Raw genomic sequence first — 115,343 nt, 5'->3', positions numbered from 1 at the left:
AATCAAACTCATGTTTTAGGTGAAATTAAACCGTTTTTATTCAAGTTATAGAATCCGTATAACTAATAGTGCTCCGAACGCAAGACCAAACGAATTTAAGTATTCCTTAGTAAGTCTGTACAAGATAAACATGATTTACTTAGATATTCAGTAAAGGCTAGGTAAGTGAAGGGAGCAGCAATTTACTATTTATCTCATTAAAAAGGGTACAAAGCACATGAGTCACGATTTTAACTTCAGCATTAAAACGCAGCGCCTTGACGAACATTACGAGCCATCAACCAGCACACGTATCACCACTAACTTTGCAAATTTAGCCCGTGGCGAAAGTCGTCAGGCAAACTTACGTAATGCCCTAACCATGATCGACAGCCGCTTTAATGCACTTGCCCATTGGGATAACCCAAATGCCGACCGTTATGCTGTTGAGTTAGAAATTGTGTCAGTAGATATGGATATTACGGGGAGTGATGAGGCATTCCCGTCGATTGAGGTGCTTAAAACTTACATTTTAGATAAGCAAACGAATGAGCGCATTGAAGGCATAGTGGGCAATAATTTTTCGTCTTATGTACGTGATTACGACTTTAGCGTGTTACTTCTAAATCATAATAAAGATAAGCCGCAGTTTAGTATTCCTGAAGACTTTGGCGATCTGCACGGTAAGTTATTCCAGTATTTTGTAAACTCAGAGACTTATAGAAATAATTTTAAAAAACCACCTGTGATCTGTTTATCAGTCTCAGATAACAAGACCTATCGCCGTACAGAAAATCAGCATCCAGTGCTAGGTTTTGAATATTTACCGAATGAATCGTCACTGACTGAGCAATATTTCCAAAAGATGGGCCTACAAGTGCGCTATTTTATGCCGCCAAACAGCGTTGCGCCTTTTGCATTTTATTTCTTTGGTGATTTATTGAACGACTACAGCAACTTAGAGCTTATAAGCACCATTAGCACCATGGAAACGTTTCAGAAGATCTACCGCCCAGAGATTTATAACGCCAACGCGGTTGCAGGCAAGATTTATAAACCGAATCTAAAAAACCTTGATCATTCGCTTACACAAATCATCTATGACCGTGAAGAGCGCAGTCGTTTAGCCAAAGAGCAAGGTAAGTTTGCTGAAGAGTGTTTTATAAAGCCTTACCAAAATATTTTGGCTCAGTGGTCGGCAAACTTCGCTTAATCAACTTTTGCCTACAAAACGGCCTTACATTTACGTAAGGTCGAGTGCTTAATTACCCTAGAAAAGAATTAGTAAAATGAAAACATTATTACCAACATCAACAGCAGGCAGTTTGCCAAAACCATCTTGGTTGGCGCAACCAGAAGTACTTTGGTCACCATGGAAATTGGAAGGACAACAATTAATTGATGGTAAACACGACGCATTACGTGTGTCATTACAAGAGCAGTATCAAACTGGCTTAGACATTGTCAGCGATGGTGAGCAAACCAGACAACACTTTGTCACGACCTTTATTGAGCATCTTGATGGCGTTGATTTCGAAAATCGCCGTACAGTTAAAATACGCGATCGTTATGATGCCAGTGTACCCACTGTTTATGGACCTGTTTCACGTCAAAAACCTGTATTTGTTGAAGACGCAAAGTTCTTACGTGCGCAAACAAATAAGCCAATTAAATGGGCTTTACCGGGTCCTATGACTATGGTTGATACTTTATTTGATGACCATTACAAAAGTCGAGAAAAGTTGGCTTGGGAATTTGCTGTGATCCTTAACCAAGAGGCCAAAGAACTGAAAGCGGTTGGTGTCGATATTATCCAGTTTGATGAGCCTGCGTTTAATGTTTTCTTTGAAGAAGTAAATGAATGGGGCATTAAATGCCTTGAACGTGCCATTGAAGGCTTAAACTGTGAAACGGCAGTACATATTTGTTATGGCTATGGCATTAAAGCCAACACTGATTGGAAGAAAACTCTGGGTTCAGAGTGGCGTCAATATGAAGAGGTTTTTCCTAAGCTTCAGCAATCAAACATAGATATTATCTCTCTTGAATGTCATAACTCTCGTGTACCAATAGAACTGCTTTCTTTGATCCGTGGTAAAAAAGTCATGGTTGGCGCTATTGATGTGGCAACCAATACCATTGAGACACCAGAAGAAGTGGCCAACACATTACGTGAAGCGTTGCGTTATGTAGATGCCGACAAACTTTACCCCAGTACAAACTGTGGTTTAGCGCCTCTTGCTAGAGAAGTAGCACGAGGTAAGCTAACAGCGCTAGCGAAAGGTGCTGAAATTGTTCGCAAAGAACTAGAAGCTTAACTGAGTATCAATATAAAAAACCTTTCTCATTTATTGAGAAAGGTTTTGCCTTTTTGTTGCTCTGTGGCGGTTGGTTTAATAATTTCTAAGATGCTTTAATAAAATTTAATATTTTTAGTCTATTAAACTCATGGTGTTGTATGTGACATTTGGTTTGTAAAAAATAAACAAGGAAAACAACATGACATTACGACTCATCTCAATTCTTATTATTGCACTCATGTCTACTAATTTATCTGCTCACCAGTTCGAAGGTGATTGGCAATTTATAAAAGGTGAATATAAAACAGCGAGTGGTGAGGTACTTTATGCTGATAACTCAACGCTGGTGGCGATCAAAACAATAAAAGGCAGTAAATTTGCTTTCAACAATATGCAGCAAGGAGAATTTCTAGGCTATTTATCGGGTACGTTCACAGTTGAAGGTGATAGCTATAAAGAGCATATAAAAAAGCATGTAAAGCAAAGCGGACTGGGTGAGCACGCTGGTAAAGTGTTTACTTTTAAAGGTTGGCTTGAGGAAAAGCAAGAGCATGGACAAAAAGTGATTTATTGGCATCACAAAGGAATGGTAGCTGGTACTGAAGAGACTGAAGTTTGGAGAAAGCTAAATAAATAGCAATACTGAGAGAATTTAATCGATTCTTTAGTATCCCAGATTTGTTGACTACTCAATAAGCCTGTTTGGTAAAAGCAGGCTTTTATTTTGGCTCATTGCTTTAATTACGCTTCCAGCCTCCTAATTCAATAAAGTCCATGCATCGAAAGCAAACGTTTAAATAAAGAGCGTACTTTTCACGTTTATTATGGCTACCAAGCGACCACAACTGACTGAAAGCCTTAATTTTTATGTCTATTATATTTTTGTTTAAAAAGCGAGCAGGATTTTAAAAGCATTATTTTTTTGATTTTTGCTCAATAAAAACCCGCTTATTTATACAGTGGTTTATTCTACTCATATGAAATATAACACTTTTTTTTAAGTTGTGTTTTCCTTACTGAGTTGTTTTAGCCCGTACCTTTGGATAAATACAGTAATATAAACACAGTTATCCACAGAATCTGTGGAGAAAGTGAGTTTTATACAGTATTTTTGTGGATTTAATTTATTAAAACTAAAAGTTGTTCAATTTTAAGGTTAACCTGTGGATAAGGTGGTAGAAAGCTGGAATTATATTTGCTGTAGGCATTAAGTTATGGAACAATCAAAAAATATCGACTTAAGAAATGAGGCACTAAGGTGATTGATGCCGAAGGATTTCGTGCCAATGTCGGAATTGTGATCTGTAATAATCAAGGTCAGGTTTTTTGGGCACGACGCTATGGACAACATTCATGGCAGTTTCCACAGGGTGGAGTAGACGATGGTGAAACCCCAGAGCAAACCATGTACCGAGAGTTACATGAAGAAGTTGGGTTAAAGCCAGAAGATGTTGAGATTGTTGCAAGCTCTAAACATTGGTTAAGATACAAACTGCCTAAGCGCTTGATCCGTAAAGATTCAAGCCCAGTGTGTATTGGTCAAAAACAAAAATGGTTTTTATTGAAACTCCGTTGTAAAGATGAAGATGTAGACTTATTACATACGCATCACCCCGAGTTTGATGATTGGCGGTGGGTGAGTTATTGGTATCCTGTTCGTCAAGTGGTGTCTTTTAAGCGTGATGTATATCGCCGTGTGATGAAAGAGTTCGCACCATTTGCAATGCCTTTTAATAGAAAAGAGCATTCATCTAAAGAGCAACATCATTGGCGACATCGCCGTTAGATTAAGGAGAAGATTGTGCTAGCGACATTACGAACCATTGTTGAAGCAGTGGCGCAACAGCCCACATTAACTGATGCACTTAATCGTTTTGTCGCCATGGTAAAAGAAGCACTCGCCACAGAGTGCTGCTCTATCTACTTCGCTGATTACAGCCAAGATAATTTCATCTTGATGGCCAGTGATGGGCTGAATCCAGAGGCAATCGGTAATTTTAGAATTGGCTTTACAGAGGGCTTGGTTGGTTTAGTTGCGCAACGTGAAGAGCCTATCAATATCGCCCATGCTCAGTCTCACCCAAGATTTAAGCTTTCTCCCGAGGTACACGAAGAAGGTTATAATGCTTTTTTATCGGTGCCACTTGTTCATCAGAGAAAAGTCATTGGCGTTATTGTTGTACAGCAAAAGCAAGCGCGCTCATTTAGCAATGACGAAGAATCTTTCCTAATTACTTTATCAGCTCAGTTAGCATCTCAACTAGCTAACACCGAAGCAAAATCAATTTTATCTGTAGAAACAACAGCTAAAAAAACCTCTGTGCTAAAAGGGGTGTCGGGTTCTCCGGGCATTGCTTTAGGACACGGTTTTGTTGTGATCCCAAAACTTGATTTTGAAAGCATAGATATGCAAAGAAGCGATAATGTGGAACAACAGAAAAAGCTTTTTGCACAAGCTGTATCTGCAACACGACAAGACTTTCATATTATGGCTTCAACATTCAGTGACTCTATGCCAAAAGAAGCAGTCGCGATTTTTGAAGTGTATCAGCAATTATTAGATGCCCGCAGTTTAGGCCGACAGGTTGAAGCGCAGCTAGAGCAAGGGTGGAGTGCAAAAAGCGCACTAAAATATGTCATTGAAAGCTTGGTTAGCCAATTTAATGCTATGTCTGACCCTTATATAAAAGAGCGAGCAATAGACGTAAAAGAAATAGGGTTACGTGTTTTACATCATCTTATGAGTACAGAACAAGCCGTTAAATCCTATCCAAAAGATACTATTTTAATTACGCACACATTAACTCCGACCATGTTGGCTGAAGTACCAAAAGAGCGCTTAAAAGGGGTGATCAGTGTGAATGGCTCTGCAAACTCACACGCTTCTATACTTACCAGAGCAATGGGCATTCCAGCTGTTTGGGGTATTGAAGACATTCCGTTATTACAGTTTGAAAACAAAGATATCATTCTAGATGCTTATGCAGGGCGAGTTTATATTTCGCCCACGCCTGCGCTTAAAAAAGAATATAAACAGCTACATCTTCAAGAAAGTAAATTACATGATAAATTTGAAGCAGAGCATCATTTAGAAGCTGTAACGCTTGATGGCGAGCATATAAGCTTGTTAGTAAATGCAGGTTTGGATTTGTCGACAGAGCAAGAAATTGCCAAATACTGTGATGGGGTTGGTCTATACCGGACAGAAGCTTGGTTTATGCAAAAAGGCCAATTTCCGACACAAGCTGAACAAGAGCAATGGTATAGAGCAGTATTGACCCGTTATCACCCAGAAAATGTGGTAATGAGAACGCTCGACATTGGTGGCGATAAAGTACTCGACTATTTTAACTTTACTGAAGAAAATCCGTTTCTGGGTTGGCGCGGGATCAGGATTTCTCTAGATCATCCTGAGCTGTTGTTAGATCAGCTTAAAGCTATGTTAAAGGCCAATACGGGATTAGGTAATCTAAAGATTATGTTACCTATGGTGAGTCATACCGAAGAAGTAGATGAAGCGCTTAAGTTACTCGAGCAAGCTTACTTTGAATTGCAAGAAGAGTGGGCTGATCAATTTATTCAAATCGAGAAACCAGAAATCGGCGTCATGCTTGAAGTGCCTTCTAGCATTTATTTACTGCCTGAGTGGGCTGACAAAGTCGACTTTTGTTCGGTCGGTAGTAATGATTTAACCCAATATCTACTTGCGGTTGATAGAAATAACGCGCAAGTAGCCGATCTTTTTGACCCATTCCATCCGAGTGTATTACGTGTGCTCAACCAGGTTGCCTCACAATGTCAAAATTTAGAACTGCCCTTTAGCTTGTGTGGTGAGTTAGGCGGTGAACCTGAAGGCGCTATTTTATTGATAGCAATGGGTTATCGACGTTTAAGTATGAATATTTCGACAATGAGTAAGGTGAAGTGGGTACTCAGGCGTTTAAAAGTCGCTGATATGGAAGCGCTTTTAAGTGAGTGTCTAAAGCAATCGACGACGAAACAAGTTCACCGTTTACTTAAGAGCTTTATGATAGAGAATGAGTTTAGTGAATTACTCTACCAATCTAAACACTAACTGTTTGTTAAGGTTTATTTCAGGTGTTTAATCAATTTCAAATCGGGTAAAATGACGCGCAAATTATAAGAAGAGAATGCGTTCATGAATGACTTGTTACTGCTTGTCCTCTACTGTGCCATTTTGGGCAGTGGTGTAGGCTTTTTAGCCGGGTTATTAGGGATAGGTGGTGGCCTTATCATAGTACCTGTATTAAGCGCTATTTTGTTGCATTTTGATGTTCTTCCAGCAGAACAGGTAGTGATTGCAGCGATCGCAACCTCTTTGGCTTCTATTCTATTTACTTCGACGTCTTCGGCTTTAGCTCATCATAAAAATGGTAATGTACCGTGGCAAGTCGCACCTTGGATCATGTCAGGTGTGGCTTTAGGGGCTTTAGTGAGTGGCTTTATGGCCTCTCTTCTACCTGAAGCGGTAGTTAGGATTATTTTCTCTGTTTGTGTGGTTCTAATTGCTTTAAAAATGCTCTACAGCAGCAGGAAAGCAGCGACACCGCCTTCGAGAGCCTTACCAAATGGCCCTATTTTAACTTTTTTTACCAGTATTACAGGTGGCCTTTCTGCGATGATTGGTATCGGAGGGGGGGCGTTACTTGTACCTTTGTTGACGTTTTTCTCAATGGATATGAAAAAAGCCATCGGCTGTGCATCCGCTTGTGGTATTGTAATCGCCTTATTTGGGTCGCTGGGTTATATCAGTGCAGGTAGTAAGCATTTTGAGTTGGCTCAAGGCTTTGCTGGGTTTGTTTATTTACCGGCTCTACTAGGCATTGTTTCAACCTCCTGGTTTATGGCGCCAATAGGCGCAAAATCGACGCAATATTTACCTGTTTCAACAATAAAAAAAATCTTTGCAGCGCTACTCATGGTTATCGCTGCCAACATGATTGTTAATTAAGGAAAGGCTATGGAGTTTCCACAAATTGATCCCATCATTTTTTCGATTGGGCCTTTAAGTGTCCGTTGGTACGGACTCATGTATTTAATCGGCTTTGCGTTTGCAATGTGGTTTGGTAAGCGTCAAGCAGCAAAACCAAACTCAGGTTGGAAAACAGAAGAAGTTGATGACTTATTATTTTACGGCATGATAGGTGTGATTTTAGGTGGTCGAGTTGGTTATGTGCTGTTCTATCAATTCTCCTATTTATTAGAAAACCCACTTTACCTTTTCAAAATCTGGGAAGGGGGCATGTCATTCCATGGTGGCGCATTAGGTGTGATAACTGCCATTTTTATTTTCGCTTGGCGTACTAAACGTTCACCTTTTGCGGTTGGCGACTTTGTCGTACCATTGGTTCCTGTTGGTCTATTGGCTGGCCGTATTGGTAACTTTATCAATGGTGAATTATGGGGCCGTACGTCAGACGTGCCTTGGGCGATGGTATTCCCAACTGGTGGGCCATTACCGCGTCATCCATCGCAATTATACGAAGCTTTTTTCGAAGGCCTAGTGTTATTTATTATGCTCATTTGGTTTGCTAAAAAGCCACGCCCTACGGGCAGTGTCGCTGGCCTATTCTTATTCGGTTACGGTTTCTTTAGATTCTGTATCGAATATTTCCGCGAACCTGACGCCCATATTGGTTTATATGGCGGCCTGATTTCACAAGGCCAAATTCTATCAATGCCAATGATCATTGCTGGCCTTGGTATTATGATTTGGGCATATAAAACAAAACCAGCCGCACAAAAATAATTACTCTTAAATATGAAGGGTAGAGTTCAGAATTAAGGTATTTTTATGGACCAGTATTTAAATTTATGCCGTCGCATCGTTGATGAAGGTGTGTGGGTTGAAAACGAAAGAACCGGTAAACGTTGCTTATCAGTTATTAACGCTGATTTAGAATACAATGTAGCTGCGAATGAATTTCCTCTAGTAACAACTAGAAAAAGCTATTGGAAAGCAGCCATTGCTGAGTTGCTTGGTTATCTTCGTGGTTATAATAACGCTGCGCAATTTCGCGCTATTGGTTGCAATACTTGGAACGCCAATGCGAATGATAACGAAGCCTGGTTGCAAAACCCTTATCGTAAAGGTGAAGACGATATGGGTCGTGTTTACGGTGTACAAGGTCGTAACTGGCGTAACTCAGAAGGTAAAGAATTTGATCAGTTACGAAAAATCTATAACGATTTACGTAATGGTGTTGATGACCGTGGTGAGATTCTGACATTTTATAATCCAGGTGAATTTGAAATGGGGTGTTTACGCCCATGTATGCACACACATACTTTTTCTCTATTGGGTGATACGCTATATTTAACATCATCACAACGTTCATGTGACGTGCCGTTAGGTCAAAACTTCAACCAAATACAAGTGTTTACTTTATTGGCATTAATGGCGCAAATTACGGGTCACAAACCCGGTAAGGCATACCACAAAATAGTCAATGCGCATATTTATGAAGATCAATTAGAGCTTATGCGCGATGTTCAACTTAAAAGAGAGCCTTTCCCATCTCCTAAGCTACATATTAATCCAGAGATCAAAACCTTAGAAGATATTGAAACATGGGTAACACTCGACGATTTTGACGTTGAGGGTTATCAATACCATGAGCCAATTGCTTATCCTTTCTCTGTGTAATTAATACCTATTAGCCCCTATTTTTAATTTTTGTTTGAATAGGGGCAATAGTACTTTGATGCTTGTTACATACATTTAAATTATTCCCTTCCTTTAATGTTACTTCTACCTTAAGTTATCTAGAAACTGGTCGATAAGTTTACTAATGAGTTTGAACGCGGAATTTGCTTGGCGTGATTCTTGCTTTTTTTAAGAAAAGATTTATGCGGAGTTGTCATGCGCCTGTGTATATTAGCCCTTTTCACGTTATTAAGTGGCTGCCAGTTATTAAATGAGATTAAACGAGAAGAAGAACTAGCTAACCCCAAGGGGGTAGAGGGGTCGTTACCTATGGAGGTAAAGGGCATGTCTAGTTTCTCACTTCACCAATACACTAGTAATTTAGCTTCGCAGTTATATCGAGGTGAAGCGGGCAGGCTTAGAAATGCTAGTATTGCCGTTATGAGCTTCACTATGGCAACTGAGTTGGGGCAAAAAACTGCCGTTCAGCAAAGCAGTGGTCTTAGCCAGCAAATTCAAGAAAGTTTGATAACCCAAATGACCCAACTAGGTTATAGCATGGTTGAACATAGACTTAGCAATTCAATCACAGTCAGTGAACATCATGAGGATATGTTGACACGTGACCTTAACAACCTTAGAGCTCGTCAAAACATTGACTACGTTATTCTTGGCACTATCACACGACAAGAGCATGCAAACATGATTAATGCGCGTTTGGTTAATGTCCTCAATGGGCAAGTGATTTCAGCAGGTTTTGCAGAAGTACCGATTAACGTCATGTGGACAGACGAAAAAGTACAAATGCGCAACGACAAACTATACCGAGCAGAGTATTAATTAGGAGCAGAACATGAAAGCACTGTTAACATCATTATTAGCATTATCAGTTATGGGCTGCGCTACAATGCAAGAGAATTACGAGAGTAATGCGCAAACTATTCATTCGACTAAAATAACACGCAGTATACAGTCACCTATGAATACCAATCAGTTCTTTCAAGCTGAAACGCCTGAGCAAAAGCAAATGTTTGGTACACATAATGGCCCTAAAAAAAACATCAACCATTATGTCCGCGGTATGATGCAAGACTTGGCGTCAAACCTAAAATATGTAAATCAAAATACGCCATTGGCTGTTGCCAGCTTTGTATTTTTAGACGACAAGTATGACGAGGGGACGCTACTAGGCAACCAGATCTCAGAAAGCTTTATGCATGAGCTATATCAATACGGTATCCCTGTTATCGACTTCAAAACAACAGGCTATATGCGTGTAACACCAAAAGGTGATTTCGTATTCAGTCGTGATTATCTAGAGCTTGATGAAGAGCAAAACTTTCAATATGTGATGGCAGGTACTCTAGTCAATCATAAAGGCGGTGTATTAGTTAACGTCCGTGTTGTTGGCTTGCAAAGTAAAGCGGTTGTCGGCTCTGCTCAAGGCTTAATCCCGCAATCTGTATTAGATGCACTTGGCAGCAGTGAGCGCACTGACGGGATCATGTTGAAATCAAATGCAAGATAGGAGGACTAGATGAAAACTCTCTCTTTGCTCTCAATTTTAACGTCAGCTGTTACTCTTTCTGGCTGCAGTTTATTAATGGGACAGCCAGCTATGAGTCAATCCGTGGTTGTGATGAATGAGCAGCCAATGGAGACAGACGCAGTCTCTACTAAAATGCAGTCTGAGATTGAACATGAAGAAATTCAGCCAACTAAGCCTGACTATGTACCAATGAATCATTTTGTAAAACTCGACAATTATGTGGAGCAGATGGCCATTGAGTTGTCTGATTTGTTAAATGAGGCACAAAAGATGTCGACAGAGCTCGCTGTTGCTTCATTTGTTCGTTTAGATGGCACGTTGCAGACCAGTGATCAGTTAGGGAATCAATTGGCTGAAACATTTATGCATCAATTACATCGATTTGGCTATCAAGTTGTTGATACTAAACTGATGGATAATGTGTATATTTCTCGAAAGGGAGATTATGTTTTTAGCCGAAAGTCTGAATCAAAATTTAACTCTGATGCAGCTGAATATGTGTTATCTGGCACCATGCTTTATCGCGATAAAGGTGTGCTCGTGAATGCCCGTGTTATGTCGCTTGAAAGCAAAAAGGTCATAGCAACATCGAGCAAAATGATCCCTTGGTATGTATTGAGAACAGAAAACATTTTAGTGTCTTCGAGATAACTTAATTTGCATCGCTTAAATTTTTAGCTTAACAAGCTCTGTAGACTTGAATCTGAACGATTAGCTATATATTATAAATATCAATGGCTTGGCCTCTTAGTTAAATGGATATAACGACCCCCTCCTAAGGGGTAGTTACAGGTTCGATTCCTGTAGAGGCTGCCAGTAAACTTCTCTTATTCTTCCCGTATCTTTATCCCTAAATATGCTACAGTCATGCTCTTCAAAAAGGAGTATCGTGTGATTGAAGTAAAAAATCTTACCAAGAGCTTTGCAAATAAAATCGTTTTTCAAAATTACTCAAGCGTTTTTAATGCAAATAAGCTGTGTATTGAAGCCGAAAATGGCTTGGGGAAAACAACGTTATTTACCATTATTGCTGGCCTCGACCCTCATTACAGTGGGGAAATTTTATTAGGTGGAAATAAGGTTGCGAAATTACAAAATAAAGTTGCTATTGCCTCAGACAAAATTCCTTTTCCTACTTTTTTAACTGCGAAACAAATATTGACGCTCACGCAGTCTAGTTGGCAATGTAAATGGCCAGATGCATTTTGTGAGATGTTACATTTCAATCAGTTTCTCGATACTAAAGTAGGTGAGTTGTCTTCGGGTAACCAAAAGAAACTGCAATTAATTAATGCCATGATGCGTCACTGTGATTATTTAATTCTAGATGAGCCGAGTGCAGCGCTTGATACAGAGAGTGTAAAAGCGCTACTAGCTTGGATTGAGCAGTATAAAGGGCAATTAATAATTAGTTGTCATGAGCCAGAGCCTTTCGTTGAAATTGGCTTTGAACAGCAGCCCTTGTTCGGAGAGTAAGCGCTATGAAGCATTACTTTTCATACCGTCATCAGGCATTTAGTCTCGCCATAAATGAGCTATTTAAACAGCTTCAACAGTTTGTACTTATGCTCATGACGATGTTTTATATTTTCTTACCAGGACTTATTGCGGGCTTATTTTTTGGCTTAGGTAAAATTGTACAAAGCAGCAGTGAAGTGGTCAGTATGCAAGTCGGTTTGGCATATTTAATTTTTCAATCTTTGTTAATGACTGTGCTAAAACCTGCGATTTTAGACCTAAAACATCGTACTTTTCATACCACATTACTCAAAAATAAGTTTCCGCAAATACTGAGTGATATTACAGCTCTAATGATGTGCCATCTTTTGTTTGGCTTGAGTGTATTCTTGATGATAGCAATGGGGGCTGACAAACTGAGCCGTGCGCCGCACTATCTTGTGTTTGCCTTTACACAACTTAGTTTTGCTCTTGTATTAATGTATCGACCTGCGGCAGTTATTTGGGCAAGTGTTCTTGCATTTATAGGCCTATTATTTTTTGAATCAGTCTTGATGTTTTTTTTAGCGCTAAACTTATTGCTACTAATATCGTTATATTTACCAAAACGGCTCAATTGTTCTTATCAGATAACTATCACACCTTGGACATTTTGGTTGAGTTATTTTAAAGACAACATTTGGTCTCTGACTTGGCGCTTTACCATGAGTGGGTTAGTGTTTTGGGCGGTTTTTATCATAGTGACTGAGCGTTCTGATCTTGTGCATTGGTATGCTCTTGGAGGTGCGCTAATAAACCAGTTATGGTGGTCAAGTCTATTTATAGAAACGAACAAGTATGTTAAAGAACATCGGCTATTTTGGAGAAGTTTAAATCAGTTACCGCAAATAAAGCGATCTCAGCACGCGTATTTGATTGCGCTATCAAGCATGTTTACTTTGCCAATGCTTTGCCTTTTCTCATCGCATTTGAGTATGTGGGTTAGTTTATTGATCACGCCGCTTGTACTGATTCTTTGCAAGAATAGGCCGCAATTTATGGCTGTGGTCTGGGCTTCATTGGCAATAAGCTTCATTATGCTAATGGTCATTTTTTAGTATGAGTATTCACAGTTAAACAGAAGGCCCGAAAGGGCCTTTTTTGTTTTTAAATAATAATAATTCTTAAAACGGGTTTTAGCAGCTTCAGAAATAGTGTATTTTAGATATGTTATATTGTATCAATTTAAATTCAATTCTTCTTGAGGCACTGATGTTTAAGTTATCTCCCGTAATGTTGCTACTGTCAGCAGCACTTCCTTTTTCTGCAATTGCAAACCAAGTTTCAGGCACTGTTTTAGATAAAAATAATCAACCAGTCGCTAATGCTAAAGTTTCTATTATGGGCAGCCTGAAAGCTGTTGAAACCAATTCAAAAGGTCAATTTGTTTTATCTGGCATTAAGCCTGGAAAAGTAGAGTTACATGCAGCAGCTTCAGGTTTTGCACACTTTAACTCGATCTATGATTTAACTGAGTCAGGGTTAAAGGATATAAAAGTATCTTTAACGCCTTCAGCCATTGAAGTTATTGATGTGGTTGCAAGCCCATTTCATGCGTCAAATATGGAATCAGCGACACCTGTGAGTGTTTTATCAGGCGATGCGCTGCGCAATCAACAGTCAGCAACCTTGGGTGACAGTTTAGCCAAAGAGGTGGGCGTACATACTAACTTCCATGCAGGCGTTGCGAGTACACCAATTATTCGCGGCTTGAGTGGTCCTCGCGTTTTGATTACCCAAAATGGCTTAGATGTAAGTGATGCATCTCGTGTTGGCCCTGATCATTCAGTTTCTTCAGAAGCATCAACGGCTGAGCAAATTGAAGTACTTCGAGGTCCTGCAACCTTGTTTTACGGTAGTGGCGCAATTGGTGGTGTTGTTAATGTTGTTGATAAACGCGTCCCAAGAGAGGTAGAGCAATCTGGAGAGTGGCTAATAGAGCATGATTCAGTAGATAACCAGAAATTAGCATCAGTAAATATTAATACTGGCAGCGATAATATCGCAGTGCATTTTGATGGTTTTTATAGAGAGTCTGATGACTACAAAGTACCAGTAAAAGATGAGCATGGTAGTAATAAAATTGCCAATAGTGGCGAAGAATCAAAGGGTGCTACAGCAGGTGCAAGCTATATATTAGATAATGGGTATGTGGGCGTATCTGTCGGTAAATTAGAACGTGAATATGGCATTCCAGGTCATAGCCATGGTGATGAAGAGGTGCCTGTTTTTGCTGAACTTGAGCAAGACCGTATTCAGTTGTTAAGTGAGCTGCGATTCACAGATAGCCTAATTGATAGCTTACACACACGTGTTGCCTACACTGATTATGAACACGCTGAAATAGAGCATGGAGTAGTGGGGACTATTTTCGCAAACGAAACAGTTGAAGCAAAGTTTGATGCACTACATCGTGACATGAATGGCTGGCGAGGTGGTTTTAGTCTTCATTATAAACGCAGTGATTTCTCAGCACAGGGTGCTGAAGCATTTACACCGCCATCAGAAACTGAAACCTTGGCATTTGCTTGGATGGAAGAGCGACACTTTGACGATGTTTTATTACAGTTAGGTGCACGAGTTGAACGTGTCACTATCGATGCACCAAAAGTAGTGTTGCCTGAAGTCGAGCTTCATGTGCATGATGACCACGACCACGACCACGACCACGACCACGACCACGACCACGACCACGACCACGACCACGACCACGACCACGGCGCGGAAGGTCGCGTATTCGCAGTCGACCAAGAGTTCAACCCTGTTAGTCTTTCTGCTGGCTTAGTGTGGGACTTTACACCGGGCTATAACTTAGGCGTGTCTATTTCTCGTTCTCAACGAGCCCCTTCAGCTGCTGAGCTGTTCTCATTTGGGCCTCACATTGGCACACGCACCTTTGAAGTGGGTGCAATGTTTGATTTGCACGAAACAGACAATGTGCACTTTGATTTTGATACTAAGCAGGATGTGGAACTAGAAACGGCGAACAACATTGATCTGACTTTTAGAAAGCTTGAAGGAGACTTTGGTGTTGTAGTCAATGTGTTCTATAACCAAGTTGATAACTATTATTACCAGACACCGACAGAAGTGTTCGCGCCAAGTGGTCATGAGCATCATGATCATGGTGAGCACGACCATGATAGCCACGACCACGGCGATCATGAAGGTCATGATGAGCATTCTGATGAATTACCTGTGTATGTGTTTAAAACAGATGATGTCACCCTGTATGGCTTCGAAGCACAATTTGCTTGGCAAGTAACGAGTGAACTAAAGACTGAGTTCTTTACAGACTATGTGAATGCGAGTTTAGACAAAGGCGGTGATTTACCTATGATCCCGCCACTGCGTTTTGGTACCAAATTTAATTATCAGACAGGCCAATTCAGTGCAAACCTAGACGTTATTCGTTATCAAAAGCAAGACAAGATTGCATACCTTGAAACAGCGACAGATGGATACACTATGGTTGATGCGTCTATTGCCTACCATTTACCTGTTGGCGAGCATGAAGTTACTTTCTATGCAAAAGGTCACAACCTGACAGACACAGAAGCGAGAGTACATAGCTCATTCTTGAAAGAGTTAGCCCCACGACCAGGCAGAAGTATTGCGCTTGGTATCAGAGGCGTTTTCTAAGCAAACTATCGACAGCGGTACCCAGTGCAAACTCAGTCGCTAGGTATCGCTTTAAGAAAATAGAATAAGGCAATATAAAAATGAGAGACTTAACCAGTAAGTTAGACAAGTTTGCAATCAGCTTTTCAGCTTTGTGTGTGCTGCATTGCTTACTATTACCCCTAATTACGGCACTTTTACCTGCTGTGGGCGCAATGTTTTTCAGTGATGAGTCGTTTCATCGATGGTTACTTGTGGGGGTTTTACTGACTAGCTTAGGCGGACTGACTTTAGGGTGTAAAAAGCATAAGCAGTGGCAGCTTTTTGGTTACGGCTCTTTCGGTATTGTGGTTCTTCTATTTGCTGCATTTTTTGCACACGATTTAATGCCTGCAGAAGGCGAGAAGTTGTTGACTATTTTTGGCAGCTTAATAGTTGCTTTTAGTCATTATAAAAACTTTAATGCGTGCCAAACTGGTAAATGTCATTAATCTGAAACCAGACCAAACGAAGGATTAAAAAAACGCCAGCATTTGCTGGCGTTTTCATTTGAGTAGTAAACTTATGCTGCGCTTGAACTTGTTTCAGTCACGCGAGCTTTGCCTGCAAGTAAATCAGCAGGGTCAAAGTCATCAACGTTAATAACGTCAAGACGTTTCGCTTCAACAGCAGCAAGCTTGTCAGCTTCATCTTTAGAGATTATGCCGGCTTCAAGTGCATCTGCAGCCACTTTATCTAACTGCATGAATGGGATTTTCTGACCTTTTGCACGGCAAATCTTATCGAACAACGGCTCAATATCTAAGATATCCTTAAGCGTTTGCTCTTGTTTACCAAGTAGATTGAGCGGCTCATCAGTTGTGTAGATGTGAGCAGCTAAACGGCTACGTGCGTTATTCGGCGTTTGCAGTAAAAGCGCTACTTTTTGCTCTAGCTTATCGGTAGGCTTGCGAACAGGACGACCGAATGGGAATAGCATTAGTTTAAGCGCAAAACGCAGTGGTGCAAATGGCATATTGTTGATCAGATCTGCTAATGCACGTTGACATAGATATAGGTGTTCTTGACAACTCCACTGTACAAACGGAAGATCTTCAATTTGACGACCTTCATCGTTGTAGCGTTTTAGTGTTGCAGATACTAGGTATAAATAACTTAGTAAGTCACCTAAACGTGCAGAAATACGTTCTTTGCGTTTTAGTGAGCCACCAAATACTGCCATACAGATATCAGACATAAAGGCTAAAGCTGCACTGAAGCGTGCTGCGTTACGGTAGTAATCAGCTGTTTCGTCATTGAAAGGTACTTTCGTAAAACGAGCGCCCGTTAACGCTAGCCACTTAGTACGTACAAGGTTCGAAATAGTGAAACCAATATGGCCCATTAGAGACTTATCAAAACTGTTAAGCGCTTCGCGTTTGTCTTCCATTGATACCGCATTTAGCTCAGCAAGTACAAATGGGTGACAGCGAATAGCACCTTGACCATAAATGATCATATTACGAGTAAGAATATTTGCACCTTCAACGGTAATCGCAATTGGAGCGCCTTGGTAGCCACGGCCTAAATAGTTGTTAGGGCCTAAACAGATACCTTTACCACCATGTATATCCATAGCATGCTTGGTAGAGTCGCGCATCTGCTCAGTTAAATGGTATTTAAGAATAGCTGAAACAACAGATGGCTTTTCACCTAAGTCGACAGCACCTGTCGACATTGTAACTGCAGCGTCAGTGCTGTAGGCATAACCACCTAATTTAGCCAATGCTTCTTCGATACCTTCCATCTTACCGATTGGTAATTTGAACTGGCGACGAATACGGCTGTATGCACCACTTGCAAGTGCCAACGACTTGATACCACCTGTAGAGTTTGAAGGCAGTGTGATAACACGTCCCACAGATAAACATTCAACCAGCATGCGCCAGCCCTGACCAGCCATTTTTGCGCCACCAATGATGTAGTCGATAGGCACGAAAATATCTTCACCTTGCGTTGGACCATTTTGGAATGGCACGTTTAGTGGGAAGTGGCGTCGACCAATTTTAACACCTGGTGTGTTAGTTGGGATCAGCGCGCACGTAATACCAGGTTCTTTGTCATCACCCAGTAAACCATCAGGGTCACGTAGTTTAAATGCTAAACCTAATACAGTTGCAACAGGGGCAAGCGTGATGTAACGCTTATTCCAAGTTAAACGAATACCCAAAGTTTCTTCGCCGTTCCATTCGCCTTTACAAACCACACCGAAATCAGGAATTGAAGAGGCATCAGAACCCGCTTCAGGAGACGTTAATGCGAAGCATGGAATTTCATCACCTTTGGCAAGGCGAGGAAGGTAATGGTCTTTTTGCTCTTGCGTACCATAGTGCTGTAGTAGCTCACCCGGACCTAACGAGTTTGGTACACCCACAATCGAAGATAGAAGAGTCGATTTACTGGTTAGCTTTTGTAGCACACAAGATTGTGCATAAGCTGAAAATTCAAGACCGCCATATTGCTTCTTGATGATCATCGCGAAGAATTTGTTGTCTTTTAAATATTGCCAAACGTCTTCTGGTAGATCTGTTAATTCGTGCGTCGCTTTCCAATCGTCAAGCATGGCACATACTTCTTCTACCGGACCATCTAAGAAAGCTTGTTCTTCAGGCGTTAAACGAGGTTTAGGGTATTGGTGAAGCTTACGCCAGTCTGGGTTGCCGCAGAATAAATCAGCTTCCCACCAAGTAGTACCCGCATCGATTGCAGACTTCTCGGTTTCTGACATAGTTGGCGTGACCTTTTTAAATGCTTTAAAAAGCGGGCCACTGATATACTGTTGACGAATATTACTTAGTGATAAAGGCAATACGATAGCTAAGAAAATTAGCCAAGATAAAGCACCAAATGCACCAGCAATAGTACCGACTAGCAAGGTTGCCCCAGCTACCGCTACGCAGCTATGCCAACTAGCTCTGTGATAGCTAGCGACACTGAGTAGCGCGATTAAGATTAATACAAAAATCAGAGTCATATTATTTTCCTTGTTATGGTGGTCTGACCACTAGGCTTTAGACTAGCTCTAACTGCTAATGATTGCAAGTCATCTGATGAGTTTGAAATTTGCACGATTTAATGATTTTGTCCAGTTATCTGGTCAATAAAGCTGCTGAATCAAAGTCACTGAGTCGCAATTTATTGATACCGCGGTTACAATGCGCTTTTGCAGTTACCACGGAAAAAATAGATGAAAATTTTGGCAGATCAAAATATGCCCTTAGTTGAGGAGTATTTTGCTGATTTAGGCAGTGTAACGCGATTCGATGGGCGTAACGCCAAGCCTGAACAAATCGAAGACGTTGATATTTTGCTGACCCGCTCAGTAACAAAAGTAAACGCTGAGCTATTACGGTATGCTAAAAAGCTAAAATTTGTGGGTACTGCAACCATAGGTATTGATCATATTGATACTGAATTACTTGACGACAAAGAAATAGCATTCAGCAGCGCACCGGGCTGTAATGCCGTTGCTGTTGCAGAGTATGTGATCAGTGCGATTTATGCCTATGCGCAAGAAACATCAACAAGCTTGCAAGGTAAAACGTTAGGTATTGTTGGGGTAGGCAACATTGGTCAGTGTTTACGTGAAAAACTGCAAGGCAGTGGTATCAACTTATTGTTGTGTGACCCGATTAAATTTGAAAATGGTGAACTGCAAGAACATATAGAGTTAGACAACCTATTAGCGCAATCTGACATAGTGTCATTTCACGTGCCATTAGTCAAAACAGGTAAGCATAAAACCCTGCATTTAATTGATTCAGCGCGTATTGCAAAATTAAAAGATAATATGCTAGTGATTAATGCGTGTCGTGGCGAAGTCATCGACAACCAAGCACTGCTTGAAAGCATGCAAACAGGTAAGCAGTTAGAGCTTGTGTTAGATGTATGGGAAAACGAACCAAACATCTTAACTGAGTTATTGCCTTTTGTACGTTACAGCAGTGTGCATATTGCAGGGCACACTCTTGAAGGTAAGGCTCGTGGTACGCAAATGCTTTATCAAAAAGTGTGTGAGCTTTTAAATTTTCCAGCAGAGAAACAATTGAGTGACTTTTTACCAAACCCTGTGATCACAGAAGTCACATTACAAGACAATTTTAGCCAAGACGACTTAGGTCGACTTGCTCATCTGGTTTACGATCTTAGACGAGATGATGGCATTTTAAGAAAATCACTGTCAGAGAAGGGCTTTGATCACCTTCGAAAATCTTATCCAGTAAGACGAGAATTCAGTACAGTGACAGTAAAAAATAATGGTAGTCAATTTGCGGAACAACTCGCAACACTTGGCTTTACAGTTTCAGAATAGGATGAGGTCAAATGTCTCAGAAATTTAATGTCGCCGTGCTTGGCGCAACAGGCCTTGTTGGTCGTCAAATCATCGAAACATTGGCAGAACGTAAGTTTCCAGTTGATCAGCTTTTCCCGCTTGCAAGCAGCAGAAGTGCGGGTGAAGAAATTGACTTTAATGGCGAAAAAGTAACAGTCTTGGATGTCGAAGAGTTTGACTTTTCGAACGCACACATTGGTTTATTCTCAGCAGGTGGCAGCGTATCAGAAAAATATGCACCCATCGCCGCAGAAGCGGGCTGTGTTGTAATCGACAATACCTCGCATTTCAGATATGACTATGATGTTCCTCTGATTGTGCCTGAAGTAAACGCACATAACTTGGCAGACTTTAGAAATCGCAACATTATTGCTAATCCAAATTGCTCGACAATTCAAATGCTGGTTGCACTTAAGCCTATTTACGATGCTTATGGGATTGACCGAATTAACGTATCGACATACCAAGCGGTTTCTGGTGCTGGCAAAGAAGCGGTTGATGAGCTGGCAAAGCAAACAGCTAACTTAATGAATGCGCGCCCGATGGAAAACGATGTTTTCCCTAAGCAAATCGCGTTTAATGTGATCCCACAAATTGATGCTTTCCAAGAGAATGGCTATACCAAAGAAGAAATGAAAATGGTGTGGGAGACGCAAAAGATCTTAGGTGACAGCTCGGTAATGGTGAATCCAACAGCAGTGCGTGTGCCTGTGTTCTTTGGTCATGCTGAAGCCATACATTTAGAAACACGTATGCCATATGACCTAGAGCAGGTTAAGCAATTACTGAATGATGCGCCTGGTGTTGAACTTATCGAAGACGAAAATGATTACCCAACACCTGTATCTGATGCTAGCGGCAATGACACTGTGTATGTTGGTCGTTTACGCGCTGACATATCACACCCTCATGGTTTAAACCTATGGGTAGTTTCAGACAACACTCGCAAGGGTGCAGCAACTAACAGCGTGCAAATAGCTGAAGAGTTAGTAAATAACTATTTATAATTCGCAATGATAAAACCCTGTCTCGGCAGGGTTTTGCCGCTTTTTTATTACCTCACTTTTAAAAACTAGCCAATATATTGACTATAAACAATATTCTTTGTTCACATCTTCTCATGCTTTAGTACGGTATAGGCATTATTTATCAAAGCTTTGCCATAGATATTCCAATGTAAGTGGTTTATAGTTTGCAGTTGGAATAGAGCTTGCAAAAGCCACCATTAGCAATATTTTAATGTTTAGCACGATGTTGGACATGATATCTAAAGGATCAACATGCGCGGTTTAGTGTTTATTTGTTTCTTTGCATTTGCATTGATAACCATACCAGCCTATACACAAGAAGGTACTATTTTAAAGGGCCCCAAAAATGCCGATTATGGTCAAATGGGTCGCTCTATCGGCCCGATAAAACCTTCGGATACTTTGTGGCGAATCGCGCAAAAAGTTAGGCCTGATGACGGTTCTGTTACTGTGTACCAAGTAATGAGTGCCCTTTATCGCAAAAACCCCAATGCTTTTTTAGATAAAAACCTCAATCACATGCGCGATGGCGCATACCTTAAAATACCGACCATTGCTGAAATGCGTCGTGAAAACCCTGCCATAGCAAAGCAGCGTTCTGATCAAGACGATGACTTGTGGGAGCTAAAAAAGAGCGGCATGCTCGACAACCAAACCATCGAAGAAGCGCAAAAGAAAGTTACGCAAGCACGAAAAATCGATGTTGATAATGCACAACAGCAACTTACTTCGCAACTTAAGTCATTGCAAATGGAGCAAGATGCTAAGCTACAGGAGCTACAATCACAATTTAAGAACTCTGTTCGCAGTGTTGAAGAAATACTAGAAGAAAACAACAAGCTAAAAGGTCAGCTTACGAACATTTCTGAAGAGCTACAAAACGTTCGTAACCAGCTTGGGCAAGATTCTGAAATTCAGCAACAGCTGCAGTCGGTCATCGAACTTCAAAATGCTTTGATTGAACGTCAAAGAGCACAGCAACAAGAAGAACAAAGCGCTGATTTACTCTCAAACCCAGTGATGATTGGGTTGTTGGCAACTTTACCAGCTTTATTAGTGATTGGTGGTTTAGTCATGTTCTTACGTAAACGAAAGAATGCCAATGACGCTGATGACGAAGATGATTTTCTACCCCAAGCGCCAGCTGCAGCAGGAGCCGCAGGAGTCGCAGGTGCAGCAGCGGCTGATCCATTGGACTTAGATGTACCGCCGTTAGATAGCAGCGTACCAGTTGAAGATAGCGTGCAGCTAGACGATGACATTTTGCCTGAAGATGACGACATGATGTTTGATTCTTTAGAAGATGATAGCTTCGAGTCAGGCAACGATACTTTAGATCAAGATGAACTAGATAGCCTTTTAAGTGATGATGTCGCGTTTGATGATGGTTCAGATAGTGATGATCTAGATGATTTTTTACAGCAAAACTTTGATGCTGACGACTCTCTAGATGACATGGTCGATTTAGATGGCGATGGCAGTGCTAGCGGTGATGATATCTTGAGCTCTGATGACCTTGATGATTTATTTAATGAGTCTGACGACTCTTCTGATGATGAGTTAGATGTCAGTGATGATGCCTTAGCAGCACTAAGTGAAGAATTAGCAACCGAACAACAAGAAGATGTTGATATTGATTCAATTCTAGATGAAGCGTCTACAGATGACTCAGGAAATGATAATGATGATTTCGATCTAGATGATATTGACAGTTTGATCGATGAGGCTGGCGACCAGCCCCCAAAGGATGAAAACTCTGAAGGAACAGATGAAGACTTCGATTTAGATGACATAGATAATCTTCTTGACGAGGTTGCGCAAACCGATGAGCCAGCGGTAGAAATTGCCGAAGATGATTTCGATGTTGACGATATAGATGACCTGCTTGATGAAGTAGGAGACTCTGCAGAAGATATTTCTACTCCATCTGATGAACAACTCGTTGATGCTGACGACATTGATAGTCTGCTAGAAAGCGCCGAAGAGGAAGGCCTCGATACTGATGATATAGACGGTCTTCTAGATAAAGTTCAAGACCAAGATAGTTCAGAAGTCGAAAATACAGCAGAAGATAATTTTGACATAGACGATTTAATAGCAGAGTCAAATCAAGATGGCCTTCTTGTTGAAGCTGAACCAAATGAACAAGATGAAGTAAAAGAAGACGACATTGCACTTGATGATTTAGACGAGCTGCTTGAAGAAGACGTAGTAAACGACACACCGTCGGATGAAGAAAGTGACTTAGATTTAGATCTCGACGACTTAATGGACGAGCCAGACGAAAACCTCATCGATGAAGAGCAAGATGATAATCCTGTTGAAGCTGAACCAAATGAACAAAATGAAGTAAAAGAAGACGACATTGCACTTGATGATTTAGACGAGCTGCTTGAAGAAGACATAGTAAACGATACACCGTCGGATGAAGAAGGTGACTTAGATTTAGATCTTGACGACTTAATGGACGAGTCAGAGTCAGACGAAAATCTGAACGATGAAATTCAAGATGATAATTCTGGTGAAGCTGAACCAATTGAACAGGATGAAGTAGAAGAAGATGACATTGCACTTGATGATTTAGACGAGCTGCTTGAAGAAGACATAGTAAACGACACTCCGTCGGATGAAGAAGGTGACTTAGATTTAGATCTTGACGACTTAATGGACGAGTCAGAGTCAGACGAAAATCTGAACGATGAAATTCAAGATGATAATTCTGGTGAAGCTGAACCAAGTGAACTGGATGAAGTAGAAGAAGATGACATTGCACTTGATGATTTAGACGAGCAGCTTGAAGAAGACATAGCAAACGACACACCGTCTGATGAAGAAAGTGACTTAGATTTAGATCTTGACGACTTAATGGATGAGCCAGAGTCAGACGAAAACCTAATTGATGAAATTCAAGATGATATTCCTGTTGAAGCTGAACCAAGTGAACTGGATGAAGTAGAAGAAGACAATATTGCACTTGATGATTTAGACGAGCAGCTTGAAGAAGACATAGCAAACGACACACCGTCTGATGAAGAAAGTGACTTAGATTTAGATCTAGACGACTTAATGGACGAGTCAGACGAAAACCTAATCGATGAAGTTCAAGATGATATTCCTGTTGAAGCTGAACCAAGTGAACAGGGTAAAGTACAAGAAGGCGTAGTAAACGACACACCGTCGGATGAAGGAAGTGACTTAGATTTAGACCTTGATGACTTAATGGACGAGTCAGAGTCAGACGAAAATCTGAACGATGAGATTCAAGATGATATTCCTGTTGAAGCTGAACTAAATGAACAGGATGAAGTAGAAGAAGATGACATTGCACTTGATGATTTAGACGAGCTGCTTGAAGAAGACATAGCAAACGACACACCGTCGGATGAAGAAAGTGACTTAGATTTAGATCTCGACGACTTAATAGACGAGCCAGACGAAAACCTCATCGATAAAGAGCAAGATGATAATCCTGTTGAAGCTGAACTAAATGAACAGGATGAAGTAGAAGAAAATGACATTGCACTTGATGATTTAGACGAGTTGCTTGAAGAAGACGAAGCAAACGAAGAGTTGAGATCGGAGCTTGAAAATCTAGCTGATGAGAATGAGGTCGAAGAACCCAAGTCAATTGAGCAAAGCATTGTTGATGAACTCAACGCGATGAATCAGCATTTTTCAGATGACATCGAAGATGAAATTCCCGTTGAGCCAGAAATTCGAACACCACAAGAGCCATTGAAGAGTGTTGATGAAATGCTCGAAGAGCTTGAATCAGAGGAAGAATGGCACAGTGGTGAGAGTTATGACGGAGAACTTGATCTTGGTGATGATCCACTTTCAGATGATATTGATTTAGCTTCTGAGGAAGAGTTACCCGAAATAGATACGGTGACGCCAAGCGCTGAGTTAGACAGTTATCCTGAATTAGATCTAGATGAAGAACTGGATGAAGATGTCCTCAATATCAGTGAAACTGAACAAGCGCTCTCTCAAGCTTTAGAAGCTGGTAACACTGCGAGCAATGATCTTGATGATGACTTGCTTACTGACGATGAGCTTTCTTTTGAAGATGTTTTAGGTACAAACTTAGAGTCTAAAAATGATCCTTTTGAAGCTGATATAGAGTCATCTGAACAAATAACACAAGAGCAACCAAACGTAGCAATTGAAGAAGAAATAGCTGACTCTGAAGATGGTTTTGACAAAGACGCTGTATTAGATTCTGTTACAGAAGATCAAGTTCTAGAAATTCAAGATTCACCAGCTAAAGAAGAAGCACTTCAGGAAGAAGTTGAGTCGGCTTTTGAAGATGAGTTACCAGCTGATACCATCGAAGATGAGTTAGAAATCGAAGACTTCCCTGAGTTTGACGAAGAGGCTGCACTAGAAGCTGCAACAGAAGAACAAGCATTAGAAGTTCAAGATTCACCAGCTCCAGAAGAAGCACTTCAGGAAGAAGTTGAGTCGGCTTTTGAAGATGAGTTACCAGCTGATACCATCGAAGATGAATTGGAAATCGAAGACTTTCCTGAGTTTGACGAAGAGGCTGCACTAGAAGCTGCAACAGAAGAACAAGCATTAGAAGTTCAAGATACACCAGCTCCAGAAGAAGCACTTCAGGAAGAAGTTGAGTCGGCTTTTGAAGATGAGTTACCAGCTGATACCATCGAAGATGAATTGGAAATCGAAGACTTTCCTGAGTTTGACGAAGAGGCTGCACTAGAAGCTGCAACAGAAGAACAAGCGCTAGAAATTCAAGATTCACCAGCTCCAGAAGAAGCACTTCAGGAAGGAGTTGAGTCGCCTTTTGAAGATGAGTTACCAACTGACACCATCGAAGATGAATTGGAAATCGAAGACTTTCCTGAGTTTGACGAAGAGGCTGCACTAGAAGCTGCAACAGAAGAACAAGCGCTAGAAGTTCAAGATGCACCAGCTCCAGAAGAAGCACTTCAGGAAGAAGTTGAGTCGCCTTTTGAAGATGAGTTACCAACTGACACCATCGAAGATGAATTGGAAATCGAAGACTTTCCTGACTTTGACGAAGAGGCTGCACTAGAAGCTGCAACAGAAGAACAAGCGCTAGAAGTTCAAGATGCACCAGCTCAAGAAGAAACAGTTCAGGAAGAAACTGCACCATCTATTGAAGAGGACTTACTAGCTGAGAGCATTGAGAATGAGCTTGAAATCGAAGAATTTCCTGAGTTTGATGAAGGTGACGCACTAGAGGCAGTTACTGAAGAGCAAGCGTTAGAAATTCAAGATACACCGGTTCAACAGGAAGCCGTTCTAAGGGAAGATTCTGAGCTACCAAGTGACCAAACGTCAATTGATGACCGTATCGAGGATGAGTTTGAGGGCGATATTTTAACAGATATTGAAGAAATATCTCCAGATGCGTTTTTAAATGAACTCGATGATCTTGCTAGCAACGAAGAAGCGGAATCGCATGTTGAGCAAAATATTGACGAAACGGCGATAGAAGATCAGTTTATGTCAGAGATATCTGATACTGACTTCGACGCGTTGTTGAATGACTTAGCTGAACCAGAGCCAATCGATACAGAGTCTTTAGACGAGGTAGAACTTAATTTCGATACCTTGCTAAACGAAGAGTTAAATAAAGATCTTGGAACTTTAGATGTTGCGATTGAAAGCGATGATGAGGTTTCTCAGCCAGACGTTGAAGAATATTTAGAAATTGACGACTTACTTGCAGAAAGTGATGACTTTGAAGCAGAAGAAGAGCCTTATCAAGAAGCGAATATGGATGTTGGTTTAGGTGATTTTGATGACTTGCTTGCAGGCGAAAATGCCCCTGATGTTGATTTAGAAGCCGACGGTTTTTCTGCAAAACTAGATTTAGCCAGAGCATATATTGAAATTGATGACAGTGAGAGTGCACTCGCCATTATCGAAGAAGTGATCAATGCAGGGCCTGAATCAGTCCAAGCTGAAGCGAGCTCACTAAGAGACAAAATACAGTCCTAATGTATAAGCTGAGTTTTGGTCATTTAAACAATCAGTAATAAAGGAGGCGTTAGCCTCCTTTATTTTTTCTAGCGTTCAGTTCTCTCTTTAATTCAAAGTCACGATGGCTTAGAATGCTGCGCTAGTCTAGACAGAGGTAATAAATTCATGCGTGTAGCACTTGGTATCGAATATAACGGCGCTCAATACAGTGGTTGGCAAAGACAGTCTCATGTAAACAGTATTCAACAAGAGTTGGAAACTGTTCTGTCTCGCATTTGTAACCATGAAGTCGAAGTGGTGTGTGCAGGTCGAACAGATGCTGGTGTTCATGCTACTGGTCAGGTAGTGCATTTTGATACTCACTCAGAGCGAGATATGAGCGCATTTACCTTAGGTGCTAACTCGCAACTGCCTGACGATATTGCGATCCAGTTTGCGCAAGTGGTCGATGATGAATTTCATGCTCGTTTTAGTGCGACAGCACGACGCTATCGCTATGTGATTTACAATAACCCATATCGCCCTGGCATTTTAAGAAGCGGAGTGACGCATTACCATCATCCCCTTGACGAAAAATTGATGCAAGCAGCTTGTCCTGTTATGTTAGGTGAGCAAGACTTTACTTCATTTCGTGCTGTGCATTGCCAATCAAACACACCATTTCGAAAAATGCTGCACTTAAGTGTCGAGCGTGTAGGTAACTTTGTCATCATTGACGTGAAAGCCAATGCCTTTTTACACCATATGGTGAGAAACATAACAGGCACTCTGCTTGATATTGGCACGGGTAAGTATCCAACTGAATGGATGGCAGAATTACTGGCACTCAAAGATAGAACTCAAGCAAGCGCCACAGCAAAGCCAAATGGATTGTATTTAGTCGATGTTGATTACCCAGAGCAATGGAAAATACCGTCGACACCACTTGGTCCTTTATTCTTACCAGATACTGAGATTGAGTAATTTTATAGCGAAAGCTTGGGTTAGTTAATGAATTATGGCGGCTTATTTAAGACTTATACGACCAGTTTTTTATACCTTTGTCTAATAAATCATGGTTTAATGAGCTCAGTTTGTCTGAATGAATACAGACGCCACAACACAGAATTAGCATAAGAGAATTGCAAATGAGTTGGTTAGAAAAAATCTTACCTAGAACCACCAAATCATCAGGTAATAACAAAAAAGAAGTCCCAGAAGGTGTTTGGGCAAAATGTTCAGCATGTGATGCTATTTTGTATAAAGCAGAATTAGAAAAATCACACAATGTATGCCCTAAGTGTGATCACCACATGCGTATCAGTGCTCGTCAGCGCCTTGAAATGTTTTTAGACGATGCTGATCGTAAAGAAATCGGTATTGAGCACGAGCCAAAAGATGTCCTTAAATTTAAAGATTCTAAAAAGTATTCAGACAGAATCACTGCTGCACAAAAAGTAAGTGGTGAAAAAGATGCACTAGTTGCTATGACTGGTCGTCTTAAAGGTATGCCGGTTGCTGCAGTTGCTTTTGAATTCTCTTTCATGGGGGGGTCAATGGCTTCAGTTGTGGGTGCGCGTTTTGTTGATGCGGTAAACGAATGTTTAGAGCATAATATGCCATTAGTATGTTTCTCTGCATCAGGCGGTGCGCGTATGCAAGAAGCACTTATGTCATTGATGCAAATGGCAAAAACAAGTGCTGCACTGGCTAAAATGAGCGAAAAAGGCTTACCATTTATCTCAGTTATGACCGACCCTACAATGGGTGGTGTATCTGCTTCACTTGCAATGCTAGGTGATATCAATGTTGCAGAGCCAAAAGCACTTATTGGTTTCGCAGGTCCGCGTGTTATCGAACAAACAGTTCGTGAAACATTACCTGAAGGTTTCCAACGTTCAGAGTTCCTACTTGAGCATGGTGCAATCGACATGATTGTTGACCGTCGTGAAATGCGTGACACACTAGCACGTAATTTAGCGAAGTTTATGGACTTGCCATCTACTGAACAAGAGCATAGAGTAGCGTAAATTTTTTAATTTAAGCTGTTTTTATGTCACAAGATATACCTTGCCAATCATCAAGCCTTGATGATTGGCTTTGTTATTTAGAGCGTGTTCATCCTGCCAATATCGAAATGGGTTTGGAGCGCATTAAACAAGTTGCCGATTCAGTTCATCTTCTCAATTCTTCTTCAAAAATCATCATGATTGCTGGTACAAACGGTAAAGGTACCACAGCACGTTGCTTAGAAAGTCTGCTACTCGCTCAGGGTTACTCAGTGGGCACGTATGCTTCACCACATTTAATTCGTTATAACGAACGTGTTCGTGTGAATGGTACAGAGTTAGACGATCAGTATCATGTCGATGCTTTTGACTTGTTAGAAAAGGGCAGGGGCGAAACACCACTGACTTATTTTGAATTTGGTACGTTAGGCGCTTTGGCGATTTTTAAACGCTGTGAAGTCGATTATGTCTTACTTGAAGTGGGTTTGGGTGGTCGCTTTGATGCTACCAATATCGTTGAGCCCATTGCGAGTGTTATAACAACGATTGATCTTGACCATAAAGAGTATTTAGGCGATACCCGTGAATTAGTTGGTTATGACAAAGCAGGTATTTTCCGCGCGGATAAACCAGCGATAGTGGGAGATTTAAATATTCCCCATACAGTCACTGAGTATGGTGATGAAATATCAGCTGAGTTAATTCTGTCTAAGCGAGACTTTTTCTTCGAACCAAAACAATCCTCTTTTGTTTGGCGTTATAAGTCGTATGAGTGTGAGTTTGAAAAGCCAAGTATTCCGGCACAAAATGTCGCCACAGCTTTGACATTACTGGCACGTTTAGAGTTGCTTCCTGAGTTATCAGTCATTGAAAGATGTTTAGGCGATTTAAAAGTCGAAGGCCGCTTTCAAAAACTAAGTGACTCACCAAAAGTTTTCACCGATGTTGCACATAACCCTGAATCAGCACGCTACCTAAAGCAAAAATTAGTAGAGTTAAAGCAGCAAGGGTTTAAAATCCATGCATTAATCGCTATGCTTGCTGATAAAGATAAAGCCAGTGTAATCAATGAAGTGTCTGAACTAATTGATTTTTGGTCATTAGCGTCTTTAGATGGCCCACGTGCAGAGCAAGCGTCGAACTTGTTACCTTTGCTATCGCAAGAACAACAGCAAAGCGCAAACATGTTCGATTCGGTCCATATGGCACTCGATAGTCAGTTATCGCAACTTGATGGCCAGACGGTAATGATTGTATTTGGCTCCTTCTTTACTGTTGCAGAAGCAATTCAGTATTGGCAAAAATAGAGAGATAAGCTGTGAACTCAGGATTTTTAAACCGTTTAGTGGGTACAAGTATTGTGGTGGTCGCTGCCATCATTTTTATACCGAATATTCTTGATGGTGAAAAGGTTCACTTCAAAGATGGCTTTAAAGCCATTCCTGAACGCCCTGAGTTCACTACAATTGAAATTCAGCAAGAGATTGATGCAAAAGCTGAGCTCGCCCCAGAGATTAAACCTGAAGCTTTGCATGAAGAAATTGCACTTGACGCTGAGCCTGCTTCTACAGAAAAAGTTGATGCCTCAGAAATTAAAGAAGTTGTGAACACAGCGGCAAATGATTCTAGCTCAAAACCAATACAAGTTGTTGAAGAGGCAAAACCAGAGGTTGAGGTAATAAAACCCCAACAACAAGTTGTAGAAGCTAAAGTAGATCCTTTAAAGCGTTCAGAAACGTCTAATTTAACCAGCATGGCATACGTCATACAGTTAGGTAGTTTTTCTCATAAAGCCAATGTTCAGGCATTAATGAAAAAACTAAAAAATGCAGGTTTTACCGCATTTACCCGGCCTATTAAAACGCGAAACGGTGAGTTAACAAAAGTATTCGTAGGCCCTCAATTGGATAAAGCCGATTTAGAACAAAAATTGCCTGAGTTAGAAAGGCTTACAAAGCTAAAAGGCCGACTAACTCAATTCGATATAACAAAATGATCTGGTAATTGACTCTTGGCTCTTATAGAATGCGCCCCAAATTAACGACTTGTTGGTTATTATGAACTGGGTTGATTACGCGATTCTCGGTATAGTTGGTCTTTCCACCTTATTCGGATTAATGCGAGGCTTTGTAAAAGAAGCAATGTCATTGGTTGTCTGGATCAGCGCATTCTTCATTTCTAGTTTATTCTATCAATATCTAGCAACCTTCCTTACATCCATTTCAGAACCCCTTTTAAGAAATGCGGCCGCAATTGCCATATTATTTTTTGCGACCATACTGTTGGGTGGGCTTGTTAATTATATTCTGTCAGAACTTGTACAGCGTACAGGCCTGTCAGGCACCGACCGTATCATAGGTATTGTGTTTGGTGCACTTCGAGGTGTATTAGTCGTGAGCGCCTTACTGTTTTTTCTGGATGCGTTTACCGGTGCACCAGATGCACCTTGGTGGACAGCATCAACTTTGATCCCTGAATTTAGTTTTGTTATTGAGTGGTTTTTCTCTTACTTAGAAGACAACTCCAGCTTTTTAAATTCAGTGAACCGTTAATCGGAAACCGTTAATCGGCGAGGAAAAATTTAATGTGTGGTATCGTTGGTATAGTCGCAACATCTCCTGTTAATCAGGCTTTGTATGACGGCTTAACTGTTTTGCAACATCGTGGGCAAGATGCAGCAGGCATCATCACAATCGATAACAATACGTTTAGCTTAAGAAAAGCAAACGGCCTTGTTAAAGATGTGTTTCATACCCGCCATATGAAGCGGCTTCAAGGCAATATTGGTATCGGCCATGTGCGTTACCCAACTGCAGGCTCTTCAAGTTCTGCAGAGGCACAGCCATTTTATGTAAACTCTCCATTTGGTATTGCCTTAGCGCACAATGGTAACCTAACAAACGCAGAAGCGCTTAAAGAGTTATTATTCAGCCAAGCTCGCCGTCATGTAAACACCACTTCAGATTCTGAAATTCTTTTAAACATCTTAGCGCATCAACTTTGCAAATCAGGTAAGTTGAAGCTTGAAGCTGAAGATATGTTCAGTGCAATTTCAAATGTGAATGAGCTAGTTGTTGGTGGTTACGCAAGTATTGCGATGATCATTGGTCACGGTATCGTGGCTTTCCGTGATCCGAAAGGTATTCGTCCACTTGTATATGGTAAGCGTGAAACTGAAAGCGGCACTGAGTATATGTTTGCTTCTGAAAGCGTAGCACTTAAAGCGGACGGCTTTGAATTTGTTCGTGACGTAGCACCAGGTGAAGCAATTTACGTAACTGAAGATGGTCAACTATTCTCGCAAATGTGTGCTGTTAATACACAACACGCACCGTGTATTTTTGAGTTTGTATACTTCGCACGTCCTGACTCTGTAATTGATAACATGTCAGTTTACGCGACACGTGTAAATATGGGTACAAAGCTAGGTGAGAAGATCGCTCGCGAATGGGCTGATAAAGACATCGATGTGGTTATTCCAATCCCTGAAACGTCATGTGATGTTGCGCTAGAAATTGCTACGGTTTTAGACAAGCCTTACCGTCAAGGTTTTGTGAAGAACCGTTATATAGGCCGTACATTTATTATGCCAGGTCAAGAAATGCGTAAGAAATCTGTACGTCGTAAACTAAATGCGATCGACAGAGAATTTGAAGGTAAAAACGTATTACTTGTAGATGACTCAATTGTACGTGGTACAACTTCAGCTCAGATCGTTGAGATGGCTCGTGAAGCAGGCGCGAAAAACGTATACTTTGCTTCAGCTGCCCCAGAAGTTCGCTTCCCGAACGTATATGGTATCGACATGCCATCAGCTGCAGAGCTAATTGCACACGGTCGTGAAGTAGATGATATCAACCAGAGTATTGGTTCAGACGGCTTAATCTATCAATCTATTGAAGATCTAATCGCTGCAGTTCGTCAAGAAAACCCTGAAGTAACAGAGTTCGAAACATCAGTATTTGATGGTCAGTACATCACAGGTGATATCGATCAAGAATACCTAAATCGTATTGATGCGTTACGTAATGACTCTGCAAAATCAACACGTGAACAAGCAATGTCTGCTTCACTTGAGTTACATAACCAAGAAGAGTCAGAGGGCGAATAAATTAGTTAGTAATAACTAATAAATACACCGTAAATAAAAAGGAGCGATTATTCGCTCCTTTTAACTTTTGGATAAAAGCAAAAATTTAGGGACTCAACAGAGCACCCTAACTAAAGGTAGGGCTAATTATGCCATTAGTCCATAAAATAGCCGTTCCAGCCATAATAATTACAATTAAGACCAATCCACAAGTCACTACAGAGCTGGCATAGATAAAGCCTCGTTCCTCAGGGATGTGCATTAAAATAGGCACACCAGTATAAAGTAAGTAAACAGAGTAAGCCAGTGCGGCCATACCGACAGTCACTACAAACCACAACTCAGGAAAAACAGCAGAAATAGCTGACATAAATAATGGTGTTGCTGTATAAGCTGCAAGTTCTAAAGTTTGTGTATACGTTGGCTTAGCTCCGAATGTAACCGCCATCCAATGTGCTAAATAGGCTAGAGCAAATACCCCCATAATCAGTGCAAAATACATAGCGACACCGATCAATAGGGCACTTTCATGTGTTAGAAATGCGACGTCAGATGTGCCGATGCGCCAACCAATGTGTACAGAAGAAATGTATCCCATAATACTTGGGATTAATGCGATAAGTGCGATATGAGATAAACTATACTTCATGCTCTCATGACGATTATCTATGGTTTGCCACTCTTCGAGTGGATGAGCGTACAAGCCCCATAAATGATTTAAAATCATAAGGCCTCCTTATCAGAATTTGGCAAAGGGTGTGTGTTTTTTATACATCTTTCATAGTTATTTATGCGTAAGAAGCATTTCTTTGTCAAGAAATGGTTAAACTTTCGTCTAATTGAAAAGTTTTGAATTCTTTGAACGCAATAATCTTCCTTTGATCCAATGCATTAGCCTGAGCCAGTTTTATGATACAATTCGCGCTAATTTTTATTAGATTCACTTTGAGAGTCAGCCTTGGATAAGCTTTTAGAGCCAATAAATCAATTCTTGCAATGCGAAACCCCAACTAGTTGGATTGAAGCAGCAAAAGACCCTAAAAACCTACCAGTCATTTTAATTGACCATATGGTCTGCGAGCTAAAAGCAGCGCAATCTGCCATGTATTTAATTCGTAAATACGCAGTAGATAAAGACAGTGGCACGGCGCTCTTAGAGTGGCTTAAGCCTTATGAAGATTTTACTTATCGCAAGATTGGTAGCTGGGAAGAGCTAGCAGATTGCAATAAGTTGAATAAATCAATGGTGCCTAAAGCACAGACCGCTTATGGCCAAGATTTGATTGATAAAATGGTCTTGCTTATTAAAGAAGAGTTACATCACTTTTATCAAGTATTAGAGATCATGCATGACTGTGGTGTTGAATACGAATATTGTGCATCAAGTCGTTACGCAAGTGGACTGCTTAAACATGTTCGCACGTATGAGCCAGAAAAACTCATCGATAAGTTGATTTGTGGCGCTTATATCGAAGCCCGCTCTTGTGAACGATTTGCAAAACTAGCCCCACATGTAGACAAGAAACTAGGTGATTTTTACGTGTCGTTACTGCGCTCTGAAGCGCGTCATTATCAGGACTACCTGACACTGGCAGAAGAAATTGCAGGTAAAGACATCTCTGAGCGAGTCGCATTTTTTGGTGAAGTAGAAGCTGAATTAATAGCCTCTCCAGATGAAGACTTTAAGTTCCATTCAGGTGCGCCGACGCTAGCTTAGAAAATTTAAAAGACAGATTAAAGGGATTAAATGTCAAAAGCGATTGTTTTACTGGGCGGACCAAATAATGCCCAAGGGGAGTTGTCTGAAATTGTTAAATCACGATGTCAGACAACTTTCGAATACCATCTAAACTATCCAGAGTTAAAGATCCTTTGTACCGGTGGGTTTGGTGCGCATTTCAATGTGACTGAACATGCTCATGCAGATTACGTAAAAGCTTATTTAAAAGTGTTGGGTGTTCCCCATACTCAATTTTTGCCCATCGCCGAAAGCCGTTTTACGCTAGAAGATGCTTTACTGACACAGCCAACCTTAAAACAGGCTGCTATTTCTGAAATTGTACTGATCACTTCGAGTTTTCATATGAAAAGAGCAAAGTACATCTTTAATCGCCTTTGTCCTGAACTTTTACTTAAATGTGTCGAAGCGCCAACGCCTGTTTGTGAGCATGAACTAGAAAAGTTATTAGCACATGAAATAAGGGCGTTACAAAGAGAAGCTGAAAATATAGATATGCTGTTGGCCGATATTGGAACAAAAGCTCAATAAATTAGGGCATTTAGAGGAAACCAAGCTCGGTTGCTATATTCAATCTTTTACTAGTAAATTATCCGGTAAATGGTTTTCCTTGGTGTAACGTTTGGTCATTTTCAGTGACCACTAAATAAGAGCTTTGCGAATACCAATCACCGAGTACCGTTCTGGTTAAAGTGTCTCCGTCTTTTTCAATTGTGTGTACATTTGGTCTGTGTGTATGACCATGGATCATGTGTTTTACATTGTGCTTTGCAAACATATCTAATACTGCGTCAGCGGTGACATCTAGAATATCTAATGGCTTGCCTTTTTGGCTTTCAATACTTTTTTGGCGCGCTTGTTTAGCGACTTTTCTTCTATAACTGAGTGGCATGGCGAGCATCAGTTTTGGCCACCACCAGCCGCGACTCTTCTTACGGAACTTTTGATAGGCAACATCTTGGGTGCACATTTCGTCGCCGTGCAGAATGACTGTGGGTGTACCGTATAAATCAATGACTTTTTGTTCAGGTAGTAACGTCATGCCTGCTTGATTAGCATATTTATCCCCAAGTAAAAAATCTCGATTTCCATGGATAAAAAAGACCGAAATGCCTTTATCTGATACAGATTTCAACAGCGAGGCAACTTCGTCGGTCAGTGTTGTATGACCATCATCGCCGATCCATACTTCAAAAAAATCTCCAAGAATATACAAGGCGTCGACGTCATTAGTCATATGTGTTTCAAGAAATAGCTTGAATGCATTGGTGATGTCAGGACGGTCTTCGGTTAAATGTAAGTCAGAGATAAAGTAGGTTTTGCGAGATGCCATTCAAAAAGCCTAGAAAGAAAATGAATAGAGAGTAATGAAAAAGGCAAGGCTAGGTGCGCACCTAGCCTTAGTCGCTTAACATTAAGATTTAAGCAACAGTCACTTTCTCGATGATCACATCTTCAAGTGGAACGTCTTGGTGGAAGCCAGCAGAACCTGTAGCAACAGATTTGATCTTGTTTACGATGTCCATGCCTTCTACGACTTCACCGAATACACAGTAACCCCAACCCTGCGATGTTTCGCTAGAGAAGTTTAAGAAGTCATTATCGTTTACGTTGATGAAGAACTGAGCTGTCGCAGAGTGAGGATCGGGTGTACGTGCCATAGCAAGTGTACCCGTTTTGTTGCTCAGGCCATTGTTTGCTTCATTTTGAATTGGTGCTTGAACAGATTTTTGTTCCATACCTTGAGCGAAACCACCACCTTGAACCATGAAACCGTCGATTACACGGTGGAAGATAGTGCCGTCATAAAAGCCTGACTTTGCGTAGTTTAAAAAGTTTTCAACTGTTGCAGGCGCTTCTTCTGCAAAAAGGTTTACTTTGATTTCACCAAAGTTTGTTTGAAGTACAACCATTGTGGTTACCTATTCGATATGTGTTTATTAAAGGAATGTATTTTATAGCAGAATATAAATCGGTTAAAGCTTTGTGTTAATGGTGTATTTATCGGGAAATAGCTGCAATCGGGTATAGAGCAGGGCGAATTCAAGTGTTATGATTGCGGCTTATGTCTATTATTGGATTAGGAAACAGACTCAATGTTGCAGATATACAACACACTTACTCGTGAAAAAGCGCCGTTTAAACCTCTCGTCGAAGGCAAAGTCGACATGTATGTGTGTGGTATCACCATTTATGATTTCTGCCACGTTGGTCACGCGCGTACTTATGTTTCGTTTGATGTGATGAATCGCTATCTTCGCTATTTAGGCTTTGATGTTACATATGTACGTAATATCACCGATGTAGACGACAAGATTATTAAACGTGCAGCTGAAAACAATGAAGAGATTAACGACCTAACGGTTCGTATGACTAAAGCAATGCACGAAGACTTCGAAGCATTGAACATGCTACCAGCTGATATTGAGCCGACGGTAACGGGTCATATGAATGAAATCATCGACATGATCGAACGCCTTGTTGAGAAGAAACACGCCTACGTTGCACAAAACGGCGACGTATTATTTGATGTATCAACATTTAAACAATACGGTCAATTGTCTCAGCAAGATTTAGATATGCTACAAGCGGGAGCAAGAGTTGAAGTCGCTGAAGGCAAAGATGATCCACTAGATTTTGTACTTTGGAAGAAAGCCAAAGCAGGTGAGCCTTCTTGGTCATCACCTTGGGGCGAAGGTCGTCCTGGTTGGCACATCGAATGTAGTGCAATGAGCCAAAAACATTTAGGTGAGCACTTCGATATTCATGGTGGTGGTTCAGACTTACAGTTTCCGCACCATGAGAATGAAATTGCCCAGTCATGCTGCGCGAATAACGGTAACTACGTGAATACTTGGATCCATACAGGTATGGTGCAAGTAAATAAAGAGAAGATGTCTAAATCGTTGGGTAACTTCTTTACTGTTCGTGAAGTTTTAAAGCAATACGACCGCGAAACTGTACGTTACTTTTTAATTAACGGTCACTATCGTAGCCAGCTTAACTACTCACAAGAAAACCTAGATCAAGCACGTTCTTCTCTTGAGCGTATTTATACAGCGTTACGTGGTGTAGAGCTCGTTGAAGTTGATTATAAGCAAACAGAGTTTGCCAAGCGTTTTGAAACAGCGATGAACGATGACTTCAATACACCAGAAGCGCTGCCAGTTATCTTTGAGTTAGCAAAAGAAGTGAACTTGCTAAAAGAAAAGGATGCAAAAGCGGCGGGCGAGCACGCGTTTATTCTTGTGAAGTTAGCTGAAGTATTAGGTATTGCGCAGCAACAGCCAGAGCAATTCTTACAAGGCGACCAAGACGACGACGAAGTTGCTAAGATTGAAGCGTTAATTGAGCAGCGTTTAACAGCGCGTGCGAATAAAGATTGGGCCGCTGCGGATGCAGCGCGTGATGCGTTAACGGCGATGGGTGTGGTACTTGAAGACAGTGCTGGAAAAACGACTTGGCGCAAAGCATAAATAAGCTTTAAGTTAAAAATTAATACAGAGGCCCGATATTATACAATCGGGCCTTTTTTATGTTTATCTCTGAGTTAAGTCGAACGGGCTTTTTGCTTAACATCACAAATCTTGCTTACTATGCCTAATGAAGAACCAAAAAGAGTGTTTCACTTATGAAACGGCTCTGTTATTATGCTGTTAATTTTTAGTCATGTATGACTCAACTTAGTAAAACTGTTTTATTAAAAAAGCTAAGGATATAGCTTTTCTTGGAAAGGAAATAATGAAAGCAACCGAGCGCAAAAGGAAGACTTTTAGCTTCAAGGTTGAAGCACAGCGATTTATTCGCCAAATCAGGCAAGAACTAGGCTTAAGTCAAGCTGAGCTTGCTAAGCGTATGATATCTGAGTGCGACCAATCAACCATTTCAAATTGGGAAAGCGGCAAAAACGAAATCCCTCTCAGCAAATTTATAGACATACTGTTGATCAGCGGTCGCGATCCTGTCTCATACTTTGATGTTTTCGGTAAGAGAAATGTCAAAGAAAATAAGAATAGTGAAGATGTTGAAGAGGTGAAAGAATGAGTTTTCATTTTTTAGATTTATTAATACCAATATCATGTGCAATTACATTATGTCTTGCTTGGAAAGACATAAACGCAAGGTATATGGTTGTTTGTTGTTTATTGTCTTCAATTGTTTGCTTACTTTCTTTAAATTGGGCAATGACTAAACCGATAGGGTTTTATGCATGGTCAATGGCAATGTCAGGATTATTTTTAGTTTTCGTATTTGGAAGAAGATACTGGGCTTTAAAATTTGGATATATTAAATTTTTCTCTGAGGCTTATGATCAACACCGTTATACGCCTCAGGAAGCTATTTTGGTTGCTGTAAGTGTTATTTGTATCGTTAGTAATTTCATTACTTTAGTAGAAGTTTACATGTACTGGAAATATTGGTTTGATAATGCATATTATAAGCTTTATGTAAGAGATAATTTGCAAAAATTTATGATTATCTTGTCTTCACTTATTTACCTGTCGTATGGCTTTAAAGTATCTAAGAAGAAAGAATTAAATCAAGAAAGTGTTTAGTTAATGATTTGGAGAATACAAAATGGAATTGCAAAAGCAAAACCTTAAGTTTGTAAGAGGTGGTGGTTCAACAGGTGGTGGGGCAAATGGTCCTAAGCTTCCAACTAGGGAACAAAAAGCAGAACAAGAAAAAGTTGAACTCCCTTCAACTGATCCAATTGCACCTGTAACCTATTAAGCCTTAACTTAAGTGTTTCTTAAAGAAAATATAAAAAAGCCGTTCAATTCGAACGGCTTTTTTATGTCTTTCTATTAAATATCAAAAAGATGATTAATCTAATCTTCATTCTTTAAGGTCACCACACGTTGCGGGAACGGAATTTCAACATCAGCAGCTTTAATTTGGGCATAGATTTGTTGGTTAATATCGAGTTTAGTATCGATTAGTTCGGTTGTAGGTGCCCAATACCGATAACTAATAATCACCGCGCTATCATCGAAGCGCTCTATGCCAATTTTAGCGTGCGGCTCGCTCGCCACTTTGTCATGAGATGCGAGAATGTTTTTGATGACGTTAATGGCTCTATCGCTGTCAGCGCTATAAGCAATACCTATTTCGCCCTTTACCAATGAATTATTAAATGAGTTATGCAGCACTTCGCCAACGATGTGCTTGTTTGGGATGGTGATCTCGACGTTTTCTTCATTGATTAAAATGGTATGACCCAGTTCTATCATTTTAACCTGACCAGATTCACCTTTTACAGAAATCGTATCACCGACAACAAATGGGCGAGTAGCAATAATCGCAAGGCCCGACCCATAGTTTGAAAGCATACCCTGCAAAGCCAAGCCCGCACCGAGTGAGGCTGCACCTATCGCAGCAACAAACGGGGTAATGCTAATACCTAATTTTCCAAGGGCAATGACCACAAACATCACAATCAGTAAAACTTTCACGACATTGGCTATAAAGTTGGTCAAAGCAATATCAATATTATGTTTAAGTAATAAACGCTCGACTGTTTTAGAGATTTTTTTAGATACCCACAATCCAATGATGAGTATTAAGATAGCAGCAGCGACTTGCATACTATAATTGACTAAATAGTCTTTAATAACTGTGTAATAACGTTCAACTTGTGCTATTTCTTGCTGGATCACGGAAAATACCTAATTGTTTCAAAATAAATAATTGAGTTACTCAGAGGGTAGCATAAGAAATACATTAACCCATTGTTTTATAATACTCTTGCTTGTTTCCTTGCCTAAAGCACGCTTTCAGAATCACCCAACACTCAACTGAATCAATATTGTGTATAGTATAGGTACCCAAATAGCGGTAATAAACGCACTTACAATCATAGAAGCAGATGCAAAAGCGCCAGCTTGAGTATTGTGTTCAATAGCAGCGGCAGTGCCAATACCGTGGCAGACAACACCCAAGGCTAGACCTTTTGCTTTTTGATCTTTTATGTTCAATAAGTCAAATAATGACAAACCAAATACTGCACCAAACATGCCTATGAGTATTACCATGAAGGCGGCGATAGCCGGGATCCCGTTTAATCCATCTGTGATAATGAGCGTGATCGGAGTTGTAACAGAGAGAGCAAGTAAAGAATTTAATAATTCATCAGGCGCAGAAAAGATTTTGCATAGTACAAAAGCAACCAATGTGGCACTGGTTACGCCTATAAAGCCACTCAATAGTAGCAAGCCCAAACTGCGCTTAATTTCATGGATTTGCTGATAGAGCGGGTAGGCGAGTGCGACAACAGCAACTTCCAAGAAGAAATGGATGGGGTAACTGTTTTTTGAAAAGTCTTTATAATTAATATCGGCAAAAATCAGTATTGCACTCAGCATCACAATACAAAGCAATAGCGGATTTAGTAGAGGAGAATGAAATTTACTATTCAGCTTTCTTGCAATTAAAAATAGCCCTGTAATGAGTGCACAGACATAAATAGTTATAAACAAGTCACTTAGCATTGCTTGCCTCTTGGGCTAGCAATGAATGAAATCAAGATAAGCCCTATTAACGGCAGCAGTAGTAGTATCAGTAACAATAATGACCAATGAGTAGCAAAGATACTTAGATGTTCAACTAACCCAACACCAGCAGGTATAAAAAATAGTGCCATATATTTCAAGATAGGTTGGCAAGCTGGTGCTAGCCATGACTCTTTAACTATACCAGTAATTAATAAGATAAACATAACCAGCATCGCAAGAAGTGCACTAGGAAAAGTAATTTGAAAGTAAGTTGTTATAAACTTGGTGAGATATAAACAACCAATAAGCAGCATTAAACTGGCGTTGAATTTTAACCAAGCTAAAAGATGTATTTTTATATTATTCATTGTTCAAGTATAAAAAAGTGTGCAAGTATGTCGATGCGACCTTCTTACCATTTTCTTCTTATTTTAAATGGTTTTGGTACTTCCTTAGTTGCATTATGCATAGAAATCCGAGTATTTTTACTCAATAATAATTTTATCTGAGACCAAGTTTCTTTAGCTAGAATACTTCTGCGATTGAAATGAAAGCTAGCTTGATTCAGTCGTTTAATAGCAGCAAGCGCATCTGGAGAGCGAGTTTTGAGTTGCTTAATGATCTCATTACAACGCTTTTCAGGGTTTTCAGAGACTTCAGTGATCAATCCAAGTTCACAAGCTTGCTCAGCATTAATCGGATCTCCTTGGCTACTCAGTAGTAAGGCTTTATCGTATTGTGTTAAGCCAAGTAGCAAAGGTGCGCTGCCCATATCTGGACAAAGTCCCCATCGTGATTCCATAATGGCTAATTTTGTATTGTCTTTGGCTATGCGTATGTCTGCACCTAGCGCAATATGAAGACCCCCGCCGAAGCTATTGCCCTGCATAAGTGAGATAACAGGTACTGGAATAGTGTGCCAGCCAAGTACGACTCTTTGCACAAGGTTAGCGTTTCCAGGCAACCATTTAAAAAGTAACTTAATGATATTCAGCGGTTTAGCCATAACAGATTTCACATCTAGCCCAGAACAAAAATGCTCCCCATCTCCACGAATTACAACAGCTCGAACTTCACGACGTTTTTTTATTTTTTTTATGCACTGATCAAGTTGGATAAACATTTCAACACTTAATGCGTTTTGTTTATCAGGACGGTTCAGGGTGACGTAAGCAATATCATTTAGTATTTCAAGAGAAACCATAGTAAGCCTGTTTTTATTATAGGTTTAGGGTTAACACTCTATATGGCTTTGTTTGCCATGTAAATTCATCAATTCGACTCAAGACCATAGCCAAGTAATTGACGGTTTTGTATGATAGCAACAATATTTTTTAGTGAGACTTTCTATGCCTGCACGTCTTTGTAGTATTGAAGAAGCAACCCATCAAGCTTATGCAATTTTTCAAGAGTTAGCACCACAAAATTTATCTGAGTTAGATATAGCTGAATTTAACCAGCACCATGAAGAGTTTGGCTTTATCGAAGACAGTGAACCTGACAACAGCTGGCAAGAATTTGTATCGCTTGAAAGTGATCTTGAAGATTTTGTACAAGTTTTAGTGGGTATTGAGTACGAAGATGATGATGAAGTGCTAGCTAAAATTCTTATCAGTCGCGACTTGGATGCGCCGTTCTGTCATGTGTTATGGAAGCAAGAAGCCGAAGAAAACATTTAATAGATAAGCATGTTAATAAAAAAAATAAAAATACCGGCACTCATAGCTGGTTTCTGCTTTACTACTTTCAGCAACCCTACTTATGCAGTAGACCCATTTGAAGATTTTCATGAATACGGAGAGCTATCAGATGAAGAAATACACGAACTACATAAGGGAGAGTTTTTATATGGCGATACGGAATTTGGTTTAATCATAAATAAAGGCAATGCTGAAAATACTGCGTTTAAGTTAAAGGGCAATTTATATCAGGATTTCACACATTGGCGAAACCACTTTAAATTCGATGGTCTATACCGTGAAGATACGGATGCTGAAAGTGGAGCTGAAACTGTTTCAGCTGAGCGCTACTTTGTGTCTATGCAAGGCAACTATAAAATTGGTCAAGATAATCAGTCACTATTCTTATACGGTGATTATGAAGATGATGAATTTAATGGTAAGGAATATACTGCGACTTTTGCTTTGGGATATGGCACGCGACTATTTGAAGGAAGAAAAAATACTGTCGATTTTGATATTGGTCCAGGTTTCTCGATTAGCAAAACTGATGACGAAATTGAAATCTTAGAAAATGAAGAGCGCGTTCAACAAGGTCAATTACTTCGATTAGCATTACAATGGGAAAGGAAAGTTTCACCTCGTACGCGTTTTAATCAAGATGTGAGTATCGAGCGCTCATTATCAGGCTTAAATACCCGAGTTTTGAGCGAAACAGCATTGGTGACACAGGTACTTGGTGGCATTGGTTTTAAAGTAGCATATACCTATCGATATAACTCTATGCCAGAAGAAGATAAATTAAAAAAAGACAGCGAAGTCAGTGCTACATTGATTTACAGCTTTAGTGGTGGACTGCAAGATTTTTCGAGTCCAACGCCAGTAACGATTAAAGATTAATAAAGAGAGTTTATGTATAAAAATACGCAATTTGCTTGGGTGATTTGGGCAATCTTATTGTGGATCAGTAGTTTTTTAGCCGTTGCAGCTCAATTAATAGGGTTTAATGCAGGTATTATTGGATTTGCTGTATTACTCGCTTTGGTTGCCATTGCTTTTTACGGTCTGACTGTAGAAGTGAACTCAACCAGGCATTCAGTTAGTTTTTGGTTTGGGCCTGGTGTTGGCAAGAAAACACTAAGTTTTAATGATATAGAGTCTGTGAGAGCGGTTCGTAATTCTTTACGGCATGGTGTCGGAATGCGCATTAGCCATGATGGTTGGGTTTATGCCGCTGCTGGTTTCTCTGCGATCGAAATTCAACTAAAGGATGGCACTAAATATCGAATTGGTACAAATGACCAAGAAACCTTGCTTGCAAGTTTTCCTGAAGCACTCAAGCATGTTCCTGAGGTAATTAATACCCCTGAACAAGCTGACATTGATGAAGACGACGAGGAACATGAGCCAATTAAAAAGCGCAAAGACCCATTTGATTTTAGTTAGACATAGTTAGCTCATTTAGTCTAAATAAAAAAATAGCGCCGAACATAACATTGGCGCTATTTTTTGCTTATAGCTTACAGTTGCATTAGTGGTCGTGACCACAGCCGCCTTCTGCATGAACATGACCATGCTCAAGTTCTTCTGCCGTTGCTTCACGCACATCAACAATTTCAACGTCAAAAGTCAGCGTTAAACCAGATAGCGGGTGATTGCCATCGATCACCACTTCATCACCTTCAATGCCAATGATGATCACAGTGTGCTCACCTTCGTCTGTGGTTGCTCTGAACTGCATGCCAACATCAATATCCATACCTTCAAACATTGATTTCTCAACGACCTGCGTTAAGTTATCGTGACGCTCACCATAGCCTTGCTCTGGCTCAATTGTTACAGAGAAAGTATCACCCGCTTTTTTGTCTGCAATAGCTGCTTCTAGGCCAGGTACTAAGTAACCATGGCCTGAGATAATCTCAAGTGGCTCACCGTCATAAGTGTTATCTATGGTATTTTGCTCATCATCCATAACAGAGAAGTGCATTTTTACAACGGCGTCTTTAGTGATTTTCATAATAGGATCCAATTATTGATCTTCAAGAGAATAAGGGAGAGGTTGGATTGAAACCAACTGCTCTGGAGATAGTTTTAACCTAAGTGTAGCATCTGATTGTGTATCATTTGGTAATACAGCCAACGCTGAGTAGGTGTTTGCGTTGGCATTGAACACTTGGCAAATGATTTTGCCAGCGCGACGCCAGTTGTCTTCAAGCTGAATTTCTAAATCAGTGTCTTCAACAGGTTGCGATGCATCGCCTTGTACTATATACATAGCGCGTTTGTTTTTACCTAAATAGCGCATACGTGCAACGGTTTCTTGACCCGTATAACAGCCTTTTTTAAAGCTAATTCCACCGATTGCTTGAAGATTGATCATTTGTGGCACAAATTCTTCGATGTAGTCACTGTTTAGTGCAGGCTCACCGGCCAAAATGGCTGCTTCTTCAAACTCGGTAGCATCATTTTCATAGATAATATTGTTTGGTAATTCTGCATCATCATTTAGTAAAACGACCAAACGAGATTCATCGAGTTTCAGAGCTACGCCGCCAGCAAACGCACAACTATTTTGTTCTTCCGAGAATGAGATCTCAAACTGTGCACAGGTTGCAGAAAAGTCGCTAGTTAAAAGACCGAAAAGTTTTGGACTTTGGTGAAGTTCGATTTCTACTTTTGCGAAAACACCATATTTTTTTAATTCTCTCGCTGAAGCTTCACATTCAGCAGGGCTGCCTAATAAATAAAACTTTGATTGATGCTTAAATAGCTTAAATGCCCCCCAAAGCTTGCCCTTAGGTGAGCAATGGCCAGCCCATAAAAATTGCTGTTCGTTAATTAAGTTCAAATCTTGTGTCAGTTGGCCATGCAAATAGTTAAGTTGGTCTTGGCCTGAAACTGAAATGAGATGTTGGTTCAAAGGAAAAGCACGTGTGTGCGACATAGTATTTATCCCTATGAAATGATTTATGTTAATGGTAGCGCATTTGAGAATACGCTTAAATGACTTTAACTTAAAAGCTGCAAATTAGCCCAAGATTATATGCGGTACAAAGCGACTCAGATCTTGTGTGATTAAAGAGCTATCCTCTCGAATACTCATAGCCACAGCTTCATCTTTTATCATCCAACTGCCAACTAAAGGGTAGTTGCCATCAAAGTTTGGTAAAGCATGAAAGGCTTGATAAATAAAACCTTCATCACCATAGTCGCCCCCAGAGCTCGCAAGTGTTTTACCTGCTTTGGTGATTTCTATATTTGCCCCTTCACGAGAAAACAGTGGCTTCTTCACGATACCAGCGGCCGTATCGAGTTTGTGTCTATCTTTCGAAAAATAAGCAGGTAACAGGTTTGGGTGGCCTTCGAACATTTGCCAAAGTAAAGGTAAAATCGCCTTATTTGAAATGATTGCTTTCCAAGCTGGCTCTAACCATTGCATCTTTAAATTCGACAAAGCAGGTGCAAACTCATCGGTAAACATAAACTCCCAAGGGTAAAGTTTAAACATCCAACTTATGGGGTTATTGTTCAAGTCGGTTAGTTGATTGGCGACATTGAGGCCAATATCCTCGACAAAACAAAAGCCTGTTTTTAAACCTGCTTCCATTGCACAGCTGCGCATGTATTCGACTGTACCTAAGTCTTCTTCGGTGTCTTTACAGCAAGAGAAATATAAACGTTGAGCACGATGAAATCGATGTAGTTGTCGAAAATGTTTTATCAATGCTTCTTGTAAGGCATTAAACTGGTCGCTTTGCCTTGGCAGTTGCCCAGCATCGACCATATCTTCAAGCCAACGCCATTGAAAATAGCCAGCTTCAAATAATGATGTAGGTGTATCAAAATTTGCCTCGAGTAATTTGGCAGGTCCATTGCCGTTGTAACTAAAATCAAAGCGGCCGTATAAATGCGGATCCCGTCTAAACCAAGAACGACGAATTAAATCCCACTGCTGTTCGGGGATGGCAAATAACTGCATGAGCTCATCATCGTCACAGACTTTAGAAACCAACTCTAAGAGCATTTGATTGAGTTCGACACTCGGGTCTTCTATGTCTTGCTCTATTTGTTTTAGAGTAAATTGGTAATAAACACTTTCATCCCAATAAGTTTCACCATGCATGGTATGAAAGTTAAAGCCGGTTTCTTTGGCGAGCTGCTGCCAATGTGGGCGAGGCGGGGATGATCTTCTGAACATAGTGAGACTAGAGGTTAAGCTTTCGCTTAACCTCCCCAGCTACTTCTTGAAGCACTACGGCCAAAGCCACCACGTTTACGGGTAACTGGCTTTCGTTTTGCCTTGTAGTTCACTTTACTTGATTTGACGAGTGTAGAGCCACTGCTGCTCGCACTTGCCACATAGTCATTGTTAGAATTACGATAGCTGAAGAAATCGTCACGGCTACGGTATAAAGGTTTGGCACCTGAATAGTATTTGCCGCCTAACATGGCACGCTTATGTTTGCGTTTTTTCTTTAGTGCATCGAGTCCTTCATCAACGGCTTCAGCGACTAAGCCAATCATGAAGCCTGCCATTAAAGGCTGCCAAATACCGCCATTTGACTCGCATCTATCGAAACCAAAATCACCTTCACACAATTGCTCGGTGGCGTAACGCGGTGCTTCATTTAAATGTTGTTCAAGTGCTTGTTGATACTCAGCTTGGCATGTTTCTAATTCAATACCAAAAGAGTTACATTCCATCGTATCTTGGAATAATAAAGCAGACTCTTCACTATCACCACAGCCGGCTAATGAGCCTGTGGCGCCCATGAGTAAAGTCAGTTTAATGTGTTTGCTACGTTTCATCAGGCCTCCTAGTAAGTCATACAGGCGGCGTTTAAAACTCCCGTAGCCAATGAGGCTGCACCCAAAAATAAACCAGCACTCAAATGTTGTGCTTCAATTTTTTCAGACAGCTTTGGCATGTATAAGCGAACAGTAAAGAATGTAATTAGCTGCATAACGCCCGCAATCACACCCCAAACAGCAAAATCAACAAGTGACACCGCATTCACCGCTGCACTGGCGATAGGTAAAATAAAACCAATTAATGTACCGCAAAAAGCGACAGCTGCAGCAGGGTTGTTTTCTTTCATTAAACGCCATTCACAGTGCGGCGTTATGTAGGTGTATACAAACAAAAAGCACAAAGTAATTGCATAACCAATTACGAAATAACTAATAAAAGGCAAAAATCCTTGTAAAGATTCCAAAATCATTTTTTATCTCTTCTTATATCTGATAGTTAGTTTTTAATTTGTTTAAGTGTTTTTAAAGGCAAGTTGTTCGATTTCTCGATGCAGTACAGCATCGTCACCCACATTGAGTTCAATCAAGCGTTTCAGGTGCGTCACACTCTCAAGGTCGATTTGATTACAATGAAGCCCCAAATACTCACTTTCGACATGTCTTACTTCAACTTCCATTGATATCAGCACTTCACTGTCTGGTAAATGAAACTTTAGGTTGGCAGCTTCACCTTGAAGGGGGACATAACCTACAGGCAAGGTGATCAATGCGCCTTTTAATGAAAGGTCGAGTACTTGGCAATTGTAATCACCACTGGCAGTCATTAAGGTCGCCGGGTTTGAAAACAAAATACGCGTAAAACGTCTGCGTTCTTCCATCATCATTCTCTCAATATTCTAGATTATCTAAGCATAGATAGTAATACACTTAGGCTCCAGTGTAAAAAAGCCTTGCATAAGCAAGGCTTTTAATTTCATAGATTTGCAAATATTAGCTAATGCGTGGGTTATTTAGCCAATTTTCTTATACTTGATACGCTTAGGTTCAGCAGCTTGTGCACCGTAAGTCTTTTTCAACCAAGCTTCATATTCTGTATAGTTACCGTCAAAGAAGTTCACTTGGCCTTCGTCACGATAATCAAGAATATGAGTAGCAATACGGTCTAAGAACCAACGGTCGTGCGAGATACACATTACACAACCTGGGAATTCTAAAATCGCATTCTCAAGGGCACGAAGCGTTTCAACGTCTAGGTCGTTGGTTGGCTCATCCAGAAGTAAAACGTTACCGCCAGCTTTTAACAGCTTAGCTAGGTGAAGACGGTTGCGCTCACCACCTGATAGCTCTTTTACAAACTTTTGCTGGTCGTTACCTTTGAAGTTAAAGCGGCCAACATAGGCGCGGCTTGGGATTTCAAAGTTGCCAATTTTAAGTACGTCTTGACCGTTAGAGATCTCTTGGAAAACAGTGTTGCTGTCGTCCATGTTGTCACGGAACTGATCAACTGCAGCGAGTTCTACAGTTTCACCAACATCAACAGTACCAGCATCTGCTTGTTCTTGACCTGAGATCATTTTGAATAACGTTGATTTACCTGCACCGTTAGCACCGATAATACCGACGATTGCACCTTTAGGTACACTGAAGCTTAGGTTATCGATAAGTACACGATCGCCATAGCCTTTAGTTAGGCCATTAACTTCAATTACTTTATCACCTAGGCGAGGACCAGGTGGAATGAATAGCTCATTTGTTTCGTTACGTTTTTGGTAATCACTTTGCTGTAGTTCAGAGAACTGCGCCATACGCGCTTTAGATTTAGCTTGGCGACCTTTCGGGTTTGAACGTACCCATTCAAGTTCTTGAGCAATCGACTTTTGACGTGCTTTTTCAGCTTTTTCTTCTTGTTTAAGACGTGCATCTTTTTGTTCAAGCCAAGAAGAGTAGTTACCTTCCCAAGGAATACCATGGCCACGGTCAAGTTCTAAGATCCAACCAGCAACGTTATCTAAGAAGTAACGGTCGTGGGTAATTGCCACAACAGTGCCTTCATAGTCGTGTAAGAAACGCTCTAACCAAGCAACAGACTCTGCATCTAAGTGGTTGGTTGGTTCGTCTAGTAAAAGCATATCTGGCTTTTCTAGAAGTAAACGGCAGATAGCAACACGGCGACGCTCACCACCCGATAAGTGCTCAATTTTTGCATCCCACTCAGGAAGACGAAGTGCATCAGCAGCACGCTCTAGTGCGTTATCTAGGTTGTGACCATCGTGCGCTTGAATAATTGCTTCTAATTGACCTTGCTCTTTTGCAAGTGCGTCAAAATCAGCGCCATCCATTGCATATTCAGCATAAACTTCATCAAGACGCGCAAGGGCGTTTTTAACTTCGCTTACAGCTTCTTCAACAGTTTCACGAACTGTTTTGTTTTCGTCTAATTGAGGTTCCTGAGGAAGATAGCCGATTTTAGTACCAGCAAGTGCATTCGCCTCACCTTCAAACTCTTTATCAACACCCGCCATGATACGTAAAAGAGTCGATTTACCTGCGCCGTTTAGACCAAGTACACCAATTTTCGCACCTGGGAAGAAAGATAATGAAATATCTTTTAAAATCGTACGTTTAGGTGGCACCACTTTGCTAACGCGGTGCATTGAATAAATAAACTTATCTGGCAATGCCATAGATGAAACCTTTCATGTTCAAAATTAACTTGCATATTGTAGAGTTTACCTAGCGATTTCGTCAATCAAACAGCAGGTTATCTCTTTTTTAAACTCATGAAATTAACTCAAAACCAACAATGCCACACCAGAAAAAGCAATTATCCCACCCAGTATCATATTTCTTGTCATGGGTTCTTTGCGCAGGGCGCCAATGGTCATCACCATCAGTGGGGCGGTTGCGAAGATAGTTTGTGCAATAGCCGGATCGGTATGTTTGACTGAAATAAGTTGCAACCAAAGGCCAATAAAGGTGCCAAAAAACACCGCGACAAAAAGCCATTGCTTTTGACTTATGCCATTCAAGGTAATGGCTTGTTTGAGATTTTGTTCTTTTAGACATGCGAAAACGCAAGCGACAGCCAGTGTGCCTGAAAATAAACGAATAAAGGCGGCCCACAAACTGCCGATTTGTTCAGCATTCATCGCGCCCTTTGACATCACCATACCTGCCGCTTGGCAAGTGGCTGCAAGCAACGCAAAACCAACGCCTTTGATGTAAATGCTGTGCTCAACTTGAGGTAATGGGTTTTTAGGTTTAATTGCCAGCAAAACGCCTAAAGTTGTGATAACAATACCTAGCCATGCAAGACCACTGAGCCATACGCCGAGCAATACAATATTTAGTACACCCGCAATGGCAGGCGCGAGTGATTCAATGACCAGAGTTCGTGCAGGACCAATATTTCTGAGGGCTGCAAAGTAGGCGCTATCGCCAATGGCAATACCCAAAATACCGCTGACAATCAGCCATGCCCAAGAGCTGGTTAATTGTGGTAAAGGGCTGGCAGGCATGATCAGTAAAATTAATAACATCAGTGCACACGCAATTATGCCCTTACTGACGTTTAATTGCAGGGGTGATAAATGATGGCTAAAGCGTTTGTATAAAATTGTAGATGACGCCCAGACTATGGCTGCGCTAATTGCGGCAAGTTCACCGATCCCCATTTGCTTCTCTTTTTCTAATGATGTTCAACGCGTGAATTATCTGAGTAAATTTTTCAGTTGCAAACAAATAAGTTGAGATTTTAGACATCTAAACATCTAGAGGTTGAATTTTTCGACTTTACGTTCATAATGACACCCATAAATTAAGTTGGGGAGAATTGTATGCCGATCACCGTAAAAGATGAGCTACCTGCCATTGCTACACTCAGACATGAAAATGTCTTCGTGATGCCTAAATCACGGGCAAGAACGCAGGAGATCCGTCCGATGCGCTTGGCAATTCTTAATCTCATGCCCAACAAAGTTGAAACCGAGGTACAGTTTATTCGTTTACTTGCGAATACACCGCTTCAGGTTAACGTCGATTTATTACGTTTAGATACGCACCGTAGTTCAGAAAATTCTGAGCAACACTTAGATATGTTCTATCGCTATTTTTCTGATGTAAAAGATGAAAACTACGATGCCATGATCATCACAGGTGCTCCGCTGGCTCATCTGGAATATGACGATGTCATTTACTGGCAAGAACTCAAAGAGCTATTTGATTGGGCTGAAAACCATGTGACTTCAACGTTATTTTCTTGTTGGGCAGCTCATGCTGGCTTGTACCATCATTATGGTTTAAAGCGTGAACTTCGTGAGGATAAATTATGCGGCGTATTTAAGCACCGTTGTTTGTTTGAGCATGGTGCACTAACTCGTGGTTTTGACGACGAGTTTTTAGTACCGCATTCTCGCTACGGCCACATTGACCTTGCTAAAATACAAAATACGCCAGAACTTGCCGTGTTAGCAGGCTCAGAAAGAGTGGGTGCGTATTTAATTAAAAACCAGTCTGGCAGTCAGGTGTTTTTAACCGGTCACCCTGAATACGATGCTGATACTTTACAAAAAGAATATTTACGCGACCTATCCAAAAGTCCCGATGCGCCGAAGCCAGAAGGGTATTTCCCGAATAACGATGCTGAGCAAAAGCCGAGTAAAACATGGCAAAGTCATGCCTTTTTGTTATTCTCAAATTGGCTTAATTATTACGTTTACCAAACAACTCCATACGATATTAACCTAGTTAGCCAAGATGTAAGGACTAACAACTATGCCGAATAAAAGTGCAGCCTTAAAAGAGGCTTTAAAACAACGTATTCTTATTTTAGATGGCGCCATGGGTACCATGATCCAAGAATATAAATTTGAAGAAGAAGATTATCGCGGCGAGCGCTTTAAAGATTGGCATGTGTTAGTGAAGGGCAATAATGATTTACTAAGCCTAACTCAACCTGATGTCATTGCAGATATTCATCGTAAATATCTAGCGGCAGGTGCTGACATTATTGAAACAAACACCTTTAATGCGACCACCATCTCGATGGAAGACTACGAAATGGGCAGTTTGAGCCGTGAAATCAACCTTGAGTCGGCTAAATTAGCTCGTAAAATTTGCGATGAGTTCACTAAAAAAGAGCCGCACAAACCACGCTATGTAGCGGGTGTACTAGGTCCAACATCTAAAACGTGTTCAATCTCACCAGATGTAAACGACCCAGGTTATCGTAATATTACCTTTGATGCGCTGGTTGAGGCCTATATTGAGTCTACGCTTGCTTTGATTGAAGGCGGTGCAGATTTAATTTTGATTGAGACGATTTTCGACACTTTAAATGCCAAAGCTGCGTCATTTGCCGTAGAAGAAGCGTTTGAACAAGCGGGTATTACGTTGCCAGTAATGATCTCAGGTACTATTACCGATGCTTCTGGTCGAACATTGTCAGGTCAAACAACCGAGGCATTTTATAATTCAATTCGCCACATTAAACCTATTTCAATTGGTTTGAACTGCGCACTAGGTCCAGACTTATTACGTCCTTATGTTGAAGAGCTGTCGCGTGTGTGTGAAACCTTTACTTCAGTCCACCCAAACGCAGGTTTACCGAATGAATTTGGTGAATACGACCTAGAAGCTGATGAAATGTCAGTAGAAATCATCGACTGGGGCAAAGAAGGCTTCATCAATATCGTCGGTGGCTGTTGTGGTACAACACCTGAACATATTAAGGCATTTGCTAATGGCCTTGCGCAAATTAAACCAAGATCTCTGCCTGAGCTAGATGTGCGTATGCGCTTAGCGGGCCTTGAAGCGTGTAACTTGAATTAGGAAGTATCAGATGACGCAACAAAATACCGCAATTTTTACCAACGTTGGTGAGCGTACCAATGTTACCGGTTCTGCAAAGTTCAAACGTCTAATTTTAGAAGAAGATTACGAAACAGCCCTTGATGTTGCGCGTGAACAAGTAGAAAACGGCGCGCAAGTTATCGACATCAACATGGATGAAGCCATGTTAGACTCGAAAGCGGCGATGACTAAATTCTTAAACCTGATTGCTTCTGAGCCAGACATTTCGCGAGTGCCTATCATGGTTGACTCGTCTAAATGGGAAGTCATTGAAGCAGGCTTAAAGTGTATTCAGGGTAAGGCGATAGTTAACTCTATTTCACTTAAAGAAGGTGAAGAGCCGTTTATTCGTCAGGCTAAAATTATCAAACGTTTTGGTGCTGCGGCTGTCGTCATGGCATTTGATGAAACAGGGCAAGCCGAAACAGCAGATCGTAAATTTGAGATTTGTGAGCGCTCTTACCGTATTTTGGTCGACCAACTAGGCTTTCCACCCGAAGACATTATCTTTGACCCGAATATTTTTGCCGTGGCAACGGGTATTGAAGAACACGATAACTACGCGGTTGACTTTATTGAGGGCACACGTCGCATTAAGCAAAACTTGCCGCACTGTAAAGTGTCGGGTGGTGTATCGAACGTATCGTTCTCGTTCCGTGGTAATAACCCAGTGCGTGAAGCCATTCACTCAGTGTTCTTATACCATGCTATTCAAGCAGGCATGGATATGGGCATTGTAAACGCCGGTCAGCTTGCGGTTTATGATGATATTCCTCTTGAACTGAGAAAAGCCGTAGAAGATGTTGTATTAAATACTGACCCTGGCGCAGGTGAGCGACTGGTTGAGTTGGCACCTAAATATTCAGGTTTGGCGCAAGCTGAAAAAGTGGAAGACCTAGAGTGGCGAACTTGGTCAGTAGAAAAGCGTTTAGAACACGCACTTGTTAAAGGTATTACCGAGTATATTGAAGAAGATACCGAAGAGTGTCGCGCTTCAATGGATAAACCAATTCAAGTGATTGAAGGTCCATTGATGGACGGCATGAATGTTGTTGGTGATTTATTCGGTGCTGGTAAAATGTTCTTACCTCAGGTTGTAAAATCCGCCCGTGTAATGAAACGTGCCGTTGCTTACCTTGATCCGTATATCGAAGCGGAGAAAGAAGAGGGCGCCACCAATGGTAAAATCATCATGGCAACGGTTAAAGGCGACGTACACGACATTGGTAAAAACATTGTGGGTGTTGTACTTCAGTGTAACAACTATGAAGTGGTTGATTTAGGCGTGATGGTACCTGCTGAGAAAATTTTGCAAACTGCCATTGATGAAAAAGCCGATGCCATTGGTCTATCGGGCCTTATTACGCCATCGCTCGATGAAATGGTGCATGTGGCGAAAGAAATGACCCGTCGTGGCTTTGATATTCCATTATTAATTGGTGGTGCAACGACTTCTAAAGCTCACACTGCGGTTAAAATTGAGCCTCAATACGACAAAGGCGTAGTGTATGTGAACAATGCCAGTCGTGCAGTAGGTGTGGTATCTAGCCTATTAAGCAAAACACAAAAGCCGGAATTTTTAGCAAAAACCACCGCCGAATACGAAAAGGTGCGTGAACAACAAGCGCGTAAAAAGCCACGCAGTAAACCGGTTACTATCCAACGTGCCCGTGATAATGCCGCAAATCTTGATTGGGATAACTACTCACCTCCAGTGCCGAAAAAGCTGGGTGTTACAGAGTTTAGAGATGTGAGCATTAAAACATTACGTGAATACATCGACTGGACACCTTACTTCATGACTTGGTCATTGGCTGGTAAATTCCCTCGTATTTTGGACGATGAAATTGTCGGTGAAGAGGCGAAAAAACTTTATCACGATGCCAATGCCATGCTTGATGAGTTTGAAAAAACGCAAGCGCTTAAACCACTTGGTGTGATTGGTTTATTCCCAGCGAACCGTGTAGGTGATGACATTGAAATCTACACAGATGAAACTCGCTCTGAAGTATTAGAGTTAAGTTGTCACTTACGTCAGCAAACGGAGAAAACCGACTTTCCAAATTACTGTTTAGCTGACTATGTCGCGCCGAAAGGCACGCCTGACTACTTTGGTGCATTTGCTGTAACTGGTGGCCTAGAAGAAGACGACTTAGCTGAAGCGTTCGATGCACAGCAAGATGACTACAACAAGATCATGGTTAAGGCAGTTGCTGACCGTTTAGCCGAAGCGTTTGCTGAATATCTTCATGAGCAAGTTCGTAAAGAGTACTGGGGTTATGCTGCTGATGAAAACCTCAGTAATGAAGAGCTTATTCGTGAAAATTACCAAGGTATTCGCCCTGCTCCGGGTTATCCTGCATGTCCCGAACATACTGAGAAGAAAAAAATCTGGTCGTTACTGCAAACTGAAGATCGTATCGGTATGCAACTTACAAGCTCATATGCAATGTGGCCAGGTGCTGCTGTATCGGGCTGGTATTTCTCTCACCCTGATTCTAAATATTATGCGGTGGCCCAAATCCAAAAGGATCAGGTTGAAGACTACGCGCAGCGAACCAATATGAGCCTTGAAGAGGCAGAGCGCTGGTTGTCACCAAATCTTGGATACGAGCCTGAATAGGACTTCAACCTAAAATCAAATCACTCAGAAAAGCACTTATTAATACAAGTGCTTTTTTATGCATCACTTTTCCTATAGAGCTTTTACTTTGGGCTGGGATTACTTTTGTATGAAAACTTCATATAATTAATTAGAGATGAAATTAATTATTCATAAAGCTTTTATCTATTTCTTTATTTTTTCAGATTAAATTTGGCAAATTTGATTGGTACTTTTACTTATAGATAAAAGCTTTTCTTAGTGAAATAAAAGGTGTTCCATGCTCGGACAACAAGCAAAATTTAACAAGGCGGTGTTTTACCCAGCCTCTTTGGTGATCCTCTTATTGATGATTATCACTGTTTCAGCCCCAAATATGGCAAAGTCATTATTTGCTGATATTCAAAATGCGATCACAGCCAATGGTAGTTGGTTTTATGTGCTTACCGTCGCCATCATTTTAGGCTTTGTATTATACCTAAGCTTATCTCGATTTGGCTCTGTAAAACTGGGGCCTGATCATGCAACCCCTGATTACTCATTAGGTACTTGGATCTCCATGCTCTTTGCAGCAGGTATGGGAATTGGCTTGATGTTCTTTGGCGTAGCAGAGCCGATTATGCACTATTTGTCACCGCCTACTGCAGAGCAGGGCTCATTAGAAGCAATCAAAGAAGCGATGAAAATTACTTTTTTCCATTGGGGGTTTCATGCTTGGGCGATTTACGCCATTGTTGCTTTGGTATTGGCTTATTTCAGCTATCGTCATAAGTTACCTCTAACATTACGATCTGCGCTTCATCCGATTATTGGCGATAAAATCTATGGCTGGCAAGGGCATTTAGTCGATATTTTTGCGGTTGTCAGTACGGTGTTTGGTGTGGCCACTTCCTTAGGGCTAGGTGCAAGTCAGGTGAATGCAGGGCTTAATTATTTATTCGAATTTGATGTTAGCCAAACCAATCAAGTCATTATCATGGTAGTCATCACTGCATTGGCGTCAGTATCGGTGGCAACGGGGTTAGATAAAGGGATCAAAATACTCTCTGAAGCCAATATGCTCTTGGCGATAGCTTTACTCGCATTTATCTTCATACTAGGTCCTAGCGTATTCCTATTACAAGCTTATGTGCAAAACGTTGGCGCTTACCTTTCTGAAATTGTCTCGAATACATTCAATTTATTTGCTTACGAGAAGAAAAGTTGGATCGGCGGTTGGACTATTTTCTATTGGGGCTGGTGGTTAGCCTGGGCACCATTTGTTGGTTTATTCATCGCGCGTATATCAAAAGGTAGAACCATTCGAGAGTTTGTATTAGGTGTCATGGTGGTGCCTACAGCATTTACGCTGCTTTGGATGACTGTTTTTGGTAATAGTGCGATTTATATGGTGGTAGAACAGGGCGCTCAACAGGTCGCAAATATGGTGAGTGAAAACTCTTCGGTTGCTTTATTTGTATTCTTAGAGCAATTCCCTTGGTCAACAATATTGACTGTATTATCAGTCGCAATGATCGTCATATTCTTTGTCACATCGTGTGACTCAGGCGCTATGGTGATCGACATGTTGTGTTCAAATGGTGAAAACAATACACCAGTATGGCAGCGACTATTCTGGGCGATTAGTGTTGGCGTCGTTGCTGCAGTGCTTAGCTTGGTTGGTGGGTTAGAAGCCTTGCAAACGATGACGATTGCCAGCGCATTACCTTTCTCACTCGTACTCTTGTTTTCATGCTTTGGTTTAGTAAAGGCCCTCGAAGTTGAAAGTGCGAAACGTGAAAGTTTACAGCACCATGCGGTGTTAAATATAAGTGGTGAGGAAAGCAATGATTGGAAAGAAAAACTGAATAACATAGTTTCAACACCAGATAAAAAAGACATTAATCAGTTTTTAAACAAAGAAGTGAAGCGAGCGTTTAAAGCAATAAAAGCCCAGTTTGAACTGAATGATATTGAAGCTGAAATCAAAGTCTCAGAAAAATGTATCTCTCTTGTGGTGAACCATGGAGAAGAGCATGATTTTATTTATGGCGTATATAAGAAAGAACACGTTCAGCCAAGCTTTAGTCATGATCAAGAAGAAGGGAGTGAAAGCTATTACCGAGCGGAAGTTCACTTACTTGAAGGCGGTCAGGATTATGACATCATGGGCTGGTCTGAAGCTGCAGTGATAAATGATGTGATCAATCAATATCAAAAACATATGCACTTTTTGCATATACTGCGTGATGAAGGACCTGTTCTATAGAACTCTGAGAGTTTATGAGGTGCTTAGTCGATATTGACATTGCATTTAGTGTTCTGAGAGTATTTAAAATTTATAAGAAATCGTCAGATAATTAACGTGTTATAGAAGTAATTACTACTTCTATAACTGTTTTTCGAGAATCATAGAAAGGTGAGTGAATGGTAAGTCAGGTATTTCCTTTATCAACATATTTCCCAACAGTTAGCAGGATTGCTTATGGGTGTATGGGATTAGGTGGTGGATGGGATAAAGACCCAATAACGACAAAAGATATCTCTCACGCGCATTCGGTAATTGACGCAGCTATGTCTTACGGCATAAATTTTTTTGACCATGCAGACATTTACCGTCTAGGCAAAGCAGAACAAGTTTTTGGTGAAGTACTAAAGCAAAAACCAGAACTTAGAGACAGTATGATCATACAAAGCAAATGTGGGATCAGATTTAAAGAAGCAAACTTACCTGGAAGGTATGACTTTTCTGAAAAGTGGATTAAACATTCTGTTGAAGGCAGTTTAAGGCGATTGAATACGGAGTATCTAGATATATTAATGCTCCATAGACCTGATCCACTGATGCAAATACATGAATTGGCAGAAACATTAATGACTTTACAAGCTGATGGAAAAGTAAAACATTTTGCGGTGTCAAATATGAATCAGTTTCAAGTTGAATTTCTGCAAAAAAACCTTGATACGCCAATTATTGCTAATCAAATTGAGATGAGTTTAGGCAAATTGGATTGGCTGAACGACGGTGTATTAGTGGGTAGCGATGGAAACAATTCAGTCGATTTTGTGAGTGGTACTTTGGAATATTGTCAAACCAAACATATCCAACTTCAGGCTTGGGGTTGTTTAGCACAAGGTAAATATTCTGAACAAGGTTTGAATTCGGAATGCGAGCACATTAGAAGAACATCCAAGCTTGTTCTCGAACTAGCTCAAAAGCATCATGCTACAGCAGAAGCTGTGGTACTTGCATTTTTAATGAAGCATCCGAGCAATATTCAACCCATAATTGGTACAACTAATTTAGAGAGAATAAAGGGGGCTACAATGGCTCTTGATTTTGAACTAACGCGAGATGAATGGTATAGCCTTTTTGTCAGTGCTCGAGGCGAGGCTTTACCTTAAGAAGTCATACTTATAAAAACCGCCAAATGGCGGTTTTTTTGTATTAAAAATTTTACACTTGCCGTGACCTTTACGTTAACGTCAGCTCTTTATGCCGCTTCAATGACTATTTTTAACTTAAGCAAATATTTAGAGGATTTAATTTGAATATATTTTCTAATTAAGTTATTTCAATTAGATTGAAATTGTCTATTAGTAGATTTGTAGAGAATGAATGCCTCAATTTATAGAGAATTTGAAAATATAGTGATAGAGTCATCGCAGTTTCAGCGCTACACCCGACTAATGGGTAAAAATTCGGAGAACAATAAAGTGGCTGTATTTAACCAAGTTGAATTTGATAACCATGAACAAGTGGTTTTTTGCTCAGATAAAGAGTCTGGCTTAAAAGCTATCATTGCCGTTCATAGCACAAAATTAGGTCCTGCAGTTGGCGGCTGTCGTATGTGGGATTACGCAAAAGATGAAGATGCTGTTTACGATGTATTGCGTTTATCGAAAGGCATGACTTACAAAAATGCGGTTGCTCGATTACCATTTGGTGGCGGCAAGTCTGTAATTATTGGTGATGCGAAGAAAATCAAATCAGAAGCTTTATTTCGAGCATTTGGAAAGCAACTTGAACGTTTAGGCGGCACCTATTATTCAGCAGAAGACGTTAACATCACCACAGGTGATGTAATGACCATGCATAAAGAAACGAACTATGTAATGGGCCTTGAAGGAAAGAGTGGTAACCCTTCACCGTTTACAGCTTTAGGTACTTTCTTGGGCATCAAAGCTGCATTCAAGCATAAACACGGGCATGAAGACTTAAATGGCGTTAAGGTATCAGTTCAAGGTTTAGGTGCGGTAGCTTATACGCTTTGCAAGCACTTACATGAAGCTGGCGCTCAATTATTCGTAACAGATATCAATCAAGAGTCTGTGGAAAGAGTAGTAAACGATTTTGGCGCTACAGCTGTGAATATCGACGAGATTTACGACCTAGACGTTGATGTATACGCGCCGTGTGCACTTGGTGCAACGGTTAATGACGAAACAATCCCTCGTTTGAAAGCACAAATCATCGCAGGTTGTGCAAATAACCAACTAGCTGAGTCACGCCATGGTGAAATTTTGCGTGAAAAAGGCGTTTTATATGCACCTGACTACGTAATTAATGCTGGTGGTATTATCAATGTTTATTACGAAACTAAACCAGCTGGTTATAATGAAGCTGATGCGACTAAGCACGTAGAAGGCATATACGACACACTAGCTGAAATCTTCAAGCGTTCAGAAGAAGAGCAAAAGTCGACACATATTATTGCTGATGAATTAGCACAAGAAATTATCGCAAACGGTTTATAATTCCTTTGCTTTAAATAATGTAATTGGTCTAATAGAGGGATGTAATCTAACATCCCTTTTTTTATGAAAAAAATTGACCTTGACACTTGGCCAAGAGCTGAACACTTCAAATTCTTCTTACCTTTCTCACAACCCTATTTTAATGTAGTTATCGACCTTGACGCGAAATTACTGTTCAAATATGCAAAATCACAGCAACTAAGTTTTACTGCCTGCTATTTATACTGTTTACAAGAGGCTGTTGAGCGTTACGCTCCGATGCGGTATCGAATAGTGGATGATGAACCAGTAGAAGTATCAGGGGTCTCATTGAGTACAGTATTTTTACGAGCAGATGAAAGTTTTAGGTTTGTACCATTAGAAATACAAAATTCATTATTAGAATATTGCGATCATTACACTCATCAAAAACAGAACTTCTTAGGTAAGCCATTGTTAAATAGTTACTTTGTTGAAAATGCTGACAAAATAACGCAAATGTATATTTCAATCTTACCATGGTTCAAATTCTCAGGATTTAAACATGCAGAACACACGCCGATTGCTTCAGGGATTCCGAAAGTTGTATTTGGGCAGTACCAAAAAGAGCAAGGAACATTACCAATTTCGATTGAAGTGCATCATGCATTAATGGATGGGCTACATATATCGCAGTTCATCGATGTTTTTAATCAAGTCGTCGCAGAAATCTGTAAAGAAAAATGAGTGATTAGTACACACTTACTGTGTATTTTTTAAAAAAAGCACAAAAAAAGAAAAAAGAGAGAAGGTCTATTTAAATCAGTGTTTTATGTCGTTTTTTCTGTGTTTTAAAACTTCAGTTACAGAATGTTTTTACACTGTAACAAAATGTAAAAACAATGTGTGTTAACCCCGTTTTTTGGCTTCAAAATGCTCTGTTGGATGATTTGTAATGTTAATATTTTGTTTTATATAAAAAATATTGAGCTTAATTTAGAAAATAAGTTTTGCTTGTGAAGTTGACACATGGCCTTGCATTTAGCATTATTGGAAAGTTGATATCTGTAGAAAGATATCAGGGTAGCTCTACTATAAAGAGCAAAAAATTATAAAAGTAACATTACTTAATTGGTTGGGAACTATGTCTGTTAAAATCAGAAAGAGTCTTGTAGCTACAGCACTTCTAGGTGCAACAGCTTTCGCAAGCAGCAACGTGATTGCAGATCCTTTGAATGACATACAAAAAGTAGGTCAGCAAACTCAAACGGCTGCAAAAAAATCACAAGAAAAAATTGATAACATTTATGGTCAAACTCAAGAGATGATCGGCGAGTACCGCAGTGTTGTTGATGAAACAGAATTATTAAAAGTTTATAACGACCACGTAGCACGTTTGGTAGCTGACCAAAATGCTAGCATTGAGTCACTTAATCGTCAGATTGGTACGATTGAGAAAACAAAACAGGACGTTGTGCCTCTGATGTATCGCATGATCGATACGCTTGAGCAATTCATCAAAGCGGACGTTCCGTTTGACACTGAAACTCGTTTAGGTCGTGTTGAAAAATTACGTGATCTTCTTTCTAACTCTAAAGTAACGACTTCAGAGAAGTTCCGTCAGGTTCTTGAAGCTTACACAATTGAGACAGATTACAGCTCAACGATGGTTGCTTCTCAAGGCTCACTAGAAATCAACGGTAAAAACATCAACGTTGACTTCGCACGTATTGGCCGTGTTGCATTTGTTGCTCAATCATTCGATCTTAAGCACGCTTGGGTTTGGAACAACAGCGCAAAACAGTGGGATGAGCTAGGCGAAGAGTACATCAAGCCAGTTAAAACTTTCATCCGTATCGCACGTGGTCAGGCAGCACCTGAACTACTAGCACTTCCAATCTTTGGCGCGGAGTAATAAATAATGAAGAAATTATTTAAAGGTTTTGCAGTAGCGGCTGCTCTATCTGTTTCAGCTGGTGCAGCTCTAAACGCGCACGCGAACACTGAAACTCTAGACAAAATCCTTCAAGAAGTTAAACAAAACCGTATTTCTGAAGGTAAAATCAACAAGCAACGTGAGCAAGAGTTTCTTTCTGCTCGTGCTGATAAGCAAGCACTTCTAAACAAAGCTAAGCGTGACTTAGCAAATGAGAAGGCTCGTGGTGAGCGTTTAAACAACCAGTTTAAACAAAACGAAATCACACTTGCTGAAAAAGAAGTTGAGCTTCAAAACGCAACTGGTACTTTGGGTGAGATGTTCGGTGTTGTTCGTCGTTCAGCTTCAGAAGCGATTGGTTCAATCGAAGCATCACTAGTAAGTGCTCAAAAGCCTGGTCGTGCTGAAGTTCTACGTTCACTAGCTGCTGCTAAAGAACTACCGACTACTCGCGAACTAGAAGAGCTTTGGATTGCTTTCCAAACTGAAATGACAGAATCTGCAAAAGTATCTACTTTTGAAGCACAAGTTGCTGAGCTAAGTGGTGAAATCAATACTAAGCAGGTTACGCGTGTTGGTAACTTCAACCTAATCACAAAAGACGGCTACGTAGTATACGATGCAGCTAACAAAGCTATTGTTCCACTAGGTAAACAGCCTGACGGTCACATCTTCAACACTGTTGCTGACCTTCTAAATACACAAGCTGGTTCATACACTAAGTTCTATGTTGACCCTGCGCGTGGCGGTATCCTTCGTCTAAACACTCAACGTGCAACTGTTGAAGAACGTTGGCACCAGGGTGACACAGTTGGTTACATCATCACTGCATTACTTGCAATTGGTGCGTTACTAGCGTTAGTTCGTTTCCTAGACCTACTTATGGTTAGTGCTAAAATCAAAGCACAGGTTAAGAACATTAACACGCCTAACGAAAACAACCCACTTGGTCGTATTCTTAAAGTTTACCATGACAACAAAAACCAAGACGTTGAAAACCTTGAGCTTAAGTTAGACGAAGCAATTCTACGTGAAACGCCTCGCATTGAAGCTGGTATCAACATCATCAAGATCTTAGCTGCTATCGCACCGCTACTAGGTCTACTTGGTACAGTTGTTGGTATGATCTTAACATTCGAATCAATCACACTATTCGGTACTGGTGATCCGAAGATCATGGCAGGTAACATCTCTCTAGCGCTTGTAACAACAGCTCTAGGTCTGATTGCTGCACTACCACTAATCCTATTACACGCAATCGTTTCAGGTCGTAGTAAAGCAGTTCTACACATCCTAGACGAGCAGAGTGCAGGTATTGTTGCTGCACATGCGGAGAAGGAGAAAGCCTAATGCTAGTCCTGATGGAGATTTGGGAATCTATCAGGGATTTTGTTGGCACAGGCGGCCAGGTATTATACGTGGTCGCGATAGCACTCTTTCTAATGTGGGTATTAATGATTGAGCGCTATTGGTTCCTACTCGCCGAGTATCCGAAAATGAAAGCGGATATCGTAGCGAAGTGGGACGCCCGCCAAGACACTACGTCTTGGTACGCACACAGAATCCGCGATGCATGGATTTCTGAAGCGTCTGAAAAATTAGAAGCGCGCATGTTGATTATCAAAACATTGGTAGCCATGTGTCCATTAATCGGCCTACTAGGTACTGTAACAGGTATGATCAGCGTTTTCGAAACGATGGCTACTCAAGGTACTGGTAACGCTCGTCTAATGGCATCGGGTATTTCAATGGCAACGATACCAACAATGGCAGGAATGGTTGCGGCACTATCTGGTGTATTCTTCAGCACTCGCCTAGAAGCTAGAGCGAAAATGGCTAAAGAAAAGCTAGTAGATAGTTTGCCTCATCACTAAAGAGAGATATTAATATGGCACGTAAACAACGTTTTCGTGAGGAAGAAGAAGCAGCAGTAGACATGACACCGATGCTAGACATCGTATTCATCATGCTTATCTTCTTCATCGTAACAACTTCTTTCGTGAAAGAAGCTGGTATTGAAGTACAAAAGCCAAAGGCTGCACAAGCTCAAACTAAGAAAAATGCAAACGTATTCATCGCGATCCGTGAAAACGGTGAAATCTGGATGGATAAGCGCGCAGTTGATGTTGAGCGTGTTAGTGCAAACCTTGAGAGCATCCTAGCTGAGCAACCAACAGAAACTATCATTATTCAAGCTGATAAAGGCGCGAAACATGGTGTGGTTGTTAAAGTTATGGACCAAATCAAGGCGACTGACGATCAACTAAAAATCTCAATCGCTGGAGCTAAGTAATGATTCGTTTTCTGTTTTCACTTGTAACAGGTGGGGCAGTTACTTTCGGCTTATTTTATTTTATGGCATTTCTGATCTCTGGCGGAGCAGATAGAGCTGAAAATAAAAAAGAAGAAATTGTAGTCGAAATTTTGACGAATCCACCTGAATCTGAGGTTCAAGAGCGCAGACGTGTTCCGCCTCCACCTCCGCCGCCGCCGCAGCAGCCGCCTAAACCGCAGCCGCCGCAGCCTGACAATGCTAACCCAAATCCGGGTGCTATTGGCTTTAACATGCCTAGCATCGACATTGGTGGCACTGCAGGTGGCCTAAGTGGGCCTGGTGAATTTGGTCGTGATGGTGATGCAACACCTATCGTTCGTATTGAGCCGAAATACCCGACTCAAGCGGCACGTGATGGTAAAGAAGGTTGGGTACAACTTTCATTCACTATTAACGAGCTTGGTGGTGTTGAAGATGTAAAAGTTATTGATGCTGAACCGAAGCGTATTTTCAACCGTGAAGCGATGAGAGCTTTACGTAAGTGGAAATACCGCCCGAAAATCATCGATGGCAAGCCACAAAAACAACCTGGTCTTACTGTACAGTTAGACTTTAAACTTAACCAAGATTAATAAGGAGCGAAGAAATGAAGCAATTACATAAAGCAACAGCTCTTGCGCTACTTATGACGCTTACAGGTGTTTGCAGCAACGCTGTTGCTGCACCTGACCCAGCTAAAATCGAAGCGCGTAAAAAAGCTAAGACAAAGATCATGGGCGAGCGTACTGGTAAGAAAGTTGTTAAAGCATTTGAACTTTACAACAACGACCAACTTGATGAAGCAATTGCTTTAATGGAAGAGTTAGACCCGTCTAATGATTTCGACAAAGCAACTGTAGATAGGTACTTAGGTAACTTCTATGCTCAAAAAGAAGATTATACTAAGGCCCTTGATTTCGTTAAGCGTGCTGTAGAAAAAGATGTTCTAAACTTCAAAGATCAGGCTGATACCCTAAAATTTGTTGCAGACCTTTACTTTGGCCAGCAAAAGTATGTTGAGGGTGTTAAAGCCTACAACGACTGGATGGACTTTACTGGCGAAGAAGATGACAAGGTATATGCGAAAATTGCTCAGGCTTACTTTGAGTTAAAGCAATTTAGCAAAGTTATCGAACCAGCAGACAAAGCAATTAAATTGGCAAAAGAGCCAAATAAAAATTACTTTATGCTGAAGGTCGGTTCATACTTTGAACTTAAGCAGTTTAATAAAGTTGTAGAAGTTGGTGAGACTCTAGTTAAGTTGTTCCCTGATGACAAACAAAACTGGACTCGTCTAGGTTCTTTCTACATGTCTACCGAGCAGTTCACTAAAGGTCAGACAATTATGGAAGTAGCTTACAGAAAAGGCTATTTCGAGAAAGAGAACCACTACAAAATTTTAAGCAGCTATTACTCGCTAAACGATATTCCTTATAAAGCAGCCATTGTTATGGAAAAAGCTTTGAAGGAAGATAAAGTTAAGCGTACTAAGCAAAACGTTACAGCTGTTGCGAGTTACTTCCACCAAGCGAAGCATCTTGTAACTGCAGCTAAATACTATGAAGAAGCAGCTAAGTTTGATGACGACGCAGATCTTTTTAGAAAGGCAGGTAACTTATTACTTACTGAGCAAAAGTACAGTGCTGCAGTTGAGCGTTTAAATAAAGCGCTTGAGTTAGGTACTGACAAGAAGGGTTCGACTTACTCTGACTTAGCTGAAGCTTACTTATACCAAGAGAAGTATAAGCAAGCTTACAGAGCGATAGTCAAAGCACAAGACGATCCTCGTACTCGTAAGTTTGCTAGAGGTTGGGCAACGTTCATTAAGGACAAAGCTCAACGTAAAGGCATAAGCTTATAAATAAAAAGCCCCGAAAGGGGCTTTTTTTATAGTTGGAAATGAAAGTGAGTAAAAAACCTTTTTTAATTTCATCCCTCATTTTGCTCCTGCTATCCGCATGCACAGAGCAGAAAGGACAAAACTCTTTTACAGAAGTACGAACGCAGCTAAAAGAGATTAATGCTGTTTTATTGGCTAATGCGCAGCAAGATGCATCAAAGCTATTACCATTCAGTGAAGCTTATTTAAAGCAAAGACATACAGCATTAAATGAAGCCGATGTTAAGCTATTTACTGAATTTCAAATTCAAGAATTAAATTATCTGATAATTCAAGAACGCTACCCAGAACGATATTTGCCTTGGCCAGCATCCATCAATGTTGCTAATAATCTCAATGAAGAACAAAAACAGGCGTGGCAAGAATTAGTGCTTACTCGATTAGATGATGCTAAGCGAAGTAAGATTCTTTATAACAGGTATGAATTAGAAAAATTGAAAACTTATTCTGCCCAGAAGTCATTAAGTGATTTAACTGAATATCTTAAAACATACAAGCCAAGAAGTCGTTTAGGCCTTTACCAACTACCAAATGGTAAAGAGTGGTATCAAAGTAAGGTTAATCATTATATCGGCAGTGTAGAAAACCCTCAGGTCATTTTGGCCAAAATTCAAGATTTAACGAGTGATTTCGATTATCAAGATAATGGGTTTAAATCACTTGATTTAGTTGAAATTGCTAAGAAGTATTGTTCGATTGTGGATGGAATGAATTGGCAGCACGAATTTGTTAATCTTCATGCGACTTTTGACCAGTGTGAAAAACAGGACTTACTATCATATAAGTATTTAATGCTAGTATTAGCGGAGATTGATTTGGGAATTCATTATCAGGCTTGGTCAGAGCAACAGGCTATGGTTGTATTAAATCAAAAGATTTCATTGGAACCAGAACAAGCAAAGGAATTATTAGAATATATCGTCATGAAACCCGCAGCAGTTTTATCTTTAGCTAGGGTTTATTTTTAAAGCGAAATTGATAACAAAAAGGCCTTTAATGCTAAGGCCTTTTTAATCAGTTATGTACTTTTTTCCGCTTTTTCTCTTCACAAATAGGGCAACGTTGTTGCGCAGGATCTTTTGCAAGGTAATGAAGTTCGAGTTTGGTCTCACAATCACAACAGTAACCAAATTGACCTATATCAATTTGGCATAAAGCAGCCTCTAATTCCATTAAACGTTGAAAACGTGGGAATTGGTTTGGGTTAATTTTAGTGGCTGCTAAGTCAATCCACTCTCCTGGTGTGGAGTTTTCTAACATTGAAGCCAGTTCGCCAGTAAACTCATGTTGTGCGTCTTTAAGCTCATTTAAAAACTCACATCGAACAGAGTCTAATTCTATTTTTAGCTTGCTTTGAAAGTCTTTAGTTTGATTTGCATTCATGATCGCTCTCCTATGAACAATCATTATGGTACTTCTAGGCTAAATCGTTATGATTTGAATCAATGCTAGGACACTTTGCATATTTCTCTAGCACAGAAACAACCTCGTCTTTTCTTTTAATCTTTCTGATCTCATCGAATAGGTCATTGGCTTGAGGATATTGCAGTTTAAGGTAGCCAAGCCATTGCTTAGTTCTTGATGAAAAGTATTTTTCACTTAATGAAGGGTCTTGATGCATTGATGAGTGTAAAATGTGAAATATTACATTTTCCCAAGATAAAGGTTTGTAAGATTTATTACTTCTGTGAGCTTTAATCTTTGCAGCTAAGTCAGGAGTTGCCAAAGCGCCTCGACCAAGCATTAAATCTGAACAACCACTGCGTTCTTGACAACGGTAAGCATCTTCAACTTGCCAAATTTCACCGTTTGCGACAATAGGTATAGTGACTCGTTCAAGAAGAGGCTTTATTTTCTCCCAATATGCAGGGGGCTTATAGCCATCTCGTTTTGTTCTTGCATGAATAGCTAAGCTTGATGCACCTGCACTTTGTACAGCATCAACAATTTCGGCAGTATTACTGTCATCATCAAAGCCTAGGCGTATCTTTGCACTGACCTCATGTTCATCAGGAACTGACTCTCTAACTGCCTTTATAATTTGGTACATTAGTTCAGGTTCTTTTAATAAAACCGCACCGCCTTTGCTTTTATTAACGGTTTTCGCAGGGCAGCCAAAGTTAAGGTCGATCCCATGTGAACCAAGCATGACGGCTTTACGCGCATTTGCAGCGAGCGCATGGGGTACTTGACCAAGAAGCTGAATGCGGACAGGGGTGCCAGACTCGGTAAAGCCATTATTTAATAGTTCAGGGCAAGTTTTGATAAACACTCTTCTTGGAAAAGTGAGATCAACAACACGTATAAACTCAGTTACACATAAATCAAAGCCACCAAGATTGGTTAAAAGCTGGCGCATTTTAAAATCTACAACGCCTTCCATTGGTGCCAAAATAAGTTTCATAACTTGCTCTATACTACTTAAAGGGCGCTTATTTTAAACGAGAGGAAGGGTGTTGCTAAGTTAAAATTGAATTTTTTTAGATTTAATGAAATATTCTTTTTTGTCGTAAGGTCTACTAAGTGAATTGAACGAAATATCCCAAAGGGTCGAGTATGAAAAATTTAAAAACTAAATCAATCGCTGCTACGTTAGGTGCTGTCGTTGTTGGTACTGCGAGTTTAACTGCCTCAGCAGAAGTGAACGCTAACCCATTTGCATTCACCACTATGTCTTCTGGTTATCAATTAGATGCATCTGAAGGCAAGTGCGGCGAAGGCAAATGTGGCGGCAAAGCCGAAAAAGAAGGCAAGTGCGGCGAAGGTAAATGTGGCGGCAAAGCTAAAAAAGAAGGCAAGTGCGGCGAAGGTAAATGTGGCGGCAAAGCTAAAAAAGAAGGCAAGTGCGGCGAAGGCAAATGTGGCGGCAAAGCTAAGAAAGAAGGCAAGTGCGGCGAAGGTAAATGTGGCGGAAAGGCTAAAAAAGAAGGCAAGTGCGGCGAAGGTAAATGTGGCGGCAAAGCTAAAAAAGAAGGCAAGTGCGGCGAAGGTAAATGCGGCGGCAAAGCTAAAAAAGAAGGTAAGTGTGGCGAAGGTAAATGTGGTGGCGCTCACTAATTCTTAGTGTTCTTTTTTGAGGCAGGTTATCTGCCTCAAACTTCTTAGCAAAATTTCCTCTTATTTTATAAAAGCCATGAACTTTAAGGTATTAATATGTTTGCTAGCAATATAGGCATGGTCGGATTAGGTCTAAGGCGTGAAATGTTGGATGACTTTATCGAGTCTCCTCCTAATCAAGTCGACTTTCTAGAAGTCGCGCCTGAAAATTGGCTTAAAATGGGCGGTAAATTTGGTAAGCAGTTTAAACAACTTACAGATGAGCATACTTTTATTTGTCATGGTTTATCGCTCTCATTAGGTTCACCTGAGCCGCTTGATACTGAATTTGTGAAGTCTTTAAAAAGTTTTTTTAAAACTCACAATATAAAACTCTATAGTGAACACTTGAGCTACTGCTCAGGCTCGGGCCACATGTATGACCTAATGCCTATTCCATTTACAGAAGACGCAATTAAACACGTTGCTGATCGAATAAAGCAAGTACAAGATATTTTAGAGCAGCGTATCGCTGTCGAAAACGTTTCTTACTATGCAGCTCCAGGTCAAGAAATGTCAGAGCAAGAATTTACTTTAGAAGTTTTAAAGAAAGCTGACTGTGACTTACTACTTGATGTAAACAATATTTACGTTAACAGCGTGAATCATGGTTACGATGCAGCTGAGTTTTTAAAAGCTATGCCAAGTGAACGTGTTGTGTATGGTCATGTCGCAGGGCATTATGAAGAAAGCACTTCACTTCTCGTCGATACACATGGTGCGAATGTTTGTGACCCAGTTTGGGATTTACTCGCAAAAGCCTATGAGTATCATGGTTTATTTCCTACTTTACTCGAACGTGACTTTAATATTCCGAGCATGACAGAAGTGTTGAGTGAAGTAGACACAATTAAACGACTTCAATCAGAATTTTTAGCTAAAAGTAAAGGGGTTGCCTAGTGTCATTCATCGATGTTCAAAATGCATTTATGGCTCATATTCGTGATCCTGATAATGTTGAAAAGCCTCATGATGTAACTGAAGAAAGAATGACAGTTTATAAAGAGCTGTTTTTTAATAACGTTGAAGGGTTTGTGAGCTCAGCCTTTCCGGTTCTTAAAAGCCTATATTGTGAACCACATTGGCATACACTTATTCGCACCTTTTTCATTAACCATGATTGCTCATCTCCGTATTTTTTAGACATCAGTGCAGAGTTTTTAGCTTTTCTACAGCATGAATATGTTATGCAAGAAAGTGACCCCATATTTATGTTAGAGCTTGCACATTATGAGTGGGTTGAATTGGATGTGTCAGTTTGTTTTGAAGATGAAATTCAAAAACAGCTTACAAACTTAGACAATCAGCCTTTATATCTATCAAACACCGCGCGTAACCTGTCTTATCAATACCCAGTACATCAAATAAGTGAAGACTTTCAACCAACTGAGCCCAGTGAACAACCCCATTATTTCGTTGTATATCGTGATGAAGAGGATGAAGTGGGTTTTATCGCTTCAAACCCAATGACAGCGATATTGTTAGGGCAACTTGATGATAACCCGGGTATTGGCTTGCCAGAACTTGTTTCAAAAGTGCATGAAATTATTCCACAATTTAGTGAGGAACAGCTATTAGGTGGTGCAACTCAAACATTAAACGCTTTGGCAGAGTTGGGCATTGTAGTCACCAAATAACCTTTTTATGTAACCAGCTTAGCGAATTTTTGCAGTTCTCACTTTAACGCATAGCTCGGATCGTCTATTATGAGCGCCGTTTTTTCGTGCTTAAAAATTTATAGGTGTACTATGTCAAAGGGTGATTTTAAAGATCCGTTTAATGCTAAATACTTCATTGCTTTCTTGGCTGTTTTTGTAGGTATTGGCTGTCTAAATGCAATTCTTGGTTTAGCGACGGCTTTTACAGCTTAATCATCAAAGAAAATAAAGACATTTTGTCTTAACTAAAGGCTACTTTATGTAGCCTTTTGCCGTTTTATTGCGCAAACAAGCTAAAAACATGGCTTTGTGATTTCTCAAAGTTTCAACTTTTCTCATTCTTGTTATAATCACTTTCTTTACAAAATAGAAAGCTTCATTATGACACAAGCTAATCTCACGCTGATCAAAGACAGTATCGCTACGGTACCTAACTACCCTAAAGAAGGTATTATGTTCCGTGACGTAACCACTTTACTTGCTGATCCTAAAGCGTTTAAAGAAACGATTGATGCATTCATTGCGGCATACAAAGATCAGGGCTTCACTAAAATCATTGGTACAGAGTCGCGCGGTTTTATTTTTGGTGCACCTTTATCTTATGCACTAGGTATTCCTTTTATTCCAGTGCGCAAGCCGGGCAAGTTACCTCGTGAGGTGATCAGTCAATCTTACCAACTAGAGTATGGAGAAGATGTATTAGAACTGCATACTGATGCAATTGTTGAAGGCGACAAAGTATTGTTAGTTGACGATTTACTTGCAACAGGTGGCACCATTGAAGCAACAGCTAAGCTTGTGCAGAAGCTTGGTGGTAATGCAACAGACGCAGCTTTTGTTGTATCGCTACCGGAACTAGGCGGTGAGCAACGTGTTGCAGACTTAGGTATTAATATTCTTAAGTTAGTTGAGTTCGAAGGCGAATAATATGAGTTATCAAGTCCTAGCACGGAAGTGGCGTCCGCAAACCTTTCACCAACTTGTCGGCCAAGAGCATGTCAAACAGGCGCTTGTAAATGCCCTCAATGAGCAAAGGTTGCACCACGCTTATCTTTTCACTGGGACTCGGGGCGTTGGTAAAACCACCATCGCCCGCATATTCGCAAAAAGCCTAAACTGTGATGAAGGGATCACTTCAAATCCTTGTGGCAAGTGCCAAAGCTGTTTAGATATAGAAGCGGGTAAATTTATTGATTTAATAGAAATTGATGCTGCTTCCAGAACGAAAGTTGAAGATACACGAGAGATCCTCGACAACGTTCAATATGCGCCGACTCGCGGTCGCTATAAAGTGTACTTAATCGATGAAGTACACATGTTGTCAAAGCACAGTTTTAACGCGCTTTTAAAAACACTTGAAGAGCCGCCAGAGCATGTAAAATTCTTATTAGCGACGACAGATCCGCAAAAACTACCGATTACTATTTTGTCACGTTGCTTACAGTTTAATTTGAATGCGATGTCGCAATCGCAAATTGTATCTCAGCTGACTCATATTCTGCCGCAAGAGAAAATTCAGTTTGAAGAGCCTGCCGTAAAGGCACTGGCGAAAGCCGCTGATGGCAGTATGCGTGATGCGTTAAGCTTAACTGATCAAGCCATAGCACAAACTAATGCTCAGCTTACTTTAGCTGCACTTCAAGATATGCTTGGCCTGATGGATGTTAGTCATGCCGTGAGTATTTTGGCTTCAGTACTTTGCCAAGATGCACCGGCAGTGTTGGATGAAGTTGCACAAATTGCCGTCAAAAATGGTAATTATCTTGCCGTATTAGACGATTTAATTGCACTTCTGCATGCTATCCAGCTCACGCAATTGGTGCCACAAGCAGCAAAAATATCGGCATTTTCAGAATCTGATATTGCAACGCTGAGTGAACAGATTAATCCGCAGCAAGTACAGCTGTTTTATCAATTGTTGTTAAATGGTAAAAAAGATCTTCAGTGGGCACCAGAGCAAAAACTTGGCTTTGAAATGGTGTTGCTGCGTTTAATTGCGTTTGAGCATGCAGATAGTCAACCTTCTGCCACGTCTAATATGCAAGCTGATCCTGCATCAAACAGCTCTGTTCAAGCTCAGCCTGCACCTACAGCGTCACCAAGACAAGGTTTGCAAGACATTCGCGCTCGCTTAAAGCAAAATAATGCGTCAGCAGGTGGGAATACCACTCAGCACACTTATGCTGCATCTGAGATACCTGAACAATCAGCAACGCCTCAGATTGAGGCAGAACCTGTTCAAGCTCAGCCTAAGCAGGCCGAACCTGTTCAAGCTCAGCCTAAGCAGGCCGAACCTATTCAGGCCGAATCTAGCCAACAGTCAGTGGTAGAACATAATGTTACTAATCAGCATTCAGAATTAACTCAATCGGTTGCACAAAGTTCACAAGAGCATTTTATTGAGCAACCACACAATCAACTGAATGTTGAAAGCAATGCGTTTAATCAGCAAGCTCAGCAAAATCCGCAAGTACCAGCGCATCAAGAATATGCGCCAGAGCCTCAAGAGCAAGAATTAGCCGCGCAATATGAGCAAGTGATGCAAGATGCACAAGAGCAAGGCTATACGCCTGCTTATGAACCTCAGGCTACACAACAAGCGCAGCAAGACGCTAGCTCTCAAAATACAGAGTCAGCTTCTGCACGCTTACAAGCTCAACAAGGGCAGGCACAATCTGCCATTGCACGTATTTTGCAAAACCGAAACATCTCTGGGGCAGGGCAGTTATTATCAGCTCAAGGAGATGAGCCAAAAAAGTCTGAGGCGCAAAACGCGCCCGACTCAAATGTGGCGCCAGTAACACCGAAGAAAAAACCAGTTCCATTTAGCGAAAGACACAAAGCGGACGAAAGCAAACTGGCGCCTGAGTTGTTAGAGCAAATTGCACCGCAAACCTCGCAAGCGCAAGAAGCGCCTAAAGAAGAAGCTGTGCCAGTACCTGAAGGGTTTGCCAGCCCAATTAGTGAAATTCGTTTTGCCCATCAGCAAGATGACTGGGCTAAGTTGATTGAGAAAATGGCTCTGGGTGGTCGTATGCGTCAGTTTGCACTGCATTCGATTTACCACTACGAGAACAATCAAGCCAACATTCAAGTTGATATTAGTCAGCGTCATTTAGACAGTGCTATTTTAAGACAAAAGCTTCAAGCAGCGTTGAACGATATGTACGGCTCAGAGGTTGAACTTATCGTTGAATTTGCAGAAGGGGTGATAGACTCACCGTATCTGATTCAACAAAAAATAGATGCACATAGGCATCAGCAAGCGATAGAAACGATTAATCAAGATCCTATTGTATTACAACTCATCGAGCAATTTAGTGCCAAGGTCGATGAAAATACCATACAGGCATTGTAATCGAGTACAATAGACCTTATCTTTTAGCCAAATAAAATATATGTAAGAGAGCGTATTATGTTTAAAGGTGGAATGGGCAATATCATGAAGCAAGCTCAGCAGATGCAAGAGCGCATGGAAAAAGCCCAAGAAGAGATCAAAAGCCTAGAAGTAACAGGCGAAGCAGGTGCTGGCCTAGTTAAAGTAACTATGCTAGGTAGCCACAATGTTAAGCGCGTTGAAATTGACGAAAGCTTAATGGAAGACGACAAAGACATGATTGAAGACCTTCTAGCTGCAGCTGTAAACGATGCAGTGCGTCGTGTGGGTGAAGAGTCAGCTAAACGTATGTCTGATGTTACTGGCGGTATGCAGATGCCTCCAGGCTTCAAAATGCCGTTCTAAGCTTAATGCTATGAATTAAAAGGTTTTTATTCTGTTTATTCCCGCACGGGGACAAAGAGGGGACAAAAAGTAATGAAAGCTCAGGTAATAAATCGCCTGAGCTTTTTTGTTTTTTATGAGAAAAATAACCATATAACTCCCGCAAATACTAAGCAGTAATACTTTTTAGCACCTAGAAACCTAGGCACATTAATGTTCGCATCAAAGGCTCACAGCAAACCTAATAGTATTGACGTTACAAAAACATCATTTCATAGTGTTCGGAAACGAATATATAGTTTTAGTGTTTTATGCTTAATAGCCTGTCATCAATTAAGTGATGTTACCAACTCAATTCTTAAGCTTTGTTCGAGGATTGACCAAGTTTGTTTCAAACCTGGCGGTCGGGTTGGATGCGTCAGCCCTAATTAGTTGCAGACATTCTGGATTAGTGAGTATTAGACTTGTTTTACTAATTAGTAGCATTTAACTGCAGTTGGAGGACTGCTATGAGAGTTTATGAAGCGGTCACCGATATCTTGTGTTATTGGTTTTAGTCTACAAAGCGCATGTTTCACTGACTCATTTATGCCTCATTATGAGTTATAGAGTTGTCTTAAAGGGCTGCTTTGAGCGAAGATCAGACCTTCATCGTTCTTTGAGAGCGTTGCTTTTTAATTCCTTACCTAACAATTTCCCCTATATTCAAGAAAATGAGCAATAAGCGCATATTTGTCGTTAGAGTACTTTACCACTATAAAAATATTTTGTTAGCTAGCAAAAGGTTAGCTAATTTGATAAAAATGTAGTAATAATAAAAATAAGTACTAATGTGCTAGAAATATGCGCGATTTGCGCACTATTAAACTGTTATACGTAAATGGAGATTTTTGTGAGCGATAATAAAAAAATGGCAGAGTGGATGTTGTCCCAATTTAAAAAAGGTTGGCTTTACCAAGAAGATGTAGCTTACGAATTAGAAAAGAATCATGGAATGGATTATGTGTATGAAAATGAGCGTAATGGCAATTTGGCAATTAGCAAGCCTCTTTTAAGGGAGTTTCGAAAATTAACAGAGGGTACTGTAGTTTGGGATCGTTATGAAAAAGCATGGCGTCAACTAGAAGAAGGTGAAAAATACGAAGGCCGTTCTGAGTATTAGCTTTTACGTATAACAAGTTGTTTAAAAGGACAAAAAACAGTTGGCTTTTGCTCCTTCGTCGCTAATTATAGCCAACAATTTTTTGCCTCTTAACGAGGCGTTATATTCACAGGCCAGCATGGTCACATAAGGATAGATATGAGCAAAAGTAAAGAAGGTGCTTTCATATATGCCGATGAGTCGGGACACTCAGGGAAAGACATTTTTAGTGAAAAGTCACCTATTTATTATCAAGGCGCAGTAATATCCGTTGGTGAAATAGAAACAAAAGTTGCGCCAATAATTCAAAAATATTGCACTGATAATGGATTGGAAAGATTGCATGGTTACGAACTTGGAGAAGAGAAAGTAAATAGCCTTTGCTTAGAGTTATTAGAAGCTTTAGACGATACTCAATGGAAGTTTCATTACACAACACTTCAAAAACGGTATATAGCACCTACAAAATTTGTTGATACTGTCTTTGATTGTTGGGATAACCCCGCAGTCCATCCTTTTTGGTACACAACTGAACTATTCAGACACACATTGTGTGTATTAATAGACGACATGATGGAAGACGATTTAGACGTTGAGTTTTGGAACTGTTATTTAAAAGACGATTTGGACGGCCTAATCAATATATGTAAAGCCTTGCTGGAAAAAGCTCCATATATTTACGATAAAAGAGCATGTGAAGTTGTCACGGCTGGGCTAAGCTATGCGATAGATAACCCTGATATTTTCACCCTAATATCAGCTAAAGGTAAAAGTGCATATAAAAAACAGACACCGAATATTATTGCATTTTCTAGTTTATTAACTGCCACGCATAGGTTTTGCAAAGAGTATGGCGTATCAGTATCTGAACTTATTCACGATCAGAGCGATGAATTCAAAGGAACGATGCGAGAGTATCATCGCATGTTTTTTGGTGTTGACTTTGAAGAAGATAAATTCGGTGGCATCCCTCAATTTAAAGAGGTCGAATACGACTTGGGAGAATTTAGATTAGAATCCTCAAAGATATCGTATGGATTACAAGTAGCTGACCTTTTCTTATGGTTAATTCAAAGGGATGTTAAAAATAATAGTCTTGAAGAAACTAAAGCTAAGATACTAGACAATTCTGATGATTTCGTTATTTCAAGATCCATGTCTTTAGCAATTATCCAGGCGAGGCACTTTCAATTAATGCAGCAAGAACTAACACCTGAGATGATAAAAGCAGGTAAAGAGTTAAACCAAAAAATTGAAGCCAACCAAAAAGCAACAATGGAAGCAATGGATAAGTGAATATAACAAGCGCATGTTGTCGGAATGGTTTTTCGCTACGTTCAAAACCATCCGCAAATGCTGCATAGTTAGGTGTCTATTTTTGTGGGTAACACCAAACTAATCAATAAGGAATGAAGAATTGAGTAATCCGAAGTTATTTATATCTTATAGTTGGTCAAATCACGATCATGAACAACTTGTTCTTCAGATTGCAACCGAGCTGACTGAATCTGGTGTGGATGTTATTTTAGACAAGTGGGATCTCAAGGAAGGTCATGACGCTTATGCTTTTATGGAAAAGATGGTAACTGACCCAGCAATAAAAAAAGTAGCAATAATTTCAGATAGAACTTATGCAGAAAAAGCTGATGGAAGAAGCGGCGGCGTGGGCACTGAGACACAGATTATTTCCCGTGAAGTGTATGAACAGCAAGAACAAGATAAGTTCGTCGTTGTAGTTACGGAGAGAGATGAAAACGGCAAGGCACACTTGCCAACTTACTATAAGTCCAGAATTTATATTGATTTGAGCGAACCGGATGGATACGCAGATAATTTTGAAAAATTATTAAGATGGATTTACAACAAGCCACTTTATGTAAAGCCTGAGGTTGGAAAGAAACCCAGTTTTTTAGAAGAAAATGAGTCTATCTCACTTGGAACCTCATCTGCTTTCAAACGTTCTATGGACGCCATAAAGAATGATAAATCTACAGCTTCGGGCTGCTTTGATGAGTACCTGAGCTTATTCTCGGAAAATCTTGAGCGTTTTCGTGTTCATGATATACAAGGTGAGATAGATGATGTAATTGTAACCAACATAGAATCATTTATACCTTCTAGAAACGAGTATATTCAAATATTAATAGCGGTCGCTCAGTACAAACCAATACTTGAGTTTTCTGAACGAGTTCACCGTTTTATTGAAAGCCTAATACCATATATGGATAGGCCGGAGCATATAACTTCCTATAATCGCTGGGAATTCGATAACTATAAATTTTTGGTTCACGAAATTTTTCTATATACGCTTGCTGTTTTTCTGAAGTACGAGCGTTTCGAGCTAGCTGCTCCATTGTTATTGCAGCAGTATTTTGTAGGTGGTCGTTCTGAATATGGTAGAGATACTATGATTGGATTCGAAAATATCCGGCAGTATATGGAGTCGCTTGAGTATAGGAATAACCGGTTAGAAACAAGAAGGGTGTCACTGCGAGCAGATCTTTTAAAAGAGCGGTGTCATGGAACTGGTTTGGACTTCAGGTTTTTAATGCAAGCGGACTTTGTTGCTTTTATGCGTGCTGAGATATCTGCAAGCGATGACTATAGCCGTTGGTGGCCTGAAACACTTCTTTATTTAGGTCATTATGGTAGTTCCTTTGAGATATTTGCTCGCGCGAAGTCCAAAAGATACTTTGATAGAGTTAAAGTCCTTCTAGGAATTGAATCACCTAGCGATTTGTCTGAGCTTTTAGAATCTTATAAACAAGATCGCGGAAGGCTGCCAAGATGGGGGTTTGAGTCTTTTATTCCTTCTGTATTATTGGGCTACGAGAGCCTAGGCACATTGCCATAAAGGTATAACAAGCGGCTTCATCAGACAAATTCTAGTGTCACCTTTTTTTGTTCCAAAAAAGCCGCAACAAAACTTGCTCGGTGAGCCAGGCGTTCCCAACAGCCAAATTTGGCGTAAAGGCGTTTTAGGTGTACTAGCTCTAAATTGTTAATGTTTGTTTTCGTTTCAGCCTATTCAGGTTGCAACATTTCTGCCTGTTATTTGTTTTGGGGTTTATAGTAATTTCGTTATTTAGATTAGATAATTAATTGGGACGTCACAGAGAAAGTTACTCATTAGTACTATATTAATTTAAACTAAAACCTCGTGAGCAGCTTAGTGCCTTTCGGCACTATCAAACTCTTATTTATTACTGAATAACCGCACCCTTTCAACGTAAAGGCTTTGCTTCATTAGCTATCGTTGAGGGATTCGGATTACGGTTGGGCAAGTTTGAGTGGTGTCTAGTTTATTGCTGCCAACTCACATCGACAACCCGCTTGCAGTGAAAATTTATTCCTCATCGTCATCAACAAAAAAGTCTTCTAAAACTTCAGCGTCAATCTCATTTAGATCTCCATTGATATTAATTTCTGACTGTGGACTAAAAACACTCAATGGGTTTTTCTCGATAGTGACGTTTTTTGTATCCGGCATGATGCCTCCTATTTTTATTAATCTGTGTGCAATTGAATTAGGTCGTCGTTTCGCACTTTGTCAATGAGTGGGACGTTTTGACAAAATTGCCGACGGTTTTGCCCGAGTCACTTTTGGTAGCCAAGCTGTGCTGGTTGTCATATTTCAACGATAGCGTCAAATTGGTATCACCGGGAAGCACTGGTTCAATTGTCCAACCCGGCGGCGGATAGATTTCATACTCACCGCATATTGAGGCTGGTTTGCAAACCCAGCTCTCCAATGGCCAAAACATGGCGTCATCTCTGCTTTCAAGCTTTATTAAGGTTCCCCTAGGATCAGTAATCAAACTGTTGAACCGGACTTTCTGAACATTTTTGACTCTAAAATGACCATTTAGGCCGGGCTGAACCGTATCGGCAACATTACCCAAATCAGCAAAGGGTATGTCGATAAGCAAAGTTCTATCGATTTTATGATTGACGATTGCTAATGGCTCCCATGTCTCATATTTGCCATGGTTAAATTTAACATTGGGAATTCTCTTGGGCACCAGAACCGAAGCATTTCGCTGTCCTGTAATATTTCCGGTGCTAGTAGTCGTTGGAGAAAAGGCGCCGGTTAGGGTAATGTCAAAAGCGCCTGCTGACCTCAGAGTTGTTTTTAGACCATCTAAAAGAGATCCCGCCTTGGGTTCAAATCTCCCCGAAGCCGCATTATAATCCGCCGGGATTTGCCTAGTCGAAGACCCTGTCCAACATGCAGCAATATTGATGGTTTTAATACCGGATTCCACTTTTAGATCTAATCGGTGATCTACCACACCGCTTCGGGGCATCTGCCCTGAATGTATTAGACCATTGGCCAACAGCCAGTTGCCAATCTTTTCCCCAGCATTCACCAGCTTGGATTTGTTCATCGACATTAGATTGTCCAACCCCCCGTGACAATTGAAGCGAATCTTGCCTTTAAACCCCGGCTGACTTACCCATCTGAGAAGCGCTTTGTATACGTCAACATTTGACGAGATTCCTCTGTTTTCCAACTCGGACAACTTAAGCGGTAAACTTATAACCCCTTTGCCATCCTCCGATGAAGGCCCTATATCTATTCGATTGTGACAGCGCTCTTTTAGGTCATCTACGTCCGTAACATTATAGAGATATGTCATCGATCTGTTATCATTGGCTTGAACATAAGTGCCCAAATGTACGATAGGTGCATTATTCATCCGTTCGGATTGCCGTCTGGCACCACCGACTATTTTATTGTCGTTAGCATCAACCCATTTGCCAAAGACTTCATCAACTTGATAATTTTCATCTGTCAAACAAATATCCAAAAACCTGTCATATCCCATAAAAATCTCCTAAAAATGAGAATTTAACGTGAATATTTATGAAATTTTCATAAATTATAATAAATAAACACTTAAACCCACTGGCACCTTCCCCAGCAGTTCAATCCCTATAAAAACTCTGAACGTCAAATTGGGTGTCTGTTCGCTTACCTAGCGCGCTTTTATATACCTGTGTGGCCACTTGCTCTAATGCTATGGTTACTCCATTTTCTACCAACCCAAGTTACCGTGTTACATAACCCGCAATGCACTCAGGCGAAGCACCTTACTCGTAAAGTCGCTAGTTTTTTGTAAGGTGGTTAGTAGTGGTTTTCCACGCTAGATTTAATATGTTGTTAAGCTGTTCTAGCACAGCGTCACTAGCAATAAGTACCAATAGCTCGACACTAAACGGCGATGTTTGCGAGTTGATTTCTGTGTATCACTGCCATATCTATGTGACTTTTTAAAAAGTAGGGTCACCCAACTTGCGTTGTTACTAGGTCAACTTTAGTAGTTAGTTGTATTTATCACTTGGGCTATTTGCTTACAAATCAGGGGGAAATTAGGTGGTTGCAATTTTTTGTGCATTTGCTGTTTTATAAGTCAAAGAAAATATGGAGTAGTAACTTTGGATGACTAAACGTTCGTGGTCTAACAAAATCATGGTAGTTCTTAGTTGAATGTAAAACTAACTGAAAACTCTTAGTAGAAAGTTTTTGACAGCTCTTTTTAATTGAACCCTATTGTGCGCGACTGGCAAGATAAAACTTGTTCAGCTTTCTCTAAGAGGCCTGAAAGCTCCTTTTAAATGCATTTCAGGCTTCTAAGCTGTTTACTCTAATATGACTGTCCTAACCCTGCAGCTAGCTGCTCCATAAATTCAGGCTCATCATCAGCAATCCATTTACCGTAGATCTTGAAAATCATGCTTGTATCTGAGTGTCCCATTTGCCGCGCGAGCCACGTTGGTGGAACTCTTTGCATTAGCATACGGCTTGCATAGGTATGTCTTAACTGGTATGCAGGCCTGTGTGAAATTCCAGCCTTAATTAACCAGTTAGCCCATTGTTTGGGTGTTGTTGTGAGTTCTGGTCGCTTGTACGGCTTGTTTTCTCTACTTAGAAAAACCCGCCTTCTTTTTTCAATAATTGTTTTTTTGTTGTTAAAAAATACAGTTTCAGTGATGGCTGGTAAGTGGAATGTCTCTTCTTTTATCTGATTCAGAGCTTCAACTGCTGCAGGCAACAGATCGATAGTTCTCTTTGATGCTCTTGTTTTAACTGGTTTTAATGCCCCTTGGCGGTCTAAATTTAATCTGAGATGGATCTGACGTCTCTCCAAATCAATGTCTTCCCATGCCAGTGCTTTTAGTTCTCCAGGTCTCATGCCCGTCCATGCCAGCATCTGTACCATTAATCTAATTTTTGGTACATGTATCGTTTCTAGCAAATTGGTTAGTTCTTCCCTGCTGAATGGATTAACATCCTCGTCATGCATGTGCAGTGCGAAATTATCCACTGCTAATTTTTTTAATCCTTGTGCGGGGTTCTTTGTTATGTATTTCTGTTCAACGGCGAAATCCAGAACTGATTTCAGATTAATTGTGTAATCCTCAATTGTAGATTTTGCACACCCAACAAATACAATAGGGTGATCTTTGAAATAGTTTTTCTTGAGTATTTCCAGTTCTGAATTATCAATAAAATCCAGTGCATTTTCACCATAATCCATTTGAAAATTTCTTTCAAATGCTAGCTCTCGTGCAAAAAATAGCTCTTGTCTGCTTCCACTAACAGAGCTTTGTCTCATTTGATTGAGTTGGCTAGAAGTGATGCTAGCAATGTCGTCAACCCCAACATTGTAGTATAGAGCCCAGTTTAGGCATGTGTTCAGTTTGTTTTTTATTGAACTGGTAATATAGTTAACATGTGCGATGGAATACTCATGAAATAATTTTTCAATGCCGATGTTTGATTGGAGATGTGTCGTATCTAGTGGGAAATTCTTTCGCCAGAACATATCATTCTTATGCTCGTAAAATCCGTTTGTAATATCCAATTTGATTGATTCGAGGATATAACTGGCTTTTTTGATGTTTTTTACCGATACGTTTAATCCTGTTGATTTCTTTTTGGGTTTTATTCTATCTGGCAGTTTAAATTGTACATACAATTTGTTTCTTTTTACGAACACGCCAGGAGCCGCTTTCAGAGCATTTTTTATCTCCAGTTGAGGATTCTTTTTTGTCATCACATATGCTCCCTGAATGCACGCAGATTCACGTATATCGGAGCAAATTTGGAATGTTGTTTCCAAACAATACCTTCAGGCATTGGTTGCTTTTTGTGTTTTATTTTTTGTCGAATAGCTGCAACAGTTTTCCCTAATTGTTGAGATGCTTGCTCGAGAGTCATCCAACCGTCATGATTTTGTAGGTCATGTTGAGATTCTAAATATTGAATTCTCCTATCTAAAATTTTTATTTGTTGTTTCGCTAAGAAGGCAGCTTCAACAGCTTCGGTGATTGCTCTAATACTCATGTGTTTATTTGTTTCTGTATCACTTAATTGGTTTAGATTGCCATTCGCCTCAAATCTGTCAAAAAGTGACAATTGTGTTTTTTTATTATTGTTTCCCATTGTAGTGCCCTTTATTTAAGGTACTGCCCATTATTGACACATATCGTTTGCACTCAATTATGAGTAAATTCAGAATAAACAACGGAGCTTTCTCCGAACGCATAAAGAGAAAGAGAAGTTTCGTTTTCAGGAGATATTAAACACGCTATGAAACAGTTCTAGTTGTGTAGCAATGACATTAATTATTTGAGGCCTTGTTTTGAATTGATAACAACGATAGAAAAAGATCTCTCTTTTATCATTAGATCTTTATTCATTACGCTGAAAATTAACATTGATTTATCTAAGAAAAATTCAAATATCGGTTACAAATACATTGAGATTGGGAAACAAAAACTATGAGTTTCTATACATTTCGGATTACTGATTTAGTGAGTTTGGGTTACAAATGTAATAGAAAAACCTCTAACAAAAGTAATTTGTAGCCGAACTACTTTTGTTAGCGCTAATTTTTGTAGCACTACAAAACTAAGAGCTGCTAAATAAATCAGATAGTTAAATTAGAGGGAATGTATCTCTACTGATATTGATAGACAGAGTTTAGGAAAGTTATTATCAGGAAATGTGCTTTTCTTATGTTGTTACAGACAAATAATTGAGAAGCTAATACTAAAAAATCCCCAATTTCAGAAAATTGATTTGTACTCAATTAAATATTTCTTCTTAATTTGCTGGCAAAAAGTATCGAAAATACTTTTCAGAAAATTGAAAACACATTCAGCTTTGTACATCAATTATAAGAACTCTTTATCAAACTTCGATTGATTGAGGTTGGATTGAATTAGGTTTTAATTCTGCAAAAAAATGACTTAGTCATACAATAGAGTTTGTTTTTTTCGAAACATATCTCCAAAAAAACTCGTTTATGAGGTGGGGATGATAGAACAGGGGATTGAGCTGAAATCGTCCCCAAAAAATAAAAGTGATGATTCATAGAATAATCACTACTAATTTTTAATAACTCAATTTTTACCAATTTTGTGATGATGTGAGGGAGGGGCTTGGCTTCTATATTCTGACGAAAGTTTTAAATTGAAAATCAAAATTAGCCTGAAAAGTTCAATTAATGAACTCGGCTGAAGTTTGGGGGGATTTAGCAGCTTCCAGCAGCCTGCGAGACTATCGCAGAGCAACAGGTAACCTCACTTAACACGGTTTTCAAGAACAAGTAACTCTCTGCAAGGTATTGCAGGGATATACTCAAGCAGAATAACCATTCAATGAAGGACGCTACTATTATTTAACGTATGTCCTGCAATATCTCGCAGGTTATAAATTATTTCGAATTAGCCAGCCTATCGCAGAATGTTCAGTTTCCTGCGAGGAATAATATGCAGGTTAAAGCAAACATCACCAGTTGAAACTTGCTCCTAAATAGTAATTAAGAAGATGAATACATTTTAAGTGACTAACTTACTTTAAGAGCTAGCCCAATAGTTCTAAATGTTAGTTGAGCATGATTAAGCCTAAGAGTTATTAGAGCTATTGAAAAATTTTGGCTTCTGGATTGGTAATTTTATAAATACGTGCCTGTGTTTAATTAGAGTTTTAAAGCCTTACCTTCGGTAAAGTATTTGCAAAGACAATTTAATTAGAGAAGTTTTTTTGCTACCAACAATAGAACTTTAAATTTTTCAATCAATCCATTTCTAAAAACAAAGCTCTGTGGTGAAAGACAAAAATTTAGTCACAGCTATAATTTTGAAAAACGTGCCTTATCTAATTAAGTAAAACTTTTCACCACCAGCAAAATTCAAAAAGTCACACTTTAGACATTAAATCATAGGCTTCTGTTTGCGGTTTTGCTACAAGATTTTATTGTCACTCCCTCAATAAATATAGCTTCCAGAGGAAATGGAAATTAATGTACCTCTGCGCCTGACGTATCTTTAAAGTGTTTAGTGGGTTTGTTCCTAAATCAATAGTTAGGAAGTTATGTAGTATTAAAGTAGTGAAAATACCTCGTTGTTTCAATTGTTTTTAGTGTGTTATTCTTATTTTTTTGGTTGAATATAGTGCACTTATTAATGAGAAAAACTGCTCTGCTATTTTTATTTATATTAACACTGCCTTCTTGCAGTAGTATGTTTTCAGGGGATACTCCATTACCTGTAACTTTTGAAGAGAGAGAACAAGTAAAAAGGGCAACCAGTTATCTTAAAGTTCCTCGTTGGGTTTCTAATACAGATAATAAGAAGATTAGATACTATGTAGTAGCATTTGATGGAACTGGAAATGATAAAAATAATATTGAAGATAATTCCAGACAGACAGTTGTTGCATACCTCTTCAATCTTCTTACTAAGGTTTATAGTTATGATGGTGAGTACTACAAAGGTCCAGGCACACAAACATTTTACCCTGCACGGAAGTTAGATTCAGCCCAATGTTATAGTTGCAAAAGTATAGCTAAGAATGCGCTGAGAGATTTAGAAGCATATTTAAAGGGAAGCATCGACTACAGCTCAAATACTGAAGTTAGAGTTATTACGATTGGTTTTAGTCGTGGTGCGGCAATTGCTAGACACTTTATGAACATTGTAAGTGATAAATTTCAAACAAGCTTGTATTTAGACAAAAATATACAAGGGGCTCCCTTAGTTCGTACTCTAGGAATACTATACGATACAGTTGCAACAAGCGTTGAGGATGAGTTGAAATTGGAAATTGCCTCTTCGACAGATTTTCTACTTCACTTCATTGCAAATGATGAATCGAGAAGATTATTTCCCGTAATCAAAGATTTTGATGTTAATTTCTTTCCTTTACGGGGAAGCTTACAAACACTCGACTTTAACCGTTGCCCCCCCCCTGAGATATATACTTCTGAAAGAATGGTTCAGATAGCTTTACCTGGAGCGCACTCTGATATAGGTGCATCTTACAAAAGTGGCCTTGGTAATTATTATCGTGTTTACGGAGAAATAGCTCTTTCCAAATTAGGACTTATTGATAAAAATCATTTTGTCATAGAGAATGCCACTTTTACCTCAGGTAAGCACGATTCTCGCGGAGTGTTGGATAATATCTATGACTTTATATTTGGTGAGGAGCAACGCGGGTTTGAGCGAAAAAAATCAGTAAGATTGAGTAAGGATGAATTTGATTTACTTGATGCTAGGCTCTATGAAATGCACCTTGATATGCATGGATTTAATTATAGTATAGATAGTAAAAGCACTGGTGCGATAGTATTTGATGTAAGAAAGAACGGAAACTCACTTCAGTTATTAAATAGTTACAACTTTATAAGTAAAGTTAAAATTGAATACAATATGAAATTGAAGCAGCATTCAATCACATATTCTTTCCCAAGCTCTTCAACAGAGTCGACGATTATTGTCTCTGACAAAGTTTGGGATTCAATTCCAGAAAACCAAGACACTCGTATAGAATTAGTTGAGTTAAATAGTGATAAAGCTCATGGCCTCTATTTATTTGTAAATTGTCAGTTTGAGAAGATTTACATGAACTTAGCTTTAACTACTAACTAATTAAAAAATAGTCATAATTTTTAAAAGTTTATTGTACGCTCATTACAGTATTAAATTTAATTCTCAACTTTTTTAAGGGAAATATCTTGGCGCGGAAAGGTGATTTCACGACAAAGCTTAAACAAACTCTTGCTCGAAGAGTTAATGATGTTTGTTCTAATCCACAATGTGACAATACAACATCTGGACCACACTATGAGTCCCAAAAATACACATTAAGTGGTGAAGCTGCTCATATAAATTCTGCGAGTCCCAATGGCCCAAGGTATAATAGGCAATTATCAGAAGAGTTTATTTCCTCTATCGATAATGGTATCTGGCTGTGTAGAAATTGTCATGCTGTTGTTGATTCGGATGATTGCAACTACACGGCTGAAGAGTTGCTCACATGGAAACAAAATGCTGAAGAGACAGCTAGAAAAAATCAAATCTCAACTAAGAGAAGGGCTGTAGCAAAGTCGAAACCAAGCTTTAAAGAGTTGTGGGTGCACGAAACAACGAACGATAGTGAATATGTTCCTAGGCAGGAAGTCTTAAAAAAATTGGATGGCTGGGTTACAAATTCAAGTGTAAAAGTGATTACAGTAACTGGAATAGGTGGTCAAGGGAAAACATCTTTGGTAGGTCACTGGTTGCAAAATGGCAACGCCCTGACATGCAGGAATTTTGAAGGGCTTTTTTATTGGAGCTTTTACAGCGAGCAAAACGTTCAAATATTTTTCAAGTCGCTTCTAAGTTTTGCTCATAATAACTACAACCTGGTTACTACAAAATTAAGGGAGCAGGAGCCACTTGAAGCTTTACGCTTCGTTTTTTCAAAATTGTCATTGTGTATTGTCCTAGATGGACTGGAAGTTATTCAATACGAGCTATCTAGCAGGTCAAAAGGCCAATTTATCGATGGAGATCTCAGAAACTTTTTAATGGACATATGTTTGTCCAAAAAAGATTCTTTAGCTGTGCTAACCAGTAGATTTGATATCGTGGACTTAAGACAGTTTTCAAAGCAAGTTAATCACTTACAATTAAGTAACCTTACCAACAGTGAGGCCCAATCATTATTGCAAAGGTTATTTGTTGGCGGATCAGCAGGGGACTATTCAAAAATAAATAGCGTGCTTGAAGGTCACCCATTGGCTTTGAGGGTATTTGCCGCGGGCTTGCCGAGAGAGAAACAAGCGAACCCCATTAGTCATCTAAACTTACTCATGGCTAAACTACCAGTTGGTAATAAAGATCTAACCCAAAAAATAAACAGTCTACTTTCACACTACGAAAGATCGATCACTAATATTCAAGTGATACTTCTTAGTGGAGTGTCTTTGCTGCATAAACCTATTGACGAGAATAGCTTGCTAGCTCTGAGTTTAAAGCGGTTACATGAAAAGTCACATACTGTAGAGGAAGTCTCTGTAAAACATGAACTGTCTGCACTTGTAATTTCGGGATTAGTTTTGAAAGAGATGTTTGGTAAAAAATTTAGGTATTCTTGCCATCCGATTATTAGAGAGTTCTTTCGAAACAAAGTTACAAACACTGATGGACAAGGTCGGTTGGTGGGGGAGTTTTTAGCAAATAGACCAAGTAAATTAATTATTGAAGATACTGAAACTCTGGAATGGCTAGTCTCAGCTATTGAAGTCCTCTCCGAAAGCGGAGATTGGTTAGATGCAAGTCATCTCTATGAGACTAAATTGAAAAACGGCTTAATAATCAAGCAACTTGCAACGCCAGAGTATGGGTGGAGATGTTCTCTTGCCTTGTCAAATGTCAACAGGAAAGATATTAGACCAATAAGTATATTCTCTGTTTCACCTACAAGTGTAACAAATACTAGAGCTTTCTACCTAAATGCTGCTGGTCAATTTAGTTTAATGATGGGGGATCTAGATAATACTATTAAGTTTTATAACTTAGCACTTCAAGAAATGGGGACTTCGTCATCTTACTTGAACAGAGCAATTACATTCCAAGGCCTTACAAAAACGAATATTCAAAGTGGTGAATTACACAATGCGCATCATTGTTTGGCTAATGCTATGGAGTTTGCATCAAAGAGGAACCCTGACTCATTTTTCATAAATAAACTACACATGTTGAGAGGAGAGTTACACCTTTTACAGGGTGAGCTTGCTCAAGCTAAAACTAGATTTGCGAAGGTTTTTAATTCGTTTAAATTACATAGAAAGAACCAAACTGATTTTCGGTGTTCAAGTGCGTACGGATTAGCTGAGATTGAGCTGAATCGTTTTAGACATACTATAGCTGAAAGACTTCTTGATGAAGGTGATAAATATGCCGGACTAAACCAACGTCAAGATCTTCGTCTAAAAGGACACTATTTGAGAGGGGTACTTCACTATCAACTAAATGAATTTGAGGATTCCAGCGCAGAACTTAAAAAGGCGGAAAAAGTAGCTAGGAAATCAAAAATGGAATATTGGCTATTGAAAATTTCTATTATGCTGGCAATGGTGAATGCAAAACTTGGGCTAAAAGAAAAAGCTAATGTGATTATTGAAGATTGTGTAGATGTATCGAGCTCAAGAAAGTTTGGAATTTTGAAAGTAGATTCGTTAATAGCGAGAGCTGCTATTAGTTTGGGTAACTCAGACAAACACACTACTGAAATTGCAACTGATAGTTTGTTAGAGGCTAATAGACTGGCTGAGTCGTTAGAATATCATTTGGCATTTGATTTTTTAATTCCGTTACAAAATTTGATTGAGATTAGAAACGCTGGTTAGTATTTTCTGTAGTGATAACTACCATTTAATATGAGAATCTTAGATCTTATATTTTCTCAGTGACTTAAACACTTGTTACTTTACAGCTATGCCTCCCAATTTGAGATTTTTAATTGTGTTGATAAGTTTAACTTATACAGCTCGGTAGAGCCATGTAATGAAAATGTTCAACAGGCTTATTTGGCTCTTTGCTCTAAAGAGATTTTGCAATGGGCTGATGTTATATATGTGTTTGAGTAAATGTACATTGAATGGATTCGAGCTGAAGTACTTTTATTGCTCTTAGTTGATGCTTATTTTTGAACTGACATAACCTCTATTTCAGAAATTCTAATTACTTAGCGAACAAATTCTCATTTTTAACAACCTCTTACTCTACATTGTACGAGCTTAATACTCTGAGTTTTAGTGTAATGTCAAATGTAGGTTTAAATATCTTATTGACTTAGACTTTTATGTCTGGCCTTCAAAAGCCTGGAACTGATTTGAGGAATTTATATTAAGTGTATTTGATTTTGCCATTGCAGAGCGGATCTGAGGCTCATAAATGCAGATTTAACTATTTAAAATTGTTCAAATGGCTTAACAATCATCATTTCTATGGCTCCGTCGGAGCGACTTGCACCAATAACTAAGTATATCAGGGGCATTTGCTAGTTTCGTGTACTCGACTGACATTGAACTTGGCATTTCATTTACTATGGTCTAAAACCTGAGAGACGAGTTTCTGGATATTGTGTACATAAAATCGCACGGCAATTCTTTTTTCGAGTTTTGATGCTCTCTTAGTTACGCTTTAAGATTCATCCACTAAAACCTATTTTTATTTCTGCTGGTTTTAATAATTAAGTTTTCAATTAAGTAGTAAGTTTAAAGCAATAGAAAATCTGGTTGGGAATGTAAATTATGACTTTAACTCGTACACAAAAGATCCTTTGGGGCGCACTAATAATGACTGAGGCCGTGAAGCCGGAAGAGCTAGAAGCTTTTGGGTTAAGTGAAGAGTTAGCAAAAAATTATGCTTTACATGTATCTCAAATAATACAACAAACAAAAAAGTCTAAAGATAAATCTAAACAAGGTAAAATTATTATCAACCTTGTAGGTAGCAAGCTTTTTGGAATTCTGAGCGATGATCCAAAAGAGACTATATTACTTTAAACAATAGTTTGGCTCATTTTGATGTTAAGTGACAAATTAATTAAATTTGTCACTTAACAAATAGATTTATACTGCTTCTGAATTACTTATGCAAAAACTGAAACCTATCAGACCACTAACACTTCTGTCTTGAGTTGAGTCTGTATCGTCTTGTTCGCCGCTCACATGCCATACAGAAATTTCGGGGTGATGAACTGAAATGATCAGTGATAAAGCGTAAAATAACTTTGGTCCAAAGGGTAGCAAAACAATTTTAAATTTATTTTTATATGCATTAATAACTGCATCTAATGAGAGTATGGTCTGGGTTGGTGATTCTAAATCGTAAGCGAATTGATGATTATCTGGGTAGCACTCTATTAGTCTCTTATTACCTTTCATAACATCGCTATAATATCGTTGCTCATTTGATTTTGGTAAATACAGAAAAGCTTCAGAGCTCTCCAAAAACTCTACTGCTCCAATTGCCTTATCTCTCTCGTAACCTAGGCCAACAATAGATAAAATAGGTAGACCTGGTCGACTCGACCAACCGGAAAAGAAATTTGATACAGGTTTTACGTTGTTATTTGGATGGGATTCACCAGAAGGGGGAGTGTATTCTGCTAAGGTATATATAATTCTAATTTCGAACTGATATTTAAGCGCAACTTTTGCGAGGGTGGAAAATAAGCCAGCCAGTGTTTTTCTATCGATAAGAGAAATATCAATACCTATTTTAGTTGTATCATCATTTGAGCTTTTAATTTCAATGTTTTCTTCAAGCTTATTATTTATTTCTAAAATTGGAATAGAGTCAAAGGCATCTTCACCAATAAATGATATAGCATCTCTCAGCCTGCCTCTGTTAGAAATTATTAAATCGCATGATAACATTTCTTCTTTTACAGAATTCTCCATAATATTTCGGAGGTGGGTTATACTATAGTTAGGCTTCATAAAAACATATCCTGCTGCGGATCATCAATATTGTCGTAAATCAAATCTTTTTTAGCTTTTAATCCAGGGTTTAAAATTGCACTGAGGTTTACAGTTGAATTAGTTGTAAGGTTTAATTCAAACTTAGGCGATAATAAGTACGAAAGTCTGAATCTCATTCCTTGTAAACTATCATATGATCCAAACGTATTTTCAGAGCCAACAGAAACTATTGCTCCATAATTCCATGCAATCATTAACGCAGCTTCGATGTCTTTTGTAACTGCTTGGTCAACAGTAAAAGCTGTTTTCAAAGTAGAATTGAAAGGAAGATCTATAAGTCTCTGGTTAAAATACTTACCAATTAACTCGAGTAAATCATATATTGGTTGCTTAGTTGTAAGCCCCATATTGTTGGATAAGGGCAGTGTTTTAAGCATCGCAGCATAACTGTTTGTCGAATTATCTACTTTTGACATTTGTGCAGAATAATTAATTCTACTTGATTGGTCATTTGACATTAAAGGACTTAATACGGACAAAAGCCAACGAGGGTTCCCCTCACTAATAGTCGAAATTGCCTCCCAACCCGAGTAAAACTCGGGCAAAGCTCTTCTTCCTTTCCTTTTTCCATTCTTATTAAGGAAAGCATTTCTAAAAGCAACTATTGGTGAAATTTTTCTGATTAAGCTAGGAGTAGCTTCTGATGACAGAAATATCTCTTTAAAGTTTATTTTTTTGGATAATATAAACGTTTTAAATGAATCATCTTTGTTGAATAATTCTTCAAAAACTTCACACCACAGATTCGGGTTTGTTGTAACTCTTGAGCCAAATTTAGTTGAACCAAGTTTTTCAACAGGGTTGCTTATTCCAAACTTTGAGGCAACTAGATTAGTGCAAAACTCATTACTTTCACCTTTTGTAACGTACCAAAGCTCTACAATAGAGTAGTCATTTATCGCACTAGTTACAGTTTTTACCTCTTGATGAAATCCACAAGGGACAAGAGCAACCTTAAAAATAACTTTTTGAGCAGATGAACGCATACTTGATAAAACTTTATCTAGTAGGTTCTTGGGAGCTATCTCAAATTCATCTAAAAGTAATGCCCATCTATGATTTGGTCGCTCTAAAGCTCGATCTATTGAAGAAAGGACTGACTCAAGGCTGATTTTTAGATCTTTAAACGCATACGGAGCTTTGTCTTGAAATTCTGAATCATCAAAACTTGAACTACCAAGTAGACTAATTTTTCTGGAGTACTCACCTAGTTGATTAAGTTTTAGTATTAACTCATGTCTCAGTCTAGAGAAGGAGATTTTTTCAGGTTTAAGTTTTAAAAGCTCACAAATCTCTACAAGAGATTGATTAACTTCTTTTGACCGCTTTTCTAAGAATTCTTTATTAAAGCGGCTCAAAGAGTGCTCAATAGTTTCTAAAGTATTTAACATTACATGGGTGAAAAATGCACTATATGCAAATGATTCTGAGATCTCTGATTTTAACCCTACTTCGTCTAGTGATTTAATCATTTCACCCCAAACAAGATCGCCTGGTACGTAAATCCCATCATACTCAATATCAAGTTCTTTAGCTTTATCCCATTTGCTTAAAGTATTGATGCTTAACATTCGAAGAAACGTAGTTTTCCCACTTCCTCTGGGTCCGACTAGTATTGTATGCTCATTTTTAGCGGTTTCTAGAAATAGCTTTGAGGAAACAAATGAACCTGCGATATCTTCACTTTTGAGGTGCTTGGCATTAAATGCTTCTAGTTTCATAACTGCACCTCTGTTTTTTCTAATTTTATGATTTCATCATTATCATTAAATACAAAATCTATATTATATTCTTCAAGAATTTCTTGAAGATGTGTTAGATCTTTTGGAACACAATTTTTAATCTTCGGGAAATCTTCGAGTATTTCAGTCCACGGTTTACCAGTTACAGGCGTTATTTTATTAGCTATATTCTCAGCTAGTTCATCCAAACAACCAACATCTCCAAAGCCAACACCAGTAAAAACACCATCGCTTTTTCTTTTAGATAATGACCAAGAGTTTCCTTGCCAAGAGTATACATCTAAAACTCCCTCAGGAGTTCCTCGCTGTTTTCCAGAGTTTATATTCATAACATAAAATTGGTTCGTGAATTCATTACCTAAGCTTTCTTTGTGGCAAGAAAGTGTGCCAGCAGCAAATACAACAGTTTTTTTGCTACCATCAGAGTAATATGAAATTTTACTGTGATGTTTGTGACCATGAACAACAATCCACCTCCCATATTTATTCAGCATTTCAAGTAACTCTGTACCGCCGTTCATAAAGTCATAATTACCTAAATTATGTTCAGAATGCTGAATTGGATGATGATGGCATACAAGTATACCTAATTTTTTATTCTTACTTTTACTTGCTTTTAAAGTCTTTTCTAACCACTGATGCGTAGACTTTGAAATGAAGCCTTTTTCATATGCTGCTGGATCATTAGTGTGGTTTGAACAGCTATTAAGTGTGATCAAATTGTAAGTATCGGTTTCTTTATGAAGAAAATTTGAACCAAAGTAGTGAATCCTGTTGAGGTGATCATCAGTTGTTTCGCCTTTGCCGATATTAACGAGAGGGTAAATGGGAGTAAGCTGCTTTAGGTTTTCTACAAGGCAGTGGTCTGCATTTAGACTTCTAATAGGGTTATCTACTTTAAACCCTCTGCTATTTACATCATGGTTGCCAGTTGAAGCAATAAGTGTTTTACAGTTTAAAGCTATGGCTAATTCGTTAATTTTTTCCCAAGCGTATACCAGAGCACTTTTTTCAGAGTGAGTTGTTATATCCCCAGGGCAAACAAGTATATCGGCAACGATTGATTCTCTTTGAATTTTTTGAATTAAGCTTTGCCAAAAGTTATTTGTAAACGTTTTATCTTCATTGAATGTCAACCATGAATGATGGCTGCCATCATTAATTTTGGTACGATTTACAAAATGCAAATCACTCACCACGGCAACTTTCAATGAATCTGTAGGCATGAAGTTATTAACCTTTAAGCTAGTTTAAAAGTCAAATATATCATAGTTTTAGCACTGTTGAATAAAAATTTAAAATGCATAAGAGTGACAATTAATTGTTGAAACTATAGTTTTTTGACAAACTTTTCTGCCGTGGATAATAGAAGACTCAATATAAAATTATATGGAGTCTTAACATTGAAATTCAGTGACTTTCTTTTGGTTTGGCCAGCCTATCTGGCTTTTAATATCTTTGTATTAGCGGTAGTTTTGTATTTTGCACTTGGTCCGGTTTTAGAGCTTATTAAAGGTCAAGATGTGACTGTGAGCTTTATACAAGCAGTATGCTGTTCGACGCTTATTTACGGTGCTAGGGGATTGTTTGCGATGAAAATTGAAGGGTAATTATTTATTGATTGGGCTGTGAGAGACTTTGCAGCCTTTCATTACAATAGTGTCCTGGCAAGACATACATATGAAGCCACTCAGTGACTTTAGTTAGCTTCTTTCGCTTTTAATATATTCCTCACTGTAGCTGGATAAAATTGTTTACCAGTACGGCTTTTAAAACCGAGCTTATTGAGTTCGTTAGCTATAGCTGCAAGTGTAGTTATATCTCTTTCTTGAATACTCTTAATCACTGGGAAAATCGCATTTTGGTATTTCTCAGTGTTCTCAATAAATTTAGCCTGTGCCTTTTTAGAGCACGTATTGCGAACCTTATTTAAGTTTGGGTTACCGAGTTTTTTACCTCTGTTCTTTGCTGCTTGTAACGCTTGCTTTGTTCTTGACGATATTGATCTTCTTTCTTGTTCTGCGACGGCAGCGAGTACTTGTAAAACTAACGGACCTGAATTTGGTTGGTCACAGCATATGAACTTAATGTTGCTTTTCATTACTGAGCTTAAAAAATGTAGGTCACGAGAAAGCCGGTCTAGTTTCGAAACTATTAAAGTAGAATTAGTTAACTGACAATGTTGCAGTGCTTGAGTCAGTTGAGGGCGGTTATTGTTTTTGCCTGATTCAATTTCTGTGTACTGATGTAATAGGGTGCCATCTTGTCTCTGAATATAATCAGAAACAATTGATTGTTGAGATTCTAATCCAAGGCCACTTTGTCCCTGACGTTGTGTTGAAACACGATAATATGCAATAAAGTTCAAAATTCATCCTATTTAAAAAGCTGCTATACGTTGGTTTAGCAGGGTTTTATTTTTAAGACCATGATGTTTTATTTTGGAATTTCGTCAAAAATGTGGCTTCAAGATTGATAGGAGGCTAAACGTTCTTCTGATTATTAAATTGAGCCAATATTGGATTTGTTATGTGTTTTTGATCATTAAACGATGGGGGTAAAATTTGAAAACTTACATGGTAGGTTTTTTGATAGAACAATTTTTATAACTATTAATGAGGAATGACTGATATGAAATCAGCAATTAAAAATATTGAGTATGAAAATATGTTCAAGACTAGAGAGTTTGATAATCCAGGCGTTGATTTAGAAAAATCAAAAGAAAGAAGAAATGTTAAGCTGCAGAGAATTAAAGATGAGCAGAATGGCAAGGCTTCTACTCCAAAGCAATAACATCAAAAGAGTAAATGACGCTTCTGACAGAAAACCAACTACATTGCCAGCAAAATCAAAGTATCAAATTTAAGTTAGCGTTAATCTTGCACTTTAAAATATGCAAGATGATAATATTCCCAATATATTGGGAGTAGGTAAATGGTAACGGACAATTTTATTGGGGAACGACTGGCAGCGTTTCGTAATAGCAGAGGCATAAAACAATCAGATCTTTCCAAAGCAATGGGCTTTAAGGATAGACAAACACTATCTGCAATCGAAACCGGTGAGCGAAAGATGCAGCCGGAAGAATTGTTATCTGCAATTGAGTTTTTGCACATAACTATGGATGAGTTTTTAGATCCTATTTCTGTCATTGGGAAAGCACAGTTTTCTTGGAGGCAGTATGACGCATCTGAAGCTGAGCTAGACGAAACAGAGAAGTACGTCTCTAAGATCATTGCTCTATTTGAATACCTAATAAAAGACAAAGAAGAAAAACTGGCAATCTTACCTAAGCTGCCACTAAATAAGCAAAGCACAGTGAGTGACGCCGAGTTTTATGCAAAACAACTTACTGCACATCTAAACCTAGGCAAGTACCCAGCCCAAAAAATCCAAAGCATTGTGTCAGAACGACTCGGGATCAAGACCTTTTACCTTGACCTAAATCCAAAAGTGTCTAGCGCTGCGGTAAATATGACCTCTAAAAACTACATCGTGATTAATAGAAGTGAGGTGTTAGGCATTAGAAACTTTAACTATGCCCATGATCTATTTCACAGCTTAACTTGGGACGCGCTCATCCCATTAAAAGTTAAAAAAGCATATCTCAACGACAAAGGAAAAAAGCCTATCGTTGAAAAGCTTGCAGACGCATTTGTTTCATCCATCCTGATGCCACAGGACACTATTCGTGCCCACATGAACTTAAACACCAATGATGTGGACGAAGACTATGTGAATGCACTAGCAGATAAATTCTTAGTTAACAGTCCTGCCATGCTTGTAAGACTAAAAACACTTGGACTGATCACTCAAGCGCAGTTCGATGGAATGGATAGAAACAAATTAAAGGAGGGGAGAGGGTTATCCAAAACAACCCAACCATTGAGCTTTAACTTCGAATTTGCATCAGCACTCAATGAGGCTATTGGCTCAGGCAAGATCTCAGTGCGCAAAGCTGCTGAAGATCTAAACATCTCGATAAACAGTCTTAAAGTAGTTTTTGTCAACCACAACCTACCTCAAGTGTTTGATTTATAATGTGTTGTATCTAGTGCATGTTTACAAGTGCAAGCTAGTTGAATTGATGTTTTCAACTTCTTAAATTTAATCACAAGAGGTTCTAATTTTGACAATGTTTACCTGCGAATAGTAATGCTTAAGCCATCATAAAATTGGTTTAAGCATTAATAAATTACTAACGAAAATTGTTACCTAGCGCAAACTCATTAGTAAGTAGTACTCTTCTAGTGAGATTTTTACCTCACGGCCGTTACCAACCAATATGTAGTTTGTATTTGGTGTTTCGAAAATGCATTGATTGTGAAGTGCTATTAAAAACGTACTTCTAACCCAGCCACCAGCAGGAACCATAAATGTCGAGTCTGAGATCACGTTGTGAGAATACACAAGGTATATACCGTCTTTTGATAATTCGGGCTCCTGCTCTCTACATAACTGCTCGTCTTCTTCATTCAAACAAAGCTCAAATCGTTTCCAATCTTTTAGCACACGAATAGGCTTATGATTTAGCTTTTCAGCAGTCGCAATCAATTGTTCAATCTGAGATTCATTCCCCCCAGTAATTGGGTGACCTAGTTTGCAGTCAATTAAGGATGCGATTGTTTTTAGTTGCTGATTTAAATTATTACTCAATGTTTTTACTCTCTTTGTATATAGGAGCAACTATTGAATAGCAGTTAAAAAATCTGTCAAAAATGAGGTGAATATATCCCAATAGTATTTACTAAGTATTCTTGATGCTGAGCCAACAAAGCCAGTACTAACGTTACGTAGAAATCGTATGAACTTTTATTGAACATTAACTTTATTTGTGGCGTGATAAGAATAATCAAAAAATTGTATCCAACAATGAAATTTACAAATAAACAAGAAAAGTTCAAGATTGGCAATAAGTTAAAATATCTGATACACATTAATTATGGAGCCAGTGTAGTTTTTATAGAATGGAAGACTGTATTTGTGACATATGAACGTACAAGCTTCTTAAAATGAGGAAACAACTTCTTTATTACTTTAGTGGTTCTTGTTGTTCTATTTATCAAAAGGTTATGGTTAAAAGGAAATGTAATGGTTTGGATCAAGAAGTTTTTTGTTGTAAGAGCCCTGAATGTTGGAGCTTTTGGGATAACTTTGATTGTTTTATCTGAAATCTTTGGTAATGAGACTTTCTCTGCGGTGGCCCATAATTTAGGTATTGCTTTGTTGTCGGCTGGTGTTGCGTTGTTTTTATCACATAAAGATTTTGAAAAAGCGATAAAATCAAAAAATTTTGATGATTTAGGTATTAAGGATTTTGGTCCAGGTTATCACTCCTTTATCAGTGATGGTGAAAGTCTAGAAAGTTTCTTTAGCTCTTGTGGCAGAATTAAAGAGCTTGATATTGTTGGAATCGCAATGAATGGTTTCATCGACCAAAATAGAATTATTCAAAGGATTGAAGATAAATCAAAGGAAGGTTTTCAAGTCAGAGTCATTTTTGCTGATCCAAAATCAGATCAAGTTCTAGTTCAGAGTAAAGTTGAAGGAAAGGGTAAACGGCTAGTAAGGGACGCTCAGGAAAATATATCTGATTTTGTTTCAAGATTTGGAGTCGGTGAAAGTGTGAATGAAAATGTAAGAATTCATGTATCTAAGTCGGTACCACGATATTTCATATTAAGAAGTGGGGGAAAAATGATTGTAACTTCTTACTTGCTTGACGGTCCGGATGAATCAGTTAGTTACATTTATGAAAGCAGAGGAGGAAGCTCTACTCCTTATGAATTTTACTTAGACTATATTAATAAATTGGTGGAATTTTCTTATACCGAGAAAGAACTAAAAACTCTAGCTTCTTACAACAAAGTTGAAACAAAAGCTCCACTGTGAAAATAACAGTTCAAATTTTAAAAGCGGGTAAGAATACTTAAATTTTTCCTTATCGAATAAGTATTAACTTGAATTACTAAAATTGTTTTTTGTAGTCAGATTGGTCATTAAATTTTTTATTAGTGCTAGTGGCAGTTGGCTTTATTGAGTTATGAGCAATTTGGACATGATACTTAAATCCGTGCGTCATAAGAACAACCCTAACTATGAAATGAAAATGCCATTCGTTGGAATCATTCTTAGAACTTGTTATGCAGCTTTTAGCTTAGGATACCATCTATGAGTATTTAGAAAACCTGCTTCGAGTGGCAAATAAGTATCAGTATTAACTGTACTCTCTGCGTCTCGTCGGCCTTCTTTAAAATCTTCTTTCGTGACAAAGTTAAGCTCTAATAAATAACTTGCCGCAGCTTTTGATCCAAGGTTTCCCTTAAATCCATCTATAATCTCAGTTTCATAATTAAGCTCGTACCCACACATATATCTATGGGTTAGACAATACGAAAAGTCTTCAGTTAACGAATAGATAGACCTGTCATCAACTTTGGCTACAATTAAATGCTGAGAAGGTAGAGTTTGAGCACTATAAACAATTTTTTCATTTTTAGTATAAAAGTCATAAAAAACGACTCTATGATTAGAACTATTCCCAACATGCTTAATTAATTGATCGAACTCAAGTGCATGAAAATGTGGGAACTTGACGTTATCAACTCCATTATCAGGCGTATAAATTCTTTTAGCTTCTATTAAAGCTACACCTTCTAATATTCTTCCTTTGCCTAAATTAAGTCTAACTAATATTCCAATATCACCGTAATTTGCCTCAAAATTGTTAGACTTTCTATTTTTATAAGCTTGGATCTGACAAACTGATGGCTTTCCTAATTCATGATCTTCATCAAGGTGAACCTCAGTAAAACAGTCGCGAATGTTTGCTAATAATGAACGAGTAATATAATCTTCGTCCCAGTCACCATCTGTACAGTCTCTTAAGACCAAAGAAATTATCTTATCCATATCATGCTTTAGAGTATCTCGATCTTTATATATTGCCCTGCCTTCTTCACGCCAAGAGTGAGATAGTTCTTCTTGTTGCACTTCTTACTGTCCTTATTTTTGAGAGTTTAATCGTACAATGATAACCGATAACGCTTTATATATGAATAAAGGTTTATATAGCTGCCTAGCAATTTAATATTTCGCAAATTTGCTTATTACTGTTTTTCAGATTCAGTTTAAATCTATTAGCCTGTCCAGTTTGTTATGATATGAGCTGCTGTTTTTAGTTTTACAAAATGTAATCACTGGTAACAAAGTTAGTAGCAACTAACTTTGTTCTTACTGAAACTCTGCCAAGACCAATGATTGCATTTACATGAAATAACCTAAGTTTGCAAATGGCTACATAAAATCAACATTTATACTATTACACCAGAATGACTTCTTTTTGATTTCAATTAGCTTATCAATTGCATCAAGAGTCACTGTACCACTTCCTAGATTAATAAGCTCAAAAATAATGTATTCTTCTAATTGAGCTTCTTTGATTTTATATGAGCAATTGTGCGAACCGAAATTATTGACCATTTCTGACCAAAAACTCTTAGTTTCTATACCAATTACTTCGCTAAATTTAATCATAAAAAGTTGCAGCATAGCTTTATCGTTAGCTGTAATTTTAAATGGTAAGCGCCTAAAAGGCTGAATTGGTAAGCTTTTCTTTATAATTTGAAATTCATGGGTGTAGCCCACAATATTAGCAGGTTTTAATTTATAAAACTGATACTCATTTGCTGCAGTACCTCCTATTGAAATAACAGAAGTCTTTGCTGATTGTGTAAGATTTAATGATGAATGTTTTTTGATGAATGATTTTGAGTTATTCATTTTTTTCCTATTTAGTTTGTAATTTGAATAACAAAAATCGCATTAATCGTGACTCTGTCAAAAATCTGAGTGGTTAATTAGGATCAGAGTGGGAGCTTAGCTTTAATCGATACCCACAGAAATCCTCTTTTTATACAATCAAAATAATTTCCTCGCAGTTTAAAGGTTTATAGATGCTCATTAGAGCGTGAGTAGATAAGGATTAATAACCAGCTTTGGTACCCAACAGTTAGCTAGACTGTCATGCAATTGCCCTAAGATCCCGATTAGACCACATCCGTTTTACAAGACATTGCATTGCTAGATAATTAAATCCATCCGTTCCACTGAGTTAGGTAATCAAACAGTAATTTGCAGTTCAAGGAAAATCAGTTTTGATATGATCAAAAATGAATTTAGACGCTCTAGTAATGGCGAATACGGCTACTCCTAAACTCATTTAAAGTTACTTATGACTTTAAAGTTAAGAAAGTTATTTTTCAGGTTTTCTGTTTCTAACCCTTTCAAATATGCAGCGCCACCAGCTTCTTTTCTTTTGGTTTTGTTTCTTCAGTTGAATGGCGTAATCATATGCTATTTTATTTATATCTATATTTGAGTGACAGAATTTTGCTTTATATCTTGTGATACGTCTTTCACGAGCTCGCCTCTGGATGTCTTTCATGAGGATTTTTGTTGGTGATAGTTATTGGTAAGGAAAACATACTTTTTAAACTTGTCAAAAGTAGTAATAGTAAACCTACAAGCGGGGACAAATAAGGGACAAATAAATACTTATTTGACTCTATAGAAGGTTATGAAACATTCATTTAAGCCAGTAAAAATGGGCTTTAATAAGATTAAATAAGCCTAAATTACCCTGCTGTTATTAGGCTTCAAAATGCCATTCTAAGCTTAATGCTTTGAATTAAAAGGTTTGTATTCTACTTATCCCCGCAAGGGAAAAATAGGGGACAAAAACTAATGAAAGCTCAGGTAATAAATCGCCTGAGCTTTTTTGTATTTAAGAGGTGTTTAAACAAATTTGTAACAATCAGCCTGATAATACAGTTTATTTTTAGTTGTTAAGCCAGTACCTGAAATACTTCTGGTGCTGAAGTATATAAAGCGAAACAGGCTATCAGTAATAAGATCGACCCAGAACATTTGTTTATTTTATTTGCAGTGTTTTCTTTTGATACTTTAGTGAAGAAAAAAGACAGTAAAAATAACAGTGCGTAATCTAATATTACCCAAATCGTCAGTAACAAAAACATTGAAGCGGTTTTATTGTCTGTGACATTAAAAAATGCCGGAAAGAAAGCAATAAAAAATAAGATATCTTTTGGATTTGAAATACCAATTAAAAAGCCGCTTCGTAACCAAGACTTGCTTTTGTTCTTGTCTACACTTTCTTTCGATAAATTAACTTTTGATTTGAGAGTGTCTATAGAGAAGTAGATAAGATACAGCGCGCCAAAAAATGTTAGAAAGGAGAGTGCATGGTCATTGGCTGAAAATATACCATTGATCATCAAAAATGATACTGAAATTAAAATAATAGACGCTAAGTTAGTCCCAATGATTGTCTTCATCCCCGCTGATATTCCGCCATTTACGCTGCTATTGGCGACCAACACTGCAACAGGCCCTGGGGTACCTAAGAACACCACAATTGAGCTTACGTATAATAATATTAGAGTGTAATCAATCAGCATGTTTAGTTTCCTTTCTTGAACTTATTAATGGGCAGCTTGTAACCCATTGGTTGTTTGATGGAAGTAAGTGTCGCTTCCATTTCCTTTTGAGAATTCACAAATCCTTTGTGCAAATTTTTTGCATAACAATATTCATCGTAAGTTAAAGAAAAAGAGTGGGGCAAGTGAATTTTAAGAGAGTTAAATTGACTTTAAATATAACCAATACGGTCTTAGACTTTAGTGCAATTATATTTATATTAGTTTTCATGTAATTTAAAAGATTTTAGTAAGTCACTTGCATTGCGTAGGGCAAAATTATAGCCGCACTTTGATATGAGTGATCCTGCGGTACAGACATGTTTATAACGTATCACTTTTAATTCGGTTACGATTTCATAATCCGGATTTTATTTGTAAATTATTTAGTATGAAAAATATTCAGTAAATGTAGGTTTAATACATATTCAACATAAATGAGGCTTTATAGATTGTTATTTTAACAAGCAAAGGCTTTGTGACACCTCTGGCTAATTTCGCGATAAAATACAAATGCCTCATTCAGTTTATAAATATACTTATGTGACAACATTAGCTCCTTTTGGTTACACGATAAATAAATCTTACATTGAATCAGAGGGAGTGTTTGGAACTTTGATTGTAAGTACTGTTATTGATATATCTATATTATTGGTGCACTAGAAGATCGAAGTAGGTGGAATAATTGCTCTTGATACGTACTTTAAAAGAAATAAAACGGTTTAGCAGTAAGCGTAAATATAAAAGCCCAGCAAAAATGCTGGGCTTTTTAAGTATTAAGCTTGTTGCTTCTTACCAGATGCGTACACGCTCTTCAGGTTTAAGATATAACTTATCGCCTGGTTTTACGTCGAACGCTTTGTACCATGCGTCATGGTTACGTGGTGCAAGGGCACGGAAGCGACCTGGTGCGTGTGTACCTGCGCGAAGCTGATTAAGCATGCTTTGTTCAGTACGCTTCTCTTTCCAAACTTGTGCCCAAGCTAAGAAGAAACGTTGGTCGCCAGTCAGACCATCGATAACTGGTGCTTCTTTACCATTTAAGCTCAGCTTGTACGCGTGGTAAGCCATTGCTAAGCCACCTACGTCACCAATGTTTTCACCAAGGCTGTTACGGCCGTTTACGAAGTTACCTTCGATTGGCTCATACTGGCTGTACTGAGCTGCAAGTTTGTCAGCTTTTGCTTCGAATGCTGCGCGATCTGAGTCAGTCCACCAGTTACGTTGGATACCTTCAGCATCAGACTTAGAGCCTTGGTCGTCAAAACCGTGACCCATTTCGTGACCGATAACAGCGCCGATGCCACCGTAGTTTACCGCTGCGTCAGCATTTGGATCGAAGAATGGTGGTTGTAAAATCGCTGCAGGGAATACAATCTCATTGAATGAGCTGTTGTAGTATGCGTTTACTCGCTGAGGTGTCATACCCCAACGGTTACGGTCAGTTTTCTCAAGCTCTTTTGATGCGCTGTCATCTCTGAAGAATTGACGCAGATTTTTAACATTGCCCATTAGGTCATTGTTTTTAAGTGCTAGACCATCAAATGACTGCCATACATCTGGATAACCAATTTTAGGCACGAATGCAGCGAGTTTAGCCTGAGCATTTACTTTTGTTTCTTCGCCCATCCAGTCTAGACCTTCAATGCGCTCGCCAAGGGCTTTACGCAGGTTTTCAACGAGTTCAGACATTTGCTCTTTCGATGACTCAGGGAAGTGCTTATCAACGTACACTTTACCAATCGCAAAGCCTAAAGATTGTGTACCAGACATTTGGCTCACAGCACGCTTCCAACGAGGACGAGGTTCTTGCTGACCACTTAGGTGCTTACCGTAGAACTCGAAAGATGCGTTGAAGATATCTTCTGAAAGCAGGCTTGCATTGCCACTGATAGCGTGGAAAGTCAGGTAATCTTTCCAAACAGCAAGGTCTTCTTTATTCACAAGGTCAATCATTGCTTTGATTGGCTCAGGCTGAGACATATTTAGCTGAGGCACTTTGTAACCTGTTTGTGCAAAGTAAAGATCCCAATTGAAACCAGGGTACTCTTTAGCTAAATCTTCGCGTTTGATTTGGTTTAGTGTCAGGTCGCGGTTACGGCGCTTTTCACGTGGCCAATGGCCTTCAGCCATTTTAGTTTCTAGCGCAAGGATCGCTTGGGCGCGCTCAGTTGTATTCTCTAAGCCTGCAAATTTAAGCATGTTTGCGATATGAGCAACATATTCTGCGCGTGTCTTCTCAAAACGCTCTGCTTCTTCTAAATAGTATGAACGATCCGGTAAACCTAGACCGCCCGCACCCATAGACATTTCATATTTGTTTGGATCAAGGCGGTTAAACCACATACCACCGCCAATCGGTGAGTTTACGCCTGTTAGCCAAGACTGACCGAACGCTTTTGTTAGGGCGTCTGTATTATCAATGGCTTTGATCTCATCAAGTAGGCCTTGAATTGGAGTGATCCCTAATTTGTTAAGGGTTTCAACATCCATAAATGCGTTGTAGAAATCAGCAATCAATTGCTCTTCTGCATTTAAGTTATCACGAGAAATAATGTCTTCGATGATGGCATTAACTTGTTTCTCACTGCGCTCAGCAAGTGACGTGAACGCGCCGTAACGCGTTTTGTCAGCAGGCATTTCGTAGTTTTTATACCAAGTGCCACTTGCATACATGAAGAAGTCGTCACCAGGTTTAACGCTTTCATCACGTGCTGTTAGGTCAACACCGAATGTGCCAAGTTCAGCTTTACCAGCTGTTTGTTCTACTTGTTGTACTTTTTCAACTTTTGGTTCTGACTCAGAGCAGCCAGCTAAAAAGACAGCGGCTAAGGCTGTCGCAATAACAGTTCTTTTCATTGTTATCTTCTCTTTTTAATTGAGTAAAATCTCAATCTATGTTTTAAGTAAGAAATGTTCCTCATTAAACAACAATTGAGGAATAAACCCATTTTCAGTCCACAAACAGTGAAGGGCAAGTTTTTTAGGTAAATGAGGGTAAAATGCCGTTGAATAGTGAAAGTTCGTGTTAATTTTCTCTAAAAATGACGTAAATTAGATGAAGGTGTCTAGCTACAAGTTTTTGCAAATAATGAAAGATGCTAAATAGATGAATGAAAAAAAGCGCACAAAGCTTTTCCCATACAACTTCAGATTATTACTGTTAGCCATGCTGCTCATGCATGTGCTTATGGTAGTGGCATCGTTCTACCCACCTATTATATCTAATTTGGGGTTAGTGCCTCAGCTTCCCGAGCGTTTATACGGTATTTTTACAGCACCTTTCATCCATGCGAGTTGGGGCCATTTGACGGGTAATTCTATTGGCTTATTCATCAGCGGATATTTAGCAAGTCTGCAGACTGGGTTTAAACGTGTCACCGTTTTTATCATGGTTATGACGGGCGTGCTAGTTTGGGTATTTGGCGAATATGGTAACCATATTGGCGCATCGGGTATTGTGATGGGTTATTATGGCTTTTTATTTGGCACGGCTGTGTTTAATCGAAACTTAGTTGGTGCAATTAGTTTTACGGTTCTAGTTGCCGTTACCTATTACTTAGATTTTGCTTTTTTGGCGACATTATTAGACTTTTCTGCTCAAACCAGCAGTTCTAATCATATTTTTGGTTTTATAAGTGGTTTATTGGGGGCTTACATCTTTAGACAGAGTAAAAAATAAATTTAGGAAAAATCGCTAAGCTAAAAGTAATTAGTGTCGATAAAGTAATCAAAGCCTAATAGTCGTTCAAAGGATTAGCGATGAAAATACCCAATCTCCCACTAGCAAACATTACTCTATCAGGATCAGTTTCTGCACCTGTGGCAGAAAAGTTTAATAATGCGATTGATGAGTTTAAAGAAAATATAAACCCCGATCTCGAAAAATATAAAGGAATGGAAAATGCGCCGATAATTCCTTATGAAGATCCATTCAAAGGGCGCCACACGTCTAATCTAGAGTTGCCTAGTTATTTTGGCATGCGACATTACAAAATAACGAGTAGTGCAATTGATATGAGGGACCCACACAAAGAAAGAACTTACCAATACGGTGAATTAACCGATGTAGAAGACATTAATGCCTTTCTTGACCAGCTTGAGCGCTTAGAGGGGGAGCATAAAATAATGTTTGAGCACCTTAAACCGACGAAAGAGCTGCTGTCATTAGCAGAAAAAATGTCAGATGAGGAGTTGGCTCAGTTTGCTGAATTTATGGTAGAGATTTCTGGTGTAGAGTTTTTCCAAACACAAAAGAGCACTGTACCAGATGAGCTGATAACAGCCCTCAATGCAATGTCTGAAGATGAGTTGAGTAGCTCTATTGAGGCTATGTCTTCAATACTTTCTCAAGGGGAAGGTTATCAAAAAACAGCTTCACCGGTTGGAGCTGATAAATATGGTAGAGAGAATGCCGTATTGTTTTCATATCAAGATGGCATGGAGTTAAAAGCTGGATACTATGCGAACAATGCAGGCAATAAGCTGGCAAAAAACTTCGCTAAACTCCTGACAGATAACAAGCTTAATTCAGAACAACTGGTTGAAATGAATCACCATATTTCACAAAGTAGTTTTGAACAAAGCCGAGGGATTGTCGATATGGCGGGTTTAGTGAGTAAGCATATGCTTGATGATATGTTATCTATGTTGGATGAAGCTGATAAAGATAATGCGCAGAATATTTTTTCTTATCTAGGGCAACAAGTTAACTATCAAGCCCATAGACAATATTATCAAACAGACAAAGGTGATTTTGTAGTGCAGCAAGATGATATTGCCAGCGAGTCTGATAGAAGAAATTTGTATGAAAATATTCTATCAGCACATAATGAATTTGGGCTAGGTTGGATAAATGATGCACTAGATGAGATTGAAGATACCCCTGCGCAAATACAGAAAGAGGTTTGGCAGCAGTTGCTAGAAGATAAAGAAGCAACGCCTGATAAGTTTATTAAATCGGATTCGTTAGAGACATGGGCTGGTAATAATCTTGCGAGTATCGAGCTGCAATTTCATGCTAAACAAACAATGAAAATACATGAGTTCAATAGTGAGTTATTTTTGCCTGAGATTTTAAGTAACCTGACATTTTATGCCAGTGGTAATCATAAATTAGCTAATGAAGCAGATGTCAAAGAAGTAAGCCCACAAAATTAGTGGGCTTGCATACAAAGTGATCAACTAAAAAAACCTTTTTGAACGATTTGACGGTCTAGCACCATAACTTGACCATTACTCCAAACACTATTAACGGATAGATCTTCTTTTCTTAATAAAACTATATCGGCATCGCCTGCAACTTTTATTTGTCCTTTAGCTAAGCCAAGTATATGCGCAGGGTTTTGGGTGATAGCCATTAACGCCTGTTCAAGTGGAACGTTAAACTCTAATACAGCTTGTTGAAATGCATGTAAAAGCGATGACTCTTGGCCCACTTCAAAGCCAATCAAGTTATTGTGTGCATCATATATAGGTAGGCTTGCATGCCCGTCTGAGCTCATTGTAAGTTGACTGTCAGCAACACCTTTTTCAAGGCAGTAGGCAAGGGCTTCTGCGGCAGCGAGCTCCCCATGTGCTAAATCATAGTCTGTGGTACTGGTGGTGAAGTCTATGGTGCCACCCGCTATACAAAACTCAATACCAGCCATCAGCAACTCTGAATTACGATTCATATGCGTTGGGTAAAACATATCTAAAGGTAGCTCAGTTGTTTGAGCGACTTCATGCAATAGAGTGAGTTGAGTATCACCACTACCAACATGAATTGAGACTGTGCCTCTTTTGCCGCTGAGTAATCCTGCAGTGCGTGATTCAGCGGTGACTTCGGCAAGTTGTTGGGCGGTGATTTGGCGTCCGCGGTGATCTGCGATGGCAACTTCACCGACACCAATTACTTCATCGATAAACATGATGTCTTTACTGATCGAATCAGTGAGCGTCTTTATAGGCAAATGATAAGAGCCTGTATGGCAAAAAGCATTTAGGCCTTCTTGTTTTAACCCTTTTGCTTTGGCAACCAAATCTGCATGTGTTCGGCTAATATCGTCAGTACCAAGCGCGCCGACGACAGTGGTTATACCGTTTAACGTTGCATCAGTGAGGTGCATTTCTGGTGTACGACTGGCAAATCCGGCTTCACCTCCGCCACCAATGAAATGCACCAAAGCGTCAACAAACCCTGGCACTAGGATAAAGCCATTACCGTCAACTAGATTTATGAATGTGTCATGATGAAGCGTAATATTTTCTTCGATGGCAATGATTTTTTCACCGCCGAAGAGCACGTCTTTTTTACCAAGGTAGTGTGGAGCATATACCTCAGCATCTTTTATAAGTGTAAGCATAATTTATTGATAATTTATGAGTTGAGCGAAAACCATGGCAAGTGTAGAAAGACCAAAAAGCACCAACATAAAGCGCCAAATGAACTTTGCCCAATCGCCCCAAGATAAGTTAACCACCCCTAAGCAGCCAATAAGACTCGCAGAGGTTGGAATGATGATATTGGTGAGGCCGTCACCGAGTTGAAATGCGAGCACTGCCGTTTGCCTAGAAACGCCGACTAAGTCAGCCAAAGGCGCCATGATTGGCATGGTTATAGCTGCTTGCCCTGAGCCTGAAGAAACAAAAAAATTGAATACAGACTGGAAGACATACATCGACCATGCAGCTATCACATCGGGTATATGTGATATCACACTGGCACAATGATATAACAAGGTGTTAAGCATAGACGGTGAGTTTAATTCACTGCCACCTAGTAATAAAACCAGCCCTTTTGCTAAGCCAACCAACATAGCAGCCGGTAACAATGCGGCACTACCATGTTTAAATGCGTCGACTGACTCAGATATGCTTTGACGTTTACCAAGCTTGGCAATAGTGGTCACAATTAAGCCTAAAACAAAGAATTGTGCAGCAAGCTCAGGAATGTAATAGCTTTTTGCAGTAACGCCATAAATCACCCATATAATCACAGCTAAAAACGCAATGAGCAGTACTTTATCGACCGCGCTGAGTTGAGGGTGTGACTGTGGTGTTGAGCAGTCCACACTTATACGAGATTGCTTGGCGTAGCGCATGGTAAACACCATGCCAACCACAATAAAAATAGCAGTTAAAGCAACACGAAGCTCTGCACCTGAGAACACCTCAAGCCCAGCAATGCTTTGTGCGATGGCAATACTAAATGGATTCATTGGTGAGGTGGCAAAGCCAATTTGTGTGGCAACATAGGTGACTAACACGGTTACATAAGCGTTATATCCAAGCTTTTGCATAATAGGGTAGAGCACAATACAAAACGCAATGGCTTCTTCCCCCATCCCAAAAATGGCCCCACCTAGGCTAAAGGCAACAAATAAACTGGGTATAAATAACCAATCAATTTTTTGTGTGTTATTTATTAGCGACATCACGCCATTATCGATGGCTTTGGTTTGCATAAGCACGCCAAACGCGCCGCCAGTGATTAAAATGAATGCGATAACGCCGATAGCTGCGCCATTTTTGTCACCACTGACTAGCCCTTCAAATAAGACGTTGAAGAAGCCGAGAGTCCCACCTTCGCCAAACAATGCAATCGGGGCTGGTGATGCAATTTGACGAAACTGCGACAGCATGACCGTATTTGTTTGCTCTGGCGTATTAAAAAAACCGGGGAGTACAAAAAAAGAGGCCAGATAACACAGCACGACCATCATCATTAAGATGACGAAGGCATCTGGCATTTTATATTTTTGATGCATGTTAATTTAGAATGGGGTTGCCCCCATTCCTCCATTAGAACTTAGCTGATAAGCCAATTTGATAAGTTGTACCAAACGCATCATGGTTAATTGAATCAAAGCCACGCTTTGAACCAAATACTGCGGGTGGTGCTTTATCAAATAAATTTTTGATACTGGCTCTAATAAACAGGTTTTCACTCAACTCCAGACCTGCATTGAGATCCATAACAGTCCAACTATCTACTGTGTGTTGCTGTTGTGCATCGAGTAAGCCTAGTTCGTCAAGCTCATCAATTTCACGGCCTTTTAAACCTTCAATATCATCAAGGTAACTGTCAGTATAGTTGGCAGACAAAGAGATGTAGTAGCTATCAGTGTCTAATGTGACTGACAGGCGTCCGACATTTTCAGGGTATCTAAATGTGCCGACAAGAGATTCAATTTGATCTGAGCCTGGCTTATTGCGGTTATATTCAAGATAGTGCGTCGCATCAAGTGCCAGTTTTAAGTCGGCAAAACCCAGTTCGAATCTGTGATCGAACTTAATATCTAACCCGCGAATATCCTGAGTGCCAGTATTTTCAAGCTGGATAACATGATCACGATATAGTTGCAGTGATTGCGAACGAGGGTCAAACTCTGAGATATAAGCACCTAATATTTCTGATAAGTTCGCGCCAGATTCATCAATTTTAAGCCCTGCATTATCGGTGACACTACAAACATCTTCGCCATATGATATGCCCATTTGATTTTGCGGTACGATGCCACAATGGCGAAGTGAGGCGTCAGAAATGGCGCGATCTAACACTGCAGTCATGTTGGTATCAATGACTTCTTTATAATCAAACTGCCAATAATCGATCATCAATGTGGTCTGCCTAGAAGGACTCCATGCAAAGCCAATTGAAAGTGAATCAGACTCTTCGGCGTTTAAGTTTTCATTACCTAACTCTAAGCTGTTTACGCTGACAAGTGTGCCGTCGCCTTCACAATATAGGTCTGCAATTGCTTGGTTTGCACCGCAATCAAAAGATGAAGTAGTAGTACGAAGCTTAACACCTGCTTGTGTTAAAGAGGGGGCTCTAAAAGATGTTGCCCAACCCGCGCGAAGCAAGATAGTGTCAGTAGGTCTGTAGCTGATACTGACTTTTGGGTTAAATGTTGAGCCAAAATCATCAAAATGATCGTATCGACCCGCTAATTGCATCTCGACTTGCTCAGTGAGTGGAACATAAAGCTCGGCAAAAGCACCATATTGCGTACGCTCTGCTTCAGCTATGCTCGAGCCGTAGCCAAATACGTCGACCAAATACTCGTTTTCAGCTTTTGCCACTGCATTTGCAGATGGAATATCGGAAAGCTCTTCCTTACGGGCTTCAAATCCAAATGAAGATTGCACATCAATATCACCGAGCGTGAATAACTCGCCCGAGAAAGTAAGATCGATACCATAGACTCTACTTTTGCCTTCGCGTGTTGGCATAGCTTGTGTGAGTGTAAGAATTGCATCATTGTTTGCATCATCAACTAAAAATGGATTGTAGAAATCAAGCAACTGTCCACTGTTACAAGTGACACCGTTATCACCTAGAGAGCCAATTGAACCATCAGAGCAGAGTTCGCCTGCCAATGCTGCATGGAATTGGTAACGGTTATACACGCCCTTAATTGCATGTTGCTCTGAGCGAGACTCAGAGATCAGTACACCTGATTGCCAGTCCCACTCTCCAAGTTGACCTTCAAGGCTAGAAACTAGGCGGAAGTTTTTAGATTCAACTTCAATGGTTCTCGGGTCGTTAAATCGCGCATCAAACCGAAAGCCCCATTGTTCTTGGCCTAAATAAGTATCGAAAGGGTCGATATACAAAGCATCTAAGAGTGCGTTATCGCCTTGGGCATCATCAAATATAAGCAAAGCATCTTCTTTCACCCAAGGACCTTCAGCATCATCAAGCTGATTAATGGCAGCTGGCGTTGAGTACGCGGTAGATTTAGTGGTGCTGTAAAAAAATTCAGTGTTCCAGATTAGGTCATTAAATGCTTTATTAACCATAAAGCCTGCAGATAAGCTTTCAAATGGCGCGCTTAACATGTCATCTCGATTACCATAATAAGCGCAAATTTCTTCCCCATACTCCGTTGAAACAAGCTCAGTCTTACAGCCCGGCGCGCCTATTTCATTACCATCTTGGCTGCTGTAATAATAGATATTGGGGGTATTTTCGAGTTTAGGTAGGTAAGAGTAACTGTTAATCAAAGACGGATTAGCTGTGTAATCACGATCTGAGGCATTGAACTGGTTTTTATCGAAGTAATCAGCAAATACGGTGACATTGCCACCTTCAATTTCGCTACCCCAGATCAGGTTAAGTTGTTTTTTGCTCTCATCACTGTCTTCAAAGCTATCTGAAAATGACACATCCAGCTCTGCACCGGTGAAGTCTTTTTTAAGAATGTAGTTGATAACGCCTGCAACCGCATCTGCGCCATAAATCGCAGAAGCCCCAGTCGCTAAAATTTCAACACGCTCAATGGCAGCCAGTGGAATGGCGTTCACATCGACAAAGTTTTGTGTACCTGCTGCAAAAGAGCTTGGTGCAATTCTTCGCCCATTGATGAGTGTCAATGTAGCTGAAGGCCCCATACCACGTAGGCTGGCAGCTGCTTGACCTGCAGGGGTTGAAGTCGACGTACTGCCACTTTCACTGGTTGTAAAGGTGCCCGCACCACCTTTGAGCTGTGGTAAATCTTGTAAAAGTTCAATGACAGAGGTTGCGCCAGAGCGACTAATGTCTTCTGAAGAGATAATGGTTATGGGTTGAGTACCTTCTAGGTCAACGCCTTTAATGCGAGAGCCTGTGACTTCAATACGTTCGACTTTTTCTAAATTTGCTTGTTCTGATTGTTGTGCATGAGTGTAGCCACTGTTCAGCAGCGCAGCAGCAACACCAAGAAATAACTTGTTGTACATGTTTCACCTAACTTTTGGTTAGCCGTCGATGCAATTTGGGTGAACAGGTAGGAGTCTTACCATCCTCACAAACACTTAACTGAATAATGAGAGCAGGTAAAAGACGTAACTATCCTGTAAATGGCATTAATCAGCATAGAGCTCGCAAGATGATCAAGGCCTTCGACAGCTAGAATTTATTTTTATGATTTTTTGAGGTGGGTTGCATACCAATAGACAACACCACGGTGTTGATACCGTGTGTCTACTCGTCGAACCACTCCGAAAGGTAGTGAGGTGAGTAGAAGTAGCAAACAAGCTTAAACGCTTTTTTATACATAGCTTCATCTCTTCATTTTTGACAATGCAAACTGGCCTGTGCTAGCTTGCTTCCTGCAATGTTCATAAAAGTTATATCACAGCTTTTTTTGTGATGACAAGTCTGATTTTTTAAATTTATGGAAAAGTCCGTATGAACTTTGCTCGTTTTTTGCCCAGTTTTAGTCTGGGCTATTTGTTACTTTTTAGCGCGTCTTCTTTAGCGCAAACCCTTTATCTTATTGGCGGTTCGCTTAAAACTTGTTCAAGTCAAAGCACTCAAAATTGTTCAGAAAAAGTCAATTTTGAAAGTGCTGCTAAGCGCCAACAATTATTTTTTGTTCACGACCTCACGCTAAATGCTGTGAATGAAAAATGGCCAACTCATAATACACAACATAAACATCGCACTAGAAAGCTGCTAAAAGCAATTAAATCGAAGACGTTGTATTCAAAATCAGCGCTGATAACTGCAATTAAGCAGCAAGATAGCTACTTGTATAAGCGTTGGAGTAATGAAGAATATTACTTTGTTTTTGATATGTTAGAAGTGCCTGTTTTGCATGAACAAAGCAGAGCGAAAGGGCAGGTATTAACGCAATTTAATAATGAACCCGCCAGCACTGA

General features: G+C 39.5%; 101 protein-coding genes and 1 tRNA gene (1 of these 102 running past the window's edge). 68 read left to right on the top strand and 34 right to left on the bottom strand.

The window, feature by feature from the left end; genetic code table 11:
• Positions 1-217: 217 nt before the first annotated feature.
• The 16 genes from PP2015_RS10615 to PP2015_RS10540 all read left to right on the top strand — a co-directional run bounded on the left by PP2015_RS10615 (position 218) and on the right by PP2015_RS10540 (position 16,104).
• The gene (locus PP2015_RS10615; RefSeq protein WP_058030273.1) at positions 218-1,192 is read left to right on the top strand and encodes a DUF1852 domain-containing protein; all 975 of its coding nucleotides are present in this window, start codon (positions 218-220) and stop codon (positions 1,190-1,192) included.
• A gap of 76 nt (positions 1,193-1,268) precedes the next feature.
• A complete protein-coding gene (locus tag PP2015_RS10610) occupies positions 1,269-2,297 on the top strand; it encodes a methionine synthase (protein WP_058030271.1) in 1,029 nt (342 codons plus the stop codon).
• Positions 2,298-2,478: 181 nt separating this feature from the next.
• A complete protein-coding gene (locus tag PP2015_RS10605) occupies positions 2,479-2,916 on the top strand; it encodes a hypothetical protein (protein ID WP_058030269.1) in 438 nt (145 codons plus the stop codon).
• 621 nt (positions 2,917-3,537) lie between these two features.
• Positions 3,538-4,065: an RNA pyrophosphohydrolase gene (gene rppH / locus PP2015_RS10600; protein WP_058030268.1), complete on the top strand. Its 528-nt coding sequence runs from the start codon at positions 3,538-3,540 to the stop codon at positions 4,063-4,065.
• A 15-nt stretch (positions 4,066-4,080) separates the two neighbouring features.
• Entirely contained in the window at positions 4,081-6,354 is a 2,274-nt protein-coding gene (ptsP, locus tag PP2015_RS10595) for a phosphoenolpyruvate--protein phosphotransferase (RefSeq protein WP_058030266.1), read from the top strand.
• An 84-nt stretch (positions 6,355-6,438) separates the two neighbouring features.
• Complete coding sequence (locus PP2015_RS10590; RefSeq protein WP_058030264.1) at positions 6,439-7,251, top strand: sulfite exporter TauE/SafE family protein; 813 nt, start codon at positions 6,439-6,441, stop codon at positions 7,249-7,251.
• A 9-nt stretch (positions 7,252-7,260) separates the two neighbouring features.
• Positions 7,261-8,049, top strand: coding sequence for a prolipoprotein diacylglyceryl transferase (gene lgt / locus PP2015_RS10585; protein ID WP_058030263.1), 789 nt, complete (start codon positions 7,261-7,263; stop codon positions 8,047-8,049).
• A gap of 45 nt (positions 8,050-8,094) precedes the next feature.
• Positions 8,095-8,946 (top strand): thymidylate synthase, encoded by an 852-nt coding sequence (locus PP2015_RS10580; RefSeq protein WP_058030261.1) that lies wholly within the window; start codon positions 8,095-8,097, stop codon positions 8,944-8,946.
• Between the two features lie 216 nt (positions 8,947-9,162).
• Positions 9,163-9,786 (top strand): FlgO family outer membrane protein, encoded by a 624-nt coding sequence (locus PP2015_RS10575; protein WP_083496565.1) that lies wholly within the window; start codon positions 9,163-9,165, stop codon positions 9,784-9,786.
• 13 nt (positions 9,787-9,799) lie between these two features.
• The gene (locus PP2015_RS10570; RefSeq protein ID WP_058030260.1) at positions 9,800-10,474 is read left to right on the top strand and encodes a FlgO family outer membrane protein; all 675 of its coding nucleotides are present in this window, start codon (positions 9,800-9,802) and stop codon (positions 10,472-10,474) included.
• A 9-nt stretch (positions 10,475-10,483) separates the two neighbouring features.
• A complete protein-coding gene (locus tag PP2015_RS10565) occupies positions 10,484-11,146 on the top strand; it encodes a FlgO family outer membrane protein (protein ID WP_058030258.1) in 663 nt (220 codons plus the stop codon).
• Between the two features lie 90 nt (positions 11,147-11,236).
• Positions 11,237-11,311, top strand: a tRNA-Arg gene (locus tag PP2015_RS10560).
• Positions 11,312-11,386: 75 nt separating this feature from the next.
• Entirely contained in the window at positions 11,387-11,971 is a 585-nt protein-coding gene (locus tag PP2015_RS10555) for an ABC transporter ATP-binding protein (RefSeq protein ID WP_058030257.1), read from the top strand.
• A gap of 5 nt (positions 11,972-11,976) precedes the next feature.
• The gene (locus PP2015_RS10550) at positions 11,977-13,050 is read left to right on the top strand and encodes a DUF6136 family protein (protein WP_058030255.1); all 1,074 of its coding nucleotides are present in this window, start codon (positions 11,977-11,979) and stop codon (positions 13,048-13,050) included.
• A 154-nt stretch (positions 13,051-13,204) separates the two neighbouring features.
• Complete coding sequence (locus PP2015_RS10545; RefSeq protein WP_058030254.1) at positions 13,205-15,634, top strand: TonB-dependent receptor; 2,430 nt, start codon at positions 13,205-13,207, stop codon at positions 15,632-15,634.
• Between the two features lie 80 nt (positions 15,635-15,714).
• Complete coding sequence (locus PP2015_RS10540; RefSeq protein WP_058030252.1) at positions 15,715-16,104, top strand: MerC domain-containing protein; 390 nt, start codon at positions 15,715-15,717, stop codon at positions 16,102-16,104.
• Between the two features lie 71 nt (positions 16,105-16,175).
• Here PP2015_RS10540 and fadE read toward each other — a convergent pair whose 3' ends face one another.
• Positions 16,176-18,626, bottom strand: coding sequence for an acyl-CoA dehydrogenase FadE (gene fadE, locus PP2015_RS10535; protein WP_058030250.1), 2,451 nt, complete (start codon positions 18,624-18,626; stop codon positions 16,176-16,178).
• 213 nt (positions 18,627-18,839) lie between these two features.
• Here fadE and PP2015_RS10530 point away from each other — a divergent pair, with 213 nt between their 5' ends.
• From PP2015_RS10530 to purF, 9 genes are all read left to right on the top strand, one after another.
• Positions 18,840-19,964, top strand: a complete 1,125-nt coding sequence (locus PP2015_RS10530; RefSeq protein WP_058030248.1) for a 4-phosphoerythronate dehydrogenase — start codon at positions 18,840-18,842, stop codon at positions 19,962-19,964.
• Between the two features lie 11 nt (positions 19,965-19,975).
• Positions 19,976-20,992, top strand: a complete 1,017-nt coding sequence (locus PP2015_RS10525; RefSeq protein WP_058030247.1) for an aspartate-semialdehyde dehydrogenase — start codon at positions 19,976-19,978, stop codon at positions 20,990-20,992.
• Positions 20,993-21,265: 273 nt separating this feature from the next.
• The gene (locus tag PP2015_RS10520; protein WP_058030245.1) at positions 21,266-27,004 is read left to right on the top strand and encodes a FimV/HubP family polar landmark protein; all 5,739 of its coding nucleotides are present in this window, start codon (positions 21,266-21,268) and stop codon (positions 27,002-27,004) included.
• Positions 27,005-27,151: 147 nt separating this feature from the next.
• On the top strand, positions 27,152-27,949 hold the full coding sequence (gene truA / locus PP2015_RS10515; protein ID WP_058030244.1) for a tRNA pseudouridine(38-40) synthase TruA: 798 nt from the start codon (positions 27,152-27,154) through the stop codon (positions 27,947-27,949).
• A gap of 164 nt (positions 27,950-28,113) precedes the next feature.
• A complete protein-coding gene (gene accD / locus PP2015_RS10510; protein ID WP_058030242.1) occupies positions 28,114-28,995 on the top strand; it encodes an acetyl-CoA carboxylase, carboxyltransferase subunit beta in 882 nt (293 codons plus the stop codon).
• 23 nt (positions 28,996-29,018) lie between these two features.
• Entirely contained in the window at positions 29,019-30,281 is a 1,263-nt protein-coding gene (gene folC, locus PP2015_RS10505; RefSeq protein ID WP_058030240.1) for a bifunctional tetrahydrofolate synthase/dihydrofolate synthase, read from the top strand.
• Positions 30,282-30,292: 11 nt separating this feature from the next.
• Complete coding sequence (locus PP2015_RS10500; RefSeq protein ID WP_058030239.1) at positions 30,293-30,970, top strand: SPOR domain-containing protein; 678 nt, start codon at positions 30,293-30,295, stop codon at positions 30,968-30,970.
• Between the two features lie 61 nt (positions 30,971-31,031).
• The gene (locus PP2015_RS10495; RefSeq protein WP_058030237.1) at positions 31,032-31,526 is read left to right on the top strand and encodes a CvpA family protein; all 495 of its coding nucleotides are present in this window, start codon (positions 31,032-31,034) and stop codon (positions 31,524-31,526) included.
• 32 nt (positions 31,527-31,558) lie between these two features.
• Positions 31,559-33,085, top strand: a complete 1,527-nt coding sequence (gene purF / locus PP2015_RS10490; RefSeq protein WP_058030235.1) for an amidophosphoribosyltransferase — start codon at positions 31,559-31,561, stop codon at positions 33,083-33,085.
• A 106-nt stretch (positions 33,086-33,191) separates the two neighbouring features.
• Here the strand turns inward: purF and PP2015_RS10485 are convergent, their stop codons facing one another.
• Positions 33,192-33,791, bottom strand: coding sequence for a Yip1 family protein (locus PP2015_RS10485; protein WP_058030234.1), 600 nt, complete (start codon positions 33,789-33,791; stop codon positions 33,192-33,194).
• A gap of 231 nt (positions 33,792-34,022) precedes the next feature.
• On the opposite strand from PP2015_RS10485, the gene miaE reads away from it, so the two are divergent.
• Together miaE and PP2015_RS10475 are read left to right on the top strand one after the other, a co-directional pair.
• A complete protein-coding gene (gene miaE, locus PP2015_RS10480) occupies positions 34,023-34,781 on the top strand; it encodes a tRNA isopentenyl-2-thiomethyl-A-37 hydroxylase MiaE (protein ID WP_058030232.1) in 759 nt (252 codons plus the stop codon).
• A 30-nt stretch (positions 34,782-34,811) separates the two neighbouring features.
• Positions 34,812-35,333 (top strand): YdcF family protein, encoded by a 522-nt coding sequence (locus PP2015_RS10475; protein WP_058030230.1) that lies wholly within the window; start codon positions 34,812-34,814, stop codon positions 35,331-35,333.
• Between the two features lie 58 nt (positions 35,334-35,391).
• Here the strand turns inward: PP2015_RS10475 and PP2015_RS10470 are convergent, their stop codons facing one another.
• Both PP2015_RS10470 and PP2015_RS10465 read right to left on the bottom strand, forming a co-directional pair.
• Positions 35,392-36,135: a UDP-2,3-diacylglucosamine diphosphatase gene (locus PP2015_RS10470; RefSeq protein WP_058030229.1), complete on the bottom strand. Its 744-nt coding sequence runs from the start codon at positions 36,133-36,135 to the stop codon at positions 35,392-35,394.
• A gap of 88 nt (positions 36,136-36,223) precedes the next feature.
• The gene (locus PP2015_RS10465; RefSeq protein WP_058030227.1) at positions 36,224-36,715 is read right to left on the bottom strand and encodes a peptidylprolyl isomerase; all 492 of its coding nucleotides are present in this window, start codon (positions 36,713-36,715) and stop codon (positions 36,224-36,226) included.
• 183 nt (positions 36,716-36,898) lie between these two features.
• Between PP2015_RS10465 and cysS the strand changes: the two genes are divergently transcribed.
• From cysS to PP2015_RS21885, 4 genes are all read left to right on the top strand, one after another.
• A complete protein-coding gene (gene cysS / locus PP2015_RS10460) occupies positions 36,899-38,278 on the top strand; it encodes a cysteine--tRNA ligase (RefSeq protein WP_058030226.1) in 1,380 nt (459 codons plus the stop codon).
• A gap of 265 nt (positions 38,279-38,543) precedes the next feature.
• Positions 38,544-38,846: a helix-turn-helix domain-containing protein gene (locus PP2015_RS10455; RefSeq protein WP_058030225.1), complete on the top strand. Its 303-nt coding sequence runs from the start codon at positions 38,544-38,546 to the stop codon at positions 38,844-38,846.
• A complete protein-coding gene (locus tag PP2015_RS10450; RefSeq protein ID WP_058030224.1) occupies positions 38,843-39,358 on the top strand; it encodes a hypothetical protein in 516 nt (171 codons plus the stop codon). Before PP2015_RS10455 ends, PP2015_RS10450 begins: the two co-directional genes overlap by 4 nt.
• A gap of 22 nt (positions 39,359-39,380) precedes the next feature.
• The gene (locus PP2015_RS21885) at positions 39,381-39,536 is read left to right on the top strand and encodes a hypothetical protein (RefSeq protein ID WP_157599083.1); all 156 of its coding nucleotides are present in this window, start codon (positions 39,381-39,383) and stop codon (positions 39,534-39,536) included.
• 98 nt (positions 39,537-39,634) lie between these two features.
• On the opposite strand, the gene PP2015_RS10445 is transcribed toward PP2015_RS21885, so the two are convergent.
• The 4 genes from PP2015_RS10445 to PP2015_RS10430 all read right to left on the bottom strand — a co-directional run bounded on the left by PP2015_RS10445 (position 39,635) and on the right by PP2015_RS10430 (position 42,500).
• A complete protein-coding gene (locus tag PP2015_RS10445) occupies positions 39,635-40,462 on the bottom strand; it encodes a mechanosensitive ion channel family protein (protein ID WP_058030223.1) in 828 nt (275 codons plus the stop codon).
• Positions 40,463-40,585: 123 nt separating this feature from the next.
• Positions 40,586-41,293, bottom strand: coding sequence for an LrgB family protein (locus PP2015_RS10440; RefSeq protein WP_058030222.1), 708 nt, complete (start codon positions 41,291-41,293; stop codon positions 40,586-40,588).
• Positions 41,287-41,664: a CidA/LrgA family protein gene (locus PP2015_RS10435; protein ID WP_227009240.1), complete on the bottom strand. Its 378-nt coding sequence runs from the start codon at positions 41,662-41,664 to the stop codon at positions 41,287-41,289. The genes PP2015_RS10440 and PP2015_RS10435 overlap by 7 nt, the downstream gene beginning before the upstream one ends.
• 44 nt (positions 41,665-41,708) lie before the next feature.
• A complete protein-coding gene (locus PP2015_RS10430) occupies positions 41,709-42,500 on the bottom strand; it encodes a crotonase/enoyl-CoA hydratase family protein (RefSeq protein WP_058030221.1) in 792 nt (263 codons plus the stop codon).
• A gap of 145 nt (positions 42,501-42,645) precedes the next feature.
• On the opposite strand from PP2015_RS10430, the gene PP2015_RS10425 reads away from it, so the two are divergent.
• The 3 genes from PP2015_RS10425 to PP2015_RS10415 are packed head-to-tail and all read left to right on the top strand — an operon-like array spanning position 42,646 to position 44,421.
• Positions 42,646-42,975, top strand: a complete 330-nt coding sequence (locus PP2015_RS10425) for a DUF440 family protein (RefSeq protein ID WP_058030220.1) — start codon at positions 42,646-42,648, stop codon at positions 42,973-42,975.
• Positions 42,976-42,984: 9 nt separating this feature from the next.
• On the top strand, positions 42,985-43,875 hold the full coding sequence (locus PP2015_RS10420; RefSeq protein ID WP_058030219.1) for a DUF481 domain-containing protein: 891 nt from the start codon (positions 42,985-42,987) through the stop codon (positions 43,873-43,875).
• A gap of 12 nt (positions 43,876-43,887) precedes the next feature.
• The gene (locus PP2015_RS10415) at positions 43,888-44,421 is read left to right on the top strand and encodes a hypothetical protein (RefSeq protein WP_058030218.1); all 534 of its coding nucleotides are present in this window, start codon (positions 43,888-43,890) and stop codon (positions 44,419-44,421) included.
• A gap of 85 nt (positions 44,422-44,506) precedes the next feature.
• On the opposite strand, the gene PP2015_RS10410 is transcribed toward PP2015_RS10415, so the two are convergent.
• The 8 genes from PP2015_RS10410 to PP2015_RS10375 form a co-directional block, all read right to left on the bottom strand.
• Positions 44,507-44,992 carry an FKBP-type peptidyl-prolyl cis-trans isomerase gene (locus tag PP2015_RS10410; protein WP_058030217.1) on the bottom strand — a complete coding sequence of 162 codons (486 nt, stop codon included), beginning with the start codon at positions 44,990-44,992 and terminating at the stop codon, positions 44,507-44,509.
• 12 nt (positions 44,993-45,004) lie between these two features.
• A complete protein-coding gene (ygfZ, locus tag PP2015_RS10405) occupies positions 45,005-45,919 on the bottom strand; it encodes a CAF17-like 4Fe-4S cluster assembly/insertion protein YgfZ (protein WP_058030216.1) in 915 nt (304 codons plus the stop codon).
• Between the two features lie 84 nt (positions 45,920-46,003).
• Entirely contained in the window at positions 46,004-47,173 is a 1,170-nt protein-coding gene (locus PP2015_RS10400) for a glutathionylspermidine synthase family protein (RefSeq protein ID WP_058030215.1), read from the bottom strand.
• Between the two features lie 26 nt (positions 47,174-47,199).
• On the bottom strand, positions 47,200-47,784 hold the full coding sequence (locus tag PP2015_RS10395) for a DUF1190 domain-containing protein (protein ID WP_058030214.1): 585 nt from the start codon (positions 47,782-47,784) through the stop codon (positions 47,200-47,202).
• Positions 47,785-47,792: 8 nt separating this feature from the next.
• Positions 47,793-48,197, bottom strand: coding sequence for a DUF350 domain-containing protein (locus tag PP2015_RS10390; RefSeq protein ID WP_058030212.1), 405 nt, complete (start codon positions 48,195-48,197; stop codon positions 47,793-47,795).
• Between the two features lie 42 nt (positions 48,198-48,239).
• Positions 48,240-48,611 (bottom strand): PilZ domain-containing protein, encoded by a 372-nt coding sequence (locus PP2015_RS10385; protein ID WP_227009241.1) that lies wholly within the window; start codon positions 48,609-48,611, stop codon positions 48,240-48,242.
• A gap of 126 nt (positions 48,612-48,737) precedes the next feature.
• Positions 48,738-50,411 (bottom strand): energy-dependent translational throttle protein EttA, encoded by a 1,674-nt coding sequence (ettA, locus tag PP2015_RS10380; protein WP_058030209.1) that lies wholly within the window; start codon positions 50,409-50,411, stop codon positions 48,738-48,740.
• Positions 50,412-50,513: 102 nt separating this feature from the next.
• Positions 50,514-51,401 carry a DMT family transporter gene (locus PP2015_RS10375; protein WP_058030207.1) on the bottom strand — a complete coding sequence of 296 codons (888 nt, stop codon included), beginning with the start codon at positions 51,399-51,401 and terminating at the stop codon, positions 50,514-50,516.
• 162 nt (positions 51,402-51,563) lie between these two features.
• Between PP2015_RS10375 and PP2015_RS10370 the strand changes: the two genes are divergently transcribed.
• The 14 genes from PP2015_RS10370 to PP2015_RS10305 all read left to right on the top strand — a co-directional run bounded on the left by PP2015_RS10370 (position 51,564) and on the right by PP2015_RS10305 (position 67,992).
• Complete coding sequence (locus PP2015_RS10370) at positions 51,564-52,511, top strand: homoserine O-succinyltransferase (RefSeq protein ID WP_058030205.1); 948 nt, start codon at positions 51,564-51,566, stop codon at positions 52,509-52,511.
• Positions 52,501-53,556: a homocysteine S-methyltransferase family protein gene (locus PP2015_RS10365; RefSeq protein ID WP_058030204.1), complete on the top strand. Its 1,056-nt coding sequence runs from the start codon at positions 52,501-52,503 to the stop codon at positions 53,554-53,556. Before PP2015_RS10370 ends, PP2015_RS10365 begins: the two co-directional genes overlap by 11 nt.
• Before the next feature lie 10 nt (positions 53,557-53,566).
• Positions 53,567-56,200: a methionine synthase gene (gene metH / locus PP2015_RS10360; protein ID WP_058030202.1), complete on the top strand. Its 2,634-nt coding sequence runs from the start codon at positions 53,567-53,569 to the stop codon at positions 56,198-56,200.
• Positions 56,201-56,459: 259 nt separating this feature from the next.
• The gene (locus tag PP2015_RS10355; protein WP_058030200.1) at positions 56,460-58,427 is read left to right on the top strand and encodes a BCCT family transporter; all 1,968 of its coding nucleotides are present in this window, start codon (positions 56,460-56,462) and stop codon (positions 58,425-58,427) included.
• Between the two features lie 158 nt (positions 58,428-58,585).
• Entirely contained in the window at positions 58,586-59,563 is a 978-nt protein-coding gene (locus PP2015_RS10350; RefSeq protein WP_058030199.1) for an aldo/keto reductase, read from the top strand.
• A 312-nt stretch (positions 59,564-59,875) separates the two neighbouring features.
• A complete protein-coding gene (locus tag PP2015_RS10345) occupies positions 59,876-60,916 on the top strand; it encodes a Leu/Phe/Val dehydrogenase (RefSeq protein WP_058031605.1) in 1,041 nt (346 codons plus the stop codon).
• 63 nt (positions 60,917-60,979) lie between these two features.
• Entirely contained in the window at positions 60,980-61,621 is a 642-nt protein-coding gene (locus PP2015_RS10340; RefSeq protein WP_058030197.1) for a CatA-like O-acetyltransferase, read from the top strand.
• Positions 61,622-62,018: 397 nt separating this feature from the next.
• A complete protein-coding gene (locus PP2015_RS10335) occupies positions 62,019-62,789 on the top strand; it encodes a DUF3450 domain-containing protein (protein WP_058030195.1) in 771 nt (256 codons plus the stop codon).
• Positions 62,790-62,795: 6 nt separating this feature from the next.
• Positions 62,796-64,160, top strand: a complete 1,365-nt coding sequence (locus PP2015_RS10330) for a MotA/TolQ/ExbB proton channel family protein (RefSeq protein WP_058030194.1) — start codon at positions 62,796-62,798, stop codon at positions 64,158-64,160.
• The gene (locus tag PP2015_RS10325; RefSeq protein ID WP_058030193.1) at positions 64,160-64,684 is read left to right on the top strand and encodes a MotA/TolQ/ExbB proton channel family protein; all 525 of its coding nucleotides are present in this window, start codon (positions 64,160-64,162) and stop codon (positions 64,682-64,684) included. The genes PP2015_RS10330 and PP2015_RS10325 overlap by 1 nt, the downstream gene beginning before the upstream one ends.
• 14 nt (positions 64,685-64,698) lie before the next feature.
• Positions 64,699-65,103, top strand: coding sequence for an ExbD/TolR family protein (locus tag PP2015_RS10320; protein ID WP_058030192.1), 405 nt, complete (start codon positions 64,699-64,701; stop codon positions 65,101-65,103).
• Entirely contained in the window at positions 65,103-65,717 is a 615-nt protein-coding gene (locus tag PP2015_RS10315; protein WP_058030191.1) for an energy transducer TonB, read from the top strand. Before PP2015_RS10320 ends, PP2015_RS10315 begins: the two co-directional genes overlap by 1 nt.
• Before the next feature lie 14 nt (positions 65,718-65,731).
• Positions 65,732-66,985 (top strand): tetratricopeptide repeat protein, encoded by a 1,254-nt coding sequence (locus PP2015_RS10310; RefSeq protein WP_058030190.1) that lies wholly within the window; start codon positions 65,732-65,734, stop codon positions 66,983-66,985.
• Positions 66,986-67,029: 44 nt separating this feature from the next.
• The gene (locus tag PP2015_RS10305; protein WP_157599082.1) at positions 67,030-67,992 is read left to right on the top strand and encodes a hypothetical protein; all 963 of its coding nucleotides are present in this window, start codon (positions 67,030-67,032) and stop codon (positions 67,990-67,992) included.
• 46 nt (positions 67,993-68,038) lie between these two features.
• On the opposite strand, the gene PP2015_RS10300 is transcribed toward PP2015_RS10305, so the two are convergent.
• Both PP2015_RS10300 and PP2015_RS10295 read right to left on the bottom strand, forming a co-directional pair.
• A complete protein-coding gene (locus PP2015_RS10300; protein WP_058030188.1) occupies positions 68,039-68,407 on the bottom strand; it encodes a hypothetical protein in 369 nt (122 codons plus the stop codon).
• Between the two features lie 34 nt (positions 68,408-68,441).
• Positions 68,442-69,428 (bottom strand): tRNA-dihydrouridine synthase, encoded by a 987-nt coding sequence (locus tag PP2015_RS10295; RefSeq protein WP_058030187.1) that lies wholly within the window; start codon positions 69,426-69,428, stop codon positions 68,442-68,444.
• Positions 69,429-69,580: 152 nt separating this feature from the next.
• Between PP2015_RS10295 and PP2015_RS10290 the strand changes: the two genes are divergently transcribed.
• The 10 genes from PP2015_RS10290 (at position 69,581) to PP2015_RS10250 (ending at position 79,494) form a co-directional block, all read left to right on the top strand.
• Positions 69,581-70,081: an HvfA family oxazolone/thioamide-modified RiPP metallophore gene (locus PP2015_RS10290; protein ID WP_058030186.1), complete on the top strand. Its 501-nt coding sequence runs from the start codon at positions 69,581-69,583 to the stop codon at positions 70,079-70,081.
• Between the two features lie 96 nt (positions 70,082-70,177).
• Positions 70,178-71,020, top strand: a complete 843-nt coding sequence (locus tag PP2015_RS10285; RefSeq protein ID WP_455430555.1) for an HvfB family MNIO-type RiPP peptide maturase — start codon at positions 70,178-70,180, stop codon at positions 71,018-71,020.
• A complete protein-coding gene (locus tag PP2015_RS10280) occupies positions 71,020-71,757 on the top strand; it encodes an HvfC family RiPP maturation protein (protein ID WP_058030185.1) in 738 nt (245 codons plus the stop codon). Before PP2015_RS10285 ends, PP2015_RS10280 begins: the two co-directional genes overlap by 1 nt.
• A gap of 111 nt (positions 71,758-71,868) precedes the next feature.
• Positions 71,869-71,991 carry a hypothetical protein gene (locus PP2015_RS22130; protein WP_257720514.1) on the top strand — a complete coding sequence of 41 codons (123 nt, stop codon included), beginning with the start codon at positions 71,869-71,871 and terminating at the stop codon, positions 71,989-71,991.
• A 168-nt stretch (positions 71,992-72,159) separates the two neighbouring features.
• Entirely contained in the window at positions 72,160-72,705 is a 546-nt protein-coding gene (apt, locus tag PP2015_RS10275; RefSeq protein ID WP_058030184.1) for an adenine phosphoribosyltransferase, read from the top strand.
• Position 72,706: 1 nt separating this feature from the next.
• Positions 72,707-75,136: a DNA polymerase III subunit gamma/tau gene (gene dnaX, locus PP2015_RS10270; protein WP_058030183.1), complete on the top strand. Its 2,430-nt coding sequence runs from the start codon at positions 72,707-72,709 to the stop codon at positions 75,134-75,136.
• A gap of 57 nt (positions 75,137-75,193) precedes the next feature.
• Complete coding sequence (locus tag PP2015_RS10265) at positions 75,194-75,520, top strand: YbaB/EbfC family nucleoid-associated protein (RefSeq protein ID WP_058030182.1); 327 nt, start codon at positions 75,194-75,196, stop codon at positions 75,518-75,520.
• An 871-nt stretch (positions 75,521-76,391) separates the two neighbouring features.
• Complete coding sequence (locus tag PP2015_RS10260) at positions 76,392-76,661, top strand: DUF6953 family protein (RefSeq protein ID WP_206646022.1); 270 nt, start codon at positions 76,392-76,394, stop codon at positions 76,659-76,661.
• A 138-nt stretch (positions 76,662-76,799) separates the two neighbouring features.
• Entirely contained in the window at positions 76,800-77,936 is a 1,137-nt protein-coding gene (locus PP2015_RS10255; protein ID WP_058030181.1) for a DUF3800 domain-containing protein, read from the top strand.
• Positions 77,937-78,057: 121 nt separating this feature from the next.
• Positions 78,058-79,494 (top strand): SEFIR domain-containing protein, encoded by a 1,437-nt coding sequence (locus PP2015_RS10250; RefSeq protein ID WP_058030180.1) that lies wholly within the window; start codon positions 78,058-78,060, stop codon positions 79,492-79,494.
• A gap of 492 nt (positions 79,495-79,986) precedes the next feature.
• Here the strand turns inward: PP2015_RS10250 and PP2015_RS21880 are convergent, their stop codons facing one another.
• The 4 genes from PP2015_RS21880 to PP2015_RS10235 form a co-directional block, all read right to left on the bottom strand.
• On the bottom strand, positions 79,987-80,130 hold the full coding sequence (locus PP2015_RS21880; RefSeq protein WP_157599081.1) for a hypothetical protein: 144 nt from the start codon (positions 80,128-80,130) through the stop codon (positions 79,987-79,989).
• A gap of 37 nt (positions 80,131-80,167) precedes the next feature.
• Positions 80,168-81,469 carry a hypothetical protein gene (locus PP2015_RS10245; protein WP_058030179.1) on the bottom strand — a complete coding sequence of 434 codons (1,302 nt, stop codon included), beginning with the start codon at positions 81,467-81,469 and terminating at the stop codon, positions 80,168-80,170.
• Positions 81,470-82,288: 819 nt separating this feature from the next.
• Entirely contained in the window at positions 82,289-83,701 is a 1,413-nt protein-coding gene (locus tag PP2015_RS10240; RefSeq protein ID WP_058030178.1) for a tyrosine-type recombinase/integrase, read from the bottom strand.
• Positions 83,701-84,090 carry a hypothetical protein gene (locus PP2015_RS10235; RefSeq protein WP_058030177.1) on the bottom strand — a complete coding sequence of 130 codons (390 nt, stop codon included), beginning with the start codon at positions 84,088-84,090 and terminating at the stop codon, positions 83,701-83,703. Before PP2015_RS10235 ends, PP2015_RS10240 begins: the two co-directional genes overlap by 1 nt.
• 2,027 nt (positions 84,091-86,117) lie before the next feature.
• On the opposite strand from PP2015_RS10235, the gene PP2015_RS10230 reads away from it, so the two are divergent.
• The 3 genes from PP2015_RS10230 to PP2015_RS10220 all read left to right on the top strand — a co-directional run bounded on the left by PP2015_RS10230 (position 86,118) and on the right by PP2015_RS10220 (position 91,492).
• On the top strand, positions 86,118-87,584 hold the full coding sequence (locus PP2015_RS10230; RefSeq protein ID WP_083496564.1) for a phospholipase effector Tle1 domain-containing protein: 1,467 nt from the start codon (positions 86,118-86,120) through the stop codon (positions 87,582-87,584).
• An 86-nt stretch (positions 87,585-87,670) separates the two neighbouring features.
• Entirely contained in the window at positions 87,671-90,331 is a 2,661-nt protein-coding gene (locus PP2015_RS10225; protein ID WP_058030175.1) for a tetratricopeptide repeat protein, read from the top strand.
• 906 nt (positions 90,332-91,237) lie between these two features.
• Entirely contained in the window at positions 91,238-91,492 is a 255-nt protein-coding gene (locus tag PP2015_RS10220; protein ID WP_058030174.1) for a hypothetical protein, read from the top strand.
• A gap of 66 nt (positions 91,493-91,558) precedes the next feature.
• On the opposite strand, the gene PP2015_RS10215 is transcribed toward PP2015_RS10220, so the two are convergent.
• Genes PP2015_RS10215 through PP2015_RS10205 form a run of 3 tightly spaced genes read right to left on the bottom strand, consistent with a single transcriptional unit; the run spans position 91,559 to position 95,441 of the window.
• Positions 91,559-92,392, bottom strand: coding sequence for a hypothetical protein (locus PP2015_RS10215; RefSeq protein WP_206646013.1), 834 nt, complete (start codon positions 92,390-92,392; stop codon positions 91,559-91,561).
• Positions 92,393-92,427: 35 nt separating this feature from the next.
• A complete protein-coding gene (locus PP2015_RS10210; protein ID WP_193330505.1) occupies positions 92,428-94,194 on the bottom strand; it encodes an ORC-CDC6 family AAA ATPase in 1,767 nt (588 codons plus the stop codon).
• Positions 94,191-95,441, bottom strand: coding sequence for a metallophosphoesterase family protein (locus PP2015_RS10205; protein WP_058030172.1), 1,251 nt, complete (start codon positions 95,439-95,441; stop codon positions 94,191-94,193). Before PP2015_RS10205 ends, PP2015_RS10210 begins: the two co-directional genes overlap by 4 nt.
• Before the next feature lie 177 nt (positions 95,442-95,618).
• On the opposite strand from PP2015_RS10205, the gene PP2015_RS10200 reads away from it, so the two are divergent.
• Positions 95,619-95,825, top strand: a complete 207-nt coding sequence (locus tag PP2015_RS10200; protein WP_058030171.1) for a hypothetical protein — start codon at positions 95,619-95,621, stop codon at positions 95,823-95,825.
• Between the two features lie 89 nt (positions 95,826-95,914).
• On the opposite strand, the gene PP2015_RS10195 is transcribed toward PP2015_RS10200, so the two are convergent.
• Entirely contained in the window at positions 95,915-96,583 is a 669-nt protein-coding gene (locus PP2015_RS10195) for a recombinase family protein (RefSeq protein ID WP_058030170.1), read from the bottom strand.
• A gap of 263 nt (positions 96,584-96,846) precedes the next feature.
• Between PP2015_RS10195 and PP2015_RS21875 the strand changes: the two genes are divergently transcribed.
• Both PP2015_RS21875 and PP2015_RS10190 read left to right on the top strand, forming a co-directional pair.
• Positions 96,847-97,008 carry a hypothetical protein gene (locus tag PP2015_RS21875; RefSeq protein WP_157599080.1) on the top strand — a complete coding sequence of 54 codons (162 nt, stop codon included), beginning with the start codon at positions 96,847-96,849 and terminating at the stop codon, positions 97,006-97,008.
• Between the two features lie 141 nt (positions 97,009-97,149).
• A complete protein-coding gene (locus PP2015_RS10190) occupies positions 97,150-98,256 on the top strand; it encodes a helix-turn-helix domain-containing protein (RefSeq protein ID WP_058030169.1) in 1,107 nt (368 codons plus the stop codon).
• Positions 98,257-98,430: 174 nt separating this feature from the next.
• Here PP2015_RS10190 and PP2015_RS10185 read toward each other — a convergent pair whose 3' ends face one another.
• A complete protein-coding gene (locus tag PP2015_RS10185; RefSeq protein WP_058030168.1) occupies positions 98,431-98,871 on the bottom strand; it encodes a DUF6957 family protein in 441 nt (146 codons plus the stop codon).
• A 435-nt stretch (positions 98,872-99,306) separates the two neighbouring features.
• Here PP2015_RS10185 and PP2015_RS10180 point away from each other — a divergent pair, with 435 nt between their 5' ends.
• Positions 99,307-100,107: a hypothetical protein gene (locus PP2015_RS10180; protein ID WP_058030167.1), complete on the top strand. Its 801-nt coding sequence runs from the start codon at positions 99,307-99,309 to the stop codon at positions 100,105-100,107.
• A gap of 249 nt (positions 100,108-100,356) precedes the next feature.
• On the opposite strand, the gene PP2015_RS10175 is transcribed toward PP2015_RS10180, so the two are convergent.
• From PP2015_RS10175 to PP2015_RS10160, 4 genes are all read right to left on the bottom strand, one after another.
• Positions 100,357-101,208 carry a hypothetical protein gene (locus PP2015_RS10175; protein ID WP_058030166.1) on the bottom strand — a complete coding sequence of 284 codons (852 nt, stop codon included), beginning with the start codon at positions 101,206-101,208 and terminating at the stop codon, positions 100,357-100,359.
• 303 nt (positions 101,209-101,511) lie between these two features.
• Positions 101,512-101,997, bottom strand: a complete 486-nt coding sequence (locus tag PP2015_RS10170; protein WP_058030165.1) for a hypothetical protein — start codon at positions 101,995-101,997, stop codon at positions 101,512-101,514.
• Positions 101,998-103,061: 1,064 nt separating this feature from the next.
• Positions 103,062-103,694 carry a LysE family translocator gene (locus PP2015_RS10165; RefSeq protein WP_058030164.1) on the bottom strand — a complete coding sequence of 211 codons (633 nt, stop codon included), beginning with the start codon at positions 103,692-103,694 and terminating at the stop codon, positions 103,062-103,064.
• Between the two features lie 810 nt (positions 103,695-104,504).
• Positions 104,505-106,571: a M13 family metallopeptidase gene (locus tag PP2015_RS10160; protein WP_058030163.1), complete on the bottom strand. Its 2,067-nt coding sequence runs from the start codon at positions 106,569-106,571 to the stop codon at positions 104,505-104,507.
• Positions 106,572-106,821: 250 nt separating this feature from the next.
• On the opposite strand from PP2015_RS10160, the gene PP2015_RS10155 reads away from it, so the two are divergent.
• Together PP2015_RS10155 and PP2015_RS10150 are read left to right on the top strand one after the other, a co-directional pair.
• The gene (locus tag PP2015_RS10155) at positions 106,822-107,394 is read left to right on the top strand and encodes a rhomboid family intramembrane serine protease (RefSeq protein WP_058030162.1); all 573 of its coding nucleotides are present in this window, start codon (positions 106,822-106,824) and stop codon (positions 107,392-107,394) included.
• 80 nt (positions 107,395-107,474) lie between these two features.
• On the top strand, positions 107,475-108,872 hold the full coding sequence (locus PP2015_RS10150) for a hypothetical protein (RefSeq protein WP_058030161.1): 1,398 nt from the start codon (positions 107,475-107,477) through the stop codon (positions 108,870-108,872).
• Positions 108,873-108,892: 20 nt separating this feature from the next.
• On the opposite strand, the gene iadA is transcribed toward PP2015_RS10150, so the two are convergent.
• Genes iadA through PP2015_RS10135 form a run of 3 tightly spaced genes read right to left on the bottom strand, consistent with a single transcriptional unit; the run spans position 108,893 to position 114,419 of the window.
• Complete coding sequence (gene iadA, locus PP2015_RS10145) at positions 108,893-110,059, bottom strand: beta-aspartyl-peptidase (RefSeq protein ID WP_058030160.1); 1,167 nt, start codon at positions 110,057-110,059, stop codon at positions 108,893-108,895.
• A gap of 3 nt (positions 110,060-110,062) precedes the next feature.
• Positions 110,063-111,445: a putative basic amino acid antiporter YfcC gene (gene yfcC, locus PP2015_RS10140; RefSeq protein ID WP_405127342.1), complete on the bottom strand. Its 1,383-nt coding sequence runs from the start codon at positions 111,443-111,445 to the stop codon at positions 110,063-110,065.
• 52 nt (positions 111,446-111,497) lie between these two features.
• Positions 111,498-114,419 carry a TonB-dependent receptor domain-containing protein gene (locus tag PP2015_RS10135; protein WP_058030158.1) on the bottom strand — a complete coding sequence of 974 codons (2,922 nt, stop codon included), beginning with the start codon at positions 114,417-114,419 and terminating at the stop codon, positions 111,498-111,500.
• Between the two features lie 451 nt (positions 114,420-114,870).
• Between PP2015_RS10135 and PP2015_RS10130 the strand changes: the two genes are divergently transcribed.
• Positions 114,871-115,343, top strand: partial view of a cyanophycinase gene (locus PP2015_RS10130; RefSeq protein ID WP_058030157.1) — the 5' portion only. It continues 1,165 nt past the right edge of the window; the window shows 473 of its 1,638 coding nt (coding positions 1-473); its start codon is at positions 114,871-114,873; its stop codon lies off the right edge, out of view.

Origin of the sequence: Pseudoalteromonas phenolica, from assembly GCF_001444405.1 — a bacterium.
Classification (GTDB): Bacteria; Pseudomonadota; Gammaproteobacteria; order Enterobacterales; family Alteromonadaceae; genus Pseudoalteromonas; species Pseudoalteromonas phenolica.
This window is presented reverse-complemented; position numbering and strand designations above follow the sequence as displayed.

What these genes read in the sequence shown, in the direction of transcription:
- PP2015_RS10210 (WP_193330505.1), bottom strand. Translation starts at nt 94,194, where the DNA reads ATGAAACTAGAAGCATTTAATGCCAAGCACCTCAAAAGTGAAGATATC.
- PP2015_RS10235 (WP_058030177.1), bottom strand. Translation starts at nt 84,090, where the DNA reads ATGGGAAACAATAATAAAAAAACACAATTGTCACTTTTTGACAGATTT.
- PP2015_RS21885 (WP_157599083.1), top strand. Translation starts at nt 39,381, where the DNA reads ATGGAATTGCAAAAGCAAAACCTTAAGTTTGTAAGAGGTGGTGGTTCA.
- PP2015_RS10395 (WP_058030214.1), bottom strand. Translation starts at nt 47,784, where the DNA reads ATGAAACGTAGCAAACACATTAAACTGACTTTACTCATGGGCGCCACA.
- iadA (WP_058030160.1), bottom strand. Translation starts at nt 110,059, where the DNA reads ATGCTTACACTTATAAAAGATGCTGAGGTATATGCTCCACACTACCTT.
- PP2015_RS10475 (WP_058030230.1), top strand. Translation starts at nt 34,812, where the DNA reads ATGTCAAAAGCGATTGTTTTACTGGGCGGACCAAATAATGCCCAAGGG.
- PP2015_RS10135 (WP_058030158.1), bottom strand. Translation starts at nt 114,419, where the DNA reads ATGTACAACAAGTTATTTCTTGGTGTTGCTGCTGCGCTGCTGAACAGT.
- PP2015_RS10170 (WP_058030165.1), bottom strand. Translation starts at nt 101,997, where the DNA reads ATGAATAACTCAAAATCATTCATCAAAAAACATTCATCATTAAATCTT.
- PP2015_RS10220 (WP_058030174.1), top strand. Translation starts at nt 91,238, where the DNA reads ATGACTTTAACTCGTACACAAAAGATCCTTTGGGGCGCACTAATAATG.
- PP2015_RS10400 (WP_058030215.1), bottom strand. Translation starts at nt 47,173, where the DNA reads ATGTTCAGAAGATCATCCCCGCCTCGCCCACATTGGCAGCAGCTCGCC.
- PP2015_RS10545 (WP_058030254.1), top strand. Translation starts at nt 13,205, where the DNA reads ATGTTTAAGTTATCTCCCGTAATGTTGCTACTGTCAGCAGCACTTCCT.
- cysS (WP_058030226.1), top strand. Translation starts at nt 36,899, where the DNA reads ATGTTGCAGATATACAACACACTTACTCGTGAAAAAGCGCCGTTTAAA.
- PP2015_RS10230 (WP_083496564.1), top strand. Translation starts at nt 86,118, where the DNA reads ATGAGAAAAACTGCTCTGCTATTTTTATTTATATTAACACTGCCTTCT.
- yfcC (WP_405127342.1), bottom strand. Translation starts at nt 111,445, where the DNA reads ATGCCAGATGCCTTCGTCATCTTAATGATGATGGTCGTGCTGTGTTAT.
- PP2015_RS10325 (WP_058030193.1), top strand. Translation starts at nt 64,160, where the DNA reads ATGCTAGTCCTGATGGAGATTTGGGAATCTATCAGGGATTTTGTTGGC.
- PP2015_RS10150 (WP_058030161.1), top strand. Translation starts at nt 107,475, where the DNA reads ATGAAAATACCCAATCTCCCACTAGCAAACATTACTCTATCAGGATCA.
- PP2015_RS10340 (WP_058030197.1), top strand. Translation starts at nt 60,980, where the DNA reads ATGAAAAAAATTGACCTTGACACTTGGCCAAGAGCTGAACACTTCAAA.
- accD (WP_058030242.1), top strand. Translation starts at nt 28,114, where the DNA reads ATGAGTTGGTTAGAAAAAATCTTACCTAGAACCACCAAATCATCAGGT.
- PP2015_RS10420 (WP_058030219.1), top strand. Translation starts at nt 42,985, where the DNA reads ATGTTAATAAAAAAAATAAAAATACCGGCACTCATAGCTGGTTTCTGC.
- PP2015_RS10520 (WP_058030245.1), top strand. Translation starts at nt 21,266, where the DNA reads ATGCGCGGTTTAGTGTTTATTTGTTTCTTTGCATTTGCATTGATAACC.
- PP2015_RS10295 (WP_058030187.1), bottom strand. Translation starts at nt 69,428, where the DNA reads ATGAAACTTATTTTGGCACCAATGGAAGGCGTTGTAGATTTTAAAATG.
- fadE (WP_058030250.1), bottom strand. Translation starts at nt 18,626, where the DNA reads ATGACTCTGATTTTTGTATTAATCTTAATCGCGCTACTCAGTGTCGCT.
- PP2015_RS10290 (WP_058030186.1), top strand. Translation starts at nt 69,581, where the DNA reads ATGAAAAATTTAAAAACTAAATCAATCGCTGCTACGTTAGGTGCTGTC.
- PP2015_RS10310 (WP_058030190.1), top strand. Translation starts at nt 65,732, where the DNA reads ATGAAGCAATTACATAAAGCAACAGCTCTTGCGCTACTTATGACGCTT.
- PP2015_RS10215 (WP_206646013.1), bottom strand. Translation starts at nt 92,392, where the DNA reads ATGGAGAATTCTGTAAAAGAAGAAATGTTATCATGCGATTTAATAATT.
- folC (WP_058030240.1), top strand. Translation starts at nt 29,019, where the DNA reads ATGTCACAAGATATACCTTGCCAATCATCAAGCCTTGATGATTGGCTT.
- PP2015_RS10580 (WP_058030261.1), top strand. Translation starts at nt 8,095, where the DNA reads ATGGACCAGTATTTAAATTTATGCCGTCGCATCGTTGATGAAGGTGTG.
- PP2015_RS10455 (WP_058030225.1), top strand. Translation starts at nt 38,544, where the DNA reads ATGAAAGCAACCGAGCGCAAAAGGAAGACTTTTAGCTTCAAGGTTGAA.
- PP2015_RS10540 (WP_058030252.1), top strand. Translation starts at nt 15,715, where the DNA reads ATGAGAGACTTAACCAGTAAGTTAGACAAGTTTGCAATCAGCTTTTCA.
- PP2015_RS10440 (WP_058030222.1), bottom strand. Translation starts at nt 41,293, where the DNA reads ATGCTAAGTGACTTGTTTATAACTATTTATGTCTGTGCACTCATTACA.
- PP2015_RS10470 (WP_058030229.1), bottom strand. Translation starts at nt 36,135, where the DNA reads ATGGCATCTCGCAAAACCTACTTTATCTCTGACTTACATTTAACCGAA.
- PP2015_RS10180 (WP_058030167.1), top strand. Translation starts at nt 99,307, where the DNA reads ATGGTTTGGATCAAGAAGTTTTTTGTTGTAAGAGCCCTGAATGTTGGA.
- purF (WP_058030235.1), top strand. Translation starts at nt 31,559, where the DNA reads ATGTGTGGTATCGTTGGTATAGTCGCAACATCTCCTGTTAATCAGGCT.
- PP2015_RS10575 (WP_083496565.1), top strand. Translation starts at nt 9,163, where the DNA reads ATGCGCCTGTGTATATTAGCCCTTTTCACGTTATTAAGTGGCTGCCAG.
- PP2015_RS10450 (WP_058030224.1), top strand. Translation starts at nt 38,843, where the DNA reads ATGAGTTTTCATTTTTTAGATTTATTAATACCAATATCATGTGCAATT.
- PP2015_RS21880 (WP_157599081.1), bottom strand. Translation starts at nt 80,130, where the DNA reads ATGCCGGATACAAAAAACGTCACTATCGAGAAAAACCCATTGAGTGTT.
- PP2015_RS10565 (WP_058030258.1), top strand. Translation starts at nt 10,484, where the DNA reads ATGAAAACTCTCTCTTTGCTCTCAATTTTAACGTCAGCTGTTACTCTT.
- PP2015_RS10315 (WP_058030191.1), top strand. Translation starts at nt 65,103, where the DNA reads ATGATTCGTTTTCTGTTTTCACTTGTAACAGGTGGGGCAGTTACTTTC.
- ygfZ (WP_058030216.1), bottom strand. Translation starts at nt 45,919, where the DNA reads ATGTCGCACACACGTGCTTTTCCTTTGAACCAACATCTCATTTCAGTT.
- PP2015_RS10530 (WP_058030248.1), top strand. Translation starts at nt 18,840, where the DNA reads ATGAAAATTTTGGCAGATCAAAATATGCCCTTAGTTGAGGAGTATTTT.
- metH (WP_058030202.1), top strand. Translation starts at nt 53,567, where the DNA reads ATGACGCAACAAAATACCGCAATTTTTACCAACGTTGGTGAGCGTACC.
- PP2015_RS10265 (WP_058030182.1), top strand. Translation starts at nt 75,194, where the DNA reads ATGTTTAAAGGTGGAATGGGCAATATCATGAAGCAAGCTCAGCAGATG.
- PP2015_RS10205 (WP_058030172.1), bottom strand. Translation starts at nt 95,441, where the DNA reads ATGCCTACAGATTCATTGAAAGTTGCCGTGGTGAGTGATTTGCATTTT.
- PP2015_RS10300 (WP_058030188.1), bottom strand. Translation starts at nt 68,407, where the DNA reads ATGAATGCAAATCAAACTAAAGACTTTCAAAGCAAGCTAAAAATAGAA.
- PP2015_RS10435 (WP_227009240.1), bottom strand. Translation starts at nt 41,664, where the DNA reads ATGAATAATATAAAAATACATCTTTTAGCTTGGTTAAAATTCAACGCC.
- PP2015_RS10430 (WP_058030221.1), bottom strand. Translation starts at nt 42,500, where the DNA reads ATGGTTTCTCTTGAAATACTAAATGATATTGCTTACGTCACCCTGAAC.
- lgt (WP_058030263.1), top strand. Translation starts at nt 7,261, where the DNA reads ATGGAGTTTCCACAAATTGATCCCATCATTTTTTCGATTGGGCCTTTA.
- PP2015_RS10320 (WP_058030192.1), top strand. Translation starts at nt 64,699, where the DNA reads ATGGCACGTAAACAACGTTTTCGTGAGGAAGAAGAAGCAGCAGTAGAC.
- PP2015_RS10160 (WP_058030163.1), bottom strand. Translation starts at nt 106,571, where the DNA reads ATGAAAAGAACTGTTATTGCGACAGCCTTAGCCGCTGTCTTTTTAGCT.
- PP2015_RS10330 (WP_058030194.1), top strand. Translation starts at nt 62,796, where the DNA reads ATGAAGAAATTATTTAAAGGTTTTGCAGTAGCGGCTGCTCTATCTGTT.
- PP2015_RS22130 (WP_257720514.1), top strand. Translation starts at nt 71,869, where the DNA reads ATGTCAAAGGGTGATTTTAAAGATCCGTTTAATGCTAAATACTTCATT.
- PP2015_RS10285 (WP_455430555.1), top strand. Translation starts at nt 70,178, where the DNA reads ATGTTTGCTAGCAATATAGGCATGGTCGGATTAGGTCTAAGGCGTGAA.
- PP2015_RS21875 (WP_157599080.1), top strand. Translation starts at nt 96,847, where the DNA reads ATGAAATCAGCAATTAAAAATATTGAGTATGAAAATATGTTCAAGACT.
- PP2015_RS10375 (WP_058030207.1), bottom strand. Translation starts at nt 51,401, where the DNA reads ATGGGGATCGGTGAACTTGCCGCAATTAGCGCAGCCATAGTCTGGGCG.
- PP2015_RS10570 (WP_058030260.1), top strand. Translation starts at nt 9,800, where the DNA reads ATGAAAGCACTGTTAACATCATTATTAGCATTATCAGTTATGGGCTGC.
- PP2015_RS10465 (WP_058030227.1), bottom strand. Translation starts at nt 36,715, where the DNA reads ATGGTTGTACTTCAAACAAACTTTGGTGAAATCAAAGTAAACCTTTTT.
- PP2015_RS10605 (WP_058030269.1), top strand. Translation starts at nt 2,479, where the DNA reads ATGACATTACGACTCATCTCAATTCTTATTATTGCACTCATGTCTACT.
- PP2015_RS10165 (WP_058030164.1), bottom strand. Translation starts at nt 103,694, where the DNA reads ATGCTGATTGATTACACTCTAATATTATTATACGTAAGCTCAATTGTG.
- PP2015_RS10495 (WP_058030237.1), top strand. Translation starts at nt 31,032, where the DNA reads ATGAACTGGGTTGATTACGCGATTCTCGGTATAGTTGGTCTTTCCACC.
- PP2015_RS10355 (WP_058030200.1), top strand. Translation starts at nt 56,460, where the DNA reads ATGCTCGGACAACAAGCAAAATTTAACAAGGCGGTGTTTTACCCAGCC.
- PP2015_RS10155 (WP_058030162.1), top strand. Translation starts at nt 106,822, where the DNA reads ATGAATGAAAAAAAGCGCACAAAGCTTTTCCCATACAACTTCAGATTA.
- PP2015_RS10590 (WP_058030264.1), top strand. Translation starts at nt 6,439, where the DNA reads ATGAATGACTTGTTACTGCTTGTCCTCTACTGTGCCATTTTGGGCAGT.
- PP2015_RS10385 (WP_227009241.1), bottom strand. Translation starts at nt 48,611, where the DNA reads ATGATGATGGAAGAACGCAGACGTTTTACGCGTATTTTGTTTTCAAAC.
- PP2015_RS10255 (WP_058030181.1), top strand. Translation starts at nt 76,800, where the DNA reads ATGAGCAAAAGTAAAGAAGGTGCTTTCATATATGCCGATGAGTCGGGA.
- PP2015_RS10240 (WP_058030178.1), bottom strand. Translation starts at nt 83,701, where the DNA reads ATGACAAAAAAGAATCCTCAACTGGAGATAAAAAATGCTCTGAAAGCG.
- PP2015_RS10370 (WP_058030205.1), top strand. Translation starts at nt 51,564, where the DNA reads ATGCCGATCACCGTAAAAGATGAGCTACCTGCCATTGCTACACTCAGA.
- dnaX (WP_058030183.1), top strand. Translation starts at nt 72,707, where the DNA reads ATGAGTTATCAAGTCCTAGCACGGAAGTGGCGTCCGCAAACCTTTCAC.
- truA (WP_058030244.1), top strand. Translation starts at nt 27,152, where the DNA reads ATGCGTGTAGCACTTGGTATCGAATATAACGGCGCTCAATACAGTGGT.
- PP2015_RS10410 (WP_058030217.1), bottom strand. Translation starts at nt 44,992, where the DNA reads ATGAAAATCACTAAAGACGCCGTTGTAAAAATGCACTTCTCTGTTATG.
- PP2015_RS10550 (WP_058030255.1), top strand. Translation starts at nt 11,977, where the DNA reads ATGAAGCATTACTTTTCATACCGTCATCAGGCATTTAGTCTCGCCATA.
- PP2015_RS10615 (WP_058030273.1), top strand. Translation starts at nt 218, where the DNA reads ATGAGTCACGATTTTAACTTCAGCATTAAAACGCAGCGCCTTGACGAA.
- PP2015_RS10415 (WP_058030218.1), top strand. Translation starts at nt 43,888, where the DNA reads ATGTATAAAAATACGCAATTTGCTTGGGTGATTTGGGCAATCTTATTG.
- PP2015_RS10390 (WP_058030212.1), bottom strand. Translation starts at nt 48,197, where the DNA reads ATGATTTTGGAATCTTTACAAGGATTTTTGCCTTTTATTAGTTATTTC.
- PP2015_RS10190 (WP_058030169.1), top strand. Translation starts at nt 97,150, where the DNA reads ATGGTAACGGACAATTTTATTGGGGAACGACTGGCAGCGTTTCGTAAT.
- PP2015_RS10335 (WP_058030195.1), top strand. Translation starts at nt 62,019, where the DNA reads ATGTCTGTTAAAATCAGAAAGAGTCTTGTAGCTACAGCACTTCTAGGT.
- PP2015_RS10425 (WP_058030220.1), top strand. Translation starts at nt 42,646, where the DNA reads ATGCCTGCACGTCTTTGTAGTATTGAAGAAGCAACCCATCAAGCTTAT.
- PP2015_RS10245 (WP_058030179.1), bottom strand. Translation starts at nt 81,469, where the DNA reads ATGGGATATGACAGGTTTTTGGATATTTGTTTGACAGATGAAAATTAT.
- PP2015_RS10610 (WP_058030271.1), top strand. Translation starts at nt 1,269, where the DNA reads ATGAAAACATTATTACCAACATCAACAGCAGGCAGTTTGCCAAAACCA.
- PP2015_RS10350 (WP_058030199.1), top strand. Translation starts at nt 58,586, where the DNA reads ATGGTAAGTCAGGTATTTCCTTTATCAACATATTTCCCAACAGTTAGC.
- PP2015_RS10485 (WP_058030234.1), bottom strand. Translation starts at nt 33,791, where the DNA reads ATGATTTTAAATCATTTATGGGGCTTGTACGCTCATCCACTCGAAGAG.
- ettA (WP_058030209.1), bottom strand. Translation starts at nt 50,411, where the DNA reads ATGGCATTGCCAGATAAGTTTATTTATTCAATGCACCGCGTTAGCAAA.
- apt (WP_058030184.1), top strand. Translation starts at nt 72,160, where the DNA reads ATGACACAAGCTAATCTCACGCTGATCAAAGACAGTATCGCTACGGTA.
- PP2015_RS10365 (WP_058030204.1), top strand. Translation starts at nt 52,501, where the DNA reads ATGCCGAATAAAAGTGCAGCCTTAAAAGAGGCTTTAAAACAACGTATT.
- PP2015_RS10525 (WP_058030247.1), top strand. Translation starts at nt 19,976, where the DNA reads ATGTCTCAGAAATTTAATGTCGCCGTGCTTGGCGCAACAGGCCTTGTT.